The 112532-nt window shown below is 71.1% G+C and carries 108 protein-coding genes and 1 riboswitch (2 of these 109 only partly in view); of the genes, 52 read left to right on the forward strand and 56 right to left on the reverse strand.

The features are described 5' to 3' along the window. From thiO to ACIQM3_RS22900, 6 genes are all read left to right on the forward strand, one after another. Nucleotides 1–13 carry the final stretch of a glycine oxidase ThiO gene (gene thiO / locus ACIQM3_RS22875; RefSeq protein ID WP_401627055.1) on the forward strand. The gene continues 1202 nt to the left of window position 1, outside the view, so the window shows 13 of its 1215 coding nt (coding positions 1203–1215); its start codon lies beyond the left edge, outside the window; its stop codon occupies nucleotides 11–13. A gap of 98 nt (nucleotides 14–111) precedes the next feature. Next, nucleotides 112–306 carry a sulfur carrier protein ThiS gene (thiS, locus tag ACIQM3_RS22880; protein ID WP_401627441.1) on the forward strand — a complete coding sequence of 65 codons (195 nt, stop codon included), beginning with the start codon at nucleotides 112–114 and terminating at the stop codon, nucleotides 304–306. A gap of 2 nt (nucleotides 307–308) precedes the next feature. Continuing rightward, nucleotides 309–1103, forward strand: a complete 795-nt coding sequence (locus tag ACIQM3_RS22885; protein ID WP_401627057.1) for a thiazole synthase — start codon at nucleotides 309–311, stop codon at nucleotides 1101–1103. 126 nt (nucleotides 1104–1229) lie between these two features. Next, the gene (gene pknB, locus ACIQM3_RS22890; RefSeq protein ID WP_401627059.1) at nucleotides 1230–3152 is read left to right on the forward strand and encodes a Stk1 family PASTA domain-containing Ser/Thr kinase; all 1923 of its coding nucleotides are present in this window, start codon (nucleotides 1230–1232) and stop codon (nucleotides 3150–3152) included. 21 nt (nucleotides 3153–3173) lie between these two features. Continuing rightward, complete coding sequence (locus tag ACIQM3_RS22895) at nucleotides 3174–4037, forward strand: deoxyribonuclease IV (protein ID WP_401627061.1); 864 nt, start codon at nucleotides 3174–3176, stop codon at nucleotides 4035–4037. A gap of 69 nt (nucleotides 4038–4106) precedes the next feature. After that, nucleotides 4107–4613, forward strand: a complete 507-nt coding sequence (locus tag ACIQM3_RS22900) for a DUF4396 domain-containing protein (protein ID WP_401627063.1) — start codon at nucleotides 4107–4109, stop codon at nucleotides 4611–4613. Between the two features lie 16 nt (nucleotides 4614–4629). Here ACIQM3_RS22900 and ACIQM3_RS22905 read toward each other — a convergent pair whose 3' ends face one another. Next, nucleotides 4630–5262 carry a sulfite oxidase-like oxidoreductase gene (locus ACIQM3_RS22905; protein WP_401627064.1) on the reverse strand — a complete coding sequence of 211 codons (633 nt, stop codon included), beginning with the start codon at nucleotides 5260–5262 and terminating at the stop codon, nucleotides 4630–4632. A 155-nt stretch (nucleotides 5263–5417) separates the two neighbouring features. On the opposite strand from ACIQM3_RS22905, the gene bfr reads away from it, so the two are divergent. Next, a complete protein-coding gene (bfr, locus tag ACIQM3_RS22910) occupies nucleotides 5418–5897 on the forward strand; it encodes a bacterioferritin (protein WP_356707303.1) in 480 nt (159 codons plus the stop codon). 42 nt (nucleotides 5898–5939) lie between these two features. On the opposite strand, the gene ACIQM3_RS22915 is transcribed toward bfr, so the two are convergent. Then, nucleotides 5940–6209: a bacterioferritin-associated ferredoxin gene (locus ACIQM3_RS22915; RefSeq protein ID WP_401627066.1), complete on the reverse strand. Its 270-nt coding sequence runs from the start codon at nucleotides 6207–6209 to the stop codon at nucleotides 5940–5942. Between the two features lie 159 nt (nucleotides 6210–6368). Continuing rightward, on the reverse strand, nucleotides 6369–7715 hold the full coding sequence (locus ACIQM3_RS22920) for a class II 3-deoxy-7-phosphoheptulonate synthase (RefSeq protein ID WP_401627068.1): 1347 nt from the start codon (nucleotides 7713–7715) through the stop codon (nucleotides 6369–6371). A 104-nt stretch (nucleotides 7716–7819) separates the two neighbouring features. Here ACIQM3_RS22920 and ACIQM3_RS22925 point away from each other — a divergent pair, with 104 nt between their 5' ends. The 3 genes from ACIQM3_RS22925 (at nucleotide 7820) to ACIQM3_RS22935 (ending at nucleotide 10328) form a co-directional block, all read left to right on the forward strand. Next, complete coding sequence (locus ACIQM3_RS22925) at nucleotides 7820–7876, forward strand: trp operon leader peptide (RefSeq protein WP_124277238.1); 57 nt, start codon at nucleotides 7820–7822, stop codon at nucleotides 7874–7876. 95 nt (nucleotides 7877–7971) lie between these two features. Then, nucleotides 7972–9882 (forward strand): anthranilate synthase family protein, encoded by a 1911-nt coding sequence (locus ACIQM3_RS22930; RefSeq protein WP_401627070.1) that lies wholly within the window; start codon nucleotides 7972–7974, stop codon nucleotides 9880–9882. Between the two features lie 47 nt (nucleotides 9883–9929). Next, nucleotides 9930–10328, forward strand: a complete 399-nt coding sequence (locus tag ACIQM3_RS22935) for a hypothetical protein (RefSeq protein ID WP_401627072.1) — start codon at nucleotides 9930–9932, stop codon at nucleotides 10326–10328. Here ACIQM3_RS22935 and ACIQM3_RS22940 read toward each other — a convergent pair. From ACIQM3_RS22940 to ACIQM3_RS22960, 5 genes are all read right to left on the reverse strand, one after another. Next, a complete protein-coding gene (locus ACIQM3_RS22940) occupies nucleotides 10325–11329 on the reverse strand; it encodes a 2-hydroxyacid dehydrogenase (RefSeq protein WP_401627074.1) in 1005 nt (334 codons plus the stop codon). The genes ACIQM3_RS22935 and ACIQM3_RS22940 overlap by 4 nt on opposite strands. 99 nt (nucleotides 11330–11428) lie before the next feature. Then, complete coding sequence (locus ACIQM3_RS22945) at nucleotides 11429–12466, reverse strand: 6-phosphofructokinase (RefSeq protein WP_401627076.1); 1038 nt, start codon at nucleotides 12464–12466, stop codon at nucleotides 11429–11431. 112 nt (nucleotides 12467–12578) lie between these two features. Continuing rightward, the gene (locus tag ACIQM3_RS22950; protein WP_401627078.1) at nucleotides 12579–13271 is read right to left on the reverse strand and encodes a response regulator; all 693 of its coding nucleotides are present in this window, start codon (nucleotides 13269–13271) and stop codon (nucleotides 12579–12581) included. Next, entirely contained in the window at nucleotides 13268–14485 is a 1218-nt protein-coding gene (gene macS / locus ACIQM3_RS22955) for a MacS family sensor histidine kinase (protein WP_401627080.1), read from the reverse strand. The genes ACIQM3_RS22950 and macS overlap by 4 nt, the downstream gene beginning before the upstream one ends. Before the next feature lie 68 nt (nucleotides 14486–14553). Then, nucleotides 14554–15276, reverse strand: a complete 723-nt coding sequence (locus tag ACIQM3_RS22960; RefSeq protein ID WP_401627082.1) for a lysophospholipid acyltransferase family protein — start codon at nucleotides 15274–15276, stop codon at nucleotides 14554–14556. A gap of 216 nt (nucleotides 15277–15492) precedes the next feature. Here ACIQM3_RS22960 and ACIQM3_RS22965 point away from each other — a divergent pair, with 216 nt between their 5' ends. Both ACIQM3_RS22965 and ACIQM3_RS22970 read left to right on the forward strand, forming a co-directional pair. Then, entirely contained in the window at nucleotides 15493–16272 is a 780-nt protein-coding gene (locus tag ACIQM3_RS22965; RefSeq protein ID WP_401627084.1) for an alpha/beta hydrolase, read from the forward strand. Further along, a complete protein-coding gene (locus tag ACIQM3_RS22970) occupies nucleotides 16265–16933 on the forward strand; it encodes a hypothetical protein (protein ID WP_401627086.1) in 669 nt (222 codons plus the stop codon). The genes ACIQM3_RS22965 and ACIQM3_RS22970 overlap by 8 nt, the downstream gene beginning before the upstream one ends. A 17-nt stretch (nucleotides 16934–16950) precedes the next feature. Here the strand turns inward: ACIQM3_RS22970 and ACIQM3_RS22975 are convergent, their stop codons facing one another. The 6 genes from ACIQM3_RS22975 to ACIQM3_RS23000 all read right to left on the reverse strand — a co-directional run bounded on the left by ACIQM3_RS22975 (nucleotide 16951) and on the right by ACIQM3_RS23000 (nucleotide 22124). Then, nucleotides 16951–17712: an endonuclease/exonuclease/phosphatase family protein gene (locus ACIQM3_RS22975; protein WP_401627087.1), complete on the reverse strand. Its 762-nt coding sequence runs from the start codon at nucleotides 17710–17712 to the stop codon at nucleotides 16951–16953. Nucleotides 17713–17785: 73 nt separating this feature from the next. After that, nucleotides 17786–18727 (reverse strand): ROK family glucokinase, encoded by a 942-nt coding sequence (locus tag ACIQM3_RS22980; protein ID WP_099176282.1) that lies wholly within the window; start codon nucleotides 18725–18727, stop codon nucleotides 17786–17788. Nucleotides 18728–19004: 277 nt separating this feature from the next. Then, complete coding sequence (locus ACIQM3_RS22985) at nucleotides 19005–19496, reverse strand: DUF5304 domain-containing protein (RefSeq protein ID WP_401627088.1); 492 nt, start codon at nucleotides 19494–19496, stop codon at nucleotides 19005–19007. An 80-nt stretch (nucleotides 19497–19576) separates the two neighbouring features. Continuing rightward, nucleotides 19577–20740 (reverse strand): ArsA-related P-loop ATPase, encoded by a 1164-nt coding sequence (locus ACIQM3_RS22990; RefSeq protein ID WP_401627090.1) that lies wholly within the window; start codon nucleotides 20738–20740, stop codon nucleotides 19577–19579. Nucleotides 20741–20744: 4 nt separating this feature from the next. After that, nucleotides 20745–21194, reverse strand: coding sequence for an SRPBCC family protein (locus ACIQM3_RS22995; RefSeq protein ID WP_073747652.1), 450 nt, complete (start codon nucleotides 21192–21194; stop codon nucleotides 20745–20747). Between the two features lie 120 nt (nucleotides 21195–21314). Then, nucleotides 21315–22124, reverse strand: a complete 810-nt coding sequence (locus tag ACIQM3_RS23000) for a metallophosphoesterase (RefSeq protein WP_401627092.1) — start codon at nucleotides 22122–22124, stop codon at nucleotides 21315–21317. A gap of 280 nt (nucleotides 22125–22404) precedes the next feature. Between ACIQM3_RS23000 and ACIQM3_RS23005 the strand changes: the two genes are divergently transcribed. Beyond that, nucleotides 22405–24201: an AMP-dependent synthetase/ligase gene (locus ACIQM3_RS23005; protein WP_401627093.1), complete on the forward strand. Its 1797-nt coding sequence runs from the start codon at nucleotides 22405–22407 to the stop codon at nucleotides 24199–24201. A gap of 84 nt (nucleotides 24202–24285) precedes the next feature. On the opposite strand, the gene ACIQM3_RS23010 is transcribed toward ACIQM3_RS23005, so the two are convergent. Beyond that, nucleotides 24286–25428, reverse strand: a complete 1143-nt coding sequence (locus ACIQM3_RS23010; protein ID WP_401627095.1) for a glycosyltransferase family 4 protein — start codon at nucleotides 25426–25428, stop codon at nucleotides 24286–24288. A gap of 77 nt (nucleotides 25429–25505) precedes the next feature. Between ACIQM3_RS23010 and ACIQM3_RS23015 the strand changes: the two genes are divergently transcribed. Next, on the forward strand, nucleotides 25506–26762 hold the full coding sequence (locus tag ACIQM3_RS23015) for a glycosyltransferase 87 family protein (protein ID WP_401627097.1): 1257 nt from the start codon (nucleotides 25506–25508) through the stop codon (nucleotides 26760–26762). Here the strand turns inward: ACIQM3_RS23015 and ACIQM3_RS23020 are convergent. From ACIQM3_RS23020 to ACIQM3_RS23040, 5 genes are all read right to left on the reverse strand, one after another. After that, nucleotides 26719–27972, reverse strand: a complete 1254-nt coding sequence (locus ACIQM3_RS23020) for a hypothetical protein (protein ID WP_401627099.1) — start codon at nucleotides 27970–27972, stop codon at nucleotides 26719–26721. The genes ACIQM3_RS23015 and ACIQM3_RS23020 overlap by 44 nt on opposite strands. A 16-nt stretch (nucleotides 27973–27988) precedes the next feature. Then, complete coding sequence (locus ACIQM3_RS23025; protein WP_401627100.1) at nucleotides 27989–29011, reverse strand: NlpC/P60 family protein; 1023 nt, start codon at nucleotides 29009–29011, stop codon at nucleotides 27989–27991. Between the two features lie 237 nt (nucleotides 29012–29248). After that, nucleotides 29249–30274 carry an NlpC/P60 family protein gene (locus ACIQM3_RS23030; protein WP_401627102.1) on the reverse strand — a complete coding sequence of 342 codons (1026 nt, stop codon included), beginning with the start codon at nucleotides 30272–30274 and terminating at the stop codon, nucleotides 29249–29251. Nucleotides 30275–30565: 291 nt separating this feature from the next. Further along, on the reverse strand, nucleotides 30566–31927 hold the full coding sequence (locus ACIQM3_RS23035) for an NYN domain-containing protein (RefSeq protein ID WP_401627103.1): 1362 nt from the start codon (nucleotides 31925–31927) through the stop codon (nucleotides 30566–30568). 37 nt (nucleotides 31928–31964) lie between these two features. Further along, a complete protein-coding gene (locus tag ACIQM3_RS23040; protein ID WP_014156692.1) occupies nucleotides 31965–32207 on the reverse strand; it encodes a hypothetical protein in 243 nt (80 codons plus the stop codon). A gap of 151 nt (nucleotides 32208–32358) precedes the next feature. Here ACIQM3_RS23040 and ACIQM3_RS23045 point away from each other — a divergent pair, with 151 nt between their 5' ends. Together ACIQM3_RS23045 and ACIQM3_RS23050 are read left to right on the forward strand one after the other, a co-directional pair. After that, nucleotides 32359–33126: a rhomboid family intramembrane serine protease gene (locus ACIQM3_RS23045; RefSeq protein ID WP_401627105.1), complete on the forward strand. Its 768-nt coding sequence runs from the start codon at nucleotides 32359–32361 to the stop codon at nucleotides 33124–33126. Next, nucleotides 33123–33404: an Lrp/AsnC family transcriptional regulator gene (locus ACIQM3_RS23050; protein ID WP_104784870.1), complete on the forward strand. Its 282-nt coding sequence runs from the start codon at nucleotides 33123–33125 to the stop codon at nucleotides 33402–33404. The genes ACIQM3_RS23045 and ACIQM3_RS23050 overlap by 4 nt, the downstream gene beginning before the upstream one ends. Nucleotides 33405–33477: 73 nt before the next feature. Here the strand turns inward: ACIQM3_RS23050 and ACIQM3_RS23055 are convergent, their stop codons facing one another. From ACIQM3_RS23055 to ACIQM3_RS23080, 6 genes are all read right to left on the reverse strand, one after another. Further along, on the reverse strand, nucleotides 33478–34854 hold the full coding sequence (locus tag ACIQM3_RS23055) for an aminotransferase class V-fold PLP-dependent enzyme (protein ID WP_401627107.1): 1377 nt from the start codon (nucleotides 34852–34854) through the stop codon (nucleotides 33478–33480). A gap of 179 nt (nucleotides 34855–35033) precedes the next feature. After that, nucleotides 35034–35151: riboswitch (SAM riboswitch) on the reverse strand. 84 nt (nucleotides 35152–35235) lie between these two features. Further along, nucleotides 35236–36300, reverse strand: coding sequence for an anthranilate phosphoribosyltransferase (gene trpD / locus ACIQM3_RS23060; protein WP_401627108.1), 1065 nt, complete (start codon nucleotides 36298–36300; stop codon nucleotides 35236–35238). Between the two features lie 125 nt (nucleotides 36301–36425). Beyond that, entirely contained in the window at nucleotides 36426–38051 is a 1626-nt protein-coding gene (locus ACIQM3_RS23065; protein WP_401627110.1) for a cytochrome bc complex cytochrome b subunit, read from the reverse strand. Then, nucleotides 38048–39100, reverse strand: a complete 1053-nt coding sequence (locus ACIQM3_RS23070) for a Rieske 2Fe-2S domain-containing protein (RefSeq protein ID WP_401627112.1) — start codon at nucleotides 39098–39100, stop codon at nucleotides 38048–38050. Before ACIQM3_RS23070 ends, ACIQM3_RS23065 begins: the two co-directional genes overlap by 4 nt. Then, complete coding sequence (locus tag ACIQM3_RS23075) at nucleotides 39097–39906, reverse strand: c-type cytochrome (RefSeq protein ID WP_401627113.1); 810 nt, start codon at nucleotides 39904–39906, stop codon at nucleotides 39097–39099. Before ACIQM3_RS23075 ends, ACIQM3_RS23070 begins: the two co-directional genes overlap by 4 nt. Nucleotides 39907–39961: 55 nt before the next feature. Further along, the gene (locus tag ACIQM3_RS23080) at nucleotides 39962–40582 is read right to left on the reverse strand and encodes a heme-copper oxidase subunit III (protein WP_014045480.1); all 621 of its coding nucleotides are present in this window, start codon (nucleotides 40580–40582) and stop codon (nucleotides 39962–39964) included. A 187-nt stretch (nucleotides 40583–40769) separates the two neighbouring features. Here ACIQM3_RS23080 and ACIQM3_RS23085 point away from each other — a divergent pair, with 187 nt between their 5' ends. Then, the gene (locus ACIQM3_RS23085; RefSeq protein ID WP_356707331.1) at nucleotides 40770–41171 is read left to right on the forward strand and encodes a hypothetical protein; all 402 of its coding nucleotides are present in this window, start codon (nucleotides 40770–40772) and stop codon (nucleotides 41169–41171) included. A gap of 62 nt (nucleotides 41172–41233) precedes the next feature. Here the strand turns inward: ACIQM3_RS23085 and ACIQM3_RS23090 are convergent, their stop codons facing one another. The 4 genes from ACIQM3_RS23090 to coxB all read right to left on the reverse strand — a co-directional run bounded on the left by ACIQM3_RS23090 (nucleotide 41234) and on the right by coxB (nucleotide 45712). Next, nucleotides 41234–42490, reverse strand: coding sequence for an Ig-like domain-containing protein (locus ACIQM3_RS23090; protein ID WP_401627114.1), 1257 nt, complete (start codon nucleotides 42488–42490; stop codon nucleotides 41234–41236). 125 nt (nucleotides 42491–42615) lie between these two features. Beyond that, nucleotides 42616–43014, reverse strand: a complete 399-nt coding sequence (locus ACIQM3_RS23095) for a cytochrome c oxidase subunit 4 (protein ID WP_351271627.1) — start codon at nucleotides 43012–43014, stop codon at nucleotides 42616–42618. Next, nucleotides 43011–44747: a cytochrome c oxidase subunit I gene (gene ctaD, locus ACIQM3_RS23100; RefSeq protein WP_401627116.1), complete on the reverse strand. Its 1737-nt coding sequence runs from the start codon at nucleotides 44745–44747 to the stop codon at nucleotides 43011–43013. The genes ACIQM3_RS23095 and ctaD overlap by 4 nt, the downstream gene beginning before the upstream one ends. Beyond that, entirely contained in the window at nucleotides 44744–45712 is a 969-nt protein-coding gene (coxB, locus tag ACIQM3_RS23105; protein WP_401627117.1) for a cytochrome c oxidase subunit II, read from the reverse strand. The genes ctaD and coxB overlap by 4 nt, the downstream gene beginning before the upstream one ends. A 272-nt stretch (nucleotides 45713–45984) precedes the next feature. On the opposite strand from coxB, the gene ACIQM3_RS23110 reads away from it, so the two are divergent. Next, nucleotides 45985–47367, forward strand: coding sequence for a cysteine desulfurase/sulfurtransferase TusA family protein (locus tag ACIQM3_RS23110; RefSeq protein ID WP_401627118.1), 1383 nt, complete (start codon nucleotides 45985–45987; stop codon nucleotides 47365–47367). Between the two features lie 28 nt (nucleotides 47368–47395). On the opposite strand, the gene ACIQM3_RS23115 is transcribed toward ACIQM3_RS23110, so the two are convergent. After that, a complete protein-coding gene (locus tag ACIQM3_RS23115; RefSeq protein WP_401627120.1) occupies nucleotides 47396–48370 on the reverse strand; it encodes a carbohydrate kinase family protein in 975 nt (324 codons plus the stop codon). Between the two features lie 156 nt (nucleotides 48371–48526). Between ACIQM3_RS23115 and ACIQM3_RS23120 the strand changes: the two genes are divergently transcribed. Beyond that, entirely contained in the window at nucleotides 48527–48739 is a 213-nt protein-coding gene (locus tag ACIQM3_RS23120) for a hypothetical protein (protein ID WP_401627122.1), read from the forward strand. Between the two features lie 120 nt (nucleotides 48740–48859). Further along, on the forward strand, nucleotides 48860–50308 hold the full coding sequence (locus ACIQM3_RS23125; protein ID WP_401627124.1) for a hypothetical protein: 1449 nt from the start codon (nucleotides 48860–48862) through the stop codon (nucleotides 50306–50308). Between the two features lie 75 nt (nucleotides 50309–50383). Here the strand turns inward: ACIQM3_RS23125 and ACIQM3_RS23130 are convergent, their stop codons facing one another. After that, nucleotides 50384–50740: an iron-sulfur cluster assembly accessory protein gene (locus ACIQM3_RS23130; RefSeq protein WP_056784314.1), complete on the reverse strand. Its 357-nt coding sequence runs from the start codon at nucleotides 50738–50740 to the stop codon at nucleotides 50384–50386. Between the two features lie 221 nt (nucleotides 50741–50961). Between ACIQM3_RS23130 and nadA the strand changes: the two genes are divergently transcribed. Continuing rightward, nucleotides 50962–52149, forward strand: coding sequence for a quinolinate synthase NadA (nadA, locus tag ACIQM3_RS23135; protein WP_401627126.1), 1188 nt, complete (start codon nucleotides 50962–50964; stop codon nucleotides 52147–52149). Nucleotides 52150–52233: 84 nt separating this feature from the next. Here nadA and ACIQM3_RS23140 read toward each other — a convergent pair whose 3' ends face one another. The 5 genes from ACIQM3_RS23140 to ACIQM3_RS23160 all read right to left on the reverse strand — a co-directional run bounded on the left by ACIQM3_RS23140 (nucleotide 52234) and on the right by ACIQM3_RS23160 (nucleotide 58724). Beyond that, nucleotides 52234–55389, reverse strand: a complete 3156-nt coding sequence (locus ACIQM3_RS23140) for an efflux RND transporter permease subunit (protein ID WP_401627128.1) — start codon at nucleotides 55387–55389, stop codon at nucleotides 52234–52236. Between the two features lie 183 nt (nucleotides 55390–55572). Then, a complete protein-coding gene (locus ACIQM3_RS23145; protein WP_401627130.1) occupies nucleotides 55573–56259 on the reverse strand; it encodes a response regulator in 687 nt (228 codons plus the stop codon). Next, on the reverse strand, nucleotides 56256–57521 hold the full coding sequence (locus ACIQM3_RS23150; RefSeq protein ID WP_401627131.1) for a sensor histidine kinase: 1266 nt from the start codon (nucleotides 57519–57521) through the stop codon (nucleotides 56256–56258). The genes ACIQM3_RS23145 and ACIQM3_RS23150 overlap by 4 nt, the downstream gene beginning before the upstream one ends. A 131-nt stretch (nucleotides 57522–57652) precedes the next feature. Beyond that, nucleotides 57653–57931, reverse strand: a complete 279-nt coding sequence (locus ACIQM3_RS23155) for a hypothetical protein (protein ID WP_033299956.1) — start codon at nucleotides 57929–57931, stop codon at nucleotides 57653–57655. Nucleotides 57932–57941: 10 nt separating this feature from the next. Beyond that, complete coding sequence (locus ACIQM3_RS23160; protein WP_262346702.1) at nucleotides 57942–58724, reverse strand: PspA/IM30 family protein; 783 nt, start codon at nucleotides 58722–58724, stop codon at nucleotides 57942–57944. A gap of 296 nt (nucleotides 58725–59020) precedes the next feature. On the opposite strand from ACIQM3_RS23160, the gene ACIQM3_RS23165 reads away from it, so the two are divergent. The 3 genes from ACIQM3_RS23165 to ACIQM3_RS23175 all read left to right on the forward strand — a co-directional run bounded on the left by ACIQM3_RS23165 (nucleotide 59021) and on the right by ACIQM3_RS23175 (nucleotide 61607). Further along, nucleotides 59021–59620: a DUF3043 domain-containing protein gene (locus ACIQM3_RS23165; RefSeq protein ID WP_401627134.1), complete on the forward strand. Its 600-nt coding sequence runs from the start codon at nucleotides 59021–59023 to the stop codon at nucleotides 59618–59620. Nucleotides 59621–59646: 26 nt separating this feature from the next. Further along, the gene (locus ACIQM3_RS23170; protein WP_401627136.1) at nucleotides 59647–60414 is read left to right on the forward strand and encodes a class I SAM-dependent methyltransferase; all 768 of its coding nucleotides are present in this window, start codon (nucleotides 59647–59649) and stop codon (nucleotides 60412–60414) included. Between the two features lie 119 nt (nucleotides 60415–60533). After that, nucleotides 60534–61607: a S1C family serine protease gene (locus ACIQM3_RS23175; RefSeq protein ID WP_401627138.1), complete on the forward strand. Its 1074-nt coding sequence runs from the start codon at nucleotides 60534–60536 to the stop codon at nucleotides 61605–61607. Nucleotides 61608–61678: 71 nt separating this feature from the next. Here ACIQM3_RS23175 and ACIQM3_RS23180 read toward each other — a convergent pair whose 3' ends face one another. After that, nucleotides 61679–61882, reverse strand: coding sequence for a hypothetical protein (locus ACIQM3_RS23180; RefSeq protein WP_099176312.1), 204 nt, complete (start codon nucleotides 61880–61882; stop codon nucleotides 61679–61681). 86 nt (nucleotides 61883–61968) lie between these two features. Between ACIQM3_RS23180 and ACIQM3_RS23185 the strand changes: the two genes are divergently transcribed. Together ACIQM3_RS23185 and cobT are read left to right on the forward strand one after the other, a co-directional pair. Next, nucleotides 61969–63171: a bifunctional adenosylcobinamide kinase/adenosylcobinamide-phosphate guanylyltransferase gene (locus ACIQM3_RS23185; RefSeq protein ID WP_401627140.1), complete on the forward strand. Its 1203-nt coding sequence runs from the start codon at nucleotides 61969–61971 to the stop codon at nucleotides 63169–63171. A 114-nt stretch (nucleotides 63172–63285) separates the two neighbouring features. Continuing rightward, on the forward strand, nucleotides 63286–64452 hold the full coding sequence (gene cobT / locus ACIQM3_RS23190; protein WP_401627141.1) for a nicotinate-nucleotide--dimethylbenzimidazole phosphoribosyltransferase: 1167 nt from the start codon (nucleotides 63286–63288) through the stop codon (nucleotides 64450–64452). Nucleotides 64453–64491: 39 nt separating this feature from the next. On the opposite strand, the gene ACIQM3_RS23195 is transcribed toward cobT, so the two are convergent. Continuing rightward, on the reverse strand, nucleotides 64492–65265 hold the full coding sequence (locus ACIQM3_RS23195; RefSeq protein WP_401627143.1) for a hypothetical protein: 774 nt from the start codon (nucleotides 65263–65265) through the stop codon (nucleotides 64492–64494). Between the two features lie 87 nt (nucleotides 65266–65352). Between ACIQM3_RS23195 and ACIQM3_RS23200 the strand changes: the two genes are divergently transcribed. From ACIQM3_RS23200 to ACIQM3_RS23235, 8 genes are all read left to right on the forward strand, one after another. After that, complete coding sequence (locus ACIQM3_RS23200; RefSeq protein ID WP_401627145.1) at nucleotides 65353–66141, forward strand: adenosylcobinamide-GDP ribazoletransferase; 789 nt, start codon at nucleotides 65353–65355, stop codon at nucleotides 66139–66141. Between the two features lie 192 nt (nucleotides 66142–66333). Then, on the forward strand, nucleotides 66334–67881 hold the full coding sequence (locus ACIQM3_RS23205) for a leucyl aminopeptidase (RefSeq protein WP_401627147.1): 1548 nt from the start codon (nucleotides 66334–66336) through the stop codon (nucleotides 67879–67881). 343 nt (nucleotides 67882–68224) lie between these two features. Beyond that, nucleotides 68225–69613: a dihydrolipoyl dehydrogenase gene (gene lpdA, locus ACIQM3_RS23210; protein ID WP_393766279.1), complete on the forward strand. Its 1389-nt coding sequence runs from the start codon at nucleotides 68225–68227 to the stop codon at nucleotides 69611–69613. A 55-nt stretch (nucleotides 69614–69668) separates the two neighbouring features. Then, nucleotides 69669–71504: a 2-oxoglutarate dehydrogenase, E2 component, dihydrolipoamide succinyltransferase gene (sucB, locus tag ACIQM3_RS23215; protein ID WP_401627149.1), complete on the forward strand. Its 1836-nt coding sequence runs from the start codon at nucleotides 69669–69671 to the stop codon at nucleotides 71502–71504. A gap of 149 nt (nucleotides 71505–71653) precedes the next feature. Further along, the gene (locus ACIQM3_RS23220) at nucleotides 71654–72277 is read left to right on the forward strand and encodes a GntR family transcriptional regulator (RefSeq protein ID WP_104784914.1); all 624 of its coding nucleotides are present in this window, start codon (nucleotides 71654–71656) and stop codon (nucleotides 72275–72277) included. Between the two features lie 267 nt (nucleotides 72278–72544). After that, nucleotides 72545–75214: a pyruvate dehydrogenase (acetyl-transferring), homodimeric type gene (gene aceE, locus ACIQM3_RS23225; protein ID WP_401627151.1), complete on the forward strand. Its 2670-nt coding sequence runs from the start codon at nucleotides 72545–72547 to the stop codon at nucleotides 75212–75214. Between the two features lie 282 nt (nucleotides 75215–75496). Next, nucleotides 75497–76465 carry a helix-turn-helix transcriptional regulator gene (locus ACIQM3_RS23230; protein ID WP_401627152.1) on the forward strand — a complete coding sequence of 323 codons (969 nt, stop codon included), beginning with the start codon at nucleotides 75497–75499 and terminating at the stop codon, nucleotides 76463–76465. Between the two features lie 83 nt (nucleotides 76466–76548). Next, complete coding sequence (locus ACIQM3_RS23235; RefSeq protein ID WP_401627443.1) at nucleotides 76549–77070, forward strand: DUF4240 domain-containing protein; 522 nt, start codon at nucleotides 76549–76551, stop codon at nucleotides 77068–77070. 23 nt (nucleotides 77071–77093) lie between these two features. Here ACIQM3_RS23235 and ACIQM3_RS23240 read toward each other — a convergent pair whose 3' ends face one another. Then, nucleotides 77094–77621: a GNAT family N-acetyltransferase gene (locus tag ACIQM3_RS23240; RefSeq protein ID WP_401627154.1), complete on the reverse strand. Its 528-nt coding sequence runs from the start codon at nucleotides 77619–77621 to the stop codon at nucleotides 77094–77096. Nucleotides 77622–77697: 76 nt separating this feature from the next. Here ACIQM3_RS23240 and ACIQM3_RS23245 point away from each other — a divergent pair, with 76 nt between their 5' ends. Together ACIQM3_RS23245 and ACIQM3_RS23250 are read left to right on the forward strand one after the other, a co-directional pair. Next, a complete protein-coding gene (locus ACIQM3_RS23245) occupies nucleotides 77698–78597 on the forward strand; it encodes a TIGR01777 family oxidoreductase (protein ID WP_401627156.1) in 900 nt (299 codons plus the stop codon). A gap of 185 nt (nucleotides 78598–78782) precedes the next feature. Further along, nucleotides 78783–80090: an NAD(P)/FAD-dependent oxidoreductase gene (locus tag ACIQM3_RS23250; protein WP_401627158.1), complete on the forward strand. Its 1308-nt coding sequence runs from the start codon at nucleotides 78783–78785 to the stop codon at nucleotides 80088–80090. A gap of 8 nt (nucleotides 80091–80098) precedes the next feature. Here ACIQM3_RS23250 and ACIQM3_RS23255 read toward each other — a convergent pair whose 3' ends face one another. Continuing rightward, nucleotides 80099–81721: a regulator gene (locus ACIQM3_RS23255; protein WP_401627159.1), complete on the reverse strand. Its 1623-nt coding sequence runs from the start codon at nucleotides 81719–81721 to the stop codon at nucleotides 80099–80101. A gap of 310 nt (nucleotides 81722–82031) precedes the next feature. Between ACIQM3_RS23255 and lipB the strand changes: the two genes are divergently transcribed. The 4 genes from lipB (at nucleotide 82032) to ACIQM3_RS23275 (ending at nucleotide 85129) form a co-directional block, all read left to right on the forward strand. Next, complete coding sequence (gene lipB, locus ACIQM3_RS23260; protein ID WP_401627161.1) at nucleotides 82032–82841, forward strand: lipoyl(octanoyl) transferase LipB; 810 nt, start codon at nucleotides 82032–82034, stop codon at nucleotides 82839–82841. Between the two features lie 111 nt (nucleotides 82842–82952). After that, nucleotides 82953–83921 carry a lipoyl synthase gene (gene lipA / locus ACIQM3_RS23265; RefSeq protein ID WP_401627163.1) on the forward strand — a complete coding sequence of 323 codons (969 nt, stop codon included), beginning with the start codon at nucleotides 82953–82955 and terminating at the stop codon, nucleotides 83919–83921. 269 nt (nucleotides 83922–84190) lie between these two features. Then, complete coding sequence (locus ACIQM3_RS23270; RefSeq protein ID WP_099176328.1) at nucleotides 84191–84391, forward strand: hypothetical protein; 201 nt, start codon at nucleotides 84191–84193, stop codon at nucleotides 84389–84391. Nucleotides 84392–84421: 30 nt separating this feature from the next. Beyond that, nucleotides 84422–85129, forward strand: a complete 708-nt coding sequence (locus ACIQM3_RS23275; protein ID WP_401627165.1) for a DUF4191 domain-containing protein — start codon at nucleotides 84422–84424, stop codon at nucleotides 85127–85129. A gap of 67 nt (nucleotides 85130–85196) precedes the next feature. Here the strand turns inward: ACIQM3_RS23275 and ACIQM3_RS23280 are convergent, their stop codons facing one another. Next, nucleotides 85197–85664, reverse strand: coding sequence for an RDD family protein (locus ACIQM3_RS23280; protein ID WP_401627167.1), 468 nt, complete (start codon nucleotides 85662–85664; stop codon nucleotides 85197–85199). 222 nt (nucleotides 85665–85886) lie between these two features. On the opposite strand from ACIQM3_RS23280, the gene glnA reads away from it, so the two are divergent. Next, nucleotides 85887–87296 (forward strand): type I glutamate--ammonia ligase, encoded by a 1410-nt coding sequence (gene glnA / locus ACIQM3_RS23285; RefSeq protein ID WP_104784933.1) that lies wholly within the window; start codon nucleotides 85887–85889, stop codon nucleotides 87294–87296. Nucleotides 87297–87368: 72 nt separating this feature from the next. Here the strand turns inward: glnA and ACIQM3_RS23290 are convergent, their stop codons facing one another. Continuing rightward, entirely contained in the window at nucleotides 87369–88697 is a 1329-nt protein-coding gene (locus tag ACIQM3_RS23290; protein WP_401627169.1) for an NAD(P)-binding protein, read from the reverse strand. Nucleotides 88698–88799: 102 nt separating this feature from the next. Between ACIQM3_RS23290 and ACIQM3_RS23295 the strand changes: the two genes are divergently transcribed. Then, nucleotides 88800–89165 carry an ArsR/SmtB family transcription factor gene (locus ACIQM3_RS23295; protein ID WP_401627171.1) on the forward strand — a complete coding sequence of 122 codons (366 nt, stop codon included), beginning with the start codon at nucleotides 88800–88802 and terminating at the stop codon, nucleotides 89163–89165. Between the two features lie 14 nt (nucleotides 89166–89179). On the opposite strand, the gene arsB is transcribed toward ACIQM3_RS23295, so the two are convergent. After that, nucleotides 89180–90301, reverse strand: coding sequence for an ACR3 family arsenite efflux transporter (arsB, locus tag ACIQM3_RS23300; RefSeq protein ID WP_401627173.1), 1122 nt, complete (start codon nucleotides 90299–90301; stop codon nucleotides 89180–89182). Next, nucleotides 90298–90606, reverse strand: a complete 309-nt coding sequence (locus ACIQM3_RS23305; protein WP_104784940.1) for a helix-turn-helix transcriptional regulator — start codon at nucleotides 90604–90606, stop codon at nucleotides 90298–90300. The genes arsB and ACIQM3_RS23305 overlap by 4 nt, the downstream gene beginning before the upstream one ends. A 94-nt stretch (nucleotides 90607–90700) precedes the next feature. Here ACIQM3_RS23305 and ACIQM3_RS23310 point away from each other — a divergent pair, with 94 nt between their 5' ends. Next, a complete protein-coding gene (locus ACIQM3_RS23310; RefSeq protein WP_401627175.1) occupies nucleotides 90701–91123 on the forward strand; it encodes an arsenate reductase ArsC in 423 nt (140 codons plus the stop codon). Between the two features lie 50 nt (nucleotides 91124–91173). Here ACIQM3_RS23310 and ACIQM3_RS23315 read toward each other — a convergent pair whose 3' ends face one another. From ACIQM3_RS23315 to ACIQM3_RS23335, 5 genes are all read right to left on the reverse strand, one after another. Then, entirely contained in the window at nucleotides 91174–92922 is a 1749-nt protein-coding gene (locus ACIQM3_RS23315) for a choline/carnitine O-acyltransferase (RefSeq protein WP_401627177.1), read from the reverse strand. Nucleotides 92923–93021: 99 nt separating this feature from the next. Further along, nucleotides 93022–93828 (reverse strand): class I SAM-dependent methyltransferase, encoded by an 807-nt coding sequence (locus ACIQM3_RS23320; protein WP_401627178.1) that lies wholly within the window; start codon nucleotides 93826–93828, stop codon nucleotides 93022–93024. Between the two features lie 50 nt (nucleotides 93829–93878). Then, nucleotides 93879–94742, reverse strand: a complete 864-nt coding sequence (locus ACIQM3_RS23325) for an arpA protein (protein ID WP_401627179.1) — start codon at nucleotides 94740–94742, stop codon at nucleotides 93879–93881. A 153-nt stretch (nucleotides 94743–94895) separates the two neighbouring features. Continuing rightward, nucleotides 94896–95702, reverse strand: coding sequence for a hypothetical protein (locus ACIQM3_RS23330; RefSeq protein ID WP_401627181.1), 807 nt, complete (start codon nucleotides 95700–95702; stop codon nucleotides 94896–94898). An 84-nt stretch (nucleotides 95703–95786) separates the two neighbouring features. After that, nucleotides 95787–96056 (reverse strand): hypothetical protein, encoded by a 270-nt coding sequence (locus ACIQM3_RS23335; protein ID WP_362933898.1) that lies wholly within the window; start codon nucleotides 96054–96056, stop codon nucleotides 95787–95789. Nucleotides 96057–96175: 119 nt separating this feature from the next. Between ACIQM3_RS23335 and ACIQM3_RS23340 the strand changes: the two genes are divergently transcribed. Then, nucleotides 96176–96535: an ArsC/Spx/MgsR family protein gene (locus ACIQM3_RS23340; RefSeq protein ID WP_401627182.1), complete on the forward strand. Its 360-nt coding sequence runs from the start codon at nucleotides 96176–96178 to the stop codon at nucleotides 96533–96535. Here the strand turns inward: ACIQM3_RS23340 and ACIQM3_RS23345 are convergent. Continuing rightward, nucleotides 96465–96782 carry a hypothetical protein gene (locus tag ACIQM3_RS23345; RefSeq protein WP_401627184.1) on the reverse strand — a complete coding sequence of 106 codons (318 nt, stop codon included), beginning with the start codon at nucleotides 96780–96782 and terminating at the stop codon, nucleotides 96465–96467. The genes ACIQM3_RS23340 and ACIQM3_RS23345 overlap by 71 nt on opposite strands. A gap of 95 nt (nucleotides 96783–96877) precedes the next feature. Beyond that, nucleotides 96878–97801, reverse strand: coding sequence for a Gfo/Idh/MocA family protein (locus ACIQM3_RS23350; protein ID WP_401627186.1), 924 nt, complete (start codon nucleotides 97799–97801; stop codon nucleotides 96878–96880). A 204-nt stretch (nucleotides 97802–98005) separates the two neighbouring features. Between ACIQM3_RS23350 and glnII the strand changes: the two genes are divergently transcribed. The 4 genes from glnII to ACIQM3_RS23370 all read left to right on the forward strand — a co-directional run bounded on the left by glnII (nucleotide 98006) and on the right by ACIQM3_RS23370 (nucleotide 102108). After that, the gene (gene glnII, locus ACIQM3_RS23355) at nucleotides 98006–99040 is read left to right on the forward strand and encodes a glutamine synthetase (RefSeq protein ID WP_401627187.1); all 1035 of its coding nucleotides are present in this window, start codon (nucleotides 98006–98008) and stop codon (nucleotides 99038–99040) included. Between the two features lie 357 nt (nucleotides 99041–99397). Further along, nucleotides 99398–100033, forward strand: coding sequence for a winged helix-turn-helix domain-containing protein (locus tag ACIQM3_RS23360; protein ID WP_401627189.1), 636 nt, complete (start codon nucleotides 99398–99400; stop codon nucleotides 100031–100033). A 177-nt stretch (nucleotides 100034–100210) separates the two neighbouring features. Further along, the gene (locus ACIQM3_RS23365) at nucleotides 100211–101476 is read left to right on the forward strand and encodes a sensor histidine kinase (RefSeq protein ID WP_401627190.1); all 1266 of its coding nucleotides are present in this window, start codon (nucleotides 100211–100213) and stop codon (nucleotides 101474–101476) included. Next, complete coding sequence (locus ACIQM3_RS23370; RefSeq protein WP_401627192.1) at nucleotides 101461–102108, forward strand: LuxR C-terminal-related transcriptional regulator; 648 nt, start codon at nucleotides 101461–101463, stop codon at nucleotides 102106–102108. Before ACIQM3_RS23365 ends, ACIQM3_RS23370 begins: the two co-directional genes overlap by 16 nt. A 36-nt stretch (nucleotides 102109–102144) precedes the next feature. Here the strand turns inward: ACIQM3_RS23370 and ACIQM3_RS23375 are convergent, their stop codons facing one another. Beyond that, nucleotides 102145–102627 carry a MarR family winged helix-turn-helix transcriptional regulator gene (locus ACIQM3_RS23375; protein WP_401627194.1) on the reverse strand — a complete coding sequence of 161 codons (483 nt, stop codon included), beginning with the start codon at nucleotides 102625–102627 and terminating at the stop codon, nucleotides 102145–102147. Nucleotides 102628–102695: 68 nt separating this feature from the next. Between ACIQM3_RS23375 and ACIQM3_RS23380 the strand changes: the two genes are divergently transcribed. Together ACIQM3_RS23380 and ACIQM3_RS23385 are read left to right on the forward strand one after the other, a co-directional pair. After that, nucleotides 102696–103241, forward strand: a complete 546-nt coding sequence (locus ACIQM3_RS23380; RefSeq protein WP_401627195.1) for a carboxymuconolactone decarboxylase family protein — start codon at nucleotides 102696–102698, stop codon at nucleotides 103239–103241. Nucleotides 103242–103340: 99 nt separating this feature from the next. Continuing rightward, the gene (locus ACIQM3_RS23385; RefSeq protein ID WP_401627197.1) at nucleotides 103341–104819 is read left to right on the forward strand and encodes a DUF1996 domain-containing protein; all 1479 of its coding nucleotides are present in this window, start codon (nucleotides 103341–103343) and stop codon (nucleotides 104817–104819) included. A 35-nt stretch (nucleotides 104820–104854) separates the two neighbouring features. Here ACIQM3_RS23385 and ACIQM3_RS23390 read toward each other — a convergent pair whose 3' ends face one another. Then, the gene (locus tag ACIQM3_RS23390) at nucleotides 104855–105289 is read right to left on the reverse strand and encodes a hypothetical protein (protein WP_401627445.1); all 435 of its coding nucleotides are present in this window, start codon (nucleotides 105287–105289) and stop codon (nucleotides 104855–104857) included. A gap of 150 nt (nucleotides 105290–105439) precedes the next feature. On the opposite strand from ACIQM3_RS23390, the gene ACIQM3_RS23395 reads away from it, so the two are divergent. Together ACIQM3_RS23395 and ACIQM3_RS23400 are read left to right on the forward strand one after the other, a co-directional pair. Further along, nucleotides 105440–107365: a hypothetical protein gene (locus ACIQM3_RS23395; RefSeq protein WP_401627199.1), complete on the forward strand. Its 1926-nt coding sequence runs from the start codon at nucleotides 105440–105442 to the stop codon at nucleotides 107363–107365. Nucleotides 107366–107419: 54 nt separating this feature from the next. Beyond that, nucleotides 107420–108154, forward strand: a complete 735-nt coding sequence (locus tag ACIQM3_RS23400; RefSeq protein ID WP_401627200.1) for a TetR/AcrR family transcriptional regulator — start codon at nucleotides 107420–107422, stop codon at nucleotides 108152–108154. On the opposite strand, the gene ACIQM3_RS23405 is transcribed toward ACIQM3_RS23400, so the two are convergent. Beyond that, nucleotides 108139–108489: a 5-carboxymethyl-2-hydroxymuconate Delta-isomerase gene (locus ACIQM3_RS23405; RefSeq protein WP_401627447.1), complete on the reverse strand. Its 351-nt coding sequence runs from the start codon at nucleotides 108487–108489 to the stop codon at nucleotides 108139–108141. The two genes, ACIQM3_RS23400 and ACIQM3_RS23405, sit on opposite strands and share 16 nt — an antisense overlap. Before the next feature lie 167 nt (nucleotides 108490–108656). Further along, a protein-coding gene (gene pulA / locus ACIQM3_RS23410; protein WP_401627202.1) for a pullulanase-type alpha-1,6-glucosidase crosses the window boundary here: on the reverse strand, nucleotides 108657–112532 show its 3' portion. Its footprint extends 1431 nt past the window's final position; the window shows 3876 of its 5307 coding nt (coding positions 1432–5307); its start codon lies off the right edge, out of view; it ends in the stop codon at nucleotides 108657–108659.

Raw genomic sequence — 112532 nt, forward strand, 5'->3', positions numbered from 1 at the left:
GCAGCCCGTATGACACAGCCCGTGCCCGCCGCCGTCCCGGGTTCCGAGCCCGAGGCCGGTTCCGCGCCCCTTTCCGAGTCCGTTTCCGTTTCCGTTTCCGAGTCCGTTTCCGTGTCCGTCAACGGGGAGAGCCGCACCGTGCCCGCGGGCACCGCACTGGACACTCTGGTCGCGGCGCTGACCACGGCGCCCTCCGGGGTCGCCGCCGCGGTGAACGAGGCGGTCGTCCCGCGCGGTCAGTGGTCCGCCACCACGCTCGCCGACGGCGACCGTGTCGAGGTCCTCACCGCGGTCCAGGGAGGCTGACCATGTCCGACGATCTCTTCACGCTCGGTGCCACCGCGTTCTCGTCCCGGCTGATCATGGGGACGGGCGGGGCGCCCAGCCTCGACGTACTGGAACGCTCCCTGATCGCTTCGGGCACCGAGCTGACCACCGTGGCGATGCGCCGGCTCGACCCGACCGTGCAGGGCTCGGTGTTCTCCGTCCTGGAACGCCTCTCCATCCAGGTCCTGCCGAACACCGCGGGCTGTTTCACCGCGGGCGAGGCCGTGCTGACTGCGAGGCTGGCCAGGGAGGCGCTGGGCACCGACTGGATCAAGCTGGAGGTCGTGGCCGACGAGCGGACCCTGCTGCCCGACCCGATCGAGCTGCTGGACGCCGCCGAGATCCTGGTCGACGACGGCTTCACAGTCCTGCCGTACACCAATGACGACCCGGTTCTGGCCCGCAAGCTCCAGGACGTGGGGTGCGCGGCGATCATGCCGCTCGGCTCCCCCATCGGGTCCGGGCTCGGCATCCGCAACCCCCACAACTTCCAGCTGATCGTCGAGCAGGCCGCGGTCCCGGTGATCCTGGACGCCGGCGCCGGGACTGCCTCGGACGCGGCGCTGGCGATGGAGCTGGGCTGTGCCGCTGTGATGCTCGCCTCGGCGGTGACCCGGGCGCAGGAGCCCGAGCTGATGGCGGCGGCGATGCGGCACGCGGTGGACGGCGGACGCCTGGCGTACCGGGCGGGGCGCATCCCGCGCCGCCATTTCGCGGAGGCGTCCTCGCCCACGGAGGGCCGCGCGGTGCTGGATCCGGAACGCCCGGCCTTCTGAGACCGTGCACCGGCGGGGATCTCCCCGTCACAGCACGCGCATGCCCCTGTCACGGCTCGGCACCGGAACGGCCCCCGGGAGGCCCGGCCCATCCGTGGTGTCCGTGACAGCTCGTAGACTCGCCCCGTGGACACGACCCTCCAGGACCCCCTCGTCGGGCAGCTGCTCGACGGCCGCTATCGCATCGATGCGCGCATCGCCGTCGGCGGTATGGCCACGGTCTACCGGGCCGTGGACACCCGGCTCGACCGGGTGCTCGCCCTCAAGGTGATGCACCCGGCGCTGGCGACCGACGCGGCGTTCGTCGAGCGCTTCATCCGCGAGGCCAAGTCCGTCGCCCGGCTCGCCCACCCCAATGTGGTGGCGGTCTTCGACCAGGGCGCCCAGGGCGCGTATGTGTACCTGGCGATGGAGTACGTCGCCGGGTGCACCCTGCGCGACGTCCTGCGTGAGCGCGGGGCGCTGCAGCCCCGGGCGGCGCTGGACATCCTCGAGCCGGTGCTGGCCGCCCTCGGCGCCGCGCACCGGGCGGGCTTCGTCCACCGCGACATGAAGCCGGAGAACGTCCTGATCGGGGACGACGGCAGGGTCAAGGTCGCCGACTTCGGTCTCGTACGCGCTGTGGGAACCGCCACGGACACCACCGGCTCGCTCCTGGGCACGGTCTCGTACCTCGCTCCGGAGCAGATCGAGCAGGGCACGGCCGACACCCGGTCCGATGTGTACGCCTGCGGTGTGGTGCTCTACGAGATGCTGACCGGCGGCAAGCCCCATGGCGGTGACACCGCCGCCCAGGTCATCTACCAGCATCTGAACGAGGACGTCCCGGCGCCGTCCGGAGCCGTTCCGGGCCTGGCCGACGGACTGGACGAGCTGGTGGCCGCAGCGACGGCGCGCGACCCCGACGTCCGTCCGTCCGACGCGGTCGCCCTGCTCGCCCGGTCCCGTGAGATACGGGCGGCTCTGACCGAGGAGCAGCTCGACGCGATGCCTCCGCAGGCCATCACGGAGGAGCACGACGGCGCCGAGGACCGTACGAGCGTGATCCCCAGGGTGATCCCGGCCGGCCAGGGCACCGCGCACCACACCAGCCGGCTGGAGATGCCCCCGTCCTCGCCCCGGGAGCCCGGGCGCGGGCGACGCGGGCCCTTCACCGGCCGCGGCCGGCGCGGGACGCTAGCCGTGCTCGTCGCCGTCCTCCTGGTGCTGGGGGCCGGTGTGGGCGTCTGGTACATCAACTCGGGGCAGTTCACCCGGGTCCCGTCCCTCCTGGGCCAGACCCGGAGCGCCGCCGAGAAGCGGCTCGCGGACGAGGGGCTCGATCTGAAGGGCGTCGAATACGCCTACAGCGACACGGTGGAGCGCTCCACGGTGATCAGCAGCGATCCGGGCTCCGGTGACCGCATCCGGGGCAACGACGCGGTGAAGCTGGTGATCTCGCGCGGTCCGGAGATCGTGAAGGTCCCCGACGTCGAGGCGCTCGCCCTCGCCGAGGCCCGGCGGGAGCTGAAGAAGTCGGGACTCGCACCCGGGATGGTGACCCGGGAGTTCAGCGAGGAGATCGACCGGGGCAAGGTCATCCGTACGGATCCGCGGCCCGGCACCGAGCGCCATCCCGACTCGGCGGTCGCCCTGGTCGTCAGCAAGGGCAGCCCGGTCGACGTGCCCGACGTGTCCGGCCTCTCCGTCGAGGACGCCACTGCCGCTCTGGACGAGGCGGGCCTCAAGGCGAAGGTGCTGAGCGACCGGGTCAACTCACGCGAGGCCGCGGGCGAGGTCGCCCGGCAGTCGCCCGGCAGCGGCGCGGAGGCCACCGAGGGCGACACGGTGGAGCTGACGGTCTCCAAGGGCCCACGCATGCTCCAGGTCCCCGATGTCACGGGGAAGGACGTCGACGAGGCCCGGAGCACACTGGAGGAGGCGGGGTTCGAGGTCAAGGTCGACCGCCCGTTCCTCTCCTTCAGCGACACGGTCGGCAGCCAGTCGGTCGAGGGCGGCGAGAAGGCCGCGGAAGGCTCCACGATCACCATCAGGACCAAGGCCCTGTAGACCCACGAGGACTGGCAGCACATGCGCAACCCCATCGGCGGTCACGTCCCCGTGGCCGGCGGACTCGCCAAGGTCGGCCTCGGCTACGCGCGGGAGCTGGCGGCGGAGACCGTGCAGGTCTTCGTCGCCAATCCGCGCGGCTGGGCGACACCGCCGGGGAACCCGGCACAGGACGAGCTGTTCCGCTCGGAGTGCGCCGCAGGGCGGATCCCCGCGTACGTCCATGCCCCGTACCTGATCAACTTCGGCTCGCACACCGAGGCCACGGTCGAGCGGTCGGTCGTCTCGCTGCGCCACTCGCTGCGGCGGGCGAGAGAGATCGGTGCTCTGGGCGTGGTGGTGCACACGGGCTCGGCGACCGGCGGACGCGCGCGCGAGGTGGCGCTCGCCCAGGTGCGTACGCACATGCTTCCGCTGCTGGACGAGCTGACCCAGGACGACGACCCGTTCCTGCTGCTGGAGTCGACCGCGGGGCAGGGCTCCTCGCTCTGCTCGCGGACCTGGGACTTCGGCCCGTACTTCGAGGCGCTGGATTCCCACCCCAAGCTGGGGATCTGCCTGGACACGTGCCACATCTACGCGGCGGGCCACGATCTGACCGGTCCCGCGGGCATGCGGCAGACCCTGGATCTGCTGGTGGACACGGTCGGTGAGGGCCGGCTGAAGCTGATCCACGCCAATGACTCCAAGGACGTGGTGGGCGCCCACAAGGACCGGCACGAGAACATCGGTGCGGGCCATATCGGCGCCGAGCCGTTCCGCGAGCTGTTCTCGCACCCGGCGACCGAGGGCGTGCCGCTGGTCATCGAGACGCCCGGCGGTAAGGAAGGCCATGCGGCGGATGTGGCGCGACTGAAGGAGCTGCGGGGCTCCCGCCGAGCTTAGAGGGAATACCCCCCAGGGGTATGAGGTTCCATGGGCGTAGGGACCGTGACCCGACTTTGGGGGCATCTCATGCGTCACGAGGCACACCACGCGCACACCCGCACCACGCATCAGGGACATCAAGACGAAGAGAGCGGCGCCTCGGCCTGGGCCGTCGCCGCACGCGCGACCCTGCACTGCCTCACCGGCTGCGCGATCGGCGAGGTCCTGGGCATGGTGATCGGTACGGCGCTCGGCTGGGGCAACGTACAGACCCTGGTGCTCGCGATCGTCCTGGCGTTCTTCTTCGGTTACGCGCTGACCCTGCGCTCGGTCGTGGGCGCCGGTCTGGACTTCCGCACGGCCGTCCGGGTCGCGCTGGCCGCCGACACCGTGTCCATCGCGGTGATGGAGCTCATCGACAACGGGGTGATCGCACTCTGGCCGGGGGCCATGGACGCCGGCCTCTCGGACGGAACGTTCTGGACGGTCCTGGCCTTCGCGCTGGCAGCGGCCTTCGTCGTCACGACGCCGGTCAACAAGTGGATGATCGGCCGCGGCAAGGGGCATGCCGTGGTGCACGGCTACCACCACTGACTGCGCGGCGGGACCGTCAGAGCTCGGGGCCGTCCCCGGGCTCCTCCTGGTAGGAGTAGCGCTGCTCGCTCCACGGGTCGCCGATGTTGTGGTACCCGCGCTCCTCCCAGAACCCACGGCGGTCGGCCGACATGTATTCGATGCCCCGGACCCATTTGGGCCCCTTCCAGGCATACAGATGCGGCACGACGAGGCGCAGCGGGAATCCGTGTTCGGCGGTGAGCAGTTCGCCGTCCTTATGGGTGGCGAACAGCGTCCGGTCGGACGCGAAGTCGGCGATCCGGAGGTTCGAGCTGAAACCGTATTCGGCCCAGACCATCACATGGGTGACGTGGGGAGCCGGAGGTGCCAGTTCCACCACCTCACGGGCCAGGATTCCGCCCCATTCGGCGCCGAGCATGCTGAATTTCGTCACGCAGTGGAGGTCCGCGACGACGGAGGAGAAGGGAAGTGCCGTGAATTCCTGGTGATTCCAGCAGTGCTTGTCACCGTCGGCCGTGGCCCCGAAGACCCTGAACTCCCAGCGGTCCGGTTTGAACTTGGGGACGGGCCCGTAATGGGTGACCGGCCAGCCGCGCTGCAGCCGTTGCCCCGGTGGAAGCCCGGACTGCTCTGCTGCGCCGCGTTCCCGGCTTTCCGGCTGACCCATGCCTCCATGGTGACAGACAGGCAGGGGTGGTCATGACCAGGGGAGAGTCGATTCGGGCAACTCATACTAAGCGTGCACTTACTGGACGGCTGCATGGTGCGATGCGAGGATGCGCGCAAACGTGCCCAGTTCACCGGTTGGAAGGAGCCTCTGCGATGCAGGGCGACCCCGAGGTCCTCGAGTTCCTGAACGAACAGCTGACCGCCGAATTGACTGCCATCAATCAGTACTTCCTGCACGCGAAGATGCAGGACAACTTCGGCTGGACGAAGCTCGCCAAGTACACCAGGGCCGAATCGTTCGACGAGATGAAGCACGCGGAGATCCTCACCGACCGGATCCTGTTCCTGGACGGCCTGCCCAACTATCAGCGGCTCTTCCATGTGCGGGTCGGCCAGACGGTCACCGAGATGTTCCAGGCCGACCGTCAGGTCGAGGTGGAGGCGATCGACCGCCTCAGGCGGGGCATCGAGGTGATGCGCGGCAAGGGCGACATCACTTCGGCGAACATCTTCGAGTCCATCCTCGAGGACGAGGAGCACCATATCGATTATCTGGACACCCAGCTGGAGCTGGTCGAGAAGCTCGGTGAACCGCTCTACATCGCCCAGCTGATCGAGCAGCCGGACAGCTGATCCGCGGCTCCGACACTGTTCCGCGCGGTCCGCGAGGAATTCTCAGGCGGCGTCGGAAAGCCTGACGGCCGGCGTGGTGCCGACAGCGACGGGCGCACCGGCCGGGGCGCCCGTCGGCGCCGTACGTCCCTCGATGAGCTCACGGCTCGGGCACTCGCCACGGCCCAGCAGCGCCTGGATCCTGCGGACGCAGCCACCGCAGTCGGTACCGGCCTTGCAGGCGGAAGCGATCTGGCGAGGCGTGCACGCTCCGCCGTCCGCATGCCGCTTGACCTGGTCCTCCGTGATGCCGAAGCAGGAGCAGACGTACATGCGCTTCACCTCCCGACGGGTCGATCGCTGCGCCGTCCCGAATTCCCGGTGAGGCTAACCTAACCTTACCCGCGAGCTCCCGCACACAAAAGCCCCGGTACGCCTGTGGGGCACGGATCACATCGATCCGTGCCCCACGTGCGTCACCAGGGGTGATCCCTACTGGTCGCGGTACATCTCGGCGACCAGGAAGGCCAGGTCGAGGGACTGGCTGCGGTTGAGGCGCGGGTCGCAGGCCGTCTCGTAGCGCTGGTGCAGATCGTCCACGAAGATCTCATGGCCGCCGCCGACGCATTCGGTGACGTCGTCGCCCGTGAGCTCGACGTGGATGCCGCCGGGGTGCGTCCCGAGCTCCTTGTGCACCTCGAAGAAGCCCTTGACCTCGTCGAGGACGTCGTCGAAACGGCGCGTCTTGTGGCCGGACGCGGCCTCGAAGGTGTTCCCGTGCATCGGGTCGGTCACCCACACCACCTTGGCGCCGGACGCGGTGACCTTCTCGACCAGCTCGGGGAGCTTGTCGCGGACCTTGTCGGCGCCCATGCGGACGATGAAGGTAAGTCGGCCGGGCTCGCGCTCGGGGTCGAGGCGGTCGATGTAGCCGAGCGCCTCGTCGACGGTGGTCGTCGGGCCGAGCTTGATGCCGATGGGGTTGCGGACCTTCGAGGCGAACTCGATGTGCGCGCCGTCCATCTGCCGGGTGCGCTCACCGATCCAGACCATGTGGCCCGAGGTGTCGTACAGCTGACCGGTGCGCGAGTCGGTGCGGGTCAGCGACGACTCGTAGTCCAGGAGCAGCGCCTCGTGCGAGGCGTAGAACTCCACCGCCTTGAATTCGGCCGGGTCCGTGCCGCACGCCTTCATGAAGTTCAGCGCGTTGTCGATCTCGCGGGCCAGGGCCTCGTAACGCTGCCCGGACGGCGAGGACTTCACGAAGTCCTGGTTCCAGGCGTGCACCTGGCGCAGGTCGGCGTAACCACCGGTGGTGAAGGCGCGCACGAGGTTCAGCGTGGAAGCGGACGCGTGGTACATCTGCTTCAGCCGCTGGGGGTCAGGGATACGGGCGGCCTCGGTGAACTCGAAGCCGTTGACGGAGTCGCCGCGGTAGGTCGGCAGCGTCACGCCGTCGCGGGTCTCGGTCGGCTTGGAGCGCGGCTTGGAGTACTGCCCGGCGATCCGGCCGATCTTGACGACCGGCACGGAGGCCGCGTACGTCAGGACGGCGCTCATCTGGAGCAGCGTCTTCAGCTTGGCCCGGATGTGCTCGGCGGACACGCCGTCGAAGGCCTCGGCGCAGTCGCCGCCCTGCAGCAGGAACGCCTCGCCCTTGGCGACGGCTCCCAGGCGGGCGCGCAGCTGGTCGCACTCGCCTGCGAAGACGAGCGGAGGATACGACTCGAGGTCCGCGAGTACGTCGCGCAGAGCCTCGGCATCGGGGTACTCGGGCTGCTGCGCCGCGGGAAGGTCTCGCCAGGTGTGGCCACCGGCGACGGAGGTATTGGCGTTCACGGTCACCTTGACAACATTACGGGGTCGGCGAGCGCGCCCCGTCCGCCCGCTCAACAAATGAGACGCGCGCTCGTTTGTCCACCGTGTCCGCTAAGGTACGTGGCATGTTCGCGCAGACAACCCAGAACTGGTGGTGGACCGCTCATCCGGCGGCCCGCTGATTCATCGCGCGTACAGACTTCGCGAAGGCCGCCCGAGGGGCGGCCTTCTCTGCGTTCCGGAGCCGGGGGCCGTTCCTCATCAGGAAGGAACGCCCATGCCCGAGCCCATGTCCCGGCCCACGCCCGGCCGTGCCGTCGACCTGCTGTCCATGCTGCTCCGTGACGACTCCCCGCCCTTCGCCCTGCTGCGCAGGCGCACGCCCGGCAGGGACCACGACGTCGTCGAGGTCCTGACCGGTGAGGTGCGGGAGGTGGACCGGCTCGCCGACATCCCGGTGGGCGATCTGCCCTCGCTGGCCCTGGTGCCCTTCCGGCAGATCGCCGAGCGCGGTTTCGACGTACGCGACGACGGCACCCCGCTCTCCGTGCTGGTCGCCGGGAAGGCGTACGAGCTGCCGCTGGCCGAGGTGCTCGCGCAGCTGCCCGGCCATGACGTGCGGGTCGAGGACGGCGCCTTCGACGTCTCCGACGAGGAGTACGCCGAGATCGTCCGGCGGGTCGTCGAGGACGAGATCGGGCAGGGCGAGGGCGCGAATTTCGTGATCCGGCGGACCTTCGGCGGCGAGATCCCCGGTTTCGGCCGGGCCGACGCGCTGGCGCTGTTCCGGCGGCTGCTGTCGGGTGAGCGCGGGGCCTACTGGACGTTCGTCGTCCACACGGAGGACCGGACGCTGGTCGGCGCCAGCCCGGAGGTCCATGTGCGGATGTCCGGCGGGACCGTCGTGATGAACCCGATCAGCGGGACCTACCGCTACCCGGCCGAGGGGCCGACCGCGGAGAGCCTGCTGGCCTTCCTCGGCGACCGGAAGGAGACCGAGGAGCTCTCCATGGTGGTCGACGAGGAGCTCAAGATGATGTGCACCGTCGGCGACATGGGCGGCGTGGTGGTCGGGCCCCGGCTCAAGGAGATGGCCCATCTCGCGCACACGGAGTACGAGTTGCGCGGGCGTTCCTCACTGGATGTGCGCGAGGTCCTGAGGGAGACCATGTTCGCGGCCACGGTCACCGGCTCCCCCGTGCAGAACGCCTGCCGGGTGATCGAGCGGTACGAGCCTGGGGGCCGCGGCTACTACGCGGGCGCCCTCGCGCTGGTGAGCCGGGAGCCCGGCGGGGCACAGACGCTGGACTCGCCGATCCTGATCCGCACCGCCGACATCTCGGCGTCCGGCCGGCTGCGGGTGCCGGTCGGGGCCACGCTCGTACGCCACTCCGACCCTGCGGCGGAGGTCGCCGAGACCCACGCGAAGGCGGCGGGTGTGCTCGCGGCGCTGGGCGTCCGGCCGGGGCGGCCACCGGCGGAGGCGGACCGTCCGCGGCTGGCGTCCGATCCGCGGGTGCAGGCGGCCCTGGACGACCGGCGCGGCGGGCTGGCCCCCTTCTGGCTGCGGATGCAGGAGCGCACGCAGGACCTGGCCGGCCATGCGCTGGTGGTGGACGGCGAGGACACCTTCACGGCGATGCTGGCCCATCTGCTGCGCTCGGCGGGCCTCACGGTCTCGGTGCGCCGGTACGACGAGCCCGGGCTCCGCGACGCCCTGCGGGCGCACGAGGGGCCGGTGGTACTGGGGCCAGGCCCCGGCGATCCGGGGGACGCGGCCGACCCGAAGATGCGGCTGCTGCGGGGGCTGGCCGCCGAGCTGGTGCGGGAGCACCGCCACGGGCTGCTCGGCGTCTGCCTCGGCCATGAGCTGATCGCGGCGGAGCTGGGCCTGGAGATCGCACGGAAGGTTGTGCCGTACCAGGGGGCGCAGACCCGGATCGATCTGTTCGGCAGGCCCGAGACGGTCGGCTTCTACAACAGCTTCACCGCGCTCTGCGACGACGCGGCGGCCACGGAGCTGAGCGCCCACGGCATCGAGGCGAGCCGGGACACGGCCTCCGGCGAGCTGCACGCGCTGCGGGGCCGGGGCTTCGCCTCGGTGCAGTTCCACCCCGAGTCGGTGCTGACGCTGCGCGGCGCGGCGATCGTGACCGGGCTGCTGGCGGCGCTGCCCGTGCCCAGCTGAAGGGCCCGGGATCCGGCACACACCGTCCGACAACTTTAGTTGCCGTAATGGGCTTCGGTAACGCCGGCTGGAGAGTGATGGACTCGGCGGTCTCGCGGCTGACGGCGCGCGCCGCGCGGACCGCCGGTTCCTACGGCGCGAGTTACGAACAGCTGGGTGCGGCCTGGGGCATAACGCGGCAGGGCGCCCGCAAGAAGTGGCCCGACGCGGTCGACCGGCCGGCGGCAGCGGCGGAGCGGGGCACCGTCGAGCTGTTCGGGGGCACGGCCGAGCTCTTCCTGGAGTCCTCGTCGGGCAGCTGGCGGTGGACAGGGCGGGGTGCGGACGGCACAGACGGCACGGCCGACGGGGATGCCCTCTGCGGCTCGAAGGAGGAGGCAGCGGCGTACGCGGGCGCGTTCCTGAAGGAGCACGCGGAGAAGCACGCGAAGGGGCACGCGGGCTAAGGCGCGGGAAGCACCGGGACCAGGACGTTGTCGCTGCGGCGGCCCGCCAGGTAGTCCGTGACGTTCCGCACCGTGGCGTCGATGATCTGCCCCACCGCGTCGCGCGTGTAGTACGCCTGGTGCGAGGTCACGATGACGTTCGGGAAGGTGACGAGCCGGGCGAGGGTGTCGTCGTCGATGCCCTCCATGGATTTGTCGACGTAGAAGAGCCCTGCCTCCGCCTCGTAGACATCGAGCCCCACACCGGTGAAACGGCCGGTCCGCAGCTCGGTGACGAGAGCGCGGGTGTCGATGAGGCCGCCCCGGCTGGAGTTGACCAGGATCGCGTCGTCCTTCATCAAGGACAGGGACTCCTCGCCGATGATGTGCCGCGTGGCCGGCAGCAGGGGCACATGGAGGCTGATCAGGTCGGACTCGGCGAACAGGCGCTCCTTGTCCACGTACGTCATGCCGAGCGCGGTGCAGGCGGGATTCTCGGCGACGTCCCAGCCGAGCAGCTCCATGCCGAAGCCGTGGGCGATCCGGGTGAACGCCTCACCGATCTTCCCCGTGCCGACCACACCTGCCGTGCGGCCGTGCATGTCCCGGCCGAGGAGCCCGTCGAGCCGGAAGTCGAAGTCCCGGGTGCGGCTCACCGCACGGACGATGCGGCGGTTGACGGCCATGGCCAGGGTCCAGGCGAATTCGGCGACCGAGTGGGGCGAGTAGTACGAGACGCGGGCGACGCGCAGGGCGAGCCGTTCGGCGACGTCGAGGTCGATGTTGTTGAAGCCGGTGGAGCGCTGGGCGATCATCTGCGTGCCGCCCGCCGCGAGTGACTGCAGGACGCGGCTGCCGAGGTCGGCGTTGACGCTGGTGGAGATGATCTCGTAGCCCGCCGCGATCGGGGCGGTGTCCTCGGTGAGGAAGACGTCCAGGCAGCGGACGTCGTGCAGGCCGGCGAAGGCCTTCTCGATCAGTGGCTTCTCGTCGGACTGCACGCCGAATGCCAGGATTTCCACGACGTCTCCCGGAGAAGGGGGGCGGGGCCGGTCCTCGCGAATATACGACCCGCGCCCCCGGGGCGCCGCTCGGCCGGAGCGGGGCCGGCCGGAGCGGGATCAGCCGAAGAACACCCCGGCCTCCGCGTACAGGGCGGGGTCGACGGTCTTCAGGCGGGCCGTCGCCTCCGCGATCGGCACCCGCACGATGTCCGTCCCCCGGAGAGCGACCATCACTCCGGTGGCACCCTCGTGGACCGCGTCGATGGCGTGCAACCCGAAGCGGGTCGCGAGCCAGCGGTCGAAGGCGCTCGGTGTGCCGCCGCGCTGGACATGCCCGAGGACCGTGGTCCTGGCCTCCTTGCCGGTGCGCCGCTCGATCTCCTTGGCCAGCCATTCGCCCACACCCGAGAGCCGGACATGACCGAAGGAGTCGTGGGAATCGTCCTTGAGGATCATCTCGCCCCGCGCGGGCGCCGCCCCCTCGGCCACCACCACGATCGGCGCATAGCTCGCCCGGAAGCGGGAGGTGACCCATTCGCAGACCTGGTCGGTGTCGAAGCGCTGCTCCGGGATGAGGATGACGTTGGCCCCGCCGGCCAGACCGGAGTGGAGCGCGATCCAGCCCGCGTGGCGCCCCATCACCTCGACGACGAGTACCCGCATATGGGATTCGGCCGTGGTGTGGAGCCGGTCGATTGCCTCGGTCGCGATGGAGACGGCGGTGTCGAAACCGAAGGTGTAGTCGGTGCCGGAGAGGTCGTTGTCGATGGTCTTGGGAACGCCCACGCACGGGACGCCGTAGTCGTCGGACAGCTTCGCCGCGACGCCGAGGGTGTCCTCCCCGCCGATCGTGATCAGGGAGTCGATCTCGTACTTGGCGAGGCTGTCCTTGATGCGGCGGACCCCCTGGCCGGCGTACTCGTCGTCGAACGGATTGGTCCGGGAGGAGCCGAGGATGGTGCCACCGCGCGGCAGGATGCCCCGCACCACCGGTATCGAGAGCGGCACGGTCACGCCCTCCAGCGGGCCGCGCCACCCGTCGCGGAACCCGGTGAAGTCGTAGCCGTACTCCTGCACGCCCTTGCGGACGATCGCGCGGATGACCGCGTTGAGTCCGGGGCAGTCGCCGCCCCCGGTCAGTACTCCGACCCGCATGAAAGCATCCCTTCGCCGAAGTGAGCTCGCTACGGGCCACGCTAATGGTGACCCAGGTCACTTCGGGATGGGTCGGACGGTCAATTCACTCTCGATACGCACCGGTTGTCCGTCAGGCGTCGTCGAGGCCGGCCTCGATGGCGTAGCGGACGAGCTCCACCCGGTTGTGCAGCTGGAGCTTGCCCAGGGTGTTCTGGACGTGGTTCTGCACGGTGCGGTGGGAGATGACCAGGCGCTCGGCGATCTGCTTGTACGAGAGCCCCTTGGCGACCAGTCGCAGGACCTCCGTCTCACGGTCGGTGAGCTGCGGGACCTTCGGCTGGTCGGGGGCCGCGGGGGCGGGGTCGGAGGCGAGCCGGCGGTATTCGCCGAGGACCAGTCCGGCGAGGCCCGGGGTGAATACCGGGTCGCCGGCCGCGGTGGCGCGCACGGCGTCGGTCAGCTCCTGGGTGCTCGCCGACTTCAGCAGATAGCCGGTGGCGCCCGACTTCACGGCCTCCAGGACGTCGGCGTGCTCGCCGCTGGCGGAGAGCACGAGGACGCGCAGCCCCGGGTGTGATCCGACCAGTTCCTTGCAGACCTGGACGCCGGGCATCCCCGGCAGGTTCAGGTCGAGCACCAGGACGTCGGGCACGGCGGCCCTGGCACGGCGCACGGCGCCCGGGCCGTCGCCGGCGGTCGCGACCACGTCGAAGCCGGACTCGGCCAGATCGCGCGCGACGGCGTCGCGCCACATCGGGTGGTCGTCGACGACCATCACCTTGATGGCCGGTTCCTCGGATGCCTGTGTCTGCGGTGTACTCATCGGGCCGTTCCTGCCTTCCCCCGTGAAACCTTCGGGACCTTCAATTCGACCTCGGTGCCCTGGCCCGGGACCGAGATCAGTTCCGCTGTGCCGCCCAGGTCGCGCAGCCGCCCGCGGATCGAGAGGGCGACGCCGAGCCGCCCCTCCCCCTCCGCCTGGTCGAGTCTGCCCTCCGGGATGCCCGGGCCGTCGTCCCGGACCGTGACGATCACCTCGTCCGGCTCGTCCTCGACCAGGATCCAGGCCTGGGCGTCCGGCCCCGCGTGGACCCGGACGTTGTCCAGCGCGGCGCTCACCGCGGCGGCCAGCTCGCGCGCTGCTTCGGCCGCCAGCACCACCGGGGCGCCGGGCTCCGCGAAGGTGACCCGGGATCCGGCGTGCGGGGCGAGCAGCGCGCGCAGGTCGGCCTCGGCGCTCTCCTCCTCGTCGATCTCCACCGCGCGGACCACCGCTCCCTCGGCGCTGTCCTCGGAGACCCGGGTCGTCGGCACCAGACCGCTGGAGACCAGGGTCCGCAGGGCGACCTCCTGCTCCCCGGCCATCCGGCCGAGCTCCGCGGCCTCGCCACCCAGGGCCGTGCCACGCCGCTGGACCATGGCCAGCACCTGGAGGACGCTGTCGTGGATGTCGCGGGCGAGCCGCTCCCGCTCCCGGGTGGCGGCCTCGATCTCCAGGGCCCGCGCCAGGGTGCGCTCACTGGCCCGGGCCACCTCGACGACGTAGCCGATGGCGATGGAGGCGACCCAGACCAGTAGCACGTTGTGGAAGGTGTCCTCGCTGGGCTCGCCGCGCTCGACGATGTTGGCGGCGGCGACGAGCGTGGAGGCGAAGGCCGCCCAGCGCCAGCCGCCCTTGAGCGCGAAGGCGAGTACCGAGCCCGCGGTCCAGATCGACGGGAGTGTCGGGCCGTCCATGTGCTGGGCGTCGAAGTCGGCCAGCGGGGTCAGAAGGATGCCGGTCAGGGCGACCGTGAGGTCCAGGCCGAGGAAGCGCTTCGTGCAGCTCGCCGCGCCGGCCACCCTGGGAAGGGTGACGAGCGTCCAGAGCGCGAGGAACACCAGGAAGGCGACGGCGACCCAGGGGCGCTCCCACTTGTCACGGCCGAAGCCGGCGAGGAGCGCCGCGTAGATCAGCGTCAGCACGCGGTACGCGGTCAGCGCACGCCACAGCGGCTGCTCGACCGACATCCGTACGACTCGTTCACGCCCGGCCATGTCCTTGCGTCCCCTCCCCCGGTTCCCGCCCCTGCCATGCTGCCCGTTCCGGGCGGCCGGCGGTGCTCCTACGCGCCGCCGGGCCTCTGCGGCCCCTTGTTCTTCGCCTCCTCGGCGATCTGCCGTTTGGCCGCGGTCGCGTAGATGTCCACGTACTCCTGGCCGGAGAGCTTCATGATCTCGTACATGACCTCGTCGGTCACCGAGCGCAGGATGAACCGGTCCCCCTCCATGCCCTGGTAGCGGCTGAAGTCCAGCGGCTTGCCGATCCTGATCCCGGGCCGCATCAGCTTGGGCATCACCTGGCCGGGGGGCTGGATCTTCTCGGTGTCGATCATCGCCACGGGGATGACGGGCGCACCGGTGGCGAGGGTGACCCGGGCGAGGCCTCCGGGCTTGCCCCGGTAGAGCCGGCCGTCGGGCGACCGGGTGCCCTCCGGGTAGATGCCGAAGAGCCCGCCGCTCTCGATGACCTGGATGCCCGCCCTGATGGCCGCCTCGCCCGCGCCGCGGCTGCCGGAGCGGTCCACCGGGAGCTGCCCGACGCCCTTGAAGAAGGCGGCGGTGAGCTTCCCCTTCATCCCGGGGGCGGTGAAGTACTCCGCCTTGGCGATGAAGGTCACCTTGCGGTCGAGGACCGCCGGCAGGAAGAAGGAGTCGGAGAACGACAGATGGTTGCTCGCGAGGATCGCCGGCCCGTGTGCGGGGATGTTCTCCAGGCCCTCCACCCACGGCCTGAAGGCGAGCTTCAGAGAGCCGCCGATGGAGAACTTCATTGCGCCGTAGATCAACTCGGGTGCCTCCTGTGTGCCGTCGATGAGACCTTAACCTGTGGGGCCGCGGCCTCCCCCGCCCGCTCGGGACGGTGTCCTCACCGGACGCCTCCGCAGGTGACGGCTGCCCGGGCGGTGACGGCCCTGGTCGGTGTCGGTCCGGTCGCGTACGGTGAAGTAATCCTTTTGCACACCCCCCGCACCCCCGCCCCGCTTCATGAACAGGAGACCCCGGTGCCGGTCCTCCCTGGAGCCGAGCCGTTCCGCCATGAGGGCGGAGAGGTCGGCGTCCTCCTCTGTCACGGATTCACGGGTTCGCCGCAGTCCCTGCGCCCCTGGGCCGGCTATCTGGCGGAGCGCGGACTGACCGTCTCCCTCCCTCTGCTGCCCGGCCACGGCACGCGCTGGGAAGACATGGCGGTCACGGGCTGGCAGGACTGGTATGCGGAGGTGGACCGTGAGCTGCGGGCGCTGCGTGCGCGGTGCGAGCAGGTCTTCGTCTTCGGCCTCTCCATGGGCGGTGCCCTCGCGCTGCGCCTCGCCGCGAAGCACGGTGACGAGATCACGGGCCTGGTGCTGGTGAATCCGGCGAACAAGGTGCACGGCCTCTCTGCGTACGCCCTGCCGGTGGCCCGCCATATGGTGCGGACGACGAAGGGGCTGACCAGCGACATCGCGCTGGAGGGTGCCGAGGAGATCGGCTACGACCGGGTGCCGCTGCACGCCGCTCACTCCGTGCGGGCGTTCTTCCGGCTGGTCGACGCCGATCTGCCCCAGGTCACCCAGCCGATCGTGCTGCTGCACAGTCCGCAGGACCATGTCGTGCCCCCGGCCGACTCCGCGCGGATCCTCAGCCGGGTCTCGTCCAGGGAGGTCGAGGAGATCCTCCTGGAACAGAGCTACCACGTGGCGACGTTGGACCACGATGCGGAGCGGATCTTCGACGAGAGCTATCGGTTCGTCGACCGCCTCGCAACCGACGCTGGCAAGAAGGGGAGCACGTCCGGTGGCTGAGCACGACGCGGAGCGCGCGGGCAGTGACGAGGAGCGCGAACCGCGCCCCACGGAAGGAGCGGCTGTCCCCGAGGGCACGGAGGGGGCCCGGATCGACGAGGCCGCGGCCTGGGAGGCGATCGTCGCGGGGTACGGCGAGGAGCCGCCGGACCCGCCGGGCGCCAAGCCGTTCAAGTCGATCGAGGATCTGGCTCTGCTGGAGGACGACCAGGTCAACGTCCTGGACCCCTCTCCGGAGTCCGGCGCGGGTGACGACGCCGACAAGGGTGTGGGCGGGAAGACGTCCGGCGGGCCGCCGGAGAAGAAGCCGCTCGGCGGTTCGGTCGTCTTCGCGCCCGGGGTCGCGGGCCCGCGCGACTACGGCCTGGAGGAGCCCGAGAACGGCGACATCGACGATCCGGACGACAGCGAGGAGGGACACTTCGTCCCGCCGGAGCCTCCGCCGCTTCCCGAGGCCGATGTCACGGCCAAGTTCGCCTGGCTCGCGGTCGTCGGCGGCCCGGTGCTGATGCTGGTCGCGGTGCTGATGCAGTGGGAGATGACGTGGTGGCTCACCACTCTCTCCATCGGCGGCTTCCTGGGCGGGTTCGCCACCCTGGTGGCGCGCATGCCGCACGACGACGAAGAGGACGACGACCCGGGGCGCGGCGCGGTCGTCTGACCCGCCCCGGGGCCGGCTCAGTTCCCGGCGGGCACCCTGAGGGCGGCCAGCACGGGCAGATGGTCCGTGGCCGCCCGTAGGTCCGCGCCGGTGACGCCGGGCAGGTCCTCCGGCACGCCGCAGCCGAGCACCTCGATGCCGCCGGTCGCGAACACCGCGTCGATCCGCTTGCGCGGCGCGTCGGGCGGGAAGGTGAGCTCGCCGCCCCAGGGCCGCACGGTCCGGCAGTCCTGCAGCCGCCCCGCCAGCTGTCGGAAGGCGCCCCCGTCCGGTACGTCGTTGAGGTCGCCGGCCACGACGCCGTGCGGGACGCCCATCGCGTCGATCCGCTCCAGCAGCAGTCCCGCCTGCGCCTCCCGTTCCTCCCGCTGGAGGCTGAGGTGGCAGCTGACGACGCCGATCCGCGCCCCGGCGATCCGTACGACCGCCGTGGCCAGGCCTCGCCGGTGCAGCCCCGGTGTGAGAGGCAGCAGGATGTCCTCGGTGCGTTCCACGGTGGCGCGCAGGGAGCAGAGCAGCAGCGGTCCCGCCGCCGTGGCCCCGCCGCTGAGGACCACCAGGTCGGTCATGGCCGCGAGCCGGGCCGCCGCCTTGCGCCAGCGGAAGAAGCGCGGGGCCTCCTGGACGCACACCAGGTCCGGTGCGCAGGCGCGGATGACACGGGCCAGCGCCTCGGTGTCGTCGCGCAGCGAGCGGACGTTGTAGCTGAGCACTCTGATGACGGCCGAACCGTCCGGCTCGGTACGGGAGTCGGGCAGTGGCATCGGCTTCGTGACCATGGAAGGCACGATACGACGGACGCCCGCCGCTCCCCATGGGGCGCGACGGGCGTCGGACGTGCTGCGGGTGCGGTCAGCCCTGGCGTGCCAGGTCCGCCGCGCCCACCAGGCCCGCCTTGCCGCCCAGTTGGGCCGCGAGGACCTGCGCGTGCGGGCGCCATTCGCCGCCGATCAGCCAGCGCCGGAACGACTTGCGGATCGGGTCGAGGACCAGCTCGCCCTCGTCCGATACGCCGCCGCCGACGATGAAGGCCGACGGGTCGAAGAGCGAGGCGAGGTCGGCCAGTCCGGCTCCGGCCCAGCGGGCCAGCTCACGGAAGGAGTCGACGGCCACCGGGCAGCCCTGCCGGGCGGCCTCGCTGATGTGCTTGCCCTCGATGCCCTCCACGGTGCCGTCGCCGAGCCCCAGGAGGATCGGTGCGTTCTCCGGGGTGGCGTTGGCGCGCTGCTTCGCGTACCGCACGAGAGCGCGCCCGGAGGCGTACTGCTCCCAGCAGCCCTGGCTGCCGCAGCCGCAGAGCAGCCCGTCCGGGACGACCCGGATGTGACCGAATTCCGCCGCCACACCGAAGCGTCCCCGGCGCAGCTTGTTGCCGATGATGATGCCGCCGCCCAGGCCGGTGCCGAGCGTGATGCAGATGACGTCGTCGTGACCCTGGCCGGCACCGAAGCGGTATTCGCCCCAGGCCGCCGCGTTGGCGTCGTTCTCGACGACGACGGGCAGGCCGACGCGCTGCTCGACCTTGTCCTTGAGCGGCTCGTGGCGCCAGTTGATGTTGGGGGCGAACAGCACGGTGGCACGCTTGTCGTCGACGTATCCGGCCGCGCCGATGCCTACCGCCTCGACGTCATGTCCTTCGCTCGCCCCGGACACGGCGGCGCTGATCGCGTCCACGATGCCTTCGGCGGTCGGCGGGGTCGATACCTTGAACGTCGAGAGGATCCGGCCCTCTTCGTCGACCACTCCAGCCGCGATCTTCGTGCCGCCGATATCGACGCCGATGGTGAGTCCCATGAATCCCTCAGTTTCGGTCGAGCCCCGCTACGGCCAACCGTACCCGAGCCGGGGACGGGTATTTCCTGCCCACGGTCGGACCGACCGGTACATGGGGGGGTGGAAGAAGGAGCGGGGGTGGGTGCGTGCAGCTGCAAGGCGGAGGATTGAGGTATGGCGGAGCCATGGTGATTGACGACAACGCCGGTGGGGGCCCCTCCCTGCTCGAGCGAAGCCGAGAGCTTGGGGGGAGTGCGTGCCCACCCCCGCGACGCCGCCCCCCGTGTGCCGGCCGGTCTCAGTCCAGGTCGATGGGTTCGCTGGACCCGGTGCCCTCGTCACGCGGGTCCGAGGGGTCGTCGGCCGCCTTCCTGGCGGTGCCGGGGGTGGATCCGGTGCCGCCCGAGGTGCCTCCGGCGCCTTCGGTGCCCCGGGTCCAGCGGCCTTCCTGGCCCTCGACGGCGGAGCGGTAGGCGGCGAGGAGTTCGTTCCCCGCGGCGGCGAGATGGTCGAAGAGGTCCGGGTTCCGCTCGATGACGGGCTCGACCGCGGACTTGGCCTGCCGGATCACCTGCTGGACGGTGCCCTGGGCGGCCATGCCGAGCAGCGGCGACTGCAGCGAGGAGACCTTGTCGGCCACCGCGTCGATCAGTTTGCGCAGCTCCTCGGCGGCGGACCCCGGCTGCTGCCCGTACTGGGCCCGGCGGCGGGCCTTCTCCGCTTCGAAATCCTCGGCGCAGGCCTCCGCCCACGCGTCGTCGTCGACGGGACGATCGGTGGCTTCACTCATGGCGGACTCCTGCGACGCGGTTGCCTGCGTGACCGTGCGGGCCACGTACTACCGACGTTACCCGAACGGTGGTACGCCGTTCATTGTGTCCGGGGCCAGAGCGCGGGATCAGGCGTGAACCGGACACGCAGGACGCCGTCGGTGAGCGCTGCCCCGGAGACGGTGCAGCGGCGCAGCGCCGACTCCAGGCGGACGACGCGGTGGAACGGTCCGGCGGTGAGGAAGAGTTCGTCGCCGCGCCGGACGAGCTTGAGGTCCTCCTTGACCGCCCCGGGCAGCGGGAGGCACCACGCGATGACACCGTCGCCGGTGTCCTCGGTCCACCAGGGGTCTCCGGCGTGTCCCGGCGCCCGGTCGTCCGGCGCGCAGGTCTCGGCGAGCAGGGCCAGGTCCTCGACGGTGCGCGGCTCGCGGCCGAGGTGGGCGGTCTCGCGTACGGACGCGCCGGGTGCCCACTCCTGGTGCCAGAGGTCCAGGGCCTTCTCCTGCCGCGCGGCCAGGTCGGCGAACCAGGGGTCGGCGGAGTGCCGGGGCAGGACCCGGGAGGCCACGACGGAGTCGACGCGCAGCCCGTGCAGGGCGAGTCCGGTACGGGCGGAGCGCAGCGCCTCGACGGCGGCCTGCCCGGGTTCGGCGACCAGCCGCACGGTGGTCGCGTCGTCGCCGAGGAGGGCCTCGACGGCGGCCAGTTCGGCGTCCTTGCGCGCGGCGGCCTCGTACAGCCACTGGGCCGGCATGGGGACGCCGGCGAGCTGGGCGAGCACCGGGCGCAGGGCGCGGGCCGCCTGGCGTTCGGCGGGCAGTAGGCGGCGCAGATAGCGGCGCAGCTGTCCGGGCAGTGCGAGCAGGGCGAGGGCGTCGGGGAGCGGGGGGAGGTCGACGACGAGGACCTCGTGGCCGGACTCCGTCCCGTCGCCCTCGGCCGCCCGGCGCAGGGCGTGCAGGACGGCGAGCTGTGCGCTGCCCGGCAGTTCGGTGAGTTCCTCGCCGTCGAGCCGGTTGGCGCCGAGCAGGTCGAGCACCCCGGACGCCCGGTCCTGGAGCTCCAGGAGCTCGTCGCGGAAGTGCGCGGCGGAGTCGATGCGGGCGCAGGACACGCGCTCGGTGTCCGCGGGGAGTGCGGGCACGGCGTCCGCGGAGATCAGGAGGGTGCGGCGGCCGGCGCGCGCCGAGGCGAGCGCGGTCGCCGCCGCGACGGTGGTACGGCCTGCGCCGCCGGGGCCGGTGACGAGGACCGTACGCACGTGATCAGGCCTTCGGGACGGACTCGACGCGCTTCTTCAGCCCGGCGAGGGCACGGTCGATGATGACCTTCTCGGCCTTGCGCTTGATCATGCCGAGCAGCGGGATCTTGACGTCGACGGCGAGGCGGTAGGTGACCTCGGTGCGGTCGCCGTCGCCCAGCGGCGCCAGCGCGTAACTGCCGTCGAGGGCACGCAGCATCTGGGACTTGACCAGGGTCCAGCCGACCTCGTACGGGCTGTTCCAGGTGTAGGCGAGGACGTGGTCGTCCTTGATCGCCCCGGCGTCCAGGACGAGGCGCACCTGCTCGGCGCGGCCCTGGTCGTCGGTGGCGAGGATCTCGGCCTCCTTCACCTCGCCGGTCCACTCCGGATAGCGGGCGAAGTCGGCGATCACTCCCATGACGTCGGCCGGTGCCGCCTCGATCGTGATGCTCGAGCTGGTGTGTTCAGCCATCGCCGTGGCCCTCCAGTGCGGTGTACCGGTCGCGTTCGGCAGAGGCCTGCCGTGTGCAGGCTATCGCGTGCCGGTGGCCCTCCCGCCCGCGCCCCGGCCCGCGGACGGTGGCCGTGTCGCTCACCACTCCAGGGCCCAGGGGCGCCCGCTCGAGGCGAAGTGGCCGACGTTGACGCACTCGGTGACGCCGATCCGCATCCTGCGGACCAGCGGCTGGTGGACGTGACCGAAAATCGCGTAGCGGGGGCGGGTCCGGTGGATGGCGTCCAGGAGCGCGCGGCTGCCCCGCTCGAAGCGCCGGGCCACGGTGTCGTACGTCAGCTCCGGCACGTCCGGCGGGATGTGTGAGCAGAGGACGTCCACCGGACCGAGCGCCTCGACCTTGGCGGCGTACTCCTCGTCGCTGATCTCGTACGGGGTGTTCATGGGCGTCCTGAGGCCTCCCCCTACGAACCCGAAGACGCGGCCTCCGATCTCGGCACGTTCGCCGTCCAGCACGGTGGTACCGGAATGGGCGTACTCGGGCCAGAGCGCGGGCACGTCGACATTGCCGTACGTGGCGTAGGTCGGGGTGGGCATGACCGCGAACATCTCGGCGTACTGCTTGCGTACGGCGGACAGGATCGCCGCGTTGCGGTCCCGGCCGGCCCACAGTTCGCGGCCGAAGGCGCGCGCCTCGTCGAAGCGGCGTGCGGTGCGCAGCTCGACGATGCGGTCGGCGTTGGCGACCCCGAACAGGTCGGGGAAGATGCCGCGCGAATGGTCGGCGTAGTCGAGGAAGAGGACCAGGTCACCCAGACAGATCAGGGCGTCCGCCCCGTCCCCGGCCCGCGCCAGGGCCTCCGTGTTGCCGTGCACGTCACTGACCACGTGCACGCGTGTCCGTCGAGTGGGGGTTGTGTGCTGATTGTGCGGTGTGCCGGCTCGCATGGAGATCACCCTAGGTCTCCGCCCGCTGCTCTGGGTAGAGGCGCCCGGACCTGCGATTACTTCCGGATCGGGACACGGGTGGACTAATGTGCGCCGAAGGACCACCGATATGTGTGATGCATAAGACATCTGGCCGGAACCCCCTTTCCGGAACCGAGTACCGGTGGGTAACGTCCCGCCAGTCCAGTCGTGCTCACCCCACTGAGCATCTGCCAGGCTTGGACCGATCCGGTACGTCGCACAGAGCCGTGGAACCGGAGCCCGATGAGGAGCAGCAGTCTTGCGCGAGTTCAGCCTTCCGGCCCTGTACGAGGTCCCTACGGACGGCAACCTGACGGATCTCATCCGCCGCAACGCCGCTCAGCATCCCGATGTCGCGGTGATGAGCCGGAAGGTGGCCGGCGTCTGGACGGACGTCACGGCGACCCAGTTCCTCACTGAGGTCAGAGACACCGCCAGAGGCTTGATCGCGGCGGGCATCCAGCCCGGCGACCGGGTCGCGCTCATGTCCCGCACCCGCTTCGAGTGGGTCCTGCTGGACTTCGCCATCTGGTGCGCGGGCGCCGTCACCGTGCCGGTGTACGAGACCAGCTCCCCGGAGCAGGTCCAGTGGATACTCGGCGACTCGGGCGCGGTCGCGGCCGTCGTGGAGAGCGGGGCCCACGCGGAGTCCGTCACCGCGGTGCGGGACCGGCTCCCCGGTCTGCAGCACGTCTGGGAGATCGACCGGGGCGCCGTCGGCGAGCTCGTCGCGGCGGGTGCCGGGGTCTCCGACGAGATGCTCGACCTGCGCATGGTGAGCGCCAAGGCCGACGACCCGGCGACGATCGTCTACACCTCGGGCACCACCGGCCGCCCCAAGGGCTGTGTGCTGACGCACCGCAGCTTCTTCGCGGAGTGCGGCAACATCGTGGAGCGGCTCAAGCCCCTCTTCCGTACCGGCGAGTGCTCCGTCCTGCTCTTCCTCCCCACCGCGCACGTCTTCGGCCGGCTGGTCGAGGTCGCGTCGGTGATGGCGCCGATCAAGCTCGGCTGCGTGCCGGACATCAAGAACCTGACGGACGAGCTGGCCTCGTTCCGGCCGACGCTGATCCTCGGTGTGCCGCGGGTGTTCGAGAAGGTCTACAACTCGGCGCGGGCCAAGGCCCAGGCCGACGGCAAGGGCAAGATCTTCGACAAGGCGGCCGACACCGCGATCGCGTACAGCCGTGCGCTGGGGACGCCCGAGGGCCCCTCGGTGGGCCTGAAGGTCAAGCACAAGGTCTTCGACAAGCTGGTGTTCAGCAAGCTGCGAGCCGTGCTCGGCGGCCGTGGCGAGTACGCGATCTCCGGCGGCGCCCCGCTGGGCGAGCGGCTCGGCCACTTCTTCCGCGGCATCGGCTTCACGGTGCTGGAGGGCTACGGCCTCACCGAGAGCTGCGCGGCCACGGCCTTCAACCCGTGGGACCGGCAGAAGATCGGTACGGTCGGCCAGCCGCTGCCGGGCTCTGTCGTGCGGATCGCGGACGACGGCGAGGTGCTGCTGCACGGCGAGCACCTGTTCAACGGGTACTGGCAGAACGAGGCCGCGACGGCCGAGGCGCTGGCCGACGGCTGGTTCCACACGGGTGACATCGGCACGCTCGACGAGGACGGCTATCTCGCGATCACGGGCCGCAAGAAGGAGATCATCGTCACGGCGGGCGGCAAGAACGTCGCGCCCGCGGTGATCGAGGACCGGATCCGCGCGCACGCCCTGGTGGCCGAGTGCATGGTGGTCGGCGACGGACGCCCGTTCGTCGGCGCGCTGCTCACCCTCGACGAGGAGTTCCTCTCCCGCTGGGCCGAGGAGAACGGCAAGCCGGCCGGGTCGACGGCGGTCTCGCTGCGCGACGACCCCGATCTGCTGGCCGAGGTGCAGCGGGCCGTGGACGACGGCAACGCGGCGGTCTCCAAGGCGGAGTCGGTACGCAAGTTCCGCGTCCTGGCGGCTCAGTTCACCGAGGAGGCGGGTCACATCACGCCCTCGCTGAAGCTGAAGCGCAACGTCGTGGCGAAGGACTTCGCGGACGAGGTCGAGTCGATCTACCGCGGCTGAACCCGGACGACCGTAAGAAGAGACGCACGCACGAGGAGGGGCCCGCACGGCGAACCGTGCGGGCCCCTCCTCGTGCGTGCGTGGTCAGAGCAGCGTCTTCAGCTGCTCGGCGAGCAGGTCCCAGCGCCACTTCTCCTCGACCCACGCCCTGCCCCGCTCCCCCATGCGCCGGCGCAGTTCCGGGTCGCGGAGCAGGGTGACGATCCGGTCGGCTGACTCCTCGGCGGAGCCGCCCCGCACCACCCAGCCGGTCTCGCCGTCGAGCACGGCGTCGGGGGCGCCCCCCGAGTCGCCCGCCACGACGGGCAGTCCGGTCGCGGACGCCTCCAGGTAGACGATGCCGAGGCCTTCGACGTCGAGCCCGCCGCGCCGGGTGCGGCAGGGCATGGCGAACACGTCGCCGGCGCCGTGGTGCGCTGGCAGCTCCTCCCAGGGCACCGGCCCGGTGAAGCGCACGGAGTCCTCGACGCCGGTCTCGGCCGCCAGCTTCTTCAGCTGCCCGGCGTACGGGCCGCCGCCCACGACGAGCAGGACCGCGTCCGGCACGCGCGCCAGGATCGCGGGCATGGCCAGGATGAGTGTGTCCTGGCCCTTGCGCGGCACCAGCCGCGAGACGCACACGACGACGGGCCGGTCCGCGAGCCCCAGCCGGGCCCTGATCCGGTCGCCGCCGGAGGCCGGATGGAAGGTCTCCTCGTCGACCCCGGGCGGCAGCTGCACCATGCGGGCCGCAGCCTCGGGGGTGAGCGCCGCGGCGATCCTGGACCGGGTGTACTCGCCGAGGTAGGTGATGGTGTCGGTGGCCTCGCCGATGCGGCGCAGCAGCTGCCGGGACGCGGGCAGCTGTGCCCAGCCCGCCTCGTGGCCGTGGGTGGTGGCCACGATCCGGCGGGCACCGGCCCCGCGCAGCGCGGGCGCCATCAGCCCGAGGGGGGCGGCCGCGCCGAACCACACGGAGGAGCAGCCGTGTTCACGCAGCAGCCGGACCGCCCGCCGGGTGACCCCAGGGGTGGGCAGCAGCATCGTCGTACGGTCGCGTACGACGGTGAACGGCTGCTCGGCGTCGAAGGCCGCGGTGGCCTCGGCACCTTCCGTGCCGCGCTTCCAGGTGGAGGCGTAGACCACGATCCGGTCGGGATCCATGCGCAGCGCCATGTTGTGGAGGAAGGCCTGGATGCCGCCGGGGCGGGGCGGGAAGTCGTTCGTCACGATCAGCGTCTTGTCCATCGCCGCCGACAGTACCGGGCGTCCCGACGGCCCTGCCTGACGGCTCCCGCACAGCCCCGGCCTGCATCATGGCGTGCATGACGGTCAGGACGGACGCGAGTGGCCGGGCTCTGTCCCTCGCCGTGTGGGGTCTCACCCGGGCGGTGCTGCTGCTCTGCGTCTTCAAGGTGTTCACGGTGCCGGGCCCCGACGTCACGAGTGACGTCTCGGTGATCTACCGGGGATGGTACGAGGTGCTCCGCACCGGCACGTACCCGCTGGACGACGTCACGTGGCAGTATCCGCCCGCCGCCGCCCTCGCCGTGCTCTCCCCGGACCTGCTGCCGTTCCTGGAGTACGCCTCCGCCTTCTTCGTCCTCGTACTTCTGTGTGACGCTCTGGTGTTCGGTCTGCTGCTGTACGCGGGAAGCCGTCCCGGCATGCGCGACGCGGGCGCCTGGCTGTGGGTGGCGGGCGTGCCGCTGCTCGGGCCGACCGTGTACGCCCGTTACGACCTGATGGTGACGGCCGTCGCCGTGGCGGCGCTACTGGCGGGTGTCCGTCACCCCAGGGTGCTGGGGGCGCTGGCCGCCTTCGGCACGCTGCTGAAGGTGTGGCCGGTGCTGGTGCTGGTGGGCACCGCCCGGGGCGGGGACACCCGCCGTTCCTGGTCGGCGGCGGCGGTGACGGGCGCGCTGCTGGCCCTGGTGGCGGCGGTGGCGGTGCCCGGCGCGTTCGCCTTTTTGACGTTCCAGCGGGACCGGGGGCTGGAGATCGAGTCGCTGGGGGCGCTGGTCTTCCATGTGGCCCGGCAGTTCGGCTGGGAGGGCCGGGTGGAGCTCCGCTACGGCTCGATGGAGTTCGCCGGCCCGCATGTGGCGCTGGTGAGCACCCTGGCCCTGGCGCTGAGCGTGCTCGCCTTCGGCTGGCTGCTGGTGTGGCGGCTGCGGGCCCGTACGTTCGCGGTGCACACCCCGGCCGACGCGGCGTTCACCGCGGTGCTGCTGTTCACCGTGACCAGCCGCGTCATCAGCCCCCAGTACATGGTGTGGCCGCTCGGTGTCGCCGCGGTGTGCCTGGTCTTCCGGGGCAGCAGGATGGCGCTGCCCGCGTGTCTGGTCCTGGTGGCCACGGCCGTCACGCTGCTGGAGTTCCCGCTCGGCTTCGGGCATGTGGTGGCCAGTGACCCGGAGGGCCTGGAGCTCATGGCCGTACGCAACGGTCTGCTGCTCGCCGCGACGCTGAGCGCCGGGCGGCGGCTCTGGCGGGACACCGTGCCGCGGGCGGGAAGGGGGCGCGCGGCGGAGCGGGTCAGCCCAGCCGGGTGCGCAGATACTCCCGCCAGCGCGCCGTGAAGTCCTGGGGCGTGGTGCCGAGCACCGTGTGCATGGCCTGCTCGACGGCGCCGTCCCGCTCGGAACGGCTCCCCACGGCCTTGTAGAAGGCGATCAGCTCCTCCTCGCCCCAGTCCCGCGCGATCAGCTCGCAGGCCAGCCAGGCGCCCTCGTACGCCCGGGAGAGCTTCGCCGCGTCCTCGCCGAAGCCGAAGTCCTCGTCGGTCGGAAGCCGCGCGGGCAGCTCACCGCGCCGGACGGCCTCGGCGAGCTCCGGTGCGATCTCCGGGGCGGTGCGGCTCTCCTGGCGGTAGGCGGTCCGGTCGGCGAAGCCCTCGGAGAGCCAGACGGGCGTGGCGGCGGAGGTGTGTGCCCGGGTAGCCACATGGGTGGTCTCGTGGGTGAGGACGACCCGCTGCCCGAAGTCGCCGAGCATTCCGTAGGCCTGCGGATTGACGATCACCCGGTCCGCGGGCTCCCGGCCGCTTCCGCCGACCTTGCCGGTGGTGACTGCCGCTATGCCCCGGTAGCTGGCCGCGGGTGAGTCCAGGAGCCCCGCCATGTCCTCCACGGACTCCGGGACGAGCACCACGACCCGCTCCGCCCAGGGCTCCGGCCAGGCGCCGGTGACGGCAGGGACGGCCCGGTCCGCGGTGGCCGCGATCCGGCGCAGCTCCGCGGCCCGCCGGCCGACCCCGAGGACCAGGCTGTGCGTGCCCCGTACGACCTCGACGTCGCCCTGCTGCCAGAGCTGCCCCGGGGAGCCGTCGGCGGCCCGGTCGGCGGCGATGTACCAGCTGCCGCCCTCCCCCCGGCGGACCAGCTCCACCGTGCGCGAGGAGGACATGGGGGCCATGTCGTAGCCCTTGATCCGGTAGCGCAGCTCGACCTCGGCGGTCACCCGGTCCGCACCCTCGTCGGTCACGTCGTTCACCTTGTACGCCCACGACTCCAGCGGTACGTCGGCGAGGTTGCTCAGTTCGGTGCGCTGTGCGGCCCGGAAGGAGGCGGCACGGGGGTCGAGCGCGGCCAGGTAGGCGTCGGTGTCGTGCTCCATGACCGCCTCGGCCCGGCGGTCCAGGGCGGCGCCGACCTCCCGCGCGGTGATGCCGGTGGCGGTGTCCCCGGGACCGGCGCAGGCGGACGCGAGCAGCAGAGCGGCGAGCACGGCGCCCGCCGTGCTCCGTCTGCGGGTGCGCTCCCGCCGCGCGTCCTGCGTCCGAACAGCCATCGGGCCGATCGTACGGTCATACGCGGGTGACCGAGGAGACGGGCATCATGCCGACGGGGTCGTAGCGCACCGGCGCCCCTGGGTACGGGGCGTGGATGACCTGCCCGTTTCCCGCGTACATCCCGATGTGGCTCGCATCCGCGCGGTAGGCGACCAGATCGCCCGGCCGCGCCTGCGCGAGCGGCACCATGCGGCCGGCGTACCGCTGTGCCTGCGAGGTCCGCGGCAGGCCGACACCGGCCTGCGCGTACGCCCACTGCATCAGCCCGGAGCAATCGAACCCGGCGGGCCCGTTGGCGCCCCAGACGTACGGACGGCCGAGGGCCTGCCGGGCCGCCATGAGAGCCGCCAGGCCGCGCGCGGAGGCTGGGGCCCCGGCGGTGAGCGTCTCGGACGGGCCTGAGCGGGACGCGCGGCCGAGGGACTCGCGGTCGGTGGCCGGCAGGGTGTGCAGGAGCTCCCGGGCCCGGGCCAGTTTGCCCTCCACGGTGCGCTTGTGGCGCGCCACCGCCGCGCGTTCCCGCTCCATGGCGGCGAGGGCCCCGGCGGCCTCCGCACGGCTCTGCGCGATCTTCCGCTGGGCGTGATGGAGCTTGCGCAGTGTCACGGCCCGGCGCTCGCCCGCGCGGTCCAGCGCGGCGGCCCGGTCCAGGAAGGTGTCCGGGTCCGAGGAGAGCAGGAGGGCGACCGAGGGATCGATGCCGCCCGAGCGGTACTGCGCGCCGGCCATCGAGCCGAGGGAGGCCCGCATCCGGTTGACGCCCTCCTGCGTCCGGGCCGCCGAGTCCTGGGCCCTGGCGATCCGGCCGCGCAGCCGGCCGAGGCTCTCCCGGGCGGCGTTGTACTGCTCGGTGGCGCGCTCGGCCTCCCCGTACAGCCGGTCGACCGCGGCCTTGGCCGTCCCGTGGGTCTCCTCGGGCACGGCGCTCGCGGGTGCGGCCTGGAGGCCGGCCGCCGCGGTGGCCGCGGCGGCGGACAGGACGGTGGCCCGGACGCCACGGTTGAGGCCGGGCCCGGTGGGGCGGCGATGCGAGACCACAGGAAGCCGCACTCCCTTCCGCTGTACGCAGATGTGCGCAGCCCCTGCCGCCCGGGACGGGCGGACCGACGACCGGGAGCTGCACGGCAGCGCAGACAGTAACCGGACGGCTGCACCGCGGCCAAAGGCCACGCCGCGGGCGGGAAGGGGACGGAAAAGCCCCGCCCCGCCGGTGACCTGTGGTCTCCGGTGGGGCGGGGCTCCGTCGAGGGGTACCGCGATTCGCCCGTTCGGGCGTCAGACGCGCACGCCGAACTGGAAGGTGCCCATGTAGTCCATCGACTCGTAGCGGACCACGGCGCCGGGCTTCGGGGCGTGCAGGATCTGGTTGTTGCCCGCGTACAGGCCCACGTGCGAGGTGTTGTTGAAGAAGACCAGGTCGCCCGGCTTCAGGGCGCTGCGGCCGATCCGGACACCGTCGTTGATCTGGGTGTACGTGGTGCGGGTGATCTGGACGCCGGCCTGGGCGTACGCCCACTGGGTCAGACCCGAGCAGTCGTAGGCGTTGGGGCCGGTGGCACCGGAGACGTACGCCTTGCCCTGCTGCGTGGAGGCGGCCTGGAGGGCGGCGGCGCCACGGGCGGAGGCGGGGACCTCGTTGCCGAGGTCGACCCGGTCACCGGCGGCGCGGCTGGCGCGCTGCTCGTCCTCGGCCATCTTGGCGCGCTCGGCGGCCGTGAGGGTGTTCAGCAGCTTCTGCGCGTCGGCGAGCTTGCCCTGGTACTTCTTCTTGTTCTCGTTCAGCGACTTGCGGACGTCGGCGAGGTCCGCGAGCTTGCCCTCGGCCTCCTTGCGCTGCTGCGCCAGGGTGCGCTGCTTCGCCTGGATCTTCTGCAGCGACTCGGCCTGCTTGGCCGTCAGCTGGTCGAGCGCGGAGGCCTGGTCGAGGAAGCTGTCCGGGTCCGAGGAGAGCAGCAGCTGGACCGACGGGTCGAGACCACCGGAGCGGTACTGCGCGGTGGCGAGCGAACCGAGCTCTCCGCGCAGGGTGTTGAGCTCGTCCTGGCCGCGGGCGACCTTGTCCTGGAGCGCCTCGGCCTGCTTCTTGAGCTTGTCCTGCTGCTCCTTGGCGCCGTTGGCCTTCTCGGTGGCGACCTCGGCCTCGTGGTAGAGCTTGTCGACCTTCGCCTTGACCTCGCTCTTGGTCGGCTTGGGGTCGGCGTGCGCGGCCTGGGAGGTCAGGGCCACGGCTGCGGCGGCGGTCGCGGTGAGCACGGTCACGCGGGTGCGGCTCGGCTGCTTGGGACGACGGTGGGACGCCACGAAGGCGAGCTCCTTCTTCCTCGAGCCGCCTACCGGGCTGTGGGGGAAAAAATCCCCGGCTCCGTGCACGTCACGGACTCGGCGGTTCCTTCGCCGTCACCCCGGGTGGGCAATCAACCGTGCGAAGGTTCGAGGCCTGACCCTAGTGACCATCTTGTGATCAGTTCAAATCCTCACGAGCAAAATCTCGTCACACCAGGCACTTCTTTACTTTCATCACACTGCGTGTAGCGGCGACTTGACGGTACGTTCCAAAAATTCCGACAAGTCACTCATGCCTCACATGACGCGTCAGACGCGCGAAAGGCGCTTCAGGAGCAAGGCGGACGCGACCGGTCGCGCACCGGCCTTCGCCACCCCGTCGGCGACTTCACGGTCTGTGGAGACCACGACGACCGGCCTGCCCGCCGGTTCGGCACGCGCCAGTTGCCGGATCAGCTCGTCCGCGGTCACGCCCGCCTTGCTGAAGAGGACGCGGACCCCGCGCGGTGGTGCGAGCAGGACGGGGGCGGCCAGTTCGGCGCCGTCGAAGACGCATGTCATCTCGGCCCCGGTCTGTGCCGCGAGGACCGAGAGGCCGCCGAGGAGGCGCAACCGCTGCTTCTCCAGGGGCATCTGCGGATAGCCGGTCTTGGTGACGTTGTAGCCGTCGACGATCAGATGCGCCTGCGGCAGGGCGAGCAGCTGGTCGAGGAGCGCCGGGTCGGTCTCCGAAAGGGCCCTGGCGGCAATGTCCTTCGGTGACATCCGCCCGGGCTCCACAGCTTCGACACTGTCGGCGGGGCGGAGCGAGGAAGGGGGCAGGGCCAGTTCGCGGCGGAGCCCCTGTGCCGCGTCGAGCACGGTGTCCAGGAGCAGCCGCAGCCGCATGTCCTCGACCGAGCGCCCCTCCCTGGCCGCCCGGCGGCCCGCCTCGACGGAGGCCTCGGCCTCGGCCAGCCGCGCCTTGAGCCGGCGGGACTCGCTCTCGGCCGCGGAGACCTGGGCCGCGGCCTCGGCCCGCACGGCGTCGGTCTCGACGCCGGCCTTGCGCAGAGCGGCCTCTCCGCGCTTCACCTCGCTGAGCGCGCTGCGCAGTTTGCGGTGCAGGGAGTCGGCCTCCTTGCGGGAGGCGTCCAGCTCCGAGCGAAGCCGTTCGGTGTCGGCCCTGGTCTGGCCGCGGGCGCGGTCGAGCTCCTCACGCAGCCGCTGCAGCTCGCGCCTGGCCTCCTCGTCCGCACGCTCGGCGTGGGCCCGCTGGACCTCCTCGCCGGCCGCGGCCACCAGCTTGACCCAGCCGGCCGGCCGCAGCACATAGGCGGCGGCCGCCACATCGACGGGGTCGGCGGCGGCGGGCGGGGCACCGGACCCGAGGGCATCGGCCAGCTCCGGCTGGGTCTGGCCGATCCGCTCACCGATGCGCCGGCGGAACACCGGGTCGCTCTCCAGGGCCGCGGCCATCGCGTTACCCGCGAACTTGGCCCGCCTGCTCGGGGTGAAACGGGCGTACTGCCGGAGCTGGGCGGGGAGTTCGCCGACGGTCAGACCGCCGAACGCGTCCGAGACCAGCGCCACCACCTTGCGGCGCACGCCCTCGGGCAGCGGACGGTCGAGCGACTCCGCGGTGCCGTCGGCCGCGTCGGCCGGTCCGGCGCCGCCTGTCGGCTGCTCCACCATCCATCACCCCAATATGTCTGTCCGCACGGCCCCGTCAGGAGTCGGCACCAGGCCTGTCGACCAGCTCGATCTGGTCCACGGCGTTGCACCAACGACAGCGCACCGACTCGATGGTCTCACTGACCACCTCGCGCTCCTCGACACTCGACTCCCCGGCCAGGTCGAGATGCACGTACTCCACGACCTTGGAGGAGCGCGTCACATCGAAACGGGTCAGGTTGCCGCAGAGCGTGCAGCGCCAGCGGGTCCCGTCCGTCGGCTGGGGAACCGTCGTCATCGTTGCGTCCTCTTTCGTCGTTCGTCGAGTCTCGTGCGTGCCCAGGCTTCGATCTCGCGGTGCGCCGTCGAACTGCGGATGTCCTGCTGTAACCCTACGGCCTTGCGCATACCTATCGGCACGGCGAGGCGGTCTGTCCCGTTCTCACCTGGTGCGTCATGCTCTGTACGTGACCTATCGGCGGGAAGTCCACTGGCGGAGGCGGGCCGGAGAGCTCCGGGCCGCTGCCGCGGCGGGCGGCGCCCCGGTCACGTACGGGCTGATCGCGCTCTGCTGCGCGGTCTTCCTGATCAGCCCGCTCTCCGGGTTCAACCCCGCCTACGGAAGTGCCGACGCGCTGCTGGCCGCCCAGGCCGGGTATTTCGAGCGGTGGGGCGTGATCCCCGCCGAGCTCACGGAGGGCTCGGTCCACGCGGCCCTGACCCCGCTGACCGCGCTCTTCGTCCACGGCAGCTGGCTGCACCTGCTGGGCAACATGCTCTTCCTCTACGTGTTCGGCGCCATGGCCGAGGAGCGCATGGGCCGCACCGAGTTCACCTTCTTCTATCTCGCCTGCGGCTACTTCGCACTGGTGGCCTACGCCGTGGTGCACGCGGACTCCGACCAGACACTGGTCGGCGCGTCGGGGGCGATCTCCGCGGTGCTCGGAGCGTTCCTCTATCTCTTCCCCCGGGCCCGTGTCACCAGCCTCTTCCCGTTCCTCTTCTTCCTGCCGCTGCGTTTCCCCGCCTGGATCGTGCTCGTGTTCTGGTTCGTCCTTCAGTGGCTGGCGGCGCAGAGCGCGGGCAGCGGCCCGGGCGTGGCGTACCTCGCGCACGTGGCGGGTTTCGCGGCCGGCTTCCTCTACGCCTGGGTGCGGTTCCGGGGTACTAGAGTGAAGTCTCCAGCCACGGCCACTGAGGGAGAAAGCCAGCCGTGATCACCGCGATCGTGCTCATCAAAACCAGCGTGGACCGGATTCCCGAGATCGCCGAGGCCATCGCCGCGCTGGACAGTGTCAGCGAAGTCTTCTCGGTCACCGGTACGTACGACCTGATCGCCATGGTCCGGGTCGCCCGGCACGACGATCTGGCCGATGTCATCCCGGGCCGGATCAGCAAGATCCAGGGCGTCGAGGGCACCGACACCCATGTGGCCTTCCGCACCTACTCGCAGCACGACCTCGAGGCGGCCTTCGCCATCGGGCTCGACGCCTGAGACCGCGTACGGCTCCGGCCGGGGACGGGGCGACAAGCCTCCCGTCCCCGGCCGGAGCCGTGTCCGGACCCGCTCAGACCTGCGCGGCACCCCGGTCGGGCACGCAGCGGCCCTCCTCGGTGCGGTAGCTCCAGCGGGCGCCCTTGCTCACGAGCTCGCGGACGGCGCCCAGGAACCTCTCGATGTGCTCGTCCGGCGTGCCGGCTCCGAAGCTCACCCGGATGGCGTTGAGGGACCTCTCCCCCGGCGCGGCCTCCGGCGCGCCGCACTCACCCGGCTCCTGCGGCTCGCTGCCCAGCAGGGTCCGCACCAGCGGGTGAGCGCAGAACAGTCCGTCGCGCACCCCGATGCCGTACTCGGCGGAGAGCGCCGCGGCGAAGTGCGAACTGTTCCACCCCTCGACCACGAAGGAGATGACGCCGACCCTCGGGGCGTCGTCGCCGAAGAGCGAGAGCACCTTCACCTCGGGGACGTCGGCGAGCCCCTCACGGACCCGTGTCACCAGCTGCTGCTCCCGGGCGACCAGTCGGTCGAATCCGGCCTCGGTCAGGGCCTTGCAGGCCGCGGCGATGGAGTAGACGCCGATGACGTTGGGCGATCCCGCCTCGTGCCGGGCCGGGGTGGTGTGCCACTCGACGTCCACGCCGCCGTCGGTGCGCCGGGCGACCTTGCGGGAGGCACCGCCACCCGCGAGGTACGGCTCCGCGTCCACCAGCCAGTCGGCGCGGCCGGCGAGGACGCCCGAGCCGAAGGGCGCGTACAGCTTGTGCCCGGAGAAGGCGACCCAGTCGACGTCCAGCTCGGTGATGTCCACCGGGTGGTGGGGCGCCAGCTGCGCCGCGTCGAGCACGATCCGCGCCCCGTGTGCGTGGGCGGCGGCGGCCAGTTCCTTCACCGGCCACAGCTCACCGGTGACGTTGGACGCGCCGGTCACGCAGACCAGTGCGGGGCCGTGGGGCTCCCGGGCCGCCAGCGCCCGCTCCAGCGTGGCGACTGCCTGGTCCGGGGTGCGCGGGGCGTCGAGGTAGGTCACCCGGGCGTCGCGCCAGGGCAGCAGCGAGGCGTGGTGCTCGGTCTCGAACACGAACACCTGGCAGTCGGCGGGCAGCGCGGCGGCGAGCAGGTTGAGGGAGTCGGTCGTCGAGCGGGTGAAGACCACCTGGTCCTCCGCGCGGCAGCCCAGGAACTCCGCGACGGTCTCGCGGCTGTTCTCGAACAGGTCGGTGGAGAGCTGCGAGAGGTAGCCGGCGCCGCGGTGCACGCTGCCGTAGTACGGGGCGTAGGCCGCCACGTCGTCCCAGACCCGCTTGAGCGCCGGGGCGCTGGCCGCGTAGTCGAGGGCGGCGTAGGTGACGTCTCCGCCGGTAACGAGCGGAACGGTGACATCGGCACCCAGAACCGGCAGCGGGGCACAAATGGACTGGTCGACGGCAGCGGTGGAGACAGACATGGCGAACTCCCGTAAAAGGCAGGCGAGATCCACACGCGGGCAGTCCGACAGGACGCAGCGGCGCGGGGAAGGAAAGAAAAGGGTGTGCGGAGAAGGGCTGGAGCCCTATCGCATTCGCTTGCTCACAGAAGACTCCCTGGGACCAGGACCCCAAGGGGTGGCATCCAACGATGCCGAGGGGCCCGCGCTTGCCACAGACCTCGCTGCCTGCGGCCTGGTCTTCACCCGGGGCACCCCGCCACGGACGGAGGGTTGCCGGACAGCGGGCCGGGGCCGTAGTCGCTGTCACTCATGACCTGCGCAGCATCTTGCCATACCCACGGTGACGCGCAAGGGCGCAGTCCGCGATCCGGACTGCGCCCTTGCTCACACCGTGCGCACTCAGGCGTTGCTGGCCGCCACCCAGCGCTCCAGCGCGCTCCTGGCCGCACCCGAGTCGATCGACCGCGCGGCCCGCGCGATCCCGGCCGAGAGCTGCTCGTCCAGCGAGCCCTCGCCCGGGTCCAGCGCGACCAGTGCGGCAGCCGAGTTGAGCAGCACCGCGTCGCGTACGGGGCCGGTCTCCCCGTCGAGCAGCCGGCGGGCCACATCCGCGTTGTACGAGGAGTCCGCGCCGCGCAGCGCCTCGACGGGGACCAGGTCCAGGCCGACGTCGCGCGGGTCGAATGCCTGCTCGCGCACGGTGCCGTCGCGGACGATCCAGACCCGCGAGGTCGCCGTGGTGGTCAGCTCGTCGAGGCCGTCGTCGCCCCGGAAGACGAGCGCCGAATTCCCCCGGTCCGCCAGCACGCCCGCGACGATGGGCGCCATCTTCGGGTCGGCGACCCCGATGGCCTGGGAACGCACCCGGGCCGGGTTGGTGAGCGGGCCCAGGATGTTGAAGGTGGTCTGTGTGCCCAACTCCTTGCGCGCCCTGGCCGCGTACCGCAGGGCGGGGTGGAACTTCACGGCGAAGCAGAAGGTGATGCCCGCCTCCTCGGCCACTGCGACGACGCGCTGCGGCGTCAGTTCGAGGTTGACGCCGAGCTTCTCCAGCACGTCGGACGCCCCGCTCGCCGAGGAGGACGCCCGGTTGCCGTGCTTGACGACCTTCGCGCCGGTCCCCGCGACGACGATCGCCGACATGGTGGAGATGTTGACCGTCTTGGCCATGTCGCCGCCGGTGCCCACGATGTCGACCGTGCGGCCGGGCACCTCGATGGTGTGGGCGTGCTCGTACATGGCGCGGACGAGTCCGGTGACCTCGTCCACGGTCTCGCCCTTGGCCCGCAGCGCGACGGCGAAGCCGGCGATCTGCACGTCCGTGGCCTCGCCGCTCATGATGCGGTCCATGGCCCACGCGGTGTCGTCCGCGCCCAGGTGCTCACCGCGCAGCAGGGGGGTCAGCACGCCGGGCCAGGTACGGGCCGCCACGCTGTCGCCGCCGTCCGGGGTCACAACGTTCATGGTCCGCTCCTGGGGGTCCACAGCCGATACAAGGGATACATCCCACCCTATCCAGGCCCGGGGGCAGCGAAGAGCCCCGTCCATCGGATGGACGGGGCTCCTGCTGTGGCGGTCAGCTGAGGTGATCAGTGGTGGCCGTGGCCGCTGGTGATCTCCTTGTACTCCTCGGCGGTGGGCTTGGCGATCTGGTTGTCCTCGCCGTAGTAGCTCCTGCTGAGCCTGGCCCGGAGCTTCTGCAGCGCCGACGGCTTGCGCTCGACACCGTTCTCGTCGACCGTCGGGCCGATCTCGACCGGCTTGTACTGCTCGTGCGCGGTGAGCGTGTGCAGCTGGCCGGGGCTGAGCGGCTCGTGGATCTCGACGAATTCACCGTGCGGCAGGCGCTTGATGGTGCCGGACTCGCGCCCGTGCAGCACCTTCTCCTTGTCGCGGCGCTGGAGGCCGAGGCAGATCCGCCGGGTGACGACGAACGCCAGGACCGGGCCGACGAAGAAGGCGATCCGTACGAACCAGCTGATCGCGTTGAGCGACAGGTGGAAGTGGGTCGCCCAGATGTCGTTGCCGCCGCCGATCAGCATGACGAAGTAGATCGTCACCCAGGCGACGCCGAGGCCCGTGCGGGTCGGGGCGTTGCGCGGACGGTCCAGGATGTGGTGCTCGCGCTTGTCCCCGGTGATCCAGGACTCGATGAACGGATACATCGCGAGTGCCCCGAGGACCACACCGAAGAGGACCAGCGGGATCAGCACGCCGAGGACCAGCGTGTGGCCCCAGAGGTTGATCTCCCAGCCCGGCATGACACGGACGAAGCCTTCGGCGAAGCCCATGTACCAGTCCGGCTGGGCACCCGTGGACACCTGGTCGGGACGGTAGGGGCCGAGCGCCCAGATCGGGTTGATCGAGGCGATCGCCGCGATGATCGCGATGAAGCCGAAGACCAGGAAGAAGAATCCGCCCGCCTTGGCCATGTACACCGGCAGCAGCGGCATGCCGACGACGTTCTTGTTGGTCTTTCCCGGACCAGCGAACTGCGTGTGCTTGTGGAAGAACACCAGGATGAGGTGGCCGACCACGAGCCCGAGCATGATGCCGGGCAGCAGCAGGATGTGGATCGAGTAGAACCTCGCGATGATGTCGGTCCCGGGGAACTCCCCGCCGAACAGGAACATCGAGATGTACGTGCCCACGATCGGCATCGACAGGATCGCGCCCTGCGTGAAGCGCACACCCGTACCGGAGAGCAGGTCGTCCGGGAGCGAGTAGCCGGTGAACCCGGTGAACATGCCGAGGACGAACAGCAGGAAGCCGAACAGCCAGTTGATCTCACGCGGCTTGCGGTACGCGCCGGTGAAGAACACCCGGAACATGTGCACGAACATGCCGGCGAGGAAGATCACCGCTGCCCAGTGGTGGATCTGCCGGACGAGCAGACCACCGCGGACGTCGAAGCTGATGTCCAGCGTCGAGGCGTAGGCCTCGGACATCCGGATGCCCTGCATCGGCTCGTAGGAGCCGTGGTAGACGACCTCGTTCATGCTCGGGTGGAAGAACAGCGTCAGATACACACCCGTGAGGATGATGATGATGAAGCTGTAGAGGCAGATCTCACCGAGCATGAAGGACCAGTGGTCCGGGAAGATCTTGCGCATGTTGGCCTTGGCCAGGCCGTAGATGCCGAGCCGGCCGTCCGCCCAGTCGGCCACCCGCTCACCGGCGGGCGCCTTGCGCTGTGTGTCTGTCGCAGTACTCATCCGCGCTCCCAGAAGGCAGGACCGACGGGCTCTTCGAAGTCACCGAGCGCCTCGAGGTTGCCCTCGCTGTTCACGCCGATCCGCAGCTGCGGAAGGGCGTGACCGGCCGGACCGAAGATGACGCGGGCGCCGTCGGAGAGGTCGAAGGTGGACTGGTGGCACGGGCAGAGCACGTGATGCGTCTGCTGCTCGTACAGGCTGATCGGGCAGCCGACGTGGGTGCAGATCTTGGAGAAGGCCACGATTCCCTCGTGGGCCCACTCGCGCTCGCGCTTGTCCTTGATGTTGTCCGGCTCGATGCGGATGATCATCAGGGCGGCCTTGGCGATCTGCGACTGGAAGTCGTGCGCGTCCTCCTCCAGGCCCTCGGGCATGGCGAAGGTCAGCGAACCGACGACGACGTCCTCGGGACGCAGCGGCTCCATCGTGTTCATGTTGACGAGCTGCTTGCCCTTGGCCCACAGGGTCTTGCGGAGCTTCTTCTCCGGCAGCGGACCGAGGTCGCGCAGCAGCACCACACCGGAGAGCGGCACCAGGGCCAGCGCACCGAACATGGTGTTGCGGATCAGCTTCCGCCGCCCGATCGCGGACTCCTTGGCACCGGCCGCGAAGTCGGCCATGACCTTGGCCTTGACCTCGGGCTCCGCCTCGATGGCGTGCCGGTCGTCGGCGACCTCCACGTCGGACATCAGGGTGCGCGCCCAGTGGACGGCCCCCGCGCCGATGAGGAAGAGCGCCAGGCCCAGGGTCAGGCCCAGGGAGAAGTTGAGCGCGCTCACGTGGCCGAACGGCCAGATGTAGACGATCTGGTCGACCGGGAAGATGACGTAGGAGGCGATGAAGCCGACCGTCGCCAGCATGGACAGCGTGAACATGAAGGCGACGGCGCGCTCGGAGCGCTTCGCAGCCCGTTCGTCGATGTCCTGGATGCGCGGCTTGTGGGCCGGCAGCCCCGGGTCGGCGAACGGGTCGCCCGCACCCTCGACCGCGCCGTGCGCGGTGCCCTGCTCTACCGGCAGGTTCTCTTCTGGAATCTGTTGGCTACTCATGACTTCTTGGCCTTAGCGGTGTGGGCCGCGACCCATACGGCGATGGCGATCAGGCCGCCCAGGCCGAAGATCCAGCCGAAGAGACCTTCGCTGACGGGGCCGAGGCCACCGAGCGAGAGCCCACCGGGGTCCTCCGACTCATCACCGTTGACGGTCTTGATGTACGCGATGATGTCTTTCTTCTCCTGCTCCGGCATCGTGCTGTCCGGGAAGGAGGGCATGCTCTGCGGGCCGGTCTGCATGGCCTCGTAGATGTGCTTCGGGCTCACGCCTTCGAGGTCCGGGGCGTACTTGCCGTTCGTCAGCGCGCCGCCCTTGCCGGTGAAGTTGTGACACTGCGCGCAGTTGGTGCGGAACAGGTCACCACCCTTGGCCACGTCCGCGCCGGCAGGGTCGACCTGGCTTCCGGTCGGCGTGATCGGACCGGCGCCCAGGGACGCGACGTACGCCGCGAGCTGGTCGATCTCGGCCTGGGTGTAGATGACCTTCTTCTTCGGGACCTGGGCACCCGGCTGCTGAGCCGGCATGCGTCCGGTACCGACCTGGAAGTCGACGGCGGCGGAGCCGACGCCCACGAGGGACGGCCCGTCGGTGGTGCCCTGACCGCCGGATCCGTGGCAGCTGGCGCAGCCCACGGAGTAGAGCTTCTTGCCCTCGTCGATGGCGAGGGACTGGGCGGTTTCGTCGGCCTGCGCCTTACCCGCAGGCGCGAACGCGGCGTACAGCCCCCCGGTAGCCGCCAGCGCGAGGAGTAGTACGACGACCGCCGCCAGCGGATGGCGTCGTCGTGCGGAGAGCTTTTTCACGGATTACCCCGGTGTCAGGATCTTCTGCGTCGATGATGGGTGGGTGCGAGCCCGGTTACTTGATCATGTAGATCGTGGCGAACAGGCCGATCCAGACGACATCGACGAAGTGCCAGTAGTAGGACACGACGATGGCGGCTGTGGCCTGTTCATGGGTGAATCTCGAGGCCGCGTATGTCCTGCCCAGGACGAGCAGGAAGGCGATGAGACCGCCTGTCACATGCAGACCGTGGAAGCCGGTCGTCAGGTAGAACACCGAACCGTACGGGTCGGAGGACAGGGAGAGACCCGCCTCCTTGACCAGCTCGGTGTACTCGAGGACCTGGCCTCCGATGAAGATCGCACCCATCACGAACGTGATGATGAACCAGGTGCGGAGCTTCTTCACATCGCCCCGCTCCGCGGCGAATACGCCGAGCTGGCAGGTGAGAGAGGAAAGCACCAGGATCGTGGTGTTCGTCGCCGAGAACGGGAAGTTCAGATGGTGAGCCATCTCCTTCCAGTGATCGGGTCCCATCACCGATCGCAGGGTGAAGTACATCGCGAAGAGGGCCGCGAAGAACATCAGCTCGGAACTCAACCAGATGATGGTTCCGACGCTGGTGAGGTTCGGCCGATTGACCGACGGGTGCGCGTGCCCGGTTTCTACTGTCGTTGCTGTCGCCACGACCGACATTATGTCGGTCGCTTATCCCGCCCTCACTCCGGGGGGTGCCGTTCGGTGTGTCAGCGCTGTGTGTCCTCACCGAACGGCCCATCGAATCGCTGTCTTTACCGGTGCTGACAGGCAGTCCGCCGGAGTACGATCCGCCCATCGGTTCATGCCCGGAGAGCCCCGAAGACACAGACGTCACGGAGGAACAATGCAGCCGACCGCCACGGTCCTGGTCTACAGCGACGACGCCAACACCCGCGAGCAGGTGAGGCTGGCAGCCGGTCGGAGGCCTGCGGCGGACGTGCCACCGGTGGAGTTCCTGGAGTGCGCCACCCTGCCCGCCGTCCTGAGCGCACTGGACCGGGGCGGTGTCGACGTCTGCGTGCTGGACGGCGAGACGGCGCCGGCGGGCGGTATGGGCGTCTGCCGGCAGATCAAGGACGAGATCTTCGACTGCCCGCCCGTCCTGCTGCTGATCGGACGCCCGCAGGACGCCTGGCTGGCCACGTGGAGCCGTGCGGACGCCGCTGTGACGCATCCGGTGGATCCGGTCGACTTCGCGGACGCACTGGCCTCCCTGCTGCGCCACAGGCTGTCCGTGGAGGCCTGAGGCGGAGGGGCCCCGAACCCCTCCGCGGTGTCCTTCCGGGGCGCGGCGCACTCCCGGCCGGGTCAGACCTGGGGGCGCAGCCGCGCCGCCTCGACGTCGGTGCCCGAGTCCGGTGTGCCGCCCCCGTGCAGGGCGCTGCCCTTCCGCCAGGCGTCCCAGTCCAGGTTCCAGTCGCCGAAGCCGTTGTCGAACGGCGTCATCGTCTCGCCGTCGCTCCCGACGACCTTGACGATGTCGCCCTCACGCACGGTCTCGAAGAACCACTGGGCGTCGGCGGTGCTCATCCCCGTGCAGCCGTGGCTGACGTTGGCGCTGCCCTGCGAACCGGTCGACCAGGGCGCCGCGTGGACGTACTCACCGCTCCAGGTGACGCGTGTCGCCCAGTAGACGGGCAGGTCGTACGACTCCGAGGAGCCGGCGGCGATGCCGATGCTCTCCCCGCGCATGCGTACGAACTGCTCCTTGGCCAGCACCACCTTGACGCCGTTACGCGTGTCGAAGCCCGGCTTGCCCGTGGTGACCGGCAGGGTGTTGATCACCTCACCGTTGCGCAGCACGGTCATGGAGTGGTCGGAGGCGTCGGTGATCGCTTCTATGCGGTCGCCGGTGGTGAGCTTCAGGGGCTTCGCGACGCCCCCGTAGAGGGCGTTGCTGACCTTTATGCCCTTGAGGTTGCTGCGGACGTCGATGGTGGCGTCGGCGGGCCAGTACTCCTTGGGCCGGTAGTGCAGGGTCTTGGCGTCGACCCAGTACCAGGCGCCCGTGACGGCGGGGGTGGAGCGGACCTGCAGCCCGCGTTCCACGGTGGCCCTGGAGGCCTTGTCGGTGACCGGAGCGCTGAGTTCCGCTGTGAGGGGCTGTCCGACGCCGTAGGTGCCCGCCTGTGGGCCGAAGGCCACCTTCAGGAACTTCTTGGCCGAGGTCGTGCCGAAACCGTACGTACGGCTGCCAGGGGCGCCGTCGCCGTTCTCGGTGGAGACCTTGACGGTGTATCGGGTGCCGGCCGCGAGCGAGGTGGTGGAGTGCCACCGCTTCCCGTCGGCGTCGAGTTCGCCCGCCAGGTGGCGGCCCTCCCTGTCGACGGCCGTCACGTCCGTGATCTTCGCGTCGTCGTCCTTGACGGTGACTTCGAGGGGCTTGTCGGGGTCGGCCTTCTCGTTCTCGGAGGGGCCGTTGAAGGAGACCAGGTCGGCGGCGTCGTACGGCTTCAGCGACAGCGGATGACCATCGGGCTCGCCACAGGCGGTCGCACCCGCTACCAGGGTCACGACCAGCAGAGTGCAGCTCACTACGGTGCGGATGCGCGGCGTGTGGTTCATGAACCCACGCTAAGAAGATTCATCCGATCCAGCGCGTTCAGTGACTGCAAACGGGGGCCCGGCCCGCTCATTGCTGAGCGGGCCGGGCCCCCGTACGGGTGCGACGCGTCCTGTGAGGGCGTGTCCTACTGGGTGCGGTTCTCTCCCCGGTAGTACTCGAAGACCCAGCCGAAGAGGCCGATCAGGAGCAGCGGGGCCGAGAAGTAGGCCAGCCACCAGCCGAAGACGACGGCCATGAACAGGAACGCTCCGCCGATGGCCAGCGAGAGCGGCTGCCAGCTGTGCGGCGAGAAGAAGCCCACGTCACCGGCCTCGTCCGCGACGTCGGCCTCCTTGTTGTCCTGGGCCATCGCGTCGACCCTGTTGGCCGTGAAGGCCAGGTAGAAGCCGATCATGATGGTCAGCCCGAAGGCCAGGACCAGCGCGGTGGTACCGACCGGCTCCTTGGACCAGACGCCGTACGTGACGGCCATGGCCAGCATGAAGACGCTCAGCCAGATGAAGAGCTTGCCCTGGATCTTCACTTGCCGTCCTCCTTGCCACCGACGAGGACCTTGTCACCCTCGGACAGGTGATCGAGCTGCTCGAGTGCCGCGATCTCCGGGTGGTGCAGGTCGAACGCCGGGGATTCGGAACGGATCCTCGGCAGGCTGAGGAAGTTGTGCCTCGGGGGCGGGCAGGACGTCGCCCATTCGAGCGAACGGCCGTAGCCCCAGGGGTCGTCGACCTCGATCTTCTTGCCGTACTTGGCGGTCTTCCAGACGTTGTACATGAACGGAAGCATCGACAGTCCGAGCACGAACGAGGAGATCGTCGAGATCGTGTTCAGGGCGGTGAAGCCGTCGGCTGCGAGGTAGTCCGCGTAGCGACGCGGCATGCCCTCGGCACCGAGCCAGTGCTGCACCAGGAAGGTGCCGTGGAAGCCGATGAACAGCGTCCAGAAGGTCATCTTCCCGAGCCGCTCGTCCAGCATCTTGCCGGTGAACTTCGGCCACCAGAAGTGGAACCCGGCGAACATCGCGAAGACCACGGTGCCGAAGACGACGTAGTGGAAGTGCGCGACGACGAAGTACGAGTCGGAGACGTGGAAGTCCAGCGGCGGCGAGGCCAGGATCACGCCGGTCAGACCACCGAAGGCGAAGGTGATCAGGAAGCCGACGGACCAGAGCATCGGTGTCTCGAAGGACAACGACCCCTTCCACATCGTGCCGATCCAGTTGAAGAACTTCACACCGGTCGGCACCGCGATGAGGAATGTCATGAAGGAGAAGAACGGCAACAGCACGCCGCCCGTCACGTACATGTGGTGCGCCCACACCGTCACCGAGAGGCCGGCGATGGAGATCGTCGCCGCGATCAGACCGACGTAGCCGAACATCGGCTTGCGGCTGAATACCGGAATGATTTCGGAAATGATTCCGAAGAATGGTAGCGCGATGATGTACACCTCTGGATGGCCGAAGAACCAGAAGAGGTGTTGCCATAGCAATGCGCCACCATTGGCCGCGTCGAAGACATGTGCGCCGAATTTACGGTCGACCTCCAGCGCGAAGAGCGCGGCGGCGAGGACCGGGAAGGCCAGCAGGACCAGGACACCGGTCAGCAGGACGTTCCAGGTGAAGATCGGCATGCGGAACATCGTCATGCCGGGGGCGCGCATGCAGATGATCGTGGTGATGAAGTTGACCGAGCCGAGGATCGTGCCGAAGCCGGAGAAGGCCAGACCCATGATCCACATGTCGGCACCGACGCCCGGCGAGCGGACGGCGTCCGACAGCGGGGAGTAGGCGAACCAGCCGAAGTCGGCCGCACCCTGCGGGGTGAGGAAGCCGGCCACGGCGATCAGCGAGCCGAAGAGGTACAGCCAGTACGCGAACATGTTCAGCCGCGGGAACGCCACGTCGGGCGCGCCGATCTGCAGCGGCATGATCCAGTTCGCGAACCCTGCGAACAGCGGCGTCGCGAACATCAGCAGCATGATCGTGCCGTGCATCGTGAACGCCTGGTTGAACTGCTCGTTCGACATGATCTGCGTACCCGGACGGGCCAGCTCGGCGCGCATGAAGAGCGCCAGGAGGCCACCGATGCAGAAGAACGCGAACGATGTGACCAGGTACATCGTGCCGATCGTCTTGTGGTCAGTGGTGGTCAGCCACTTGATGACGACAGCCCCCGGCTGATTGCGCCGCACCGGCAGCTCGTCCTCGAAAGAGTCGTCTGCTGCCGCGGCACCCTGGGATTCGTTGAGGATGCTCACAGTTTGTTCGTCTCCGCATTCCTGGCCGGGTCCGTCTGCTCGATGCCTGACGGCACGTAGCCCGTCTGACCCTTCTCCGCCAGCTCCTTGAGGTGCTGCTGGTAACGCTCCGGAGAGACGATCTTGACGTTGAAGAGCATCCGGGAGTGATCGACGCCGCAGAGCTCGGCGCACTTACCCATGTAGGTGCCCTCCTTCTTCGGCGTGACCTCGAAGGAGTTGGTGTGGCCCGGAATGACGTCCTGCTTCATGAGGAACGGCACCACCCAGAAGGAGTGGATGACGTCACGCGAAGTCAGGATGAAACGGACCTTCTCGCCCTTCGGCAGCCACAGGGTCGGACCCGGGTTGCCGTTCTGCGGGTTACGCGTACCAGGGACACCCACGTCGTAGACGCCGTTGGCGTTCGCGGGGAAGTCCTTCTGGAACTTGTCGGGGATGGCGTCGAGCTCCTTGGAGATCTTGCCGCCGGTGGAGGGCTCGCCCTCCACGTTCTCGATGTAGTTGAAGCCCCAGCTCCACTGGTAGCCGACCACGTTGATCGTGTGGGCCGGCTTCGGGCTGAGCTCGAGGAGCTTCGATTCATCGCGCGCGGTGAAGTAGAAGAACACCGAGACGATGATGAGGGGGACCACTGTGTACAGCGCCTCGATAGGCATGTTGTACCTGGTCTGCTGAGGTACCTCCACCTTGGTCCTGCTTCGCCGGTGGAAGATGACGCTCCACAGGATCAGCCCCCAGACAAGGACGCCCGTGGCGAGCGCTGCCGCCCACGAGCCCTGCCAGAGGGAGAGGATCCGAGGGGCCTCTTCCGTTACCGGGGTGGGCAAACCGAGGCGGGGGAAATCCTCCCAGTTGTATGAACAACCGGAGGCCGTCGCCAGGACCAGGCCCGCAGTCAGCACCTGCGGCAGCTTCCGCCGCATCGGGCGCCGCGACGAGCGGTCGGAGCCGTTGGGACTCACGTAGCGCCTTCCCGAGAGTCTCGCCCGCACGGTCGGCGCGGCCGTCTCACTTGGTCGGTCGCCGGCCCTGACGCGGGCAGGGGTTTGGATGTTTATGCGGACCAAACCCTACTGGACGCTATTTGGGGTCGCGCGGGGAGGGTGCCCAACGCGCCGCACGACACCCCGAAGGGGTGGAATGCGAGCCTCCGGCCGCCATCTGACGCCCCCTCTCCCTGCCGCGAAGGTGGCCGGTCACCTGGTCACGCACCTGCGCGGGCTAGCGTGACGGTGTGCCCTACTTCGACGCGGCTTCCTCCGCCCCCCTGCACCCCGTCGCCCGCCAGGCGCTGCATGCCTCGCTGGACGAGGGCTGGGCCGATCCCGCCCGGCTCTACCGTGAGGGGCGGCGGGCCGCGATGCTGCTGGACGCGGCCAGGGAGACGGCGGCGGAGGCGGTCGGCTGCCGTCCGGACGAGCTCGTCTTCACCTCGTCCGGCACCCGGGCGGTGCACTCGGCGGTCGCCGGCGCGCTTTCCGGGCGTCGGCGTGTCGGCCGCCATCTGGTGCTCTCCGCCGTCGAGCACTCCTCGGTACTCCACTCGGCCACGGCCCTCGAAGCGGCGGGGGGATCCTTCACCGAGGTGCCGGTGGACCGGACCGGCGCGGTCGACCCGTCGGCGTACGGCCGGGCCCTTCGCCCGGACACCGCGCTGGCCTGCCTGCAGTCCGCCAACCACGAGGTGGGGACCGAACAGCCGGTGGCCGAGGCCGCCGAGCTCTGTGCCGAGGCGGGCGTGCCGCTGCTGGTGGACGCCGCGCAGTCGCTGGGCTGGGGGCCGGTGCCCGGCGGCTGGTCACTGCTGGCCGCGAGCGCCCACAAGTGGGGCGGGCCGGCCGGGGTCGGGCTGCTGGCCGTGCGCAAGGGGGTCAGGTTCGCGCCCCAGGGCCCGGCCGACGAACGGGAGTCGGGCCGGGCGGCCGGCTTCGAGAACATCCCGGCCGTCGTGGCGGCCGCGGCCTCGCTGCGGGCGGTGCGCGCGGAGGCCGAGGCCGAGGGAGCCCGGCTGCGCGCCCTCGTGGACCGGATCCGGGCCTCGGTGGCGGCCCTGGTGCCCGATGTGGAGGTGGTCGGCGATCCGGTGCGGCGGCTGCCGCATCTGGTCACCTTCTCCTGTCTCTATGTCGACGGAGAGACACTGCTCCACGAGCTCGACCGGGCCGGATTCTCCGTCTCGTCCGGATCGTCCTGCACGAGCAGCACCCTGACGCCCAGCCATGTCCTCAAGGCGATGGGGGTGCTCACGGAGGGGAACGTCCGGGTGTCGCTTCCGCCCGGCACGACGGAGGAAGAGGTCGGCGGCTTCCTCGACGTACTGCCCGGGGTGGTCGCCGAGGTGCGGGAGAGGCTCGGGGCTCCCGCCTCGGCGGCCCCCTCCCCGGCGCCACGGGCCTCGCTCGTGGTCGACGCGCTGGGCCGGCGCTGCCCGATTCCGGTGATCGAACTCGCAAAGGTGATCGGAGAGGTACCCGTGGGCGGCACGGTGACGGTGCTCTCGGACGACGAGGCAGCCCGCCTCGACATCCCGGCCTGGTGCGCGATGCGCGAACAGGAGTACGTGGGCGAGGAGCCGGCGGACCACGGCTCGGCCTATGTGGTCCGCCGGCTCCTGTGAGCCTCGTACCGCTGTCGCGCCTTCGGCCCTAGGAGAGGTGCTTGCGGACCTCGGAGGCCGCCTCGTCCCCGTAGGCCTTGGTGAAGCGGTCCATGAAGTTGGTGCGGCGCAGGGTGTACTCCTGGGTGCCGACCGTCTCGATGACCAGGGTCGCGAGCATGCAGCCGACCTGGGCGGCGCGCTCCAGGCCGACGCCCCAGGCGAGGCCGGAGAGGAAACCGGCCCGGAAGGCGTCGCCGACGCCGGTCGGGTCCGCCTTGCGCTCCTCCTCGGCGCAGCCGACCTCGATGGGGTCCTGGCCGGCCTGCTCGATGCGGACGCCGCGGGCGCCGAGGGTGGTGACGCGGTGGCCGACCTTGGACAGGATCTCCTCGTCGCTCCAGCCGGTCTTGGACTCGATGAGCCCCTTCTCGTACTCGTTGGAGAAGAGGTACGTCGCGCCGTCGAGGAGGATCCGGATCTCCTCGCCGTCCATCCGGGCGATCTGCTGCGAGAAGTCCGCGGCGAACGGGATGCCCCGCGAGCGGCACTCCTCCGTGTGGCGGAGCATCGCCTCGGGGTCGTCGGCGCCGATCGAGACGAGGTCGAGGCCGCCCACGCGGTCGGCGACGCTCTTCAGCTCGATCAGCCGGGCCTCGCTCATGGCGCCCGTGTAGAAGGAGCCGATCTGGTTGTGGTCGGCGTCCGTGGTGCAGACGAAGCGCGCGGTGTGCAGCACCTCGGAGACACGGACGGAATCGGTGTCGACGCCGTGCCGGTCGAGCCAGGCGCGGTAGTCGTCGAAGTCCGACCCCACGGCGCCGACGAGGATCGGCTGCGTGCCGAGCACGCCCATGCCGAAGGCGATGTTGGCGCCGACCCCGCCGCGTCGCACGTCGAGGTTGTCGACGAGGAAGGAGAGGGAGACCGTGTGCAGCTGATCCGCGACCAGCTGGTCGGCGAATCGGCCGGGGAAGGTCATGAGGTGGTCTGTGGCGATGGAGCCGGTGACTGCGATGCGCACGGAGGCTGCTCCTGCGGAAGGCGGAGGGAACGCGTGAGCGCCCTCCGGGACGGCGTGACAGTTCACGCTACCCGGTGGCGCCTCCGTGCCCGAAGGGTGAAAACTACCCGATAGTAGGTCTTTCTGCGTGGGCTCCCCCATGCGTACGGTGCGGATATGTCGAACACCATCGTTCCGCGTGAGTCCGTTCCGCGTGAGTCCGAGATGAGCCTGGCCGAGCTGCGCGGTGACTGCGCACGGATGGCGCCGCACTGGGTCGCGCCCACGAGGGCCGCCACGAAGCCGGTGGAGCCCTCCCGCATTCACGGGGTCACGGTGCCACCCTCCTCGGCCCGCCTGATCGACTCCATGTCCGACTACGGGGACTGACCGGAGGCTTCCCCGCGCACGGGGTGGAACCGCGCGCTCCCCTGGCTCGTCCCACCGGTGCCCCCGCCCCGGGGGCGGATGATGTGCCCGTGACGGCCAGGCAGCCGAAGGAGCGATCCGGTGAGCACCGAGCGACCCGAGAATGACGTGACCGGCCCCCGGCGGCGGCGGTCGCCGCTCGCCGTGGCCTCGGTGGCGGCAGCCGTGCTGCTGGCCGGGGGCGGAGGCGCGTACTGGGCGTCCAGCACCTCGGGCGAGGCCGGACCCGGTCTCCGCCCCGATCCCGGGACCGGTGCGGCCCCTCTGCTGTCGCTCGACGTCCCGGCGGACGGCGGCACGTCGGCACCTCCGGGCATCGCGCCGGGTGAGCCGGATCCCCATGGCGGCGGAACCGTCTACCGCGCCTCGGGCGAGCTGCCCGACGGCCCGGACAGGGCCGCCGTCCACCGCGCGACGGGCACGGTGACCTCGACCGAGGTGGCACGCCTCGCGAAGGCCCTCGGGGTGCGGGGAACGCCCCGTGCGGAAGGCACGGCGTGGAAGGTGGGCAGTGACGGGGACGGCTCCGGGCCCCTTCTGCGGGTGACCAAGCAGGCGCCGGGCACCTGGACCTTCGCACGGTACGGCTCGGGTGGTCCGGACGCGTGCGAGTCGCCCACGGTCTGCTCGAAGGACACGGCCCCGGGCGCCGGCGCCGGGTCGCCGGTGAGCGAGAAGGCCGCCAAGGCCGCGGCGGTACCGGTCCTGAAAGCGGTGGGGCAGGACGACGCCGCGCTCGACGCGGCCCAGCTGATGGGTTCCGTACGGGTGGTGAACGCCGACCCCGTGGTGGACGGACTGCCGACATACGGGTGGTCGACCGGGATCCAGGTGGGCGCCGGGGGCGAGATCGTCGGAGGCAGCGGCCATCTGAAGTCCCTGAAGAAGGGCGACACCTATCCGGTGACCGGCGCGGACGAGGCGCTGAAGCAGCTGAACGCGGAGAGCCGGCGGGCCGCGAAGTCCGACATCGGCGGCTGCGCGACCCCCGAGCCGCTGGAGGGTGATCCGGCCTCACCGAAGACCGACTGCGGTACCCGCGGCGGGACCCCGCCGGCCACCACGGCGACGGTCGAGAAGGCCGAGTTCGGGCTCGCGGCGCAGTACTCGGACGGCGAACCGGTCCTCGTGCCCTCGTGGCTCTTCTCCGTACGGCCCGAAGGGGGCGGCCCCGCGAGCACGGTGGTCCAGGTCGCGGTGGACCCGGACCGCCTGGCGCCGGAGAGCACCCCGCCGGCCCCGGAGCCCACGAAGGACCCGCAGGGCGAGGGGGCGCCTCTCATCGCGTACAGCGCCGACGGCCGGACGTTGGAGGTGACGTTCTGGGGCGGCGTGTGCAGCACCTACACGGCCCGCGCCACCGAGGACGCCACGACCGTGCGGGTCACGGTCTCCGAGTCGGAGCCGGACCCCGGGAAGGCCTGCATCATGATCGCCCAGGAGCTGACCCGGACGGTGACGCTGGACGCGCCGCTGGACGGCCGGAAGGTGGTCGACGCCGGGTCGGGCGAGACCGTACCGCGCGGCTGAGACCTCCGCACCGGCACACGACAGCGGCGGCACTCCCGGGTCCGGGAGCGCCGCCGCTGTCGTACGACTCAGGGTTCAGCTGAAGGAGTCACCGCAGGCGCAGGAGCCCGTGGCGTTCGGGTTGTCGATCGTGAAGCCCTGCTTCTCGATGGTGTCCACGAAGTCGACGGAGGCGCCGCCCAGGTACGGGGCGCTCATCCGGTCCGTGACGACCTTGACGCCGCCGAAGTCCTTCACGACGTCGCCGTCCAGCGAGCGCTCGTCGAAGAAGAGCTGGTAGCGAAGGCCCGAGCAGCCGCCGGGCTGTACGGCGACGCGCAGCGCGAGGTCGTCACGGCCTTCCTGCTCCAGCAGGGTCCTGACCTTGTCTGCGGCGGCGTCGGACAGGAGGATGCCGTCGCTCACGGTGGTGGTCTCGTCCGATACGGACATCTGCTTCTCTCCCGGGGTTGTACGGACTGCTTGCCGACGGTCCAACCATCGGGGCCGCGGATTCATTCCGGGCCAGGCGCGTGTCTGTTCCCTTCATGCTCGCACACCGGGTGCGCGGGGGGATGCGTCACATCGACGCTATGGGCATCGTCAAGCTGACACAAAGCGGTTATGATAGATAGCGTCAATTAGACGAAAAGGCTTTTCGCAGAAAAGAAAGGGTGCGTGTCGTGACCACCGCCCAGCCCCTGGATGTCCAGCCGACGCCCCTCGCCCTTCTGCTGCTCGGCCGCGAGGCCGACCCGCGGAGCGAGCGCGGGGTCGAATGCCCCGGCGACCTGCCCTCCCCGTCCGACCCGGACCTGGTGGAGAGGGCTCGCGCCGCCAAGGAGAAGCTCGGGGACAAGGTCTTCGTGCTCGGGCACCACTACCAGCGCGACGAGGTCATCCAGTTCGCGGACGTCACCGGCGACTCGTTCAAGCTCGCCCGCGACGCGGCGGCACGGCCCGAGGCGGAGTACATCGTCTTCTGCGGTGTGCACTTCATGGCCGAGTCCGCGGACATCCTGACGGGCGACGACCAGAAGGTCGTCCTTCCGGACCTGGCCGCCGGCTGCTCGATGGCCGACATGGCCACCGCGGAGCAGGTCGCCGAGTGCTGGGACGTGCTGACGGAGGCGGGAGTCGCCGACCAGGTCGTGCCGGTCTCGTACATGAACTCCTCCGCCGACATCAAGGCCTTCACCGGTAAGCACGGCGGCACCATCTGCACCTCGTCCAACGCGAAGCGGGCGCTGGAGTGGGCCTTCGACCAGGGCGACAAGGTGCTCTTCCTGCCGGACCAGCACCTGGGCCGGAACACGGCCGTGCGGGACATGGGGATGACCCTGGAGGACTGCGTCCTCTACAACCCGCACAAGCCGAACGGCGGCCTGACCGCCGAGCAGCTGCGTGACGCCAAGATGATCCTGTGGCGCGGGCACTGCTCGGTGCACGGGCGCTTCTCGGTGGAGTCCGTCGACGACGTACGGGAGCGGATCCCGGGCGTCAACGTGCTGGTGCACCCGGAGTGCAAGCACGAGGTCGTGGCGGCCGCGGACTACGTGGGCTCGACGGAGTACATCATCAAGGCCCTGGAGGCCGCCCCGGCCGGCTCCAAGTGGGCCATCGGCACGGAGCTGAACCTGGTGCGCCGGCTGGCGAACCGTTTCGCCGACGAGGACAAGGAGATCGTCTTCCTCGACAAGACGGTGTGCTTCTGCTCGACGATGAACCGGATCGACCTGCCGCACCTGGTGTGGACCCTGGAGTCCCTGGCCGAGGGGAACCTGGTCAACCGGATCCAGGTCGACGCGGAGACGGAGAAGTTCGCGAAGCTGGCGCTGGAGCGGATGCTGGCGCTGCCGTAGCCCCGGCGGCTCCCTCGGTGCAGAGGAAGGCCCCCGACGCCCTTGTACGGGCGTCGGGGGCCTCTCTGCTGTCACCGGAGGGTGTCAGGCCTTCGCCGGCTCCGGCTCCTCGGAGGTGGCTTCCTCCGGAGCGTCGGGCGCCGCCTCGCCGGACTTGGCCTCGCGCTTGGCCGCCTTCTTCTTCGCGCGGCGCTCCTTGCGGAGCTCGACCATCGCGTAGAGCGTCGGCACCAGGAGCAGGGTCAGCAGCGTGGAGGTGATCAGACCGCCGATCACCACGACCGCCAGCGGCTGGGAGATGAAGCCGCCCTCACCCGTGACGCCGAGCGCCATCGGGAGCAGGGCGAAGATCGTCGCCAGTGCCGTCATGAGGATCGGACGCAGACGGTGGCGACCGCCCTCGACGACCGCCTCGACGACGCCCATGCCCTGCGCCCTGTACTGGTTGATCAGGTCGATCAGCACGATCGCGTTGGTCACCACGATGCCGATCAGCATCAGCATGCCGATCATCGCCGGGACGCCCATCGGGGTGCCGGTGGCGACCAGGAGGCCGATGGCGCCCGTCGCCGCGAACGGGATGGAGACCAGCAGGATCAGCGGCTGGATGAGCGACCGGAAGGTGGCCACCAGCAGCATGAAGACGATCGCGATGGCCGCCAGCATGGCCAGGCCGAGCTTCATGAAGGCGTCGTTCTGGTCCTCGGAGACACCGCCGATGGTCGCGGTGGCGCCCTCCGGGAGGTCCAGGGCGTCGATCTTCGTCTGGAGCGAGGTGGTGACCGCACCTGTGTTGTCGCCGGTCGGCTTGGCTGTGATCGTCGCGGCGCGCTGGCCGTCGATCCGGGTCATCGTGACCGGGCCGGGCACCAGTTCCACGTCGGCGATGTCGCCGAGCTTCACAGGGCCGAGCGGCAGCGCCTTCAACTCGGCCATGGTGGTGGCCGGGTGCGAGGACTTGATGACGACGTCACGCTCGGTGTCGTCCATGATCGCCTTGCCGGACGGGGTACCGCGCACCGCGCCGGCGACCGCCGCGCCCAGCGAGGTCTGGTCGAATCCGGCGTCGGCCGCCTTGTCGTTGGCCTTGACCGAGATGCGCGGGACGCTCTGTGCCAGGTCGCTCTGGACATCCGTGACGTCCTTGAGCTCGGCTACCTCGCTGCGCACCGCTTCGGAGGCCTTCTTCAGGACGTCCGCGTCGGCGGCCTTCACCACGACGCTGAGGTCCTGGCTGCCGAAGCCGTCGCCGCCGGCGATGGTGGTGTCACCGATGCCGTCGAGCTTGCCCAGGGCCTCGTCGATGCGGTCCTGGGTGGCGTCGAAGTCCGCCGAGTCCTTGAGCGTGACCTGGTAGGAGGCCTGGTTGGCGCCCGTACCGCCGCCGAAGGCCGCCATGAAGCCCGAGGAGCCCACGGTGACCTGGTAGTCCTCGACGCCCTTGTCGGCGGCGAGAGCCTTCTCGACCTTCTGCGCGGCCTCGTCCGCCGCGGCCAGGCTGGTGCCGGGAGTCAGCTCCTGCTTGATGGAGAGGACTTCCTGCTCGCCCTGGTCGAAGAAGTTCGTCTTCAGCAGGGGGGCCATGCCGAAGGTGCCGAACAGGACCACGAAGGCGATGACGATGCTGGTGATGCGGCGCCGGGTCGCGAAGCGCAGCACCGGGACGTAGATCCGCTGGAGCCGGCTGGCGGCTTCCTTCTCCTCGGCCTTGCGGCGCGCCTCGTCCGGGTTCGCGGCGGTGCCCTTGGGGGCCCGCAGGAACCAGAACGAGAGGACCGGGACCACGGTCAGCGAGACCAGCAGGGAGGCCAGCAGGGCCGCCGTGACGGTGAGGGAGAACGACCCGAAGAGCTGGCCGACCATGCCGCCGACCAGACCGATGGGCAGGAAGACCGCGACGGTGGTGAGCGTGGACGAGGTGACCGCGCCGGCCACCTCCTTGACCGCGGTGATGATCGCGGACCGGCGCTCCTCCCCGTAGCCGAGGTGCCGCTTGATGTTCTCCAGGACCACGATCGAGTCGTCGACGACGCGGCCGATCGCGATGGTCAGCGCGCCGAGGGTCAGCATGTTCAGCGACAGGTCGCGGGTCCAGAGCACGATCAGCGCGAGGACCACGGAGAGCGGGATGGAGACCGCGGTGACCAGCGTCGAGCGGATCGAGGCGAGGAACACCAGGATCACGACGACCGCGAAGAGCAGACCGAGCGCGCCTTCGGTGGTCAGACCGGAGATCGCCTTGGAGACGGCGGGCCCCTGGTCGGATACGACGGTCAGCTCGGCGCCGGCGCCGAGGTCCTTGCGCAGGTCCGGGAGCTTGTCCTCGACGGCGTCCGAGATGGCGACGGCACTGCCGTCCTTGTCCATCGTCGCCATGACGGCGAGGCTCGGCCTGCCGTTCGTACGGGTGATGGAGACCGCGGTCGCGGGCTCCTGCTTCACCGTGGCGACGTCACCGACGCGGACCGGCTTTCCGGCCTTGCCCGCCGCCGGGTCCGCCGCGGAGACCTTCAGGTCCTCGATCTGCTGGAGCGAGGTGAAGGAGCCGCCCACCTGGATGGTGCGGCTCTTGCCCGACTCGGAGAAGGAGCCGGCCGGGACGGTGGCTCCGCCTGCCTGGAGCGCCTGGGCCAGCGAGCCGGCGTTCATGCCCGCCGCGGCGAGCTTCCTGTCGTCGGGGACGACGGAGACCTGGAGCTCCTGGACACCGTCGATCGCGACCTGGCCGACGCCCTCGATGTCCTCGAGCGCCGGGACGACCGTGCGTTCCAGCTTGTCGGCGAGCGCCTGCTGGTCCTCGTCGGAGGTGACGGCGAGGACGACGGTCGGGATGTCGTCCGTCGAACCCGCGATGACCTGCGGGTCCACGTCGTCGGGCAGCTGGATGCGGGCGCGGTTCACGGCCTGCTGGATGTCGGCGACGAGCTGCTTCGTGCCTTCGTCACCGAAGTCGAAGCTCGCCATGACGACGGCGTTGCCCTCGCTGGCGGTCGAGGTGATGCCCTCGACTCCGTCGACAGCCTTGATGGCGTCCTCGAGGGGTTCGACGACCTGCTTCTCGACCACGTCGGGGGACGCACCCTGGTAGGGCGCCAGCACCGACACCATCGGGAGTTCGATGGTGGGCAGCAGCTGCTGCTTGAGCTGCGGGATCGCTATCGCTCCGAAAACGAGCGCGACGATCGAGATCAGCCCGATCAGGGCCCGTTGCGCGAGGCTGAATCTGGACAGCCAGGACATGGGTGGGTCTCTCTTCTGTGGCGTACGCGGCAGGTGGGGGGCCGTTCGGTGCTCACGCGGTGAGCACAGGGGACAGAGCCCGCCCATCTATACGATCGCCGTCCCCGTGACCGAAATCGTCGGCCCCCGGGTTGCTTTCTCATCCCGCGCATACCGCAGCTGGAGTAGCCGCTTCTCCACCCGTCACTCCACCCTGGGGCGGACCAGACCCGATTCGTAGGCAATGACGACCAATTGCGCACGGTCCCGCGCACCCAGCTTCGCCATGGCCCGGTTCACATGGGTCTTCACGGTGAGCGGGCTGACGACGAGCCGGTCGGCGATCTGGTCGTTGGAGAGGCCGCCCGCGACCTGGACGAGTACCTCGCGCTCGCGCCCGGTGAGCGCGGCGAGGCGCTCGGTGTACTCCGTGCCGTCCTGGTCCTCCGTGCCGCCGCCCTGGGCCAGGAAGCTGGCGATGAGGCCCTTGGTGGCGACCGGGGAGAGCAGTGCCTCGCCGGCCGCGGCGACACGGATGGCGTTGAGCAGCTCGTCCGGTTCCGCGCCCTTGCCCAGGAAGCCGGACGCTCCCGCGCGCAGGGACCGCACCACGTACTCGTCCACCTCGAAGGTGGTGAGCATGACGATGCGTACGCCCGCCAGGTCCGGGTCCGCGCTGATCATGCGGGTGGCGGCGAGTCCGTCGGTGCCCGGCATCCGGATGTCCATCAGCACGACGTCGGCGAGGGTCGAGCGGGCCAGTTCCACGGCCTCCGCCCCGTCGGCGGCCTCGCCGACGACCCGCATGTCGGGCTCGGAGTCGACCAGCACCCGGAAGGCGCTCCGCAGCAGCGCCTGGTCGTCGGCGAGCAGCACCTTGATGGGCGTCATGCGCGTCCCCCCGTGGTCCCCGCCGTGTCCGGCCCTTCCGGAGCGCGTGTGCGGGACGTGACGGGCAGGATCGCATGAACCCTGAATCCGCCTCCGTAACGGGGCCCCGCCGTGAGGGCGCCGCCCAGGGCGGTGACGCGCTCGCGCATGCCGATCAGGCCGTGCCTGCCACCGTCGGACGGCGCGGGGCCCGGGTCCGCTCCCCTGCCGTTGTCGAGCACGGTGACCTCCGCGGTCCTCCCGACCCGTACGACGCTCACCTCGGCCTTCGCGTCGGCGCCCGCGTGTTTGCGTACGTTGGTCAGCGCCTCCTGGATGATCCGGTAGGCCGCGAGGTCGACCGCCGCCGGCAGCGGGCTGTCCGGGTCGGTGCGGGCGACCTCGACGGGGAGCCCGGCGTTGCGGAAGGTGTCGACCAGGGTGTCGAGGACGGCGAGCCCCGGCGCGGGTTCGGTGGGCGCCTCCGGGTCGCCGGACTGGCGCAGCAGCCCGACCGTGGTCCGCAGTTCGTTGAGGGCGGAGCGGCTGGCTTCCCGTACGTGCGCGAGCGCCTCCTTCGCCTGGTCGGGGCGCTTGTCCATGACGTGGGCCGCGACCCCGGCCTGGACGTTGACGAGGGCGATGTGGTGGGCGACGACGTCGTGGAGGTCCCGGGCGATACGCAGCCGCTCCTCGGCGACCCTGCGGCCGGCCTCCTCCTCGCGGGTGCGTTCCGCGCGTTCGGCCCGTTCCCTGATCGCGTCGATGAACGCGCGTCTGCTGCGCACGGCGTCGCCCGCGGCACCGGCGAGGCCGGTCCAGGCGAGGACACCGAGGTTCTCCTGGCTGTACCAGGGCGTCGTGCCGACCACCATCGCGGCCACGGTGAGCACGCCCATGGTCAGCAGGCCGACCCGCCAGGTGGTGGGGCGGTCGGTACTGGCCGCGACGGAGAAGAGCGCGATGACGGCGCTCATCACGACGGGGGCGGGCGGATCCATGAGAACGAACTCGACGACGGACAGCAGCCCGGTCACCGCCAGCACCGTCATGGGCCTGCGCCGGCGCAGGACGAGCGCCGCGGCGGCGAGCACCATCAGCAGGACGCTCGACGCCTCGGGCGTCCGCGCTCCGAAGACGGGCCCGTGACCCGGGTCCGGCTCGGCGAACGACGCGCAGATCATGCAGACGAGCACGGCCAGGGCGAGGCCGGCGTCGAAGGCGAGGGGGTGGCCTCGCAGCCAGCGGCGGGTGCGCACGAGCCCGGTTCCGAGGGTGGTCACGTCGAGCTACGGTACGGCGTGCCGTCGACGGTGCGGTCCGGACGGTGTCACGGCAGTGTGCGCGCGGCACGATGCCCCGCACCGGTCCGGCCGGTGCGGGGCATCGTGGGAGTGCGGAGCGGGCGGGCAGGTCAGCCGGGGATCAGCCCGTCGTCGCGGAGCATGGAGCGCACCTCTTCGAGGGTGGCGTCGGGTGCCGGCAGGATCAGTTCGGACGGCTCCAGGGAGTCGTCGGGGAGCGGTGAGCCGAGCTCGCGCACCTTGTCCAGGAGAGCGTGGAGCGTGGTGCGGAAGCCCGGTCCGTCACCACTCTCCATCTCCGCGAGGAGTATGTCGTCGAGCTTGTTCAGCTCGGCGACATGACTGTCGGCCAGTACGACCTGGCCCTCCCCCATGATCCGTACGATCATGACGCCGCCCTCACTGCTTGTCGAACTTGTGCGGGGACTGCTGCGCCTGCGGTGCCGCGTCCTCGGCGCCGCCCTCGATGGCCTGCTGCTGCCCGGCGGAACCGCCGGCCAGCTCGGCCTTCATGCGCTGCAGCTCAAGCTCCACATCCGTACCACCGGAGATCCGGTCCAGCTCGGCGGCGATGTCGTCCTTCGCCGTGCCGGACGGGTCGTCGAGGGCCCCGGAGGCCAGCAGCTCGTCGATGGCCCCGGCGCGCGCCTGGAGCTGCTGGGTCTTGTCCTCGGCCCGCTGGATCGCCAGGCCGACGTCGCCCATCTCCTCGGAGATGCCGGAGAAGGCCTCACCGATCCGCGTCTGGGCCTGGGCCGCGGTGTAGGTGGCCTTGATGGTCTCCTTCTTCGTCCGGAAGGCGTCGACCTTGGCCTGCAGACGCTGGGCCGCGAGGGTGAGCTTCTCCTCCTCGCCCTGCAGCGTCTGGTGCTGCGTCTCCAGGTCCGTGACCTGCTGCTGGAGGGCGGCGCGCCTCGACAGCGCCTCGCGGGCCAGGTCCTCGCGGCCGAGCGCGAGCGCCTTGCGGCCCTGGTCCTCCAGCTTGGACGACTGCCCCTGCAGCTGGTTCAGCTGCAGCTCCAGCCGCTTGCGCGAGGTCGCCACATCGGCGACGCCGCGGCGTACCTTCTGAAGCAGCTCCAGCTGCTTCTGGTACGAGTAATCGAGGGTCTCGCGCGGATCCTCGGCCCGGTCAAGGGCCTTGTTTGCCTTCGCGCGGAAGATCATTCCCATACGCTTCATGACACCGCTCATGGGCTTCGCGCGCCCCCTTCTGACGGACTGAGCTCCAGCACTCCAACAGAACCCACAGTACGGGCCCTGTCTCCATTACCGCACTGTTCGAGCACGGATGTGCTCCTCCGCAAGGACGACTGCCGCCGGTTACCGCTCCCGCGCAGGGAGTAGAAGACCATCAGGGATGGCGTCGGCAACGTCCGTTCTGCCCCTGTCGGGACACTTTTCAGGACGCAGGCCGTTGCCGGATCGTTCCCGGCCGGTCCCCGGTAGTACCGGAGGACCCCGTACCCTTGGGTTTTGTGTTCCGTAGCCGTTCCAAGGAAGAGAAGGCCCCCACCGGCAAGGTGACGGCGGACCTCTCCAAGCAGCCCCGCGACCCCCAGGCTCCCAAGGGTCGCCCCACCCCCAAGCGCAGCGACGCCCAGACGCAGCGCCGACGTGCCTCCAGCGGTGCGCCGACCGACCGCAAGGAGGCCGCCAAGCGCCAGCGCGAAGCACGCCGGTCCGACATGGCCCGGCAGCGGGAGGCTCTCGCGTCGGGTGACGAGCGCTATCTGCCGGTGCGCGACAAGGGGCCCGTGCGGCGCTTCGTCCGTGACTTCGTGGACTCGCGCTTCTGCATCGCGGAGTATTTCCTTCCGCTCGCGGTGATCATCCTGATCCTGAGCGTGATCCAGGTCCAGAACATCCAGAACATCTCGCTGCTGCTCTGGCTCGGCGTGATCGTGCTGATCGTCGTCGACTCCATCGGCCTCGGGTTCCGTCTGAAGAAGCAGCTGGCCCAGCGCTTCCCTGACGCCCCGAAGCGCGGCGCGGTGGCCTACGGCCTGATGCGTACGCTCCAGATGCGCCGACTGCGTCTTCCCAAGCCTCAGGTCAAGCGGGGAGAGCGGCCCTGAGCACGGAGACCTCCGGCTTCACGGGGGTGTCCTCCCAGTGGCTGGCCGGGCTCGGCGGACTGCGCAACACGGTCCGTCAGGAGCTCGTCGCCCGGCAGCTCGACGAGCAGATAGCCGCGCGCTACCCCGTGGGGCAACGGCTGCGGGTGCTCGACGTCGGCATGGGCCAGGGCACGCAGGCACTGCGCCTGGCCCGGGCCGGCCACTCCGTGACGGGCCTCGAGTCCGACGGCGAGATGCTGCGGTCGGCCCGGGAGTCCCTGGCGGCCGAGCCCGAGGGCATCCGGGAGCGGGTGCGGCTCATCGAGGGTGACGGCCGTGAGACCGGGGTGCACTTCCTGCCCGGCAGCTTCGACGTGGTGCTCTGTCACGGGGTGCTGATGTATGTCCCCGAGCCGGACCCGCTGCTGGCAGGGCTGGCCAGGATGCTGGCGCCAGGCGGGCTGCTCTCCCTGCTCGTGCGGAACGCGGACGCGCTGGCGATGCGCCCGGGATCGGCCGGCGACTTCGGCGCGGCCCTCGCCGCGTTCGACACGGACACGTACACGAACAGGCTCGGCCTCGACGTCCGGGCCGACCGGCTCGAGGTCCTGCGGGCCACCCTCGCCGGGATCGCCGCCCCGCTGCACGCCTGGTACGGCGTGCGGGTGTTCACGGACAACGTGAGCAACGAGGCGGAGCTCCCCGGCCCCGAGGAGCTGGCGCGGGTGTTCGCTGCCGAGGACCGCGCGGGGCGGACCGATCCGTACCGCGGGGTGGCAGCGCTGCTCCACCTGTGCGGCGTACGCGGCTGACGCCTCCGGGGGCGCGTCCCGGGCCTCGCGGCCCGAGCGGGCTGAATCCGTCGCCGCCGTACGCCTGATCGGCCCACCAGCGCAGGCCGTGGACGGCGGGCCCTGGCGATACTCCGGGCATGGACGCAACCCCTTCCCGCAGGCGGGTACGCCGCTCAGTCATGCCCCTGGCCGCCGGTGCCTGTGTGGTCGCCCTGGCGGTCGGCTGCGCCGGGCCGGGCCCCGCCCCGTCCGCGGCCCCGGCCCAGCAGGCGGTGGTGTCCCGGGCCACGGGCGATCTGGAGGACCAGTACCGGACCGTCATCAAGGACGTGCTGCCCTCCGTCGTGCAGATCGGCGCCGGGGACGCGCTCGGCTCGGGCATCGTCTACGACGACAAGGGCCACATCGTCACGAACGCCCATGTCGTGGGCAGCGAGAAGACCTTCGACGTCAGCGTCGCCACCGGCGAGAAGGTGCTCAAGGCGTCCCTGGTCTCGTCCTACCCGGAGCAGGACCTGGCCGTCATCAAGCTGGACGCGGTCCCGGGCGGGCTGCGGGCCGCGGAGTTCGGGGACACGGACGAGGTCGAGGTGGGGCAGATCGTCCTGGCGATGGGCTCACCGCTCGGCCTCTCCAGCAGTGTCACCCAGGGCATCGTCTCGGCCGTGGGCCGGACGGTCAGCGAGGGCCGCTCGGGGGGCGGGACCGGGGCGACGCTCGCCGACATGGTGCAGACCTCGGCGGCCATCAACCCGGGCAACAGCGGCGGCGCCCTGGTGAACCTCGACAGCGAGATCATCGGCATCCCGACCCTCGCGGCGACGGACGGCGAGCAGGGCGGCGGCGCGGCGCCCGGGATCGGGTTCGCCATCCCTGTCTCGATGGTGCGGACGGTCGCCGACCAGATCATCCGGTCGGGGAAGGTCACCGACTCGGGCCGGGCGGCTCTGGACATCATGGGCCGCAGCGTCGTCGACGACGACTATCAGCCCGCCGGTGTCGCCGTCGTCAGCGTCGAGAAGGACGGGGCGGCGGCGGAGGCCGGCCTGCGCGTCGGGGACGTCATCACCCGGATCGGCGACACCCCGGTCACGACGATCACCTCGCTCTCGGAGGCCCTGGCGGGCGAGAAGCCGGGCCGGAAGGTCCGGGTGACGTACACGCGGGGGGACTCGAGGAAGACGGCCGAGGTCACTCTGGGCGAGATCTGAGGGCCGGCGGGGTGAGGGGCGGGGAGACGAAGTCCCGCCCGGGCCCCGGGGCCCGGGCGGTCACGGGGGCCTCAGTCGGCCTGGAGGCTCATCGGGCCGTAGATCTTCGTCGCGTCCTCGAAGAGCGTCACCTGGTCCGCACCGCCTTCGAGGAGCTCCTTCCAGAACTCACCGATCCAGGACTCCGCGTCGCCCTGAGTCGTGAACTCCTCCGGCTGCAGCGCCGGCTCCGTCTCCGTACCGTCGGACTTCTCGAACCGCCACGTCCACGCCATGTCCGCCTCCTGGGTCACGTTGCTCCCCGAAGACTAGTGGGTGTCCCGGGCGCGCAGGTGGTTCATGGACACGGGAGGATCAGAGCGTGGAACTGACACTGCTCGGCACCGGAGCCCCCGACGGGCTGCCGCGGCCCGACTGCCCCTGCGCCGTCTGCGCGTCCTCCCGCGGCGCCGGGGCACGCGCCGCGACCGCGCTGCTCGTGGACGACGCGCTGCTGCTGGACCTCACCCCGGGCGCCGTGTTCGCCGCCGCCCGCGCGGGACACTCGCTCGCCGGCGTACGGCAGGTGCTGCTGACCCACCCCCATGACGGGCCCGCCGTGGAGCTGCCGGCCTCGCTCCCGCCTGCCGGGCGTGTCCCGGACGGCCAGGAGCTGACGCTGATCAGCGGGCACCGGATCCGCGCCCTGGCGATGGACGCCCCCGGCACCGGTTACGAGGTGACGGCGCCGGAGGGCGAGCGCCTGCTCTATCTGCCGCCCGGGGCCTCCCCCGCAGGTCTGGCCGACCCGGTGGCGGAGCCGTACGACATGGTCGTGTGCGACGTGATCGCGCGGCCGGACGCCGTGGCCAGGCTTCGGGCCGTGCGGGCCGTGGGGCCCACCACCGAGGTGATCGCCGTCCATCTGGACCACGACGCGCCGCCCGGCCCCGCGCTGGCCCGCCGGCTCGCGACGGGCGGGGCACGGGCCGTACCGGACGGGACGACGCTGCCGGTGGGCGCCTACCACGCCGTGCCCGAGGTGCCCCGGCGCACGCTGGTCACGGGCGGGGCCCGGTCGGGGAAGTCGGTGGAGGCCGAACAGCGCCTGGAGACATTCCCCGAGGTGGTGTACGTGGCGACGGGCGGCCGCCGCCATGGGGACGCGGAGTGGGAGGCGCGGATCGGTCTGCACCGTGAGCGCAGGCCGGCCGCGTGGCGCACCGAGGAGACCTGCGAGCTCGCCGGTCTGCTGGAGGAGGACGGCCCGCCGCTGCTGATCGACTGTCTGTCGCTGTGGCTGACGGACGCGATGGACCAGGTCGGCGCGTGGGACGACGACCGGTGGGCGGGCGGCGGGGAGGAGAAGCTGCGCGGACGGGTCGCCGAGCTGGTCCGCGCGGTGCGCGGGACCCGTCGCACAGTCGTCGCCGTGACCAACGAGACCGGCTCGGGTGTCGTCCCGGCGACGGCCTCCGGGCGGCGCTTCCGTGACGAACTGGGCCGTCTGAACGCCGCGTTCGCGGCCGAGTGCGAGCAGGTGCTGCTGGTGGTCGCGGGGCAGGCGCTGGTGCTGCGGGGCTGAGCCGTGCGCGGATGCGGGGCCGTGGGTGCGGGAAGGAGCGCCGGGTACTGTTCCGGGCAGGAGCCCCCCGGCGGGTTCCTGCCCACCCTGTATCGACCCGCGAGGCAGACCCCCGTGAACCTGGACGACTTCTCCGACCTGATCGAACGCCCCGACGGGGGCGTACGGCGTGATGCCGAGGAACGCCGGGAGCGGCTCGCCGTTCCCGTCGGTGCGCTCGGTCGCCTCGACGAGCTGGGTGAGTGGCTGTCGGCCGCCCAGCAGTCGGTGCCCGTCAAGGCGGTCGAGCAGCCGCGCGTCGTGCTGTTCGCCGGTGATCACGGGGTGGCGGAGCTGGAGGTCTCCGGGCGGGCCGCGGGAACCGCGCACGAGCTCGTCCGCGCGGTGCTGGACGGGGCGAGCCCCGTCGCCGTGCTGGCCCGGCGCTTCTCCGTCCCCGTACGGATCGTGGACGCGGGTCTGGACTGCGATCCGGAGCTGCTGCCCGAAGCCGTCGTACGCCACCGGGTGCGGCGCGGCAGCGGCCGGATCGACGTCGAGGACGCGCTGACGGCCGAGGAGGCCGAGCAGGCCGTACGCCTCGGGATGCGCGTCGCCGACGAGGAGGCCGACTCCGGCACGGACCTGGTGGTGCTGGGCGATCTGAGCGTCGGCGGTACGACGGCGGCTTCGACGCTGATCGCAGCCCTGTGCGGTACGGACGCCTCGGTGGTGACCGGGCGCGGCGGTGCGGGCATCGACGACCTGGCGTGGATGCGTAAGTGCGCCGCGATCCGGGACGCGCTGCGGCGGGCCCGGCCGGTCCTCGGTGACCAGCTGGAGCTGCTGGCGGCCGTGGGCGGTGCGGACCTGGCGGCCATGACGGGGTTCCTGCTGCAGAGCGCGGTGCGCCGGATGCCCGTCGTGCTGGACGGAGTGGTCTCGGCGGCCTGCGCCCTGGTGGCCCAGCGGGCGGCCTTCCGGGCGCCGGACTGGTGGCTGGCGGGGCAGCTCAGCGGGGAGCCGGCCCAGCTGAAGGCGCTGGACCGGATGGCCCTGACCCCGCTGCTGGACCACGGGGTGACGGTGGGTGAGGGAAGCGGGGCCCTGCTGGCGCTGCCGCTCGTCCAGGCCGCGGCGGCGCTGGCGGCGGAGCTGCCCGAGCGCGCCCCGGAGCCCGCCTCGGAGCCCGCCTCGGAGCCCGCCTCGGAGCCCGCCTCGGAGCCCGCGTCGGAGCCCGCCTCGGCGGAGAAGGAAGCGGAGACCGAGGAGCCGCCGAAGGCCGCGGACACGACCCCCTGAGCACCGCGCTCCCCTCGGGCGCGGCCCGGTGGCGTGGCCTCAGGTCCCGCTGCCCGGGCCGGGTCCCGGCAGCTGGGTCCTGTCCGGCGCCCCTCCGATCAGGTCCTGGAAGCGACGCCGGGGTCCGGCCCAGCGGACATCGTGGTGATACGCCCTCAGCACCGCCTTGGCGCGGGCCCGGTGGCGCCGGCGGTAGAAGCGCTTCGCCCACAGCGAGGCGGGCCGGGCCAGGCGGAGCGCTCCGATCAGCGCGATGAACGGGATGAGGGTGCCGAGCACCGCCATCCGGGCCTTGCCCTTGAACAGGGCGATCAGGACGAAGGCGAAGTTGACGACGTAGGTCAGGACGACGCCCAGCCTGTTCTGCTGCTGCTCGCCGCTCAGTTCGTCCACACCGAGCGGTGAGAAGCCTGCGAGCACGAGCAGGACGAGCGAGGCGGTGAGGACGACGACCTCCACGCTCTGCCGGCCCTCCTCGGTCCAGTACACGTCGTCGAGGTGCAGGATCAGGGCGAACTCGTCGAGGACCAGGCCGGCCCCCATCCCGAAGATCACCGCGAAAATTCCGGCGGCGACACCCCACTGGCCGCTCGCGACCGCCCCGAAGCCGCCGACCACCGTGAGCACGACACCGGGCACCACGTGGTGGACGTGCACACCGCCGGGCGTGATGTTGCGGAACGGGCCCTTCCCGGCCCTGATCATCCGGGTGACCGTCCGGGTGATGGCGAAGGTCAGCACGAACGCGCTCAGGGCGAGCAGCAGCGGGAGCTTGCCGGGCTCGACGATGTTCTGCTGGAACCAGTGACCCATGCCACCTCCGTCCGGAGAGCCGCATGTGCGGCTTATGTGCCACTCTGCCCAATCCGGCACACCGCCGCACCGGCTAGCCTGCGCGCGGTGACCTCCCTGAACAGCCACGGTCTGCGCTTCGCCTTCGGCACCCTGACCGCGCTCCCCGTCCGCGTCTCCCGCTGGGACCGCGCCACCGCCCGCGCCGGCATGCTGTGCGCCCCGCTCGCCGGGCTCGTCGTGGGAGTGCTCGCGGCGGTCCCCGGAACGCTGTTCCTGTGGGGCGGGTCGGGGCCCCTGGTGGCGGCGGTCGCCTCCGCCGCGCTCCCCGCCGCGCTGACCCGTGGGCTGCACCTGGACGGACTCGCGGACACCGCGGACGGGCTCGGCAGCGGCAAGCCGGCCGAGGACGCGCTGCGGATCATGAAGCAGTCGGACATCGGTCCGTTCGGTGTGATCACGCTGTTGTCCGTGCTGCTGGCCCAGGTCGCCGCGCTCCACGAGCTGTACGGCCGCGGCTGGGCGGACGGCGCGCTGGGCACCGCCGCCGCCGCCGTCACCGCACGGCTCGCGCTCACACTGGCCTCGCGCCGCGGCGTCCCGCCCGCCCGTCCGGAGGGCCTGGGCGCGGCGGTGGCGGGCACCGTCCCGACCCGGGACGGAGCGGCCGTGGCCTGTGCGGTGGTCGCGTGCTGCGCGGCGACCGGTGCGCTCCTGGGCGGATACGGCGCGGGTCTGCACCAAGCCCTGGCCGCCCTGGCCGGCCTCGGCGCCGCGCAGCTGATGCTGCGTCACTGCGTGCGCCGCTTCGGTGGGGTGACCGGCGATGTGTTCGGTGCGCTGGAGGAGACGGCGGCCACGGTGACACTGCTGGCGCTGTCCCTCGGCCTCTCGTGACGGGACCCCCGGGGCCCTTACGGCCGGGTCCGCCCCTCGGACGGCCCCGCCCCCGTGAGCCGGAAGCAGGGGCGCGCGTAGGCTCGTTCCTGGCGCGTCACGGCGGGATCTACGATGCGCTGGGCACGGTCGGCCACCCTCTCGACCAACACAGACCGGCACACAACTCAACGGAAGCGAGAATTCACCACCGTGACTGCTCTCACTCTCAGCACCTCAGGTGCGGCGACGCTGCGCGCCGACGCACTCGTCGTCGGCGTCGCCAAGGGAGCCAAGGGGCCGGTCCTCGCACCGGGCGCCGAGGCCGTGGACAAGGCGTTCGACGGAAAGCTCGCCACCGTCCTGGAGACCCTGGGCGCCTCCGGTGCCGAGGGCGAAGTGACCAAGCTCCCCGCCCCGTCCGGCCTCAAGGTCCCGGTCGTCATCGCGGTCGGGCTCGGTCCGGTCCCGGCGAAGGACGACGCGTACGAGGCCGAGGCGCTGCGCCGGGCCGCAGGCTCCGCCGCGCGTGCGCTGAAGGGGTCGAAGAAGGCCGGTTTCGCGCTGCCCGCCGAGTCCGCCGAGGACGCCGGGGCCGTCGCGGAGGGCGCCCTGCTGGGTGCGTACGCGTTCACCGCCTACCAGGGCGGCGAGAACAAGCTCGCCCCCAAGAGCGCCAAGTCCGGCCGGAACGACGCGAAGCTTCCGCTCGCCGAGGTCGCCCTGCTCGGCGCCAAGCCGCGTGACAAGGCCTTCAAGGCGGCCGCCGAACGCGCCGTCGCGGTCACCGAGGAGATCAACCGGGCCCGCGACCTGATCAACACCCCGCCGAACGACCTGTACCCCGAGTCCTTCGCCGCCGTGGCCACCGCCGCCGGCAAGGAGCACGGCATCAAGGTGCAGGTCCTCGACGAGAAGGCGCTCGTCAAGGGCGGCTACGGCGGTCTGCTCGGCGTCGGCCAGGGCTCCACGCACGGCCCGCGCCTGGTCAAGCTCGCCTACACGCACCCCAAGGCGGAGAAGACGCTCGCCCTGGTCGGCAAGGGCATCACCTACGACTCGGGCGGCATCTCGCTCAAGCCGGCGGGCCACAACGAGACGATGAAGTGCGACATGAGCGGCGCCGCCGCCGTGTTCGCCGCCGTCGTCGCGGCCTCCCGCCTCGGCCTCCAGGTCAACGTCACCGGCTGGCTGGCGCTCGCCGAGAACATGCCGTCCGGCAACGCCACCCGCCCGGGTGACGTCCTGCACATGTACAGCGGCAAGACCGTCGAGGTCCTCAACACCGACGCCGAGGGCCGGCTCGTCCTCGCCGACGCGCTGACCCGCGCCTCGGAGGAGAAGCCGGACGCGATCGTCGACGTGGCGACCCTGACCGGTGCGATGGTCCTGGCGCTGGGCAACCGCACCTTCGGTGTGATGGCCAACGACGACGCGTTCCGTACGTCGGTCCACGAGATCGCCGAGGAGGTCGGCGAGGCCTCCTGGCCGATGCCGCTCCCCGCCGACCTGCGCAAGGGCATGGACTCCCCGACCGCCGACATCGCCAACATGGGCGAGCGGATGGGCGGTGGCCTGGTGGCCGGCCTGTTCCTCAAGGAGTTCGTGGGCGAGGGCATCGCCTGGGCGCACCTGGACATCGCGGGCCCGGCCTTCCACGAGGGCGCACCGTACGGCTACACGCCCAAGGGCGGCACCGGATCGGCTGTCCGCACCCTGGTGCGGCTGGCGGAGCGCACCGCGGCCGGCGACCTCGGCTGAGTCCGGAGCCGGCACCGCGCGTGGACCCCGCGCGCGAGGTTCGCTTGCGGCGCAGACGGCCCCGGGCATACGTCCGGGGCCGTAGGTGTTCCTCACGGTGGATCCGACCGGCATATTTCCGGAAATGTGTACGCATCGGTAACCATTCGGTCCGGATCTTCCTCCGGCTCGGAGCAGGGGCCCGCGTCCCGTCCGGACTCAACAAGTGCGAAGATGGGTTCTCGGCAGGACAGGGCCCCCACCACAGGGCCGAAAAACGCAAGCGGCCGAACACCAGCCGACCGGCCGGTCACACCCCAGCGACGGGGCCCGGCATACGGCGCACATGCATGGAGGACGTGACGTGGCGAACGACGCCAGCACCGTTTTCGACCTAGTGATCCTCGGCGGTGGTAGCGGCGGGTACGCCGCGGCCCTGCGCGGAGCTCAGCTGGGCCTGGACGTCGCACTGATCGAGAAGGGCAAGGTCGGCGGCACCTGCCTGCACAACGGCTGCATCCCCACGAAGGCGCTGCTGCACGCCGGCGAGATCGCCGACCAGGCCCGCGAGGCCGAGCAGTTCGGCGTGAAGGCCACCTTCGAGGGCATCGACATGGAGGCCGTCCACAAGTACAAGGACGACGTGATCTCGGGCCTGTACAAGGGCCTGCAGGGTCTCATCGCCTCGCGCAAGGTGCACTACATCGAGGGTGAGGGCCGTCTCTCGTCGCCCACCTCGGTGGATGTCAACGGTCAGCGCGTCCAGGGCCGTCATGTGCTGCTGGCGACCGGCTCCGTGCCGAAGTCGCTGCCCGGCCTGGACATCGACGGCAACCGCATCATCTCCTCGGACCACGCGCTGAAGCTGGACCGCGTGCCGAAGTCCGCGATCGTCCTGGGCGGCGGCGTCATCGGCGTCGAGTTCGCCTCGGCGTGGAAGTCCTTCGGGGCCGACATCACGATCGTCGAGGGCCTGAAGCACCTGGTCCCGGTGGAGGACGAGAACAGCTCGAAGCTTCTTGAGCGCGCGTTCCGCAAGCGCGGCATCAAGTTCAACCTCGGCACCTTCTTCGACAAGGCCGAGTACACGCAGGACGGCGTGCGGGTGACCCTCGCCGACGGCAAGACCTTCGAGGCGGAGGTGCTGCTGGTCGCGATCGGCCGCGGCCCGGTCTCGCAGGGTCTGGGCTACGAGGAGGCGGGTGTCGCGATGGACCGCGGCTACGTCCTCGTCGACGAGTACATGCAGACCAACGTCCCGACGATCTCGGCCGTCGGCGACCTGGTCCCGACCCTCCAGCTCGCCCACGTCGGCTTCGCCGAGGGCATCCTGGTGGCGGAGCGGCTCGCCGGACTCAAGACCGTGCCGGTCGACTACGACGGCGTGCCGAAGGTGACGTACTGCCACCCCGAGGTCGCCTCCGTCGGCATCACCGAGGCCAAGGCCAAGGAGATCTACGGTGCGGACAAGGTCGTCGCCCTCAAGTACAACCTCGCGGGCAACGGCAAGAGCAAGATCCTGAAGACCGCGGGCGAGATCAAGCTCGTCCAGGTCAAGGACGGTGCCGTGGTCGGCGTCCACATGGTCGGTGACCGTATGGGCGAGCAGGTCGGCGAAGCCCAGCTGATCTACAACTGGGAGGCGCTGCCGGCCGAGGTCGCGCAGCTCATCCACGCCCACCCGACGCAGAACGAGGCGATGGGCGAGGCCCACCTGGCCCTGGCCGGCAAGCCTCTCCACTCCCACGACTGATCCAGTCCCGGGGACGACCGACCACTTCACACTTTCGTAAGGAGCAACTGAAACCATGTCGGTTTCCGTAACCCTTCCGGCGCTCGGCGAGAGCGTCACCGAGGGCACCGTCACCCGCTGGCTGAAGGCCGAGGGCGAGCACGTCGAGGCCGACGAGCCGCTGCTCGAGGTCTCGACCGACAAGGTCGACACCGAGATTCCCGCGCCCGCCTCGGGCACCCTCGCGTCCATCAAGGTCGCCGAGGACGAGACCGTCGAGGTCGGCGCCGAGCTGGCGATCATCGACGACGGCTCGGGCGCGCCCGCCGCCGCCGAGGCAGCGGCCGAAGAGGCTCCGGCCGCCGAGGCCCCCGCCGCCGAGGCACCGGCCGAGGAGGCTCCGACGCCCGCTGCCGAGGCCCCTGCCGCCGAGGCTCCCGCCGCCGCTCCGGCCGGTGGCGCCTCCGGCACCGACGTCACCCTTCCGGCGCTCGGCGAGAGCGTCACCGAGGGCACCGTCACCCGCTGGCTGAAGGAGGTCGGCGAGGAGGTCGCGGAGGACGAGCCCCTGCTCGAGGTCTCCACGGACAAGGTCGACACCGAGATCCCCGCCCCGGTCGCCGGCGTGCTGCTGGAGATCGTCGTCGGTGAGGACGAGACCGCCGAGGTGGGCGCCAAGCTCGCCGTCATCGGCGCTCCGGGTGCCGCTCCGGCCGCCGCTCCGGCAGAGGCCGCCCCGGCCCCCGCCGCGGCTCCGGCAGAGGCCGCCCCGGCCCCCGCCGCGGCTCCGGCAGAGGCCGCCCCGGCTCCTGCGGCCCCCGCACCGGCTGCTCCGGCACCGGCTCCCGCAGCTCCGGCCGCCCCTGCTCCGGCACCGGCCCAGGCCGCGCCCGCCGCTCCGGCACCGGCTCCGGCCGCCCCGGCACAGCCTGCTGTTCAGGCGCAGCCGGCCGCTCCGGCGCCTGCCGCGCCGTCCGGTGACGACGGCGCGTACGTCACGCCGCTGGTCCGCAAGCTCGCCTCCGAGAACGGCGTCGACCTCGGCTCGGTCAAGGGCACCGGCGTCGGTGGCCGTATCCGCAAGCAGGACGTCGTCGCCGCCGCGGAGGCCGCCAAGGCCGCCGCCGCCGCTCCGGCTCCGGCCGCCGCCGCTCCCGCGGCCAAGGCCGCGCCGAAGCTGGAGGCGTCCCCGCTGCGCGGTCAGACGGTCAAGATGACCCGCATGCGCAAGGTCATCGGCGACAACATGATGAAGGCCCTGCACTCGCAGGCGCAGCTGACCACGGTCCTCGAGGTCGACATCACGAAGCTGATGAAGCTGCGCAACCAGGCGAAGGAGTCCTTCGCCGCCCGTGAGGGCGTCAAGCTGTCCCCGATGCCGTTCTTCGTGAAGGCGGCGGCCCAGGCGCTGAAGGCCCACCCGGTCGTCAACGCCCGGATCAACGAGGACGAGGGCACCATCACGTACTTCGACTCGGAGAACATCGGCATCGCCGTTGACGCCGAGAAGGGTCTGATGACGCCGGTCATCAAGGGTGCGGGCGACCTGAACATCGCCGGTATCGCGAAGAAGACCGCCGAGCTGGCCGGCAAGGCCCGCGGTGGCGGCCTCACCCCGGACGACATGTCGGGCGCGACCTTCACCGTCAGCAACACCGGTTCGCGCGGTGCGCTGTTCGACACGGTCATCGTGCCGCCGAACCAGGCGGCCATCCTGGGCATCGGTGCCACGGTCAAGCGTCCGGCGGTCATCGAGACCGCCGAGGGCACCGTCATCGGCGTCCGCGACATGACCTACCTCTCGCTCTCCTACGACCACCGTCTGGTGGACGGCGCGGACGCCGCCCGTTACCTGACCACGGTCAAGGCGATCCTCGAGGCGGGCGAGTTCGAGGTCGAGCTCGGCCTCTGAGCCGTACAGCTGTAACCAGCCTCACCAGCGGCGCCCCCGCCCGGAACACTTCCGGGCGGGGGCGCCGCCGTATTGTCTAGACACCACCGGTAGTCCCTGGCCGCCGCATCGGTGAGCAGCACCGGTTTGTTCGCCCGAAGGAGCCCGTCATGACCCCGCCCGTCGTCCACTCGCTGCGCGAGCAGATCCGCGAGCACATCGTGGAAGGGATAGTCAGTGGGCGCTGGAAGCCGGGTGAGCGGATCGTGGAGCGCCGCATCGCCACCGAGCTGGAGGTCAGCCAGACGCCCGTGCGCGAGGCCCTGCGCGAGCTGGAGACGCTGCGGCTGATCGAGTCGGCGCCCAACAAGGGTGTCCGGGTACGCAATCTGACCGCGGCCGACCTGGAGGAGAGCTATCCGGTACGGGCCGGTCTCGAGCAGATCGCGGCGGAGCTGGCGGCCCCCGCGCTCGGCGAGGACTGCTCGGCGCTTGCCCCGCATGTGGCGGCGCTGTACGAGGCGGACCGGCTGGCCGACGGTGAGGCGCAGGTGCGGCACACGGTGGCCTTCCACCGGGAGATGGTGCGCGCAGCCGGGAACGCCGTGCTGCTGCACACCTGGGAGGGGCTGGGCATCGAGGTGTTCACGGCCCTGTCGATCCGCTGGCTGGGCACCGTGCAGAAGTCGTACGCGGAGGAGCACGAGGCGCTCATCGAGGCGTTCCTGCGCCGGGACCCGCAGATCGCCGTGATGGTGAAGGAACACGTCCTCGGGTGCGCGCCGCGCGCCTGACTTCCGGCGTCGGGTGGCGCACATCTGGGTCGTAGCCCGCTCGACCGTGCAGGTCAGCGCCCGTTTCGCCCCCTTGGTCCCGTCACTCCGTGCCCCACTTCGCGGCACCGCATGCCACTTTTCTTCATATCGAGAAGTTTTGCCCTTCACCCTTTGATCGATCATCGATCGGAGACTTACAGTTCAGTCGCGGGCCTACCGGCCCCATCGCCCTGTCCTGCCAGCCAGGGACTTCTCCACCCCCTCCCACTCCGGAAGGCGGCGATCATGACCGACCCCGTAGCAACGCTTCCGAGCGAGCTCGACCAGCTCCCGGACCGCGACCCCGAGGAGACCGCCGAATGGGCGGCCTCCCTCGACGCCGTCACCAAGGCCGCGGGCCCGCACCGCGCCGCGTACCTGATGCGGCGTTCGCTCCAGCACGCTGAGGGCGCCGGCATCGCGCTGCCCAAGCTGCTGGAGAGCGATTACGTCAACACCATCCCCACCTCCGCCGAGCCCGCGTTCGACGGTGACCTGGAGATGGAATCGAGGATCACCGCGTGGAACCGCTGGAACGCGGCCGCGATGGTCACCCGTGGCGCCCGGTACGGCGTCGGAGGCCACATCGCCACGTTCGCCTCGGCGGCCTGGCTGTACGAGACCGGCTTCAACCACTTCTTCCGCGGCAAGGAGGGTGACGGCTCCGGCGACCAGCTCTACATCCAGGGCCACGCCTCGCCCGGCATCTACGCCCGCGCCTTCCTCGACGGCCGCCTCAGCGAGCAGCAGCTCGACAACTTCCGCCAGGAGTCGGGGGGCGACGGTCTGCCGTCCTACCCTCACCCGCGGCGGCTGCCCTGGCTGTGGGAGTTCCCCACCGTCTCGATGGGCCTCGGCCCGCTCTCGGCGATCTACCAGGCGCGCTTCAACCGCTATCTGACCAACCGCAAGATCAAGGACACGTCGAACTCGCACGTCTGGGCCTTCCTGGGCGACGGCGAGATGGACGAGCCCGAGTCGACCGCCGCCCTCGCCCTCGCGGCCCGTGAGCAGCTCGACAACCTGACCTTCGTCATCAACTGCAACCTGCAGCGTCTCGACGGCCCGGTCCGCGCCAACTTCCGCGTGGTCCAGGAGCTGGAGGGCGCCTTCCGCGGGGCCGGCTGGAACGTCGTCAAGACGCTCTGGGGCAACGCCTGGGACGAGCTGTTCCAGCTCGACACCACCGGCGCGCTGATCCGCCGCCTCCGCGAGGTCCCGGACGCGCAGTTCCAGACGTACGCGACGCGCGACGTGGCCTACATCCGCGAGCACTTCTTCGGCGCCGAGCCTGCCCTCGCCGAGCTGGCGAAACTCCTGAGCGACGCGAAGATCGCCGAGTGCTTCTACAGCTCCCGCGGCGGCCACGAGGCCCGCAAGGTGTACGCGGCCTACCGCGCCGCCATCGAGCACAAGGGCGCGCCGACCGTGATCCTGGCCCAGACGGTCAAGGGCTACACGCTCGGCAAGGGCTTCGAGTCCAAGAACGCCAACCACCAGATGAAGAAGCTGTCGATCGACGAGTTCAAGGGCATGCGCGAGCTGCTCGGCCTCCCGATCCCGGACAGCGCCTTCGAGGACGGGCTGGTCCCCTACGGCCACCCGGGCGCCGACTCCCCCGAGGTCCGCTACCTCCAGGAGCGCCGCGCCGCCCTCGGCGGTCCGGCCCCCGCCCGCCGGGTGCACGCCGCCGCGCTGCCCCAGCCGGAGGAGCGCGCGTTCAAGGCCCTGTACAAGGGGTCCGGCAAGCAGGAGATGGCCACCACCATGGCGTTCGTCCGCCTGGTGAAGGACCTGATGCGGGACAAGGAGACCGGCAGGCGCTGGGTTCCGATCGTCCCGGACGAGGCCCGTACCTTCGGTATGGAGTCGCTGTTCCCCTCGGCCGGCATCTACTCCCCGATGGGCCAGACGTACGACCCGGTCGACCGCGACCAGCTGATGTACTACAAGGAGGCCAAGGACGGCCAGATCCTCAACGAGGGGATCACCGAGGCCGGGGCCATGGCCGACTTCATCGCCGCCTCCACGTCGTACGCGACGCACGGCGAGACGATGATCCCGTTCTACATCTTCTACTCGATGTTCGGCTGGCAGCGGACCGGCGACCAGATGTGGCAGCTCGCCGACCAGCTCGGCAAGGGCTTCATCGTCGGCGCCACGGCGGGCCGTACGACGCTCACGGGTGAGGGTCTCCAGCACGCGGACGGCCATTCGCATTTGATCGCGTCCACGAACCCGGCGTCGCTGAACTACGACCCGGCGTTCGCGTACGAGATCGCGGTGATCGTCAAGGACGGCCTGCGGAGGATGTACGGCCCCGAGGCCGAGAACGTCTTCTACTACCTGACGGTCTACAACGAGCCGAAGCAGCAGCCCGCGATGCCCGAGGGCGTCGAGGAGGGCATCGTCAAGGGCCTGTACCGCTTCAAGGAGGGCACGCCCGCCTCGGCGGACGCGCCGCGTCTCCAGCTGCTGGGCTCGGGTACGGCGATCCACTGGGCCCTGAAGGCCCAGGAGCTGCTGGCCGCCGACTGGGGTGTCACGGCCGACGTCTGGTCCGCCACCTCGTGGGGTGAGCTGCGCCGCGAGGCGCTGGACTGCGACGAGGCGCTGCTCCGCGGCGAGGAGCGCGTGCCCTACGTGACCCAGGCGCTCTCCGGTGCGCCGGGCCCGGTCCTCGCGGTCAGCGACTGGATGCGCGCGGTCCCGGACCAGATCAGCCAGTGGGTGGAGCAGGACTGGTCCTCGCTGGGCACGGACGGCTTCGGCCTCTCCGACACCCGTGAGGGCGCCCGGCGCCACTTCGGTGTCGACGCGGAGTCCGTCGCGGTCGCCGCGCTGGCCCAGCTGGCCCGCCGTGGCGAGATCCCGGCCTCCAAGGTCAAGGAGGCCCGGGAGAAGTACGGCCTCTGAGGGCCGGCAGCCGGAGGGCTGTCTCCTCTCACACCGCAGGGCGGGCTCGTTTCGAGCCCGCCCTGCGGGCGTTCACCCAACGCACCCCGGCGCATGCCCATAGGGCACGCAGGCGTCCGTGCAACGCAAGGCGGTGTTCGGCGGTCCCGGAGGGCGAGTCCTGCGCCTCTCGGGCGACGGGTCGGCTCCGGGGGGGGGATGGGCTCGTACGGGTAGGCCGCACCGCGCCTCCACGGGCCGGGCTCCCTGTGGAGGTGCGGCGCGGGGACGCACAATGGCCGCATGCGTGCTGCCCGGCTGATCAAGATGGTGCTGCTCCTGCAGTCCCGGCCCTCCATGACCGCCGCCCAGCTGGCCGAGGAGCTGGAGGTGTCGGAGCGCACCGTCACACGGGACGCGCAGGCGCTCTCGGAGGCGGGCGTGCCGGTGTACGCAGACCGCGGCCGGACGGGCGGCTACCGGCTCGTGGGCGGCTACCGGACGCGGCTCACCGGGCTGGCCCGCCATGAGGCCGAGGCGCTCTTCCTGTCCGGGCTGCCCTCGGCCCTGCGCGAGATGGGGCTCGACGACGCCGCCTCGGCCGCCCGGCTGAAGGTCTCGGCGGCCCTGCTCCCCTCGCTCCGGGACGCCTCGCGCACCGTCGCCCAGCGCTTTCATCTGGACGCCCCCGGCTGGTACCACGAACCGGCCACCCCCGAGCTGCTGCCCGCCGTCGCTGAGGCCGTCTGGGACGACCGGCTGGTCCGGGCGCGCTACAGCCGCCGTCCCTCGGGCGAGGTGGAGCGGGAGCTGGCCCCGTACGGGCTCGTCCTGAAGGCCGGGGTCTGGTACCTCTGCGCCCGGGCCGGGGACGACTTCCGGGTGTACCGGATCGACCGGTTCGCCGCCGTCGCCGTCTCGGAGACCCGCTTCGTACGGGACGACGACTTCGACCTGCCGCGCTTCTGGGAGGAACGGGCCGCGCAGTTCGCCCGGTCGATCCTGCGTACCGAGGTGACGGTGCGGCTGTCGGAGGCGGGTGTGCGACGACTGCCGCACGCCATGGACCGGGCCGCCGTCGCCGAGGCGCTGGCCGGGGCCGCCGCGCCGGACGCGGAAGGCCGGCGCACGGTGGTCCTGCCGGTCGAGTCCGCCGAGGTCGCGTACAGCCAGCTGCTGTCCCTCGGGCCCGAGGTGGAGGTCCTGGAGCCCGCCGCCCTGCGCGAACGCTTTGCCGATACCGCCGAACGACTGCGCGACCTCTACCGCTGAAGTGGCCCGGAAGTGACGTCGAAGGCTTCAATTCGGTGTCTGGGCGTGCGTCGCCTGCCGCCGGGGCAGATGCTGGACCCGTGATGGACGAGACGGAGTTCTGGGAGATCATCGACAGCACCCGCGAGGCCGCCGAGGGCGACCCCGAGGACCACGCCGACCTGCTCGTCGAACGGCTGGTGCGGCTCGATCCCGACTCCGTGCTGGATTTCGCCAGGCACTTCGAGGCCCGCTACAACCGCGCGTACCGCTGGGACCTGTGGGGCGCGGCTGCCGTGCTGCTCGGCGGGGCGAGCGACGACGCCTTCGACTACTTCCGCTGCTGGCTGATCGCGCAGGGCCGCGAGGTCTTCGAGGGGGCGGTGCACGACCCGGACAGCCTGGCCGAGCTGCTGGACGACTTCGACGAGGAGCTCGACGGGGACGGCGAGGACCTCGGTTACGCCGCCGACGAGGCCTACGAACAGCTCACCGGCGTCGTCGCCCCCGACCTGGGGCTGCCGCCGCAGGCGGCGGAACCGGCGGGCACGCCCTTCGGCTTCGACGACGACACGGCGCTGGCGGAGCGCTACCCGGCCCTCTGGGAACGCTTCGGCCCGGTCTGAGCCCCCGGACGCGCGCCCGGGATTCAGTCCGTCAGCGAGCGGCCCATCAGGACGTCGTCGACGTACCGCCCGCCCAGGAAGAACTCGCCGGGCAGTACGCCCTCGACGGCGAAGCCCTCGGACGCGTAGAGCGCCCGCGCGGAGGTGTTGTGGCCGAGCACCCGCAGGGTGAGCCGTCCGGCGCCCTGACGTCGCGCCTCGGCGTACGCGGCGCGCAGCAGCGCACGTGCGACGCCGTGGCGCCGCCACCGGTCGGCGACGGCGAGGCCCTGTATCTGGCGGACGTGGGCGTTGCAGGCGAGCGGGGTCGGGCGGGCCAGCCGGATGTAGCCGGCCAGGCACACCTCGTCCGCGCCGGTGACCGCCTCGACGACCAGGTATTCGCCGGGCAGGTGACGCTCGTCGAAGAAGGGCTCGTACGGCGGCTGCGGCTTCGGCTGCACGGCGTGGAGGGTCGACCAGGTGGCCCGGTCGAGCTCACCGAGAGCGGTCTCGTCCGCGGGGACGGCGAGGCGGACAGGGGCGAGGGACGGCGATCGTGGCACGGACATGCGCGCAACTGTGCCATGCGTGTCCGGTGCCTCCGACTCCCGCGTGACCGAGGGCGCATGGGGCAGGATGGACGGCATGCTGCGTTCCCGAATCGCCGTCACCGGATCGACCGGACTCATCGGAGCGGCGCTCGTGCGCTCGCTGCGTGCCGACGGGCACGAGGTGGTGCGCATGGTGCGCCGCCCGGCCGCCACCGGTGACGAGGTGGAGTGGGACCCGGAGCGCCAGTACGTCGACGCGGCGGGCCTGGTCGGCTGCGACGCGGTCGTCCACCTCGCGGGGGCGGGGGTCGGGGACCACCGGTGGACCGAGGCGTACAAGCGGGAGATCCGTGACAGCCGGGTGCTGGGCACGGCGGCCGTCGCCGAGGCGGTTGCTTCGCTGGACGCCCCGCCGAAGGTGCTGCTGTCCGGATCGGCCATCGGCTTCTACGGCGACACCGGCGACCGTGCCGTCGACGAGAGCGCGCCGCCCGGCGAGGGTTTCCTGCCGTCCGTCTGCGTGGAGTGGGAGGAGGCCACGGCTCCCGCCGAGGAGGCCGGCGTCCGCACGGTCCACGCGCGGACCGGCCTGGTCGTTTCCCGGCGGGGCGGCGCCTGGGGGCGGCTCTTCCCACTGTTCAAGGCGGGGCTCGGCGGGCGGATGGGGAACGGCCGGCAGTACTGGAGCTTCATCGCGCTGCACGACCACATCGCGGCGCTGCGGCACGTCCTGGACACCGAAACGCTGTCGGGTCCGGTGAATCTGACGGGCCCCTCCCCCGTCACCAACGGCGAGGTGACGGCCGCCATGGGGCGGGTGCTGCGGCGCCCGACCCTGTTCACCGCCCCGGCGCCCGCGCTGAAGGCCGTGCTCGGGGAGTTCTCCGGGGACGTCCTGGCCAGCCAGCGGGTACTGCCCGGCCAACTTCTCGACTCGGGCTTCGCGTTCGCCTTCCCCGGCATCGACGACGCCATCCGCGCCGCACTGCGCTGACCACGGCCCGGCGCTCCCCCGGACCCGACGCCGGGCCGCCGTGCGACCCCGTGCACCGGTGCCCGGGGTGCGCGCTACTGCGCCTCTCTCGGCCATACACCTAGCCTCGACCCGAACTCGGGCATTCCGGGGGCCTGTTGGGGGCAATACCTCCCCACCAGTCGCACCGACTCGGGGAGGGGCACGTGATCGGGGCACACACAGCAGACCACGCGGATGTGGTCATCATCGGGGCCGGGATCGCCGGCCTCTCGGCGGCCCACCAGCTGATCGGCGCAGGGGTGGGCGTCAGCGTTCTGGAGGCCGCCGCGCGGGTGGGCGGCCGGATGGCCACCCATGACATGGACGGGTTCCGGCTCGACCACCTGGGCCCGCTGCTCAGTTCCGCGTGTCCGGAGCTGAGCACCGCCCCAGGGCTCGAAGGACTGGTGCTGCGGGACTTCGCCCCGGGGGTGCTCGTGCACAGCGGGGGACGGCAGTACCGCGCCGGGGACGTGCGGAGCGCAAGGGGCGCACTCCGTGCGGTGCGCTCCCGGTCGAGCGCCCCTCGCGCGCCCTTGGGCGGGGCGATCGAACAGGCCAGGCTCGGCGCCTGGCTGGCCCGTCTCGCCACCACTCCGGAGTCCCGGATCCTGTCCAGGCCCGACAGGGCCGCGTTCGAGGCGCTGTCGGGCCTCCCGCCCCGCACGGTCGGCGGGTTCCTGCGGCCCCTCCTCTCGGCGCTGCTCGGCGACCCCGGGCTCACCACGTCCAGCCGGATGGCCGACCTCACCCTCCGGGACTACGCCCGCGGCCGGCTCTGTGTGCCCGCGGGCGGTTCCGCGACGCTGCCCGAACTGCTGGCGGCCGCCCTGCCGCCCGGGACCGTACGCACCGGGGTACACGTGACCGCGGCGGACATCACTTCCGTACGTACCAAGGAGCACGGCGAGCTCGGCTGCCGGTCACTCCTGCTGGCCACCGGCGCGGGGGCCGCCGCCGAACTGCTGCCGGGGCTGCGGACGCCCGCCTTCCACCCGGTGACCGTGCTGCACCACACCGCCGGGGAGGCACCGGCGACCGGGGGCCGTCTGCTGCTGGACGCGGACCGCTCGGGTCCGGTCGCGCACACCGCCGTGATGAGCGAGGTCGACCCCTCGCGCGCCCCGCGCGGCCGGGCCCTGATCACGTCCACGGTGCTCGGCCCTCCGCCGCGGGACCTCGACGGCGAGGTGCGCGCGCATCTGGCCTCGCTGTACGGCACGCCCACCGACGGCTGGGAGCTGCTGGCCGCCCATCACGACCCGGAGGCGGTCCCCGCCATGCCACCGCCGCACGACCCGCGCCGCCCGGTCCGGCTGCTCGCCGGGCTGTACGTCTGCGGCGACCACCGCGACACCAGCACGGTCCAGGGCGCGCTGCGCTCGGGCAGGCGCGCAGCCTCGGCGATCCTCGCGGACCTGGGCGTGCGCCGGCAGGGGGCGGACGGGACGGTGCTGCCCGCCGCCGCGTAGGCCGTCGGTCAGCCCAGTGCCGCGACCCGGTCGCGGTAGCCCCGTACGGCGACGGCGTCGCGGTACGGCTCCAGGCGGCGCTCGAAGTCCCGTACGTACTCCGTCGCCCGCACCGACCGCATCTCCGCGGCCTGCTGGGCCGCCTCGGCGCCCAGCAGGCACGCCTGGTCCAGCTCGCCGAGCCCGAGCCGCGCGGAGGCGAGGACCACCCGGCAGAACAGCCGGCTCCGGGCGTACGCCGGCGCGCGCAGCTGGAGCGACCGCTCGGCGTGCTGGGCGGAGACGCGGTACTGCTGCAGATCGCGGTGGCAGTGGCCGAACTCGTCGGCGAGCTGGGCCTCGTCGAAGTAGCGGGCCCAGTGCGGCACGTCGTCCCCGGGCCGGGAGATCCCCAGCGCGCGTTCCGCCCGTACGAGCGCGGCGACGCAGGGCCTGGTCTCCCCGAGAACGCCGTGCCCGCGCGCCTCGACCGCGTGCAGCAGGGCCAGGACCACGGGCGGCGCGGAGGAGCCGATGCCCTGCTGGGCGACGCGTGCGAGCTGGATGGCTTCCCTGCCGTGCCCGAGATAGACCGCCTGCCGGCTCATCGTGATGAGGACGTAGGCGCCGTAAGCCCGGTCCCCGGCGGCCTGGGCGAGCCGCAGCGCCTGGACGAAGTAGCGCTGGGCGAGGCCGTGCGCCGCGATGTCGTACGAGGTCCATCCCGCGAGCCGGGTCAGATCGGCCGCGGCGGAGAACAGCCGGCGGCCCAGCGTCTCGCCGTAGCTCCCGCGGAGCATGGGCTCGGCCTCGTGCTCCAGATAGCGGACGAGGGCCTGCCTGGCGTGGCCTCCGCCGTAGGCGTTGTCCAGTGTGCGGAAGAGCTCGCCCACCGAGCGCAGGGCGGCGACGTCGCCGCTGCCGACCCGCTGGCCGGCCCCGCGGTCGGTCTGCCGCTGGCGTGGGACGCCCAGGAGCGGTGCCACGGGAGCGGGCGGGCGGACGGGGCCACGGCCGGCGCCCGCCCGGGTGCCGTTGGCGCCCGCCCCGTACGCCGGGCCGGGGGCGCCGGGTGCCTGGAGGGCGCCGGCTCCATGGGCCTGCTGGAGCCCGTGCGGGGGCCGGTTCCCGTGGCCCTCGGCGGGCGTACGGGGGGCGGGCAGGCCGGTGGTGCCGTTCACGCGCTCCTGGGGTTCGCCCCGGCCGACCCATTCGTCGGCCCGCCCGATCAGCCAGTCCCTGCTGGGGACGACCAGTCCGGCAGGGGTGAACGCGATCTTGCGCAGCTCCGCATTGCTGCCCGAGTCCTTGCGCCACAGCCCGCTGACGATGTCGACGGCCTCGGCCGGGGTGGCCGCGAACTCCAGGCCGGCGTAGACGGGCGCACACGCGTCCAGGCCCAGGTCCTGCGCGGAGAGCCGGCGTCCGAGCCGTCTGGTGAAGACCTCGGCGATCAGCGCGGGGGTGGTGCCCCGGGGCTGCTGGCCGCGCAGCCAGCGGGTCACCGAGGTCTTGTCGTATCGCAGGTCGAGCCCGTGTTCGAGGCCGAGCTGGTCCACCCGGCGGGCCAGGCCCGCATGGGAGAACCCGGCCTCCGCGATGAGGGCAGCGAGCCGCCGGTTCGGGGTGCGCTGCGGAGGTCGTTCCGACATCAGCTGTAAGGTCTCCTGCCTTCGGCGCCGGGCGGGCAGCCCTTACGGGCTCCCCCACGTTTGGGAGCGGGCGAGCCCGTTATGGAACGGCGCGAACTTAACTGCCCCGGCGGCGGCGCCAACGGCCTTCGCTCCACGTTCATCCGATCGTGTGAGGATTAATGGATCGCTGACGGGAAGCGCCCGTCCGTAACCTGCCGGACCTCGTGTTCGGGAGCGGTCGTACAGTGGCTCAGGGCGCACACGGATGGTGACGTGACTCCGGGGACACCCCCCGGCCCTCCGGCACCGCGAGTAGGGAGGCACCCGAGTGAGTGAGCTGCGGTTCGTCCGTCTGGGATTCGGCGAGGAGCGGGTCGACTACCAGGAGGCCTGGCAGAAGCAGCGCGAGGTGCACGCCGCCAGGTTCGAGGACACCGTCCCCGACACCTGCCTGCTCCTCGAGCACCCGTCCGTCTACACGGCGGGGCGGCGCACGACGGAGAGCGAGCGCCCGCTCGACGGCACCCCGGTCATCGATGTCGACCGCGGCGGGAAGATCACCTGGCACGGCCCGGGACAGCTCATCGGCTACCCGATCCTCAAGCTCCCCCGCCCGGTGGACGTGGTGGCTCACGTCCGCCGCCTGGAGGACGCCCTGATCCGCACGGCCGCCGAGTTCGGCGTGGAGACCAGCCGGGTCGAGGGCCGCAGCGGTGTCTGGGTCCTCGGCGACCCGGTCGAGGACCGTCCCTCGCTGGGCGGGCTCTCCCTCGACTTCGACCCCCGGCTGCACGACGAGGAGTTCGACCCCCGGCTGAACGGCCCCGAGTACGCCCCGTCGAACGCGGGGCAGCGACGCGAGGACCGCAAGCTGGCCGCGATCGGCATCCGGGTCGCCAAGGGCGTCACCATGCACGGCTTCTCCCTGAACGTGAACCCGGACAACACCTCGTTCGACCGGATCGTGCCGTGCGGGATCCGGGACGCCGGCGTGACCTCGCTCTCCTACGAACTGGGCCGCGAGATCACGATCGACGACGTCCTCCCGGTCGCCGAGAGGCACCTGCGGGACGTCCTGGAGAACGCGGAGCTCACGCCCCGCGTCCTCGCGCCGAAGGAACCGGCCGCCTCGGCGTAGGGAATAGGCCCCGTCGGCCACAGGTTGGCCAGACGCAAGGCCGTTCTAACCACGGGCGTACCCTGGTGTTCGCCGAAGAATCCAATGCAGCGAAAGCAAAGGGGTGCCGGAGTGTCCGGTGTCGCACCCGACGGGCGCAAGATGCTGCGCCTGGAGGTCCGAAACAGCCAGACCCCCATCGAGCGCAAGCCCGAGTGGATCAAAACCCGGGCGAAGATGGGCCCCGAGTACACGAAGATGCAGGCGCTCGTGAAGGGCGAGGGTCTGCACACCGTGTGCCAGGAGGCCGGCTGTCCGAACATCTACGAGTGCTGGGAAGACCGCGAGGCGACGTTCCTGATCGGCGGTGACCAGTGCACCCGGCGCTGCGACTTCTGCCAGATCGACACGGGAAAGCCGCAGGCGCTGGACCGTGACGAGCCCCGCCGCGTGGGCGAGTCCGTCGTGACGATGGACCTGAACTACGCCACGATCACCGGCGTCGCACGCGACGACCTGGAGGACGGCGGCGCGTGGCTGTACGCGGAGACCGTGCGCCAGATCCACGCCCAGACCTCGGGGCGGGAGGGCGGCGCCACGAAGGTGGAGCTGCTCATCCCCGACTTCAACGCGGAGCCCGCGCAGCTCGCCGAGGTCTTCTCCTCGCGCCCGCAGGTGCTCGCGCACAACGTCGAGACGGTGCCGCGGATCTTCAAGCGGATCCGGCCCGGTTTCCGTTACGAGCGCTCCCTGGACGTCATCACGCGGGCCCGCGAGGCCGGTCTGGTGACGAAGTCCAACCTGATCCTGGGCATGGGCGAGACCCGCGAGGAAGTCAGCGAGGCGCTCCAGGACCTGTACGACGCGGGTTGCGAGCTCATCACGATTACGCAGTACCTCCGGCCCTCCGCACGGCACCATCCGGTCGAGCGCTGGGTGAAGCCGCACGAGTTCGTGGAGCTGAAGGACGAGGCCGACGCGATCGGTTACTCGGGCGTCATGTCCGGGCCGCTGGTGCGCTCCTCGTACCGCGCGGGACGCCTCTTCCAGCAGGCGATGGAGCGGCGCGGTGCGACCGCCGCGACCGCACCGGCCGTGTGAATCGGCGCACAAGAAGCTACTGAGCGTTGCTGCCCGCAAAGACGCGGCCCGTACGTCCCCCGCAGGCCGGGGGCCCGTATGGGCCGCGTCGGCGTGCGCGCCGCCGAAATCAGAGTTTCATTGGTGTTTGACCGACCGGTCATGCACTGGTAACACCGAGCAGTGACCCTAGGTACATACGCGGTGGCTCCGCAGCCGCCGTCGTCATTGCTTCCCGCTACTCAGTGCGCGCCGGGCGCGCGCATCCGCTCCGAGGGGGAACACCCACGATGCACGCCGCACCGGTACGAGCCAACGCCATCCCGACCGTCACCACCGCACTCCGCGCCGTCGAGTCCCTGCTGATGAGCAGCGGCCAGCGCACCGCCCGCCGCAACGCTTGGACGGCCGTCCTCGAGGACCGCCGCAGGGCGCAGGACCGGGTCGAGGCGGAGCATGTGCTGAAGGCTGTGGCCGACCACCGTTCCTAGGTCACTCCCGCGCCACGTAAACTTCCGTACATGGCGAGGAAGGCAAACACTGACGGCGCGGACAGCGCCGAGAACGCGGGGCGGCTCAAGCAGATCGCCCTGACCTACAAGATGACCAGGCGGACGGACCCCAAGGTGGGTCTTGTCGTCGCGGGTGTGGGAATCGTCACCTTCGGTGTCCTCCTCGCCATCGGTTTCCTGATCGGTCACCCGGTCTACGCGGGCATCCTGGGCTTCGTCCTGGCCTTCCTCGCGATGGCGATCATCTTCGGACGGCGTGCCGAGCGCGCGGCCTTCGGTCAGATGGAGGGACAGCCCGGCGCGGCCGCTGCGGTGCTGGACCGTGTCGGCCGTGGCTGGACCACGACCCCGGCCGTCGCGATGAACCGCAGCCAGGACGTCGTCCACCGGGCGGTCGGCAAGGCCGGCATCGTCCTGGTGGCGGAGGGCAACCCGAACCGGGTGAAGAGCCTGCTGGCGGCCGAGAAGAAGCGGATGGCCCGCATCGTCGTGGACGTACCTGTGCACGACATCATCGTCGGCGACGGCGAGGGCCAGGTGCCGCTGAAGAAGGTGCGCACCACGATGCTGAAGCTTCCGCGGGTCCTGACCGGCCCGCAGGTGACCGCCGCCAACGACCGGCTCCGGGCGATGGGCGACCTGATGAGCAACATGCCGCTGCCGAAGGGTCCGATGCCGAAGGGCATGCGGATGCCGCGCGGCGGAAAGATGCGCTGACCGAGCACGTACGCAGGAGAGCGGCCCCGGACGAGTGCATCGTCCGGGGCCGCTCTCTTCGTTCGTCTCAGATGCGGACCTGGACGGCGCGGGCCAGCCGGTCGTGGAGGCCGCGGCTGTCGCGGTCCCAGACGATGGCCGGGATCACCAGGAGGAGCAGCACGCTCCGTACGACGACCCGCACGATGCCGAGCCGTCCGCCGTCCTCGGCGATGACCCGCAGGCCCAGGATCCGCTTGCCCGGGGTGGAACCGACGGTTCCGACCGTCAGGAAGCTCATGACGAGGAACACGCCGAGCGCCCAGTTCCCGGCCGACTGCTGGTCACCACGAGCGAGCAGGCCGTATGCGATCACCATGCACACGACCCAGTCGATGAAGAGGGCCCCGAAACGGCGGCCGAGCGGGGCGATCGACCCCGGGCCTTCCTGGGGCAGACCGAGGCGCTGACCCCGGTAACCGAAGTCGGCGCCCATCTCCTCGGCCGCCGCGCGCGGCCCCGAGAGCCACGATCCGATTGCTTGCCTGTTGTCCACCCGACCACGGTACTGCGCCCGCGTTTGTATCCGGCCGGGCGGGGCACCGAACACGTCATCGAGGTGCTGCCCACGGCCGCCCTGGTTAACTTGTGCGAAACAAATGGGTCATGCTGGAGAAATCCCGTCTGCCTATGGTCGGGTCCAGCGTGTGCCACCGCACTGGCCACACAAACGAGCTGCAACCCCGCCCTTTCCCGGGTCGGGAGTAGGAGGAGTTGGATGTTCCAGAACGCCGACGAAGTCCAGAAGTACATCGCCGACAACGACGTCAAGTTCGTCGACGTCCGGTTCTGCGACCTGCCGGGTGTGATGCAGCACTTCACGATCCCGGCGGCGTCCTTCGACCCGGCCGAGGAACTGGCCTTCGACGGCTCGTCGATCCGCGGCTTCCAGGCCATCCACGAGTCGGACATGGCGCTCCGTGCGGACCTGTCCACGGCCCGTGTCGACCCGTTCCGCCGCGACAAGACGGTGAACGTCAACTTCTTCATCCACGACCCGATCACCGGCGAGCAGTACAGCCGTGACCCGCGGAACGTGGCCAAGAAGGCCGAGGCCTACCTCGCCTCGACCGGCATCGCCGACACCGCGTACTTCGGCCCCGAGGCGGAGTTCTACGTCTTCGACAACGTCCGCTTCCAGACGTCGGCGAACGAGAGCTTCTACCACATCGACTCCGAGGCCGGCGCCTGGAACACCGGTGCGGTCGAGAACAACCGCGGTTACAAGGTCCGCTACAAGGGCGGCTACTTCCCGACGCCGCCGGTCGACCACTTCGCCGACCTGCGCGCCGAGATCTCCATGGAGCTGGACAAGAACGGCCTCCAGGTCGAGCGCCAGCACCACGAGGTCGGCACCGCCGGCCAGGCCGAGATCAACTACAAGTTCAACACGCTGCTCGCCGCGGCCGACGACCTGATGCTCTTCAAGTACATCGTGAAGAACGTCGCCTGGCGCAACGGCAAGACCGCGACCTTCATGCCGAAGCCGATCTTCGGTGACAACGGCTCGGGCATGCACGTCCACCAGTCCCTGTGGTCCGGCGGCTCCCCGCTGTTCTACGACGAGCAGGGCTACGCGGGCCTCTCGGACATGGCGCGCTACTACATCGGCGGCATCCTGAAGCACGCCCCGTCGCTGCTGGCCTTCACCAACCCGACGGTGAACTCCTACCACCGTCTGGTCCCGGGCTTCGAGGCGCCGGTCAACATGGTGTACTCGCAGCGCAACCGCTCCGCCGCGATGCGCATCCCGATCACGGGCTCCAACCCGAAGGCCAAGCGCGTCGAGTTCCGCGCCCCCGACCCGTCCTCGAACCCGTACCTGGCGTTCTCGGCCCTGCTGATGGCCGGCCTGGACGGCGTCAAGAACAAGATCGAGCCCCCGGAGCCGATCGACAAGGACCTCTACGAGCTGGCCCCCGAGGAGCACGCGGGCGTCCAGCAGGTCCCGACGTCGCTCCCGGCGGTCCTCGACGCGCTCGAGGCCGACCACGAGTACCTCCAGGCCGGTGGCGTCTTCACGCCGGACCTGATCGAGACGTGGATCGACTACAAGCGCACGCACGAGATCGCCCCGATCCAGCTGCGCCCGCACCCGCACGAGTTCGAGCTGTACTTCGACCTCTAGACACGCAGCGGTTCGCAGGAACGTGAGCGAGGGCCGCCACCCCCTGGTCGGGGTGGCGGCCCTCGCTCGTCGTCATGCCGGAAGGGCCCCGGCGGCCGGAGCGCAGCAGCCACCGTCGTCGCTCCGCCCGTCGGCGGGGTCGTCGAAGAGTCCGGCGCCGCCGCACACTCCGGTCTCGGGGAGGGTGAGTTCGACGCGGTCGGCGGACCCTGTGTCGCCGGCGATGGCGGCGGTGACCGAGCGGACCTGTTCGTAGCCGGTCATGGCCAGGAAGGTCGGGGCGCGACCGTAGGACTTCATGCCGACGAGGTGGACGCCCTGTTCGGGGTGGGACAGTTCGCGGTGACCGTGCGGGTGGACGGTGCCACAGGAGTGCTGGTTCGGGTCGATGAGCGGGGCGAGCTCCACCGGTGCCTGAAGACGCTCGTCCAGGGCGAGGCGCAGCTCCGACAGGAACGACAGGTCGGGGCGCAGGCCGGTCAGGGCGATGACCTCGTCCACCGGATCGAGGCGCCGGCCGTCCTCACCGGCCAGGACGAGACGGCCGTCGTCGAGGGCCTCGACGACTTCGGTGCGGAATCCGGTGACGGCGTCGGCGTACCCGTCGTCGACGGCGGCCTTGGCGGCCAGCCCCAGGGCGCCGCGGGCGGGAAGCTGGTCGGCGCTGCCGCCGCCGAAGGTGGAGCCGCTGATGCCACGGCGCAGGATCCACACCGCGTGCGTACCGGGCGCGTCCTTCGCTACGTCGGCGAGACCGGCCAGGGCGGTGAACGCGGAGGCTCCGGAGCCGATGACAGCGGTGCGCCGGCCCGCGTACCGGGCGCGGACGGCGGGGTCCCGCAGGTCGGGGACGCGGTAGGAGATGCGGGCGGAGGCGGCGGGCTCACCCAGGGCGGGGAGTCCGTCGGCGCCGGCCGGGCCGGGGGTGGACCAGGTGCCGGACGCGTCGATCACGGCCCGGCCCAGGATCCGCTCCTCGGCGCCGTCGACGCGCGTGAGGCGGATGGTGAAGGGCTGCCGGTCCCGGTCGGCGTCGACGATCCGGTCGCGGCCGAGGCGGGAGACGCCGGTGACGGTGACGCCGTAGCGGACCTTGTCCCCCAGGACGTCGGCGAGCGGCTGGAGGTACCGCTCGGTCCAGTCCCGCCCCGTCGGACAGGTGCTCGCGTCGGGGCGGGACCACCCGCCCGGCGCGAGGAGCTTCTCGGCGGCCGGGTCGGTGAGCTCGCCCCAGGTGGAGAAGAGCCGCACGTGCGACCAGTCGCGCACAGCGGTGGCCGCGGCGGGCCCGGCCTCGAGGACCAGCGGTTCGATGCCACGCTCCACGAGGTGCGCGGCGGCCGCCAGCCCGATGGGGCCGGCCCCGATGACGACAACCGGCAGGTCAGCTGTGGTGGTCATGTCGTGATGCCCTCCAGGACGGGCGACCGCTCCCGGCCACTGTTTCGATGTCTGTCTATATACAGCCTGGCACTTTGCATCGACGAGTGTCAACATAGACGCATGTCGAATTCAGAGCGTGTGGAGCTGCCGGTCCTGGACGCGGGTGCCGCGGTGCCGTGCTGCCCGCCGATCACCGCGGGAGAGCTGTCGCAGGACGACGCGGAGCGGATGGCCGTGATGTTCAAGGCGCTGTCCGACCCGGTGCGGCTCCGCCTGTTCTCCAAGGTCGCCTCACACCCCGGCGGCGAGGCGTGCGTGTGCGACATCTCCGACGTCGGCGTCTCCCAGCCGACGGTCTCCCACCACCTGAAGAAGCTGCGCGAGGCCGGCCTGCTGACCTCGGAGCGGCGTGGGACCTGGGTCTACTACGAGGTCGCCCCGTCCGTGGTGGCGGCCATGTCGGCCATGCTCGACCTGCGGGTCTGATCGCGGGTAGTGCGTCAGGCCTCCCCGCCCGGGGTGGTGAGGCCCGCGGAGGCGAACTTCCGCCGCCAGGCCAGCGCGACGTACACGAGTCCGATCAGGACCGGGACTTCGATGAGCGGGCCGACGACACCGGAGAGTGCTTGGCCGGAGGTGACGCCGAAGGTGGCGATGGCGACGGCGATGGCCAGCTCGAAGTTGTTGCCCGCCGCGGTGAACGCGAGCGTGGTGGTGCGGTCGTACGCGAGGCCGAGGCCCTTGCCGAGGAGGAAGGTCCCGAAGAACATGATCGCGAAGTAGACCAGCAGAGGCAGCGCGATCCGCACGACGTCCAGCGGCTGCGAGGTGATGGTCCTGCCCTGCAGGGCGAAGAGGATGACGATCGTGAACAGCAGCCCGTACAGCGCCCACGGGCCGATCTTCGGCAGGAACTTCGCCTCGTAGTCGGCGCGGCCCGTCTTCTGCTCGCCGATGCGGCGGGTGAGGAAGCCGGCGAGCAGGGGGAGGCCGAGGAAGACGACGACGTTCAGCGCGATGTGCCACACGGACACATCCAGGCCCTGCCCGTCGCCGAGGCCCATCCACCGGGGCAGCAGGTCGAGGTAGAACCAGCCGAGCAGGCCGAACGCGACGACCTGGAACACGGAGTTGAGGGCGACGAGGACCGCCGCGGCCTCGCGGTCGCCGCAGGCGAGGTCGTTCCAGATGATGACCATGGCGATGCAGCGGGCGAGGCCGACGATGATCAGGCCGGTGCGGTACTCGGGCAGGTCGGGCAGGAAGATCCACGCCAGGGCGAACATGACCGCGGGGCCGACGATCCAGTTGATGACCAGCGAGGAGACCAGCAGCTTGCGGTCGCTGGTCACGCGGCCGAGCCGGTCGTAGCGGACCTTGGCGAGGACGGGGTACATCATGACCAGCAGGCCGAGCGCGATCGGCAGGGAGATCCCGCCGATCTCGATCTTCGCGAGCGTGTCGTTCAGCCCCGGGATCAGGCGGCCCAGGCCGAGACCGACGGCCATGGCGAGCAGGATCCACACCGCGAGGTAGCGGTCGAGGGTGGAGAGCTTCTTGACGATCGAGTCGTCCCCGCCGCCGACCGGGGCGGGGGAGGTGGTGGCCTCGGTGGAGGTCACGGGCAGGCCCTCTTGTTCTCGGAAGCGGTACGGGCGGAGTCGGCCAGCGCGGCGAACTGCTCGGAGAGCCCGGCCAGGACCTCGGGCTTGAGCTTGTAGTAGGTGAAGCGGCCGCAGGGCTCGGTCTCCACCACGCCTGCCTCGCGCAGGACCTTCATGTGGTTGGAGAGGTTGGTCTGCTTGGCTCCGGTCTCCTCGACCAGGTGGGTCGTGCAGAGCGTCTCGCGGGCCAGCAGGGTCACGATCCGGAGACGGAGCGGATCACCCAGCACCCGAATGAGATCAGGATCCACTGAAGTCAGCATGCACTGATACTTTCACACCACCGTTCGCTGATACCAGCAGGGGCTGAAGTCATTGGCGGCTGGTCCCGCCGTACGACAGGAGAGAACGATCACCATGGCTGATTCCTCGGGCAAGCCGTCCGTCCTGTTCGTCTGCGTCCACAACGCCGGCCGTTCCCAGATGGCGGCCGCCTGGCTGACCCACCTGGCCGGGGACCGCGTCGAGGTACGCTCCGCCGGCTCGGACCCGGGCGCCTCCGTCAACCCGGCCGCCGTCGCGGCGATGGCCGAGGCCGGCATCGACATCTCGGCCGAGACCCCGAAGGTCCTCACCGTCGACGCCGTACGCGAGTCCGACGTGTGCGTCACCATGGGCTGTGGCGACACCTGCCCCGTCTTCCCCGGCAAGCGCTACCTCGACTGGCAGCTGGAGGACCCGGCCGGCCGGGGCGTGGAAGCCGTGCGGCCGATCCGCGACGAGATCAGGGCCCTGGTCGAGGGCCTGATCGAGGAGATCGCCCCGGAGGCCACGGCCTGAGCGGGCCGGAGTGCGCTCCCCGGCCCGCCCTTTCCCTTCCGTGTCTCCGGTCAGTCCGCGAGGAGTTCACGCAGTTCGGTGACCGCCTCGCGGAGGTGGTCGGCGAAAGCGTGCATCTGGCCGGCCACCGCCTGCGGGGTGCTCAGGTAGAGGTTGAAGCGGTCCGGCAGCAGGACGTAGGCGACGCCGATACAGCGGCTGCTCGTGGAGCCGAAGCCGAAGTACTGGATGTTCTCGGACGGTGCCGAGCTCGTGCTCAGGTAGTCGTCGCGCATGGTGAGCCAGCCCGGTGAGCGGTACAGCGCGGGCTGTTCGTCCACGCCCAGTTCGTCGCCGCGGCGGCGCTGGATCAGTTCGAGCTCCCAGAGGTGCTGTTCGGGGGCCTCGCCCGCCTGGCATTCCTTCGCCCGCGTCACATGGGCTCCGGCAGCGGCCCGGAACGCGGCGCGGCGGGTGTCGCGGTCGGCCGTGGGGTCGTCCATCGCCGCGACGAAGGCGGGCATCTCGGGGGTGACCACGCGCATCGCCTCGGTGCGGCCGTGGCGGTACTGCCGGGTGGCGATCGACTCGTACGTGGCTCCCAGGTGGCCCTTGGCGCGCTGGTGGGCCAGTTGGTACGCGACCTGGACGAAGGCGTCCGGGGACACTCCGAGCGCCTTGGCCGCCGTACTGCCGAAGTCCTCGAACGACACGGTGCGGGTGGCGGTGGCGTCGCCGTACGCGGCGAACTTCTCGGCCGCGGTGCGCACCTGCGCCCGCTGGGACGCGTCCAGTTCGAAGGTCAGGGGGTGCGGGGCCGGCTCGCCCTGGGGGCGCGCCCCGGAGAGGCGGGAGTGCTCGTCCGGCGGGGTGCCGAGCAGGGCGTCGGTGAAGCTGAGGATGGTCGTCCCGTCCAGCTCGCAGTGCTCGACGTTGATGCCGGCCCGGCCGTCCGCGTAGACGACGAAGGAGACGGCCTTGTCGAACCAGCGGTTGCCCCGGTCCCCGTGCAGCAGTTCGTCGCAGGCGGCCTGGGTGTCCTCGGGCGCGAAGTCCTCCAGGCAGACGCAGAAGAGCGCGGTCTCGATGTCGTCCAGCGTGCGGGCGTTGCCGGGGTGGCCGTCGGCGAGGGACGCGCGGGTGGCCGCCCACTCGGCGCGCGCCATGGTGGTGAGGTGGCCGGCCCGGTCCTCCTCGGGCGTGTGGACGTCGGCCTTGGTGACGGCGCGCAGCCCGGCCTCGATCTCGTCGAGGCTGTGCGGCACGCCGTCGGGGCCGAGCACGTCCAGCCGGAACATGGTGCCCCGGAAGAACACGACGATGTGCCCGGCCGTGGACGGGCCGGGCGCCTGCTCGCTGTACGGGGCGCGCACCGTGTCCAGCGGCACCCCGGGGATGCGGGTCGTGGAGAAGAGGTACGTGTTCTGCACCATCGACTGCGGGACGCCGCGCTGCTCCACCGGCGCGATCAGCCCCTCGTCGAGCCGCCGCTTGTAGTGCAGGGCCCCCGCGACGAGCCCGGCCGCCCGGTCGAGCTGCCCCTGCCCGGTGTCCTGGAACAGGAAGAAGAAGTTCGCGTTGAGCGCGATCCGGTCGCGGCGGCCGAGGTAGCGGTACGGCCAGAAGGTGTCGAGCCAGCTGTGCACGCCCTCCGTGGCGTCGTACTCCTCCAGCGCCGCGTGCAGCGTCCGGCCGGGGCCGCCGGGCCGCAGGAAGGCGGCGACCTCGGCCTCCGTCGCGGCCCGCTCCTCGGCGGTCAGCAGTGGGGCGCACCAGGCGAGGAACCTCTCGCAGCTCGCCTCGAGCGTGGGCAGCGGCACGCGCGGAAGGCTTCCTTCGCGGGCGAAGGTCGCGCCGGCTGCTGCTTCCTGACTGACGTTCAATGCGGCTCTCTTCTCGGTGAGTGAGGATGGTGGGGTCTACCGGTGCTGCGGCCTGGAGAGGTGGAGCTGAGCGTAGAGCCAGCCTTCCTCCTCCAGCCCGCTCGCGTCCACACCGGCTGCGGCGAGGCTGTCCAGGACGCCCTGCCGTTCCTGCGGGCCCGCGAACCGCCGCTGCTTGAAGACCCCGTCGACCCGGGTCGTCCGGTAGCCCAGCTCCTCCAGGGCTTTCCCGACGGGGTCGAAGGGGAACATCCGCAGCACGAAGTGCGCCATCCAGGGGAGGCGGCCGTCCTGCGCGTCGACGACACGGGTCAGGGTGCGCTCGGTCACGTAGCCGATGCAGCCCGTCGAGATCACCAGGTCCGTCCCGGCGAGCAGGTCGCGCTGCGCGGGGGTGGGGTCGCCCGCCTCGAGGTCGGCGTTGACGGTGTCGTCGAGGAATCCGGCCTCGTGGGCGTAGGCCAGGGCGGCGGCGGAGGCGTCCAGGCCGGTGAAGCGCAGGGCCTGTGCGGGGCTTCGGGAGCGGGAGAGGTCACGGTCGCGCTCCAGCAGTTCGGCGCGGGTGCCGGGGCCGCTGCCGTCGTAGCGCGCGTACAGCTCGTCCATCGTGGCGTCGTACTTGAGCAGGGCGGCGTTGATCCCGTACGAGCACCCGATGTCCAGCACGCGCGGGACGGCGACCTGCTCCGTCTCCCGGTACTCCTTGACGAGCTTGTCGAAGTAGGGCTTGGCCAGTTGGGGCACGCAGTAGCCGAGCGGGCGGAGCACCTGGAAGTACGTGCGGGGGTCGGGCGCGGTGTAGATGTGGTCCAGCGAGACTTTTCCGGACGCGTCGAGACGCAAGGGGTTCTCCTCGGTGGGGCGCGTGGCAGTGCCTGAACCGTTGACCGGGACTAGTCCAGGAGTTGATCACCCCGTACGGAGCGGCCTTCCGCCGCCAGGTGTTCGGGCAGTACGCGGCCGAAGAGCTGCCTGGTGCGCGACACGCTCCCGATGACGCCGGGCCGCTCGCTGTAGGCGAAGATCGCGCTGTGGCGCGCGAGTCCGCCCCGGACCGGGCTGACCCGGTGCAGCGAGTAGCGGCCCTTGAACAGCTGAAGGTCGCCCGGGCGCAGGGGCAGGCGCTCCGGCGCGCCCTTGCCGTCCAGGACGTCCCGGACGTCGTCGAAGCGCTCGTCGGCGGCGGACCTGATGTTCGGGCAGTACTCGAACGAGCCGCCCTCCTGCGCCTCCTGGGTCAGCATGCTGACCGTGTACTCGTTGGTGTCGAAGTGCCAGGGGTGCTCCATGCCCGGCCGTACGACGTTGAGCACCAGCCCGGAGAGCGGGTCGGCGAGTTCGTACAGACGGGGCAGTCCGAAGCAGTCGGCGACGAAGCGCTGGAACGCCTCGTGGGCGTAGAGCCGGCCGATGAGGGAGCCCCCGGGGATGTGGTCGCGGGCGACGAACGCGTTGCCGCGCTCGAAGGTGCGGCGGCCTGGGTGGCCCTCGGGCAGGTCCTCGTCCACATCGATGTTGTAGACGTTGACCGTCTCGACGTCGAAGTACGCGTGCGGGGCGAGGGCGGCGCACTCCTGTCGCAGGACCTCCTGGAGCGGAGGGCGGACGAAGTCGGGCAGTACGGTGCAGCCGGCCTCGGCCAGTTCGCGCCTCGCCCGCGCCACCACGGCGCGGGCCTGTGGACTCCCGGGCTCCGACAGGGGGTAGTGGTCCGTGTCGACCACCTGGTCGAGCGTGATGGCTTGCAGAGTGCTCATTCGACCCTCTCACGCGTGCACGTCGGTAACACAACTGACGAGTAACAGAGTTGAAGTTCCCACAGCACCGCTGTGTTGTCTGTGACACGTCACACTTCCGGAGAGAGTGTGCGGTGGCCAGAGGCCCTTTCCGGCCGCGACCGGTGGTTCGGGTCAGTCGAGGTCGATGACGGGGCGCGCGTTGAAGTCGGCGAACATGTCCTCGCCCTCGGGCCCGTCGAGGAAGGCGGCGGTGGCCGGATTGCGGTTGGCGGTGGCGAGCGGCAGCCATTCGAGCAGCGAGCCGTAGCCACCGCAGACCGCCTCTCCCCCGTCGCCTCCGTATACGGAGCCGGGGTCCGAGGTCATCTCGGCGGTGTCGTAGACGTCGAAGGCGATGTGAAGACCGAAAGCGTTCGGCAGGCGGTGCGGGCCGCCGCCGGCGCCGTAAGGGGAAACGTCCGGCGGGTAGCCGTCGCCCCAGCGGAAGAGTGTGCGGGCGCCGGCGCCGCAGGCGTGCTCCCACTCGTCGGGGCGGGGCAGCCGCAGGCCCTCCCCGGCGAGCAGCTCGGGGACCAGCGCGGGGAGTTCGGGCAGCTTCCTGGGCTCGACCGCCATCAGCACCGTGGGCAGGGTGACCGTGCGCGGCGGGGTCATCACCTGCGCGAGCCGCTCGCGCGGGTCCGCCTCGAAGCCGAAGCCGCCCGCGAGGCTCTCCTCCCGGTAGGAGACGAGCTGTTCGGGAAGCGGCTGCCAGGCGTCCACGTCGAAGCCGACGGCCACCTCACCGCCGGGCACCAGGGCGTACAGCTCACCGGCCCGCTCGATCACGGCGCGGTGCCGGCCGCCGCCCGGGTGCGCGGAGCTGTCCAGCCGGATGAGCCGCCCGCCGGCCCGGCGGGCGGCCTCGTCCGCGTACCGCGTGGCGGTGGTCGTGTCCAGGGCGCGCCAGCGGGCGAAGGTCAGGTCGGCGGGAGACATGGCGTGCAGTCTCGCACCGGTCCCGCGCGGCTGAGGAACCGCCGCCTGGGCCCCCGGCTCCTGCGGGGGCCCAGGCGGGCCGGGTCAGCGGCCGTAGCGGATCAGGGCACGGACCATGCGGCAGGTGGTGTCGGACGGGGGGTGGATGGCGAGACGGTCCGCGGTCGCGCGGATGCGGGCGTTGTCGGCGCTCGACGGCTGGTACACCCCGGTGTCGAGCAGGGCTATCGCCAGGCGCATGGCCTTCAGGCGGCGGTTGTGGGAGACATACCACTCGCGGGGCCGGCCCGCGGGGAGCGGCTTCTTCCGCAGCGGCTTGTGGAGCGGCTGGGTCGTGACTGTGGCAACGGCCATCGGCAACCTCCTGGCACGGTGGTGGAACCCTCACGAACTACCTTCATTCTACTGCCCACCACTGACAATCGCCCCTGGCCAGAGGGGTTTTCGCGGATCCCTCCCGTACCCTGGGCCCCATGGAGATCTGGATCAATCCCGCCTGTTCCAAGTGCCGCAGCGCGGTGAGCCTGCTCGACGCGGAGGGTGCCGATTACACGGTCCGCCGCTACCTGGAGGACGTGCCCTCGCCCGAGGAGATCCGGGCCGTGCTCGACCGTCTCCAACTGGAGCCGTGGGACATCACCCGGACCCAGGAGGCGGAGGCGAAGGAGCTCGGGGTCAAGGAGTGGCCGAGGGAGGCCGGTTCGCGCGAGCGGTGGATCGCGGCGCTGGCCGGGCACCCGAAGCTGATCCAGCGTCCGATCATCACCGCGCAGGACGGTTCGGCCGTGGTGGCGCGGACGGACGAGGCGGTACGGGACGCGATGGGGCGCTGAGGAACACCTCGATGTGGCGGCTGATCCCGGCCGTCCCGGAGGCGCCCAGCGGCATGGAGTGGTGGGTGGCTCCCCCGGCCGTCACCGTCCTGGCGGGCGGGGGCAGCCGGCCGGCCTCCGCGACGCGCCCCGCGTCGTGGGCGCGGCTGTCCTCGGCGAGCACGAAGAGCGTCTCCACGTCCAGGCCCCGCAGCTCCTCGGGGCTCTTCCTCTTCCTGCGCCCGATCAGGAGAAGCCCGCCGAACACGATCACCAAGATCAGGAGGACGAGGACGCCCAGAACGGTGGCCGCCCCGTCCGAAACCGGCCGTCCGGGCCTGCTCCAGGGACGTGACGAGCGGATCAGGCCCGCCCCACAGCCTCCTCCGCCTGCGCGAGCACCTCGGTGAGGCGCAGCCCGAACCGCACGTCGCAGGGGTGCGCCACCCCCGTACGCGCCGCGTCGGCCAGCGCGTCCACGGCCGCGCCGAACGCGCCGAGCGCGTCGCCGCCTCCCGCCGGCAGGGCGGACACGCCCCGTTCGCCCCGGAATTCGACCTCGGTGCCGGCCGCGCCCTCCGGGGCGCCCAGGGCGAGCGTCACCGTGCTCGACGCGCCGGAGGTGTGGCGCAGCAGCAGATGGGTGGCGTCGGCCGGGCCGCGGGCCGCGACCACCTCCGTCACATCACCCAGGACCGGGATCAAGACCGAGAGCGCGTGCGGGCCCACGTCCCAGAGGCCGCCCTTCTCGCGGCGCCAGGGCGAGGCGCCGAACTCGCTGCTCGCACCCGGGGCGAACAGCGCGCCCATCCACAGGGCGCGTGCCGTGAACCAGCCGCCAGCCGCGGCCTGCTCGGCGATCCACCCGGCCGTGCCCTCGGCGAACCGCAGGGTGCAGAAGACCACGGAGGCGACCCGGGCCCGCTCGGCGGCGTCGGCGACCGCGCGTGCGCCCGCCACGGTGGTGGCGACCGGCTTGTCCAGCAGGAGGTGGCATCCGGCCTCGGCGGCGCGCGCGGCCAGGGGTGCCTGGACGTCGGGCGGCACGGCGAACGCCACCGCGTCGCTCGCGGCCAGGAGCGCGTCGATGCCCGCCTCGCCGGTGTACGCCTCGGTGCCGTGGGCGGCGGCGAGCGTCTCCGCCGCTTCGGGGCGGCGGCCCCATACGCCACTCAGCACGGCTGCGGGGTGGGCGGCGAGGGCGGGGGCGTGGGTGAGGCGGGCCCAGGGGCCCGCCCCGACGAGGCCGACGCGCAGCGGCGCTGCGGAATCCGGGTGAGTGGTCATGCCGCCAGTCTGCCCGGCCGGGGCGCCGGCGCGGAACGTATCCAGTGCGCCGCTGGGTGAGACGGCGTCGGGCGGCAGGGACCTGCCGTCGGGCGCCTTCGCGAAACCTCGGTAACACGGGGTTCACATTCGGGCAACGGTCGGGAAATCGCGCCTTGCGAAGCTGCGCACCATAGACCGCAGCACCCGCAAAGGATGGCGTCCGTGACGTTCAAGGCTGAGTACATCTGGATCGACGGCACCGAGCCGACCGCCAAGCTTCGTTCCAAGACGAAGATCATGGCCGGAAGCCCTTCGAAGGCCGTGGCGGATCTGCCCATCTGGGGCTTCGACGGTTCGAGCACCAACCAGGCCGAGGGCCACGCCTCCGACCGGGTCCTGAAGCCGGTCTTCACGTGTCCGGACCCGATCCGCGGCGGTGACGACATCCTCGTCCTGTGCGAGGTCTTCCACATCGACATGACTCCGCACGAGTCCAACACCCGCGCCTCGCTGCGTCCGGTCGCCGAGCAGTTCGCGGGCCAGGAGCCGATCTTCGGCATCGAGCAGGAGTACACCTTCTTCGACGGACACCGTCCGCTCGGCTTCCCCGAGGGCGGCTTCCCGGCCGCGCAGGGCGGCTACTACTGCGGTGTGGGCTCCGACGAGATCTTCGGCCGCGAGATCGTCGAGAAGCACCTGGACAACTGTCTGAAGGCGGGCCTCGCGATCTCCGGCATCAACGCCGAGGTCATGCCCGGCCAGTGGGAGTTCCAGGTCGGCCCGGTCTCGCCGCTGGAGGTCTCCGACCACCTGTGGATCGCCCGCTGGCTGCTCTACCGCACCGCCGAGGACTTCAACGTCTCCGCGACCCTGGACCCGAAGCCGGTCAAGGGCGACTGGAACGGCGCGGGCGCGCACACCAACTTCTCCACGAAGGCGATGCGCGAGGGCTACGAGGCGATCATCACCGCGGCCGAGTCGCTCGGTGAGGGCTCGAAGCCGATGGACCACGTCAAGAACTACGGTGCGGGCATCGACGACCGCCTGACCGGCCTGCACGAGACCGCCCCGTGGAACGAGTACAGCTACGGCGTCTCCGACCGCGGCGCCTCGGTCCGTATCCCGTGGCAGGTCGAGCAGGACCAGAAGGGCTACATCGAGGACCGTCGCCCGAACGCCAACGTCGACCCGTACGTGGTCACGCGGCTGATCGTCGACACCTGCTGCACCGCGCTGGAGAAGGCCGGCCAGGTCTGATCCGTCACCGGCCCGGCACGAAGGGGCGTCCGCTCGCGGGCGCCCCTTCGGCGTGCCCGGCCGGTGCGGGAGGGGCGCGTGAGGAACGTGACACGGCGGCCCGTATCGACGGGTGAGAGGACTCTCCTGCGCGGCCGCAATCTCTGCTTCAATGGGGACATGGCCAGCTTCCAGCACACCGCGTCGGGTCGCAGCGACCTCGAGCCGTTCTGGCCCTCTCGTCAGCACCATGACTTCGACCGGGTGTGTTGCCGCGCGTGGAACGCGCAGGCCCTCTAAAGCCGCATCACTCCGGCCTTCGGCCCGCGCGCACGACGTACGTCCTGGACGACTCCTCGCGCGAAAGAGCTGACCCTCATGGCGAACACCCGTACCTTCTCCACCGCTTCCGCCGCCACCGCGGCGTCCGCGGTGCCCGCTGCGGCCACCACCAACGCCCGCAACACCCTCTCCCCCAACCGCCACCGGCTGCGTGCCGTCGACCGTGACGAGGTCGTCGAGCTCTCGGACGTCGCCGGCTTCCTGCCGCCGGGTGCCACCTGGCTGCCCGCACCCCAGCACACGCTGCCGGCCCTGCCGGGCCGGCCTCCGATGGTCGGCTACCTGGTGCTCGTGCCCGCCGACCAGCAGCCCGCTCTGGCCGGGGCCGTGGCCTCCGCCCGGAACCGGGAGTTCGTCCCGGAGCAGCCGGCGGTGACCGACGTCCCGGCCGGCGGCCCCGTGCGGATCGACTCGACGCGGCGCACCGCCGCCGTGGACGGTGTCACCCTCGATCTCACGTACCTCGAGTTCGAGCTGCTGGCGCACCTGGTGGCGCACCCGCACCGGGTGCACACCCGGGACCAGCTGGTGACGACGGTCTGGGGTTACGGGCATGTGGGCGACGGGCGCACCGTCGACGTCCACGTGGCCCGGCTGCGCCGCAAGCTGGGCGCCGAGCACCGCCGTTCGATCCAGACCGTGCGGCGCGTGGGCTACAAGTACACGCCCTGATCGCACACCGCTCGTAGCGGAGGCCCCGGGTTCTTCCCCGGGGCCTCCCGCCGTTCCGATGGTGGTGCCAGGTACACCCCGGCCGGGTGTCGGGACGGCTGACGGTGCCCCTTGTGTACAGGCGAGACTGGGTGCGGAACGGGATCCGATGTGGACCCGGCGAGGGGAGACACCACCATGAAGTCGGCACAGAGCCGGGTACGGACCGCGATGCTCACCGGAGGGCGGGCGTTCGTCCTCTCGTTCGCGAGCATCGCGGGCTCCGTCACCCTCTTCGTCCTGTCGGTCCTCTCGATCACCTTCGTCCTGCTCGGGGTGGGGCTGGTCACCACGCCGTGGGTCATGGAAGCCGTGCGCAAGCACGCCAACCAGCGCCGGCTGCTCGCGGCGAGCTGGTCGGACATCCGCATCCCGGTCCCCTACCGGCCCTTCCCGAAGGACGTGCGCTCCGGATTCACCGGGCAGGTCGAGCGCACCACTCTGCTGCTGAAGGACCCCGCCACCTGGCGGGATCTCCGGTGGCTGCTGATCGACATGACGGCGGGGTACGTCCTGCTGGTCCTCACCTTCGGCCTGCTGGTCTGGCCGCTGGAGGGGCTCGTCCTGGCGGCGGGACTGTGGCGGGTGTTCGAGGACAGCACGTACTGGTACGGGTTCGTGCCGGTGGACAGCCAGATGACGGGCCTGGCCGCCGCGGCGCTCGGCATCGTGATCTTCCATGTCGGGTTGTTCGCGAGCAAGCCCCTGCTGCGCCTGCACTTCGTGCTCGCCCGGTCGGCGCTCTCGCCCACCCCGGAGGAGCTCGCGCAGCGCATCGACCGGCTCACCGAGACCCGGCACGAGGCCGTGGACACGGCGGCGTCCGAGCTGCGGCGCATCGAGCGGGATCTGCACGACGGGGCGCAGGCCCGGCTGGTCGCCATGGGCATGAACCTCGGCACCATCGAGGCTCTCATCGAGAAGGACCCGGCGGAGGCGAAGAAGCTGCTGGCGATGGCCCGCACGTCCTCCGCGGAGGCCCTGACCGAGCTGCGTGATCTCGTACGGGGCATCCACCCGCCGGTGCTCGCCGAACGCGGGCTCGGGGACGCCGTGAAGGCGCTGGCCCTGCGGCTGCCGATCGCGTCGGAGGTGACCGTGGAGCTCGGCGGCCGGGCCGAGGCGCCGGTCGAGTCGGCGGTGTACTTCGCGGTGAGCGAGATCCTGACGAACGCGGTGAAGCACTCCGGAGCCGACCGCGTCTGGGTGGACATGCACCACTCCGAGGGCATGCTGCGGATCTCCGTCACGGACAACGGCAAGGGCGGTGCGACCGTCGGAACGGGCTCGGGACTGAGCGGAGTCGAACGCCGGCTGGGTACATTCGACGGCATCCTGGCCGTCAGCAGTCCTGCGGGCGGTCCCACCATGGTGACCATGGAGATCCCTTGCGCGTTGTCCTAGCCGAAGATCTCTTCCTGCTCCGCGACGGCCTCGTGCGCATGCTGGAAGCCTACGATTTCGAGATCGCGGCGGCAGTCGAGACCGGGCCCGAACTGACCAAGGCACTCGCCGAGTTGGAGCCGGACGTCGCCGTCGTCGACGTCCGGCTCCCGCCGTCCCACACGGACGAGGGCCTCCAGTGCGCGCTGGCCGCCCGCCGCCGCAGACCCGGCCTGCCGGTGCTCGTCCTGTCACAGCACGTGGAGCAGCTGTACGCCCGGGAGCTGCTGGCCGACGGCAACGGCGGCATCGGCTATCTGCTGAAGGACCGGGTGTTCGACGCCGACCAGTTCATCGACGCCGTGCGCCGGGTCGCCGCGGGGGGTACGGCGATGGATCCGCAGGTCATCTCGCAGCTGCTGTCGCGGCGTTCGGCGGACGAGCCGATGGGCGGCCTGACGCCCCGGGAGCGTGAGGTCATGGAGCTGATGGCGCAGGGCCGTTCGAACGTGGCGATCGCCTCGCAGCTGGTGGTCACGGAGCGGGCGGTGGCCAAGCACACCTCGAACATCTTCGGCAAGCTCGGCCTGCCCGTCTCGGACGACGACAACCGGCGCGTGCTCGCGGTCCTGGCCTACCTCGACCGGGGCTGACCGCCCGGCCGGCGCCGACCGGGCGGCCGGCTCCGCTCAGCCGGCGAACCAGCGCTCCGCGTCCAGCCGGAAGACGGCCTCGGGTGCCATCCTCCGCAGGTCCGCCTCCAGGGCCCCGACCCGCTCCGCGCCGAGCTCCTCGACCCACTCCGCGCGGAGCCGGTCGAAGCCCTCGGCGGACCTGACCAGCATGTCGACGCCGCGCGCGGTGAGCCTGACCAGTTTGCGCCGGCCGTCGCCGGGATCGTCGACCCGTTCCACGTATCCCAGGCCCTCCAGCTTGTCGACCGTCTTCCCCGCCGCCTGTTTGGAGACCCCCAGCCGACGGCCGATCTCACTGGCGCTCGCCCCCTCCCGCCCCACCGCCTGAAGCGCGAAGCCGTATGCCGGACGCACGTCCGGGTGGCCGTGGCCGGCCAGGTCGCGGTGCAGGGCGTCGATGATCGACCGGAAGCCCGCGAACAACAGCAGGGGCAGCTCGAACCCCGCTTCCTCTCCTCCGCTCCTCGCCTCAGCCATTGCACATCTCGACAACCTGGTTTACCTTTTCGACAATCACGTTGTCGAGTTTATCGCGAGGGGCCGCCATGTCCGGTACGCACTTCCCCGATCACACCATCGGCTCGGCGCCCCAGGCGTCCCGCCGCACCATGGAGGCCATGGCCGGCAAGCAGGGGGGCCGCGTCCCGGCCGCCGTGGCCCGGCTCGCCACGTCGCCGGAGACGCTCAACGGCTTCCTCCGGGCGAGCGCGGCCTTCGAGGCGAGCACGCTGGACCCGCTGTCCCGCGAGGTCGTCGTCATGACGGTGGCCACCCGCAACGACTGCCACATCTGCGTGGAGATGCACACGGGGAGACTGCGGTCGCTCGGCGCGGCACCGGAGCTCGTCACGGCGCTGCGGGCCTCCGAGGAGCAGCCTCTGCCGGACGAACGACTGGAGGGCGTACGGCGGTTCACCGTCGCGGTCCTGGAGACGGCCGGCGCGGTCGAGGACGAGCGCCTCCAGGACTTCCTCTCGCTCGGCTACACCTCGCGCAACGCCCTGGAGGTGGTTCTCGGCATCGGCGCCTACACGATGTCGACGCTGGCCAACCGGATGACGGGAGCGCCGGTGGACACCGTGCCGGTGTAGTCCGCCCGTACGAATTCCGCGGTGTGCTGAACGGGCGGGGTTGCCGGTCCGTATGGGACGTCACGCTTCTGACTCGAAGCACCGAAGCGGAGGAGTTCCATGGGACGCACATCGCGCAAGAAACGTTCGACCCTCGCCGGCCGGGCCGTGGCCGCCGCGGCCGCGCTGGCTCTGGGCGGAGGTGGGCTGGTCGCCGTCAATGTCTACGCGAGCGCCGGAGAGGGCGGGTCCGGTCCGCCTCCGGCGCAGACCCGGGACACGGCTCGCCAGATGTCCACCATCGACTGCCCTGACGCGGGGATCGCCCTCCCCGACGTGCCGGACGGCGCGCGGCCGGAGGTGGACCGGGAACTGGCCGCCATGGATACGCAGATCACCGACGCGTACCGGGAGTTCGCGGACGACAGGGAGCGGATCGCCCGGGATCCGGCGCTCGCCGGGAACGCGGTGCTCGATCCGCTGAGGAGCAGACGGGCGGCCAGCCTCGAACGGATCCGGATCGCCGTCGAGCGGGCCCGGGGCGTACGGCCGCAGGGCCTGGAGGGACTCGCGGGATGCGGCCTGCGCGCCGACGACGAGCAGGGGCAGGAGGGTGAGGGCGGCGACGGTGGTGACCAGGGTGGCGAGGACGACGGGCAGGAGGGCGGCCAGGGTGAAGGCCAGGGCCAGGGCGGCGAGCAGGGCCAGGAGGGCAACGGCCCCGAGGCGTCCGACTTCGTCGACATCCGGTCTGTCCAGCCCGCCACCGACCGCCCCAGTAACCGCAGGGGCGCCTCCCGGGGCACGTTCACGACCGACTGCGGCCGCAACGAGAACGGCAAGTTCAACCCGGACAACGTCATCGCCGCCCCGGGCGTGAGCAACGGCGCCCACCACATGCACGACTACGTCGGCAACCAGGCCACCGACGCGTTCGCCGGCGACGAGGACCTGGCCGCCGGAGAGACCACCTGCCGCAACCAGGGCGACCGGTCCACGTACTACTGGCCGGTGCTCCGTCTGCAGAACGGCCAGGACGAGGACGACGTGGACGCGGACGGCGGCGGCAAGGACCAGAACACCGGGGAGATCCAGACCCCGTCCCAGGTCACACTGAGATTCACCGGCTCCCCCGCCGGGAAGGTCACGGCCATGCCGCGCTTCCTGCGGATCATCACCGGGGACGCCAAGGCCTTCACCAACGGCGACGCCAATGCCAACGCGTCCTGGAGCTGCACCGGCTTCGAGGACAGGCAGCTGAAGGACAAGTACCCGATCTGTCCGGAGGGCAGCCAGGTGGTGCGGTCCTTCGCCTTCCAGAGCTGCTGGGACGGGCGGAACACCGACAGCGCCAACCACCGCACCCATGTGGCGTTCGCCCAGGACGACGGGCGGTGCCCGGACGGCTTCAGGGCCATCCCGCAGCTGGTCCAGCGCATCGTGTACGACGTCCCGCCGGGCCCGGGCTTCGCCGTGGACTCCTTCCCGGAACAGCTGCACAAGCCCGTCACCGATCACGGCGACTTCATCAACGTCTTCGACGACGCGTTGATGAAGAAGGTGGTGAGCTGCGTCAACGGCGGGCGTAGGTGCCGCTGACCCGGCGCCTCTCCCCGCCCCCTCGACCTGCGCGGTCAGCTCTTGTGGTGACCGGAGTGCCCTTCCTCGCTCCCTCCACGGCCACTGCTCCCCGAGTGGTGCGGCGAGGCGGTCTCCACCGTCCCCCCGAGCCGGCCGCGCAGCGCCGTGACCACGTCCGCGTCACCGACGGCGACCCATCTGCGCCCGACCAGATACGAGCCGCCGTAGTCGTTGGCCTCGTTGATCCACTCGCGCTGGCCGCGGTCGGTGGCGAAGGTCGCCAGCACGTAACGCCCATCGCCCGTCGTGCAGTTGGCCTGCCTGAGTTCCTCGGCATCGGTCTGCATGTCCGGCTCGCAGTGCGCCTTCGACGCGAGCTGCTCCAGGGTCCCGCTCACGGTGGGCGGCACGGCGGGCTTGTCGTCGCCGTCCGCTCCCCCGCCGCACGCGGTGAGCAGGGCGATCCCCACCGGCACGGCCACGGACATCCGGCCGGCCCGCCGTCGTCGCCACTCCCGCTGCTCCGCCATGCGGCCATCGTGCCCCGGGGCCCCCGGCTTCCGAGGGGAAACCGCACAACCCGCTCCGGAGCGCGCGCGCCGGAGTGACCATCGCACCATTCGCTCGTTCAGCTGAATATGCCCCCACTGCGAGCAGTACCGCCGTCCGCCGGCCGCCCGTATGCGGAGCAGGCCGCCGGGGAGCGGGCCGATGCCACGCCGGCCGAGCACTACGCCCGGCTGGTGCGGCTCGCGTATCTCGTGCTGGCGCCCTCGCTCGGCCGCAACCGGCGGGTGGTGTCGGCCCACTGGCTGGTCCAGCGGGCCCTGGCCGGCGGGCAGGGCGGAGATCCGGGGAGCGCGTACGCGTACGTACGTCTCCGGGTGCTGCGTTCCGCGCTGGAGGCGGGGCTGCCGTTGTTCCGGTTCGGCCGCCCCCGGCGGGCGCAGTTCCCGCCGCTGGTGCCGCAGGTGTGGGGACTGCGGCTGTTCCCGCACTCCTGCGGCGCGGACGAGCTGGCTCTGGACCAGGCGCTGGCCGAGACGTCCGGGCCCTGCCGGGCCGCGCATGTGCTGCGGGGGCTCGAAGGGGTCGACGACGCCGAGGCGTGCCGGGTCCTGGAGGCGGCGGGTGTCGACGACCCCCGGGCGGCGCTGCTGGAGGCCGACGCGCTCACGGCGCCCCACGCCCTGCTGGCCTCACCGGAGTTCGACCCGTGCTCGCTGCAGGTCAGGCCGACCGATCCGGTTCGCCGCCGACGGCGCGGGCGGGCCCTCCTGGCCGGTGCCGGCGCCCTGCTGGTCTGCGGGACGCTGGTGCTGATGCCGGGGGACGGCCTGGGCGGCCCCCGTGCCGCTTCCGCACCGATCTACTCACGCAACCACGCCGCCCAGCAGGCCCTGGATCCGGCCGAGTTGCGCCGGGTGCCCGGCGGGCTCTGGCGGGGCTCCACGCGCAGGGACTTCACCGTCTGGCCGACGCGCGGCGACCGGGCCGGGGACACCGGTCTGCTGGGCCGTGCCCTCGCCGCGTGGGCGCGGCCCGGCCCGGCGGTGGTCGCGTCGTCGACGCCCGGGACGCCCGACGGGCCGCCGATGGGTCCGCCGCAGCTGCTGTACGCGGGCGAGGCGGGCCGGGCGGCGGTGGTGCTGTTCCACGACGGCCTGCGCGTCGTGCGCTACGCCGAGCCCCGCAACGCCGATCCGTCCGGGGGTGCCGCGCTGGACTTCGCCCGGGTGGACGGCGCGGACGCGGTGGCGGCGAGCGCCCTGGTCGTGCAGCGCCGTGCCGGCCGGATCCGCTACCTGACCGCGCCCTGGGTGCGGGACGTAGGCGTACGTGACCTGCTCGCGCCGCACGAGGCGGCCCGGCCGCTGGCCCGCGACCGTCACGGGGTGACGGACCCGCTGACGCTGCCGGAGACCGAGGAGGGCGGCCGGGCCGACTGCCGTTCCTGGCAGGCCCTGGAGATGCGGGACGGCACCGCGGCGCGGCTGATGACGGATCTCGGGGAGCTCACTCCCGTACGCCTCACCTCCGGTGCGCCGTCGGCCCCGCACGACGTGGCGGGCCGGGCCGAGCGGGAGAGCTGGGCGCGCACGGCCTGTCTGCTGCCCGCGGTGCGGTCCAACGGCGTGCGGTCGGTGAACTCCTGGCGGTACGCGAAGCAGCGTCTGCCGGAGGGAGAGGGGGACGCCCTGTGGTTCTGCACCAGGGCGGACACCTGGCGGGGCACGGGAAGCAGGGTCCTGGCCCAGTTCCAGGCGCCGCCCGAGCTCTCGGGCGGCGCCGGGGCGCCGGCGGCGGTCGCGGCCCGCGCCGAGGACTCGCCGGACTGCGGGATACGCAGGCCCCGGGTGCTGGCGGGTGTGCTGTGGAAGTCGGACGGCGGCCGGTGGTACGTACTGGCGGCGGGCTCAAGGCAGTTCGAGGCCCTGACCGCGAGAGGAGGTGTGCGGGGCGGGACGCACGGGCGGCTGCTGGCGCTGCCCGCCAGGGAGGGCGCCCGGCCCCGGCTGGACGGGCTGCTGGCGGACGGCAGCCGGGTGGGCTCCCTGCGCTGAGGCGGGGAGCGGGCAGGGGCAGGTCACTTGCCCTGCCCCGTTAGGCTGTTCGGCATGACGACCGGGGTGCGACGCAGGATGGGCGTCGATGAGCGCAGGGCCCAGTTGATCGGCGTCGCGCTGGAGTTGTTCAGTCACCGCTCGCCCGACGAGGTGTCCATCGACGAGATCGCGGCGGCGGCCGGCATCTCGCGCCCGCTCGTCTACCACTACTTCCCGGGGAAGCGCAGCCTGTACGAGGCGGCGCTGAAGCGGGCCGCCGACGAGCTGTCGGGCCGCTTCCTGGAGGCGCACGAAGGGCCCCTGGGGGCACGCCTGATCCGGGTGATGCGCCGGTTCTTCGACTTCGTCGAGGAGCACGGTCCGGGCTTCGCCGCGCTGATGCGGGGTGGCCCGGCGGGCGGTTCCTCCACGGCCAACGCCCTGGTGGACGGGGTGCGACAGGCGGCGTACGAGCAGATCATCGCGCATCTCGGCGTCCCGCACCCGCCTGCCAGGCTGGAGCTCGTGGTGCGGTCCTGGGTGTCGCTGGCCGAGTCGACGGCGCTGCTCTGGCTCGACGGGAAGCGCATTCCGCGTGGAGAGCTGGAGTTGCAGCTGGTGCACGACTTCGCGGCGCTGGCGGCGGTGAGCGCCGCGTACGACCAGGAGATGGCCGGCATCATGCTGCGGGTCTTCGCGCAGGAGCCGGCGGACGGCCCGTTCGGCGAACTGCTCTCCAGGCTCTCCGTCCTGGCCCCCGCCGCACCGGCCGTCCCGCCGCAGCGGCTTCCTCAGTCCTTGCGGTAGGACGCGTCCAGGTCCCGCACCTCGGCCGATGCGTGGACGGTGAGTCCGTCGACCGGCTTCAGGTGCCCGGACAGCAGCTCCAGGACGGCCTCCGTCAGCCGCGCCTTGATCTCGGGGGTCCGGCCGGGCAGCATCGCGATGGAGACGTTCACGATGGAATCGCCGGCCGGGGCGTCACCGACGACGGAGTCCTCGGCCCTGCGGAAGCGGGTCTTGCAGGCGGGGACCTTCGTGGAGACGGTCTCGGCGACGAGCGGGTGCAGGGCGAGGGCGAAACCGCGCCGGTCGAAGCTGTCGTCGAGCTCGGCGGAGTAGTCGACGGTGATCTGCGGCATCAAGCGCTCCTGATCGCGGGTACGGGTACGCATACGTGTACAGCGTGCACGCACGTGTACGGCATCAGCTTCGCGTGATCCCGCCGCCCGCACAAGGGAGCACAGGAACGGCCGGCCCCGGCTTCCGCCAACGAGGCGGGAGCCGGGGCCGGCCGCCGGTGAGGGCGTCAGCGCTGGGCGAAGACGGCGACCGTGCGTCCCGGGACGGTGAAGCTGCCCGTCCTCTTCCCGTACGAGGACTTCTTGACGGCGGCGTCCGCGCCCGCCGCCTGGACGGGGTGCAGGGCGTACGCCTTCCCGGCGAGCCCGGGGACGTCCTGGCTCTGCGTACCGGGGGTGGCGTTCATGACGACGACCAGGTCGCCCAGGCGCATCGTGATCACGCCGGGGGTCTCCTCCTTGCCGGAGAGCGGGAAGGACAGGGTGGACTGCACCTGTTCCGCGGTGGCGAGGCCGAAGTCCTTCTCCGTGGTGCGGATGGTGAGCAGGTCCTGGTACGCGGCGGAGGCGCCGGTGATCTGCGCGCAGCCGGGGGTGAGCGCCGGGTTGGTCAGCAACGGCTTGCCGTAGGACCACTTGTCCTTGTTGTCGGCGGCGGGCGGCAGCCCCCGTCCGAAGCCGTTGCCCTTGCGGCAGTCCCAGTGCAGCGCGTTGAACCAGTCGCCGCTGTCGTAGGAGTTGCGGTCCAGCGACTTGGAGCGCAGCAGGTCGGTGCCGGCCTGGGAGAGCGCCGGTCCCTGCGAGAGCACGGCGGTCGCCATCGCCACGACCTGCATGCGGGCCCGGTCGGCGGCGGAGGTGTCCGCCGGGAGCTTGAAGGCGAGGGCGTCGTAGAGGGTTTCGTTGTCGTGGGCGTCGGCGTAGGCGAGCGCGTCGCCGGGTGCCGCCGCGTATCCGGCGGGGGCGCCGTTGTAGTCGACGGCCGAGCCCTTGACCGTACGGCCCTGGGTGTCGGTGAAGGTGTAGTCGGCGAGGTTGCCGGTGAGGCCCACCTTGATCAGGTCCTGGTAGTGGAGCAGCCGGGCCTTCTGTTCGGCCTCGGTGCCGTTGGCGGGCGAGGTGTTGGGGTCGGTGTAGAGGCCGGAGGCGAAGCCCTGGACGCCGGGGTCCTCGTCGAAGGGGCCACCGCCGCGCACGGCGTCGCGGGACCGGTCGGAGAAGGTGGCGATGCCGGTGCCGGCCATGTTCTTCTGGGTGGCCTGGACGAAGCGGGCGTCGTCGGCGATCTCACCGAAGTTCCAGCCCTCGCCGTACAGGATGATCTTCTTCCCGTCGACGCCGTCCTCGGCGACGGTCAGCTCGTCGAGGGCCTCGCGGACCGCGAGGATGTTCTCCTTGGGGTGGTGTCCCATCAGGTCGAAGCGGAAGCCGTCGACCTTGTACTCCTTGGCCCAGGTGACGATCGAGTCCACGACGAGCTTGCCCATCATGGTGTTCTCGGGCGCGGTGTTGGCGCAGCAGGTCGAGGTGGCGACGGTGCCGTCCTCCAGGAGCCGCTGGTAGTAGCCGGGCACGATCCTGTCCAGGACGGACTTGTCGTCCTGGCCGGAGGCGACGGTGTGGTTGTAGACGACGTCCATGACGGTCCGCAGTCCGGCGCCGTTGAGCCCCTGGACCATCTGCCGGAACTCGACCGTGCGCTTCGTACCGTCGGGGTCGGAGGCGTAACTGCCCTCGGGGACCGTGTAGTGCAGCGGGTCGTAGCCCCAGTTGAAGGCGTCCTTCGCGGCGGCCTTCGTGACGCAGGCCTGCTGCTCCTCGGAGTCGGGGGCGTAGACGGACACGTCACAGGCGGGCTGCTGCTGGTCGGACTTCTTCTCGGGGATCGTCCCGATGTCGAAGGCGGGCAGCAGGTGGACGTAGCTGGTGCCGGAGTCCGCGAGCTCCTTGAGGTGCCTCATGCCGTCGGAGCGGGTGTCGGTGAAGGCGAGGTACTCGCCGGGGTGTTTCGACGTGGTGTCCGTGACCGAGAAGTCGCGGACGTGCAGCTCCTGGATCTGGGCGTCGCGCATCGGGACGGCGGCGGGCTTCTTCAGGCCGGACCAGCCGCGCGGGGCGAGTTTCGGGTCGTCGAGGTCGACGACGAGGCTGCGGGCGGAGTCGGTGGTCAGGGCGGTGGAGTAGGGGTCGGTCACCTTGTTGGTGACCATCTTCAGGGCGGTGGGTGCCCAGACCTGGACGGCGTAGCGGTAGGGCTTGCCTTCCCAGCTCTTCTTCCCGGTCACCGACCAGACGCCGGTGCGGTCGTCGCGCCGCATCGGGACGCTCTTCCCGTCGAGTTCGAGCGAGACGGTGCGGGCGGTGGGTGCCCAGACGGAGAGCGTCGGGCCGCTCTTGCGGAAGACGGGGCCGAGGGCGGCGCCGCTCGCGGCCTTCCCGTACAGCGCGTCCAGTACGCCCGCGGTCTGTACGCCGGTGGCGGCGAGCAGAGCGCCGTTGGCGGCGCGCTGGGAAGCGATCAGCTGACCGCGCAGGGACTCGCGGACCCTGTCCCGGTCACGGGTGTCGACGGTGAACGCCGGATAGTCCTTGAGGTGCGGGTACTTCGCCTTCTGGGCGTCGGTGAGTTCGGTGGCGTCGAGCCGGAGCCACTGCCCCTCGTCGGAGAGGGCGCCGTCGACGACGGAGATGCCGCCGTTCTTCGCGTACACGAGCTGCTGGCTGGTGGCGTCGGTGGCCTTCACCTTCCAGACGACGGTGCCCGCGTCGATCCACTGGGCCTCGGCCTTGGTGAGATCGGGTGTCGGCACCCCGCCGGCCTGCGGCAGCAGGTAGCCGGACTTCCCGCCGAGCATCCAGACCTCGTGGCCGTACGAGGCGATGTCGAGGGACTGGTCGCTCGGGAGGTCCTTCTCGTCGCCCTTGTGGAGGATGTAGCTGAGCGAGGTGGCACCCTCGGTGAGCGGCACCTCGAAGGTGACGCCGTAGGCGTCGGTCTTCACGGGCTGCAGCGGCTTGGCCCAGTCCGTGGGGGCGGCGGCACCGGTCCAGGTGTGCAGGCCCCAGCCGTCGTAGTCGCCGTCGGCGCGGTGGTAGTGCAGGACGGCCTTGGAGGTGTCCTGCGCCGGGGCCTCGGGAGCCTCGGTGGCCTGCTCGTCCTTGCCCTGCTCGATCCAGACCTGGCCGGTCCTGGCGAGGTCGACGGTGCGTTCGGGGCCGTCGGTGGTGCCGTCCTTCTCGACCGTGTACGGGACCGAGGAGGCGCCCTCGTCGAGGTCGATCCAGGCGAAGGCTCCGTAGGCGTCCCGGCCGATGAAGTCGGCGCTCCTGTCGCCGGACTTCAGCTGCCAGCCCTCGTAGTCCCCGTCGGCGCGCTTGTAGTGGACGACGGCGTGGTCGCGTTCGACGGCGACGGGCTTCGGGGTGGGCGGTGCCTGGCCGGCGGTGGTGGAGGCCAGGGCGCTCGCGGTGCGTCCGGCGCGGTCGACGACCACGGCCTTGTAGCGCAGCGCGGTCCCGGCCTTCACCGACTCGTCCAGGTGCTGGGTGACCTTGTACGGTGCGTGGTCGGCGGAGCCGAGGGTGACCCACTTGCCGTTGCCGGTCTGCGCGGCGAACACGACGCGGTTCAGGTCTCCGCCGTCCACGTCGGCGCTGATCTCGACGGTGCCGGTGGCTCCGGCTGCCGGGGCCTTCAGGGTGACGGACGGCTTGGTGGCGGGGGTGCCGAGCTGCTTGTCGGCGCGGAGCACGACGCTGGACAGCGCGGGCACGGTGACCTCGACCGTCTTGTCGGTGCCGCTGCGGACGACGCCGGAACCGCCGTACAGCGTACGGAAGTTCATGCCGGCCGACTCGGTGGACAGCTCGACGGTCCTCGCCTCGGCGGAGTTGTTGGCGGCGACGACGTATTCGTACGGGCGCTTGGTGTCCGTGCGCGAGAAGGCGTAGACGGAGTCCTTGGCATAGCGCTCGGTCTGCACGCCGTCGCGCAGCGCCGGGTGCTCCGCGGTGAGCTTCGACAGGGCGGCTGTGGAGCGGTAGAGCGGGTGGGTCGTGTCGTACGCGTCGGAGGCGTGCGTACGGTCGGTGCCCAGCTGGTC

Source organism: Streptomyces sp. NPDC091271, assembly GCF_044757505.1.
Taxonomy (GTDB): domain Bacteria; phylum Actinomycetota; class Actinomycetes; order Streptomycetales; family Streptomycetaceae; genus Streptomyces.

Coding starts and splice junctions, on each gene's coding strand:
- ACIQM3_RS22885 (WP_401627057.1), top strand. CDS start 309: ATGTCCGACGATCTCTTCACGCTCGGTGCCACCGCGTTCTCGTCCCGG.
- ACIQM3_RS22895 (WP_401627061.1), top strand. CDS start 3,174: ATGCGCAACCCCATCGGCGGTCACGTCCCCGTGGCCGGCGGACTCGCC.
- ACIQM3_RS22900 (WP_401627063.1), top strand. CDS start 4,107: ATGCGTCACGAGGCACACCACGCGCACACCCGCACCACGCATCAGGGA.
- ACIQM3_RS22905 (WP_401627064.1), bottom strand. CDS start 5,262: ATGGGTCAGCCGGAAAGCCGGGAACGCGGCGCAGCAGAGCAGTCCGGG.
- bfr (WP_356707303.1), top strand. CDS start 5,418: ATGCAGGGCGACCCCGAGGTCCTCGAGTTCCTGAACGAACAGCTGACC.
- ACIQM3_RS22915 (WP_401627066.1), bottom strand. CDS start 6,209: ATGTACGTCTGCTCCTGCTTCGGCATCACGGAGGACCAGGTCAAGCGG.
- ACIQM3_RS22930 (WP_401627070.1), top strand. CDS start 7,972: ATGCCCGAGCCCATGTCCCGGCCCACGCCCGGCCGTGCCGTCGACCTG.
- ACIQM3_RS22935 (WP_401627072.1), top strand. CDS start 9,930: ATGGGCTTCGGTAACGCCGGCTGGAGAGTGATGGACTCGGCGGTCTCG.
- ACIQM3_RS22945 (WP_401627076.1), bottom strand. CDS start 12,466: ATGCGGGTCGGAGTACTGACCGGGGGCGGCGACTGCCCCGGACTCAAC.
- ACIQM3_RS22950 (WP_401627078.1), bottom strand. CDS start 13,271: ATGAGTACACCGCAGACACAGGCATCCGAGGAACCGGCCATCAAGGTG.
- macS (WP_401627080.1), bottom strand. CDS start 14,485: ATGGCCGGGCGTGAACGAGTCGTACGGATGTCGGTCGAGCAGCCGCTG.
- ACIQM3_RS22975 (WP_401627087.1), bottom strand. CDS start 17,712: ATGGTCACGAAGCCGATGCCACTGCCCGACTCCCGTACCGAGCCGGAC.
- ACIQM3_RS22980 (WP_099176282.1), bottom strand. CDS start 18,727: ATGGGACTCACCATCGGCGTCGATATCGGCGGCACGAAGATCGCGGCT.
- ACIQM3_RS22985 (WP_401627088.1), bottom strand. CDS start 19,496: ATGAGTGAAGCCACCGATCGTCCCGTCGACGACGACGCGTGGGCGGAG.
- ACIQM3_RS22995 (WP_073747652.1), bottom strand. CDS start 21,194: ATGGCTGAACACACCAGCTCGAGCATCACGATCGAGGCGGCACCGGCC.
- ACIQM3_RS23000 (WP_401627092.1), bottom strand. CDS start 22,124: ATGCGAGCCGGCACACCGCACAATCAGCACACAACCCCCACTCGACGG.
- ACIQM3_RS23010 (WP_401627095.1), bottom strand. CDS start 25,428: ATGGACAAGACGCTGATCGTGACGAACGACTTCCCGCCCCGCCCCGGC.
- ACIQM3_RS23015 (WP_401627097.1), top strand. CDS start 25,506: ATGACGGTCAGGACGGACGCGAGTGGCCGGGCTCTGTCCCTCGCCGTG.
- ACIQM3_RS23020 (WP_401627099.1), bottom strand. CDS start 27,972: ATGGCTGTTCGGACGCAGGACGCGCGGCGGGAGCGCACCCGCAGACGG.
- ACIQM3_RS23040 (WP_014156692.1), bottom strand. CDS start 32,207: ATGACGACGGTTCCCCAGCCGACGGACGGGACCCGCTGGCGCTGCACG.
- ACIQM3_RS23055 (WP_401627107.1), bottom strand. CDS start 34,854: ATGTCTGTCTCCACCGCTGCCGTCGACCAGTCCATTTGTGCCCCGCTG.
- trpD (WP_401627108.1), bottom strand. CDS start 36,300: ATGAACGTTGTGACCCCGGACGGCGGCGACAGCGTGGCGGCCCGTACC.
- ACIQM3_RS23065 (WP_401627110.1), bottom strand. CDS start 38,051: ATGAGTACTGCGACAGACACACAGCGCAAGGCGCCCGCCGGTGAGCGG.
- ACIQM3_RS23070 (WP_401627112.1), bottom strand. CDS start 39,100: ATGAGTAGCCAACAGATTCCAGAAGAGAACCTGCCGGTAGAGCAGGGC.
- ACIQM3_RS23080 (WP_014045480.1), bottom strand. CDS start 40,582: ATGTCGGTCGTGGCGACAGCAACGACAGTAGAAACCGGGCACGCGCAC.
- ACIQM3_RS23085 (WP_356707331.1), top strand. CDS start 40,770: ATGCAGCCGACCGCCACGGTCCTGGTCTACAGCGACGACGCCAACACC.
- ACIQM3_RS23090 (WP_401627114.1), bottom strand. CDS start 42,490: ATGAACCACACGCCGCGCATCCGCACCGTAGTGAGCTGCACTCTGCTG.
- ACIQM3_RS23120 (WP_401627122.1), top strand. CDS start 48,527: ATGTCGAACACCATCGTTCCGCGTGAGTCCGTTCCGCGTGAGTCCGAG.
- ACIQM3_RS23130 (WP_056784314.1), bottom strand. CDS start 50,740: ATGTCCGTATCGGACGAGACCACCACCGTGAGCGACGGCATCCTCCTG.
- ACIQM3_RS23140 (WP_401627128.1), bottom strand. CDS start 55,389: ATGTCCTGGCTGTCCAGATTCAGCCTCGCGCAACGGGCCCTGATCGGG.
- ACIQM3_RS23145 (WP_401627130.1), bottom strand. CDS start 56,259: ATGACGCCCATCAAGGTGCTGCTCGCCGACGACCAGGCGCTGCTGCGG.
- ACIQM3_RS23155 (WP_033299956.1), bottom strand. CDS start 57,931: ATGATCGTACGGATCATGGGGGAGGGCCAGGTCGTACTGGCCGACAGT.
- ACIQM3_RS23160 (WP_262346702.1), bottom strand. CDS start 58,724: ATGAAGCGTATGGGAATGATCTTCCGCGCGAAGGCAAACAAGGCCCTT.
- ACIQM3_RS23175 (WP_401627138.1), top strand. CDS start 60,534: ATGGACGCAACCCCTTCCCGCAGGCGGGTACGCCGCTCAGTCATGCCC.
- ACIQM3_RS23180 (WP_099176312.1), bottom strand. CDS start 61,882: ATGGCGTGGACGTGGCGGTTCGAGAAGTCCGACGGTACGGAGACGGAG.
- ACIQM3_RS23195 (WP_401627143.1), bottom strand. CDS start 65,265: ATGGGTCACTGGTTCCAGCAGAACATCGTCGAGCCCGGCAAGCTCCCG.
- sucB (WP_401627149.1), top strand. CDS start 69,669: ATGTCGGTTTCCGTAACCCTTCCGGCGCTCGGCGAGAGCGTCACCGAG.
- ACIQM3_RS23220 (WP_104784914.1), top strand. CDS start 71,654: ATGACCCCGCCCGTCGTCCACTCGCTGCGCGAGCAGATCCGCGAGCAC.
- aceE (WP_401627151.1), top strand. CDS start 72,545: ATGACCGACCCCGTAGCAACGCTTCCGAGCGAGCTCGACCAGCTCCCG.
- ACIQM3_RS23230 (WP_401627152.1), top strand. CDS start 75,497: ATGCGTGCTGCCCGGCTGATCAAGATGGTGCTGCTCCTGCAGTCCCGG.
- ACIQM3_RS23235 (WP_401627443.1), top strand. CDS start 76,549: ATGGACGAGACGGAGTTCTGGGAGATCATCGACAGCACCCGCGAGGCC.
- ACIQM3_RS23240 (WP_401627154.1), bottom strand. CDS start 77,621: ATGTCCGTGCCACGATCGCCGTCCCTCGCCCCTGTCCGCCTCGCCGTC.
- ACIQM3_RS23245 (WP_401627156.1), top strand. CDS start 77,698: ATGCTGCGTTCCCGAATCGCCGTCACCGGATCGACCGGACTCATCGGA.
- ACIQM3_RS23255 (WP_401627159.1), bottom strand. CDS start 81,721: ATGTCGGAACGACCTCCGCAGCGCACCCCGAACCGGCGGCTCGCTGCC.
- ACIQM3_RS23270 (WP_099176328.1), top strand. CDS start 84,191: ATGCACGCCGCACCGGTACGAGCCAACGCCATCCCGACCGTCACCACC.
- ACIQM3_RS23275 (WP_401627165.1), top strand. CDS start 84,422: ATGGCGAGGAAGGCAAACACTGACGGCGCGGACAGCGCCGAGAACGCG.
- glnA (WP_104784933.1), top strand. CDS start 85,887: ATGTTCCAGAACGCCGACGAAGTCCAGAAGTACATCGCCGACAACGAC.
- ACIQM3_RS23290 (WP_401627169.1), bottom strand. CDS start 88,697: ATGACCACCACAGCTGACCTGCCGGTTGTCGTCATCGGGGCCGGCCCC.
- ACIQM3_RS23295 (WP_401627171.1), top strand. CDS start 88,800: ATGTCGAATTCAGAGCGTGTGGAGCTGCCGGTCCTGGACGCGGGTGCC.
- ACIQM3_RS23305 (WP_104784940.1), bottom strand. CDS start 90,606: ATGCTGACTTCAGTGGATCCTGATCTCATTCGGGTGCTGGGTGATCCG.
- ACIQM3_RS23310 (WP_401627175.1), top strand. CDS start 90,701: ATGGCTGATTCCTCGGGCAAGCCGTCCGTCCTGTTCGTCTGCGTCCAC.
- ACIQM3_RS23325 (WP_401627179.1), bottom strand. CDS start 94,742: ATGAGCACTCTGCAAGCCATCACGCTCGACCAGGTGGTCGACACGGAC.
- ACIQM3_RS23330 (WP_401627181.1), bottom strand. CDS start 95,702: ATGTCTCCCGCCGACCTGACCTTCGCCCGCTGGCGCGCCCTGGACACG.
- ACIQM3_RS23335 (WP_362933898.1), bottom strand. CDS start 96,056: ATGGCCGTTGCCACAGTCACGACCCAGCCGCTCCACAAGCCGCTGCGG.
- ACIQM3_RS23340 (WP_401627182.1), top strand. CDS start 96,176: ATGGAGATCTGGATCAATCCCGCCTGTTCCAAGTGCCGCAGCGCGGTG.
- ACIQM3_RS23350 (WP_401627186.1), bottom strand. CDS start 97,801: ATGACCACTCACCCGGATTCCGCAGCGCCGCTGCGCGTCGGCCTCGTC.
- ACIQM3_RS23360 (WP_401627189.1), top strand. CDS start 99,398: ATGGCGAACACCCGTACCTTCTCCACCGCTTCCGCCGCCACCGCGGCG.
- ACIQM3_RS23365 (WP_401627190.1), top strand. CDS start 100,211: ATGAAGTCGGCACAGAGCCGGGTACGGACCGCGATGCTCACCGGAGGG.
- ACIQM3_RS23375 (WP_401627194.1), bottom strand. CDS start 102,627: ATGGCTGAGGCGAGGAGCGGAGGAGAGGAAGCGGGGTTCGAGCTGCCC.
- ACIQM3_RS23380 (WP_401627195.1), top strand. CDS start 102,696: ATGTCCGGTACGCACTTCCCCGATCACACCATCGGCTCGGCGCCCCAG.
- ACIQM3_RS23385 (WP_401627197.1), top strand. CDS start 103,341: ATGGGACGCACATCGCGCAAGAAACGTTCGACCCTCGCCGGCCGGGCC.
- ACIQM3_RS23390 (WP_401627445.1), bottom strand. CDS start 105,289: ATGTCCGTGGCCGTGCCGGTGGGGATCGCCCTGCTCACCGCGTGCGGC.
- ACIQM3_RS23395 (WP_401627199.1), top strand. CDS start 105,440: ATGCCCCCACTGCGAGCAGTACCGCCGTCCGCCGGCCGCCCGTATGCG.
- ACIQM3_RS23400 (WP_401627200.1), top strand. CDS start 107,420: ATGACGACCGGGGTGCGACGCAGGATGGGCGTCGATGAGCGCAGGGCC.
- ACIQM3_RS23405 (WP_401627447.1), bottom strand. CDS start 108,489: ATGCCGCAGATCACCGTCGACTACTCCGCCGAGCTCGACGACAGCTTC.